Origin of the sequence: Dermacoccus abyssi, assembly GCF_003515945.1 — a bacterium.
GTDB classification, from domain to species: Bacteria; Actinomycetota; Actinomycetes; order Actinomycetales; family Dermatophilaceae; genus Dermacoccus; species Dermacoccus abyssi.
Genome location: NZ_QWLM01000008.1, coordinates 1 through 115343, shown reverse-complemented (window position 1 = coordinate 115343; position 115343 = coordinate 1). Strand labels below are relative to the sequence as shown.

At 69.0% G+C, this 115343-nt stretch carries 100 protein-coding genes, 5 tRNA genes, 4 pseudogenes and 1 riboswitch; of the genes and pseudogenes, 45 read left to right on the top strand and 64 right to left on the bottom strand.

Going from position 1 to position 115343, the window contains the following annotated elements; all coding sequences use genetic code 11:
- Nucleotides 1-41 precede the first annotated feature (41 nt).
- Entirely contained in the window at nt 42-2183 is a 2142-nt protein-coding gene (locus D1832_RS08615; RefSeq protein ID WP_118913495.1) for a HelD family protein, read from the top strand.
- On the opposite strand, the gene D1832_RS15780 is transcribed toward D1832_RS08615, so the two are convergent.
- Genes D1832_RS15780 through D1832_RS08600 form a run of 3 tightly spaced genes read right to left on the bottom strand, consistent with a single transcriptional unit; the run spans nt 2128 to nt 5835 of the window.
- Complete coding sequence (locus D1832_RS15780) at nt 2128-2523, bottom strand: cupin domain-containing protein (RefSeq protein ID WP_241510936.1); 396 nt, start codon at nt 2521-2523, stop codon at nt 2128-2130. The genes D1832_RS08615 and D1832_RS15780 overlap by 56 nt on opposite strands.
- Nucleotides 2524-2542: 19 nt before the next feature.
- Nucleotides 2543-5083, bottom strand: coding sequence for an ABC transporter permease (locus tag D1832_RS08605; RefSeq protein WP_118913494.1), 2541 nt, complete (start codon nt 5081-5083; stop codon nt 2543-2545).
- A gap of 2 nt (nt 5084-5085) precedes the next feature.
- Nucleotides 5086-5835 carry an ABC transporter ATP-binding protein gene (locus D1832_RS08600; RefSeq protein ID WP_118913493.1) on the bottom strand — a complete coding sequence of 250 codons (750 nt, stop codon included), beginning with the start codon at nt 5833-5835 and terminating at the stop codon, nt 5086-5088.
- Nucleotides 5836-6116: 281 nt separating this feature from the next.
- Here D1832_RS08600 and D1832_RS08595 point away from each other — a divergent pair, with 281 nt between their 5' ends.
- The gene (locus D1832_RS08595; RefSeq protein WP_047312300.1) at nt 6117-6413 is read left to right on the top strand and encodes a WXG100 family type VII secretion target; all 297 of its coding nucleotides are present in this window, start codon (nt 6117-6119) and stop codon (nt 6411-6413) included.
- A gap of 86 nt (nt 6414-6499) precedes the next feature.
- Here the strand turns inward: D1832_RS08595 and D1832_RS08590 are convergent, their stop codons facing one another.
- From D1832_RS08590 to D1832_RS08555, 8 genes are all read right to left on the bottom strand, one after another.
- Nucleotides 6500-8650, bottom strand: a complete 2151-nt coding sequence (locus D1832_RS08590; protein WP_118913492.1) for an NADPH-dependent 2,4-dienoyl-CoA reductase — start codon at nt 8648-8650, stop codon at nt 6500-6502.
- Nucleotides 8647-9273 carry a PadR family transcriptional regulator gene (locus D1832_RS08585; protein ID WP_118913491.1) on the bottom strand — a complete coding sequence of 209 codons (627 nt, stop codon included), beginning with the start codon at nt 9271-9273 and terminating at the stop codon, nt 8647-8649. The genes D1832_RS08590 and D1832_RS08585 overlap by 4 nt, the downstream gene beginning before the upstream one ends.
- A gap of 84 nt (nt 9274-9357) precedes the next feature.
- Nucleotides 9358-10002 (bottom strand): ATP-binding cassette domain-containing protein, encoded by a 645-nt coding sequence (locus D1832_RS08580; RefSeq protein WP_118913490.1) that lies wholly within the window; start codon nt 10000-10002, stop codon nt 9358-9360.
- On the bottom strand, nt 9999-11660 hold the full coding sequence (locus tag D1832_RS08575) for an ATP-binding cassette domain-containing protein (protein WP_118913489.1): 1662 nt from the start codon (nt 11658-11660) through the stop codon (nt 9999-10001). Before D1832_RS08575 ends, D1832_RS08580 begins: the two co-directional genes overlap by 4 nt.
- Nucleotides 11657-12661 carry an ABC transporter permease gene (locus D1832_RS08570; protein WP_118913488.1) on the bottom strand — a complete coding sequence of 335 codons (1005 nt, stop codon included), beginning with the start codon at nt 12659-12661 and terminating at the stop codon, nt 11657-11659. The genes D1832_RS08575 and D1832_RS08570 overlap by 4 nt, the downstream gene beginning before the upstream one ends.
- Before the next feature lie 4 nt (nt 12662-12665).
- Nucleotides 12666-14294, bottom strand: a complete 1629-nt coding sequence (locus D1832_RS08565; protein WP_118913487.1) for an ABC transporter substrate-binding protein — start codon at nt 14292-14294, stop codon at nt 12666-12668.
- Between the two features lie 293 nt (nt 14295-14587).
- A complete protein-coding gene (gene groL, locus D1832_RS08560; RefSeq protein ID WP_118913486.1) occupies nt 14588-16225 on the bottom strand; it encodes a chaperonin GroEL in 1638 nt (545 codons plus the stop codon).
- Between the two features lie 244 nt (nt 16226-16469).
- On the bottom strand, nt 16470-16748 hold the full coding sequence (locus D1832_RS08555; RefSeq protein ID WP_118913485.1) for a DUF3263 domain-containing protein: 279 nt from the start codon (nt 16746-16748) through the stop codon (nt 16470-16472).
- Nucleotides 16749-16950: 202 nt separating this feature from the next.
- On the opposite strand from D1832_RS08555, the pseudogene D1832_RS08550 reads away from it, so the two are divergent.
- The 6 genes and pseudogenes from D1832_RS08550 to D1832_RS08525 all read left to right on the top strand — a co-directional run bounded on the left by D1832_RS08550 (nt 16951) and on the right by D1832_RS08525 (nt 21985).
- A pseudogene (locus D1832_RS08550) lies at nt 16951-17624 on the top strand (uracil-DNA glycosylase).
- Nucleotides 17621-18493, top strand: a complete 873-nt coding sequence (locus tag D1832_RS08545) for an SGNH/GDSL hydrolase family protein (protein ID WP_118913483.1) — start codon at nt 17621-17623, stop codon at nt 18491-18493. The pseudogene D1832_RS08550 and the gene D1832_RS08545 overlap by 4 nt, the downstream one beginning before the upstream one ends.
- Nucleotides 18490-19242 (top strand): molybdate ABC transporter substrate-binding protein, encoded by a 753-nt coding sequence (modA, locus tag D1832_RS08540; protein WP_206609371.1) that lies wholly within the window; start codon nt 18490-18492, stop codon nt 19240-19242. Before D1832_RS08545 ends, modA begins: the two co-directional genes overlap by 4 nt.
- Before the next feature lie 5 nt (nt 19243-19247).
- A complete protein-coding gene (modB, locus tag D1832_RS08535) occupies nt 19248-20093 on the top strand; it encodes a molybdate ABC transporter permease subunit (RefSeq protein WP_118913482.1) in 846 nt (281 codons plus the stop codon).
- On the top strand, nt 20090-21160 hold the full coding sequence (locus D1832_RS08530; RefSeq protein WP_118913481.1) for an ABC transporter ATP-binding protein: 1071 nt from the start codon (nt 20090-20092) through the stop codon (nt 21158-21160). The genes modB and D1832_RS08530 overlap by 4 nt, the downstream gene beginning before the upstream one ends.
- 60 nt (nt 21161-21220) lie before the next feature.
- Nucleotides 21221-21985, top strand: a complete 765-nt coding sequence (locus tag D1832_RS08525; protein WP_118913480.1) for an SDR family NAD(P)-dependent oxidoreductase — start codon at nt 21221-21223, stop codon at nt 21983-21985.
- On the opposite strand, the gene D1832_RS08520 is transcribed toward D1832_RS08525, so the two are convergent.
- From D1832_RS08520 to D1832_RS08495, 6 genes are all read right to left on the bottom strand, one after another.
- A complete protein-coding gene (locus D1832_RS08520; protein ID WP_118913479.1) occupies nt 21945-22877 on the bottom strand; it encodes a phosphatase PAP2 family protein in 933 nt (310 codons plus the stop codon). The genes D1832_RS08525 and D1832_RS08520 overlap by 41 nt on opposite strands.
- A 115-nt stretch (nt 22878-22992) precedes the next feature.
- The gene (locus tag D1832_RS08515) at nt 22993-23307 is read right to left on the bottom strand and encodes a hypothetical protein (RefSeq protein WP_118913478.1); all 315 of its coding nucleotides are present in this window, start codon (nt 23305-23307) and stop codon (nt 22993-22995) included.
- Nucleotides 23308-23422: 115 nt separating this feature from the next.
- Nucleotides 23423-23495: transfer RNA gene (locus D1832_RS08510), tRNA-Thr, on the bottom strand.
- 206 nt (nt 23496-23701) lie between these two features.
- Nucleotides 23702-24418, bottom strand: coding sequence for a transglycosylase family protein (locus tag D1832_RS08505; RefSeq protein ID WP_118913477.1), 717 nt, complete (start codon nt 24416-24418; stop codon nt 23702-23704).
- An 8-nt stretch (nt 24419-24426) separates the two neighbouring features.
- Nucleotides 24427-24586, bottom strand: a riboswitch (cyclic di-AMP (ydaO/yuaA leader).
- Nucleotides 24587-24804: 218 nt separating this feature from the next.
- Complete coding sequence (locus D1832_RS08500) at nt 24805-26358, bottom strand: threonine/serine exporter family protein (protein WP_118913476.1); 1554 nt, start codon at nt 26356-26358, stop codon at nt 24805-24807.
- Nucleotides 26359-26444: 86 nt separating this feature from the next.
- A complete protein-coding gene (locus D1832_RS08495; RefSeq protein WP_147362651.1) occupies nt 26445-28400 on the bottom strand; it encodes a serine/threonine-protein kinase in 1956 nt (651 codons plus the stop codon).
- 165 nt (nt 28401-28565) lie between these two features.
- On the opposite strand from D1832_RS08495, the gene D1832_RS08490 reads away from it, so the two are divergent.
- Both D1832_RS08490 and otsB read left to right on the top strand, forming a co-directional pair.
- Nucleotides 28566-29981 carry an alpha,alpha-trehalose-phosphate synthase (UDP-forming) gene (locus D1832_RS08490; RefSeq protein ID WP_118913474.1) on the top strand — a complete coding sequence of 472 codons (1416 nt, stop codon included), beginning with the start codon at nt 28566-28568 and terminating at the stop codon, nt 29979-29981.
- Nucleotides 29978-30862 (top strand): trehalose-phosphatase, encoded by an 885-nt coding sequence (otsB, locus tag D1832_RS08485; RefSeq protein ID WP_241510935.1) that lies wholly within the window; start codon nt 29978-29980, stop codon nt 30860-30862. The genes D1832_RS08490 and otsB overlap by 4 nt, the downstream gene beginning before the upstream one ends.
- On the opposite strand, the gene D1832_RS08480 is transcribed toward otsB, so the two are convergent.
- The 4 genes from D1832_RS08480 to D1832_RS08465 all read right to left on the bottom strand — a co-directional run bounded on the left by D1832_RS08480 (nt 30837) and on the right by D1832_RS08465 (nt 35951).
- Entirely contained in the window at nt 30837-31874 is a 1038-nt protein-coding gene (locus tag D1832_RS08480; RefSeq protein ID WP_118913473.1) for a LacI family DNA-binding transcriptional regulator, read from the bottom strand. The two genes, otsB and D1832_RS08480, sit on opposite strands and share 26 nt — an antisense overlap.
- Before the next feature lie 140 nt (nt 31875-32014).
- Nucleotides 32015-32971: a sugar ABC transporter permease gene (locus D1832_RS08475; protein WP_118913472.1), complete on the bottom strand. Its 957-nt coding sequence runs from the start codon at nt 32969-32971 to the stop codon at nt 32015-32017.
- Nucleotides 32971-34548: an ABC transporter permease subunit gene (locus D1832_RS08470; protein ID WP_118913471.1), complete on the bottom strand. Its 1578-nt coding sequence runs from the start codon at nt 34546-34548 to the stop codon at nt 32971-32973. Before D1832_RS08470 ends, D1832_RS08475 begins: the two co-directional genes overlap by 1 nt.
- Before the next feature lie 86 nt (nt 34549-34634).
- The gene (locus tag D1832_RS08465; RefSeq protein WP_118913470.1) at nt 34635-35951 is read right to left on the bottom strand and encodes a sugar ABC transporter substrate-binding protein; all 1317 of its coding nucleotides are present in this window, start codon (nt 35949-35951) and stop codon (nt 34635-34637) included.
- Nucleotides 35952-36312: 361 nt separating this feature from the next.
- Here D1832_RS08465 and D1832_RS08460 point away from each other — a divergent pair, with 361 nt between their 5' ends.
- From D1832_RS08460 to D1832_RS08450, 3 genes are all read left to right on the top strand, one after another.
- Complete coding sequence (locus tag D1832_RS08460; RefSeq protein WP_118913469.1) at nt 36313-37383, top strand: ABC transporter ATP-binding protein; 1071 nt, start codon at nt 36313-36315, stop codon at nt 37381-37383.
- Nucleotides 37384-37508: 125 nt separating this feature from the next.
- Complete coding sequence (locus D1832_RS08455) at nt 37509-38750, top strand: DUF4032 domain-containing protein (RefSeq protein WP_118913468.1); 1242 nt, start codon at nt 37509-37511, stop codon at nt 38748-38750.
- A gap of 96 nt (nt 38751-38846) precedes the next feature.
- Nucleotides 38847-39614, top strand: a complete 768-nt coding sequence (locus D1832_RS08450; RefSeq protein WP_118913467.1) for an RDD family protein — start codon at nt 38847-38849, stop codon at nt 39612-39614.
- Between the two features lie 92 nt (nt 39615-39706).
- Here D1832_RS08450 and rlmB read toward each other — a convergent pair whose 3' ends face one another.
- From rlmB to D1832_RS08415, 7 genes are all read right to left on the bottom strand, one after another.
- A complete protein-coding gene (rlmB, locus tag D1832_RS08445) occupies nt 39707-40681 on the bottom strand; it encodes a 23S rRNA (guanosine(2251)-2'-O)-methyltransferase RlmB (RefSeq protein ID WP_118913466.1) in 975 nt (324 codons plus the stop codon).
- Nucleotides 40681-42129 carry a cysteine--tRNA ligase gene (gene cysS / locus D1832_RS08440; protein ID WP_118913465.1) on the bottom strand — a complete coding sequence of 483 codons (1449 nt, stop codon included), beginning with the start codon at nt 42127-42129 and terminating at the stop codon, nt 40681-40683. The genes rlmB and cysS overlap by 1 nt, the downstream gene beginning before the upstream one ends.
- A 100-nt stretch (nt 42130-42229) precedes the next feature.
- A complete protein-coding gene (locus tag D1832_RS08435) occupies nt 42230-42880 on the bottom strand; it encodes an MBL fold metallo-hydrolase (protein WP_118913464.1) in 651 nt (216 codons plus the stop codon).
- Complete coding sequence (locus tag D1832_RS08430) at nt 42877-43962, bottom strand: S-(hydroxymethyl)mycothiol dehydrogenase (RefSeq protein ID WP_118913463.1); 1086 nt, start codon at nt 43960-43962, stop codon at nt 42877-42879. The genes D1832_RS08435 and D1832_RS08430 overlap by 4 nt, the downstream gene beginning before the upstream one ends.
- A 198-nt stretch (nt 43963-44160) precedes the next feature.
- Complete coding sequence (gene ispF / locus D1832_RS08425; protein ID WP_118913462.1) at nt 44161-44691, bottom strand: 2-C-methyl-D-erythritol 2,4-cyclodiphosphate synthase; 531 nt, start codon at nt 44689-44691, stop codon at nt 44161-44163.
- A complete protein-coding gene (ispD, locus tag D1832_RS08420) occupies nt 44688-45377 on the bottom strand; it encodes a 2-C-methyl-D-erythritol 4-phosphate cytidylyltransferase (protein ID WP_241510940.1) in 690 nt (229 codons plus the stop codon). The genes ispF and ispD overlap by 4 nt, the downstream gene beginning before the upstream one ends.
- 41 nt (nt 45378-45418) lie before the next feature.
- Nucleotides 45419-45901, bottom strand: a complete 483-nt coding sequence (locus D1832_RS08415) for a CarD family transcriptional regulator (protein WP_047312327.1) — start codon at nt 45899-45901, stop codon at nt 45419-45421.
- Between the two features lie 223 nt (nt 45902-46124).
- On the opposite strand from D1832_RS08415, the gene D1832_RS08410 reads away from it, so the two are divergent.
- Complete coding sequence (locus D1832_RS08410) at nt 46125-46679, top strand: hypothetical protein (RefSeq protein WP_147362650.1); 555 nt, start codon at nt 46125-46127, stop codon at nt 46677-46679.
- A 90-nt stretch (nt 46680-46769) separates the two neighbouring features.
- Here D1832_RS08410 and D1832_RS08405 read toward each other — a convergent pair whose 3' ends face one another.
- A complete protein-coding gene (locus tag D1832_RS08405) occupies nt 46770-47450 on the bottom strand; it encodes a response regulator transcription factor (RefSeq protein WP_047312328.1) in 681 nt (226 codons plus the stop codon).
- Nucleotides 47447-48706: a sensor histidine kinase gene (locus tag D1832_RS08400; RefSeq protein ID WP_241510934.1), complete on the bottom strand. Its 1260-nt coding sequence runs from the start codon at nt 48704-48706 to the stop codon at nt 47447-47449. The genes D1832_RS08405 and D1832_RS08400 overlap by 4 nt, the downstream gene beginning before the upstream one ends.
- A 191-nt stretch (nt 48707-48897) precedes the next feature.
- Between D1832_RS08400 and phoU the strand changes: the two genes are divergently transcribed.
- Nucleotides 48898-49560 (top strand): phosphate signaling complex protein PhoU, encoded by a 663-nt coding sequence (gene phoU / locus D1832_RS08395; protein WP_118913460.1) that lies wholly within the window; start codon nt 48898-48900, stop codon nt 49558-49560.
- A 222-nt stretch (nt 49561-49782) separates the two neighbouring features.
- On the opposite strand, the gene D1832_RS08390 is transcribed toward phoU, so the two are convergent.
- From D1832_RS08390 to mshA, 3 genes are read right to left on the bottom strand one after another with little or no spacing between them, the layout of a single operon-like run.
- Entirely contained in the window at nt 49783-50529 is a 747-nt protein-coding gene (locus D1832_RS08390; protein ID WP_047312331.1) for a phosphoglyceromutase, read from the bottom strand.
- 38 nt (nt 50530-50567) lie between these two features.
- The gene (locus D1832_RS08385; RefSeq protein WP_118913459.1) at nt 50568-51074 is read right to left on the bottom strand and encodes a type III secretion system chaperone family protein; all 507 of its coding nucleotides are present in this window, start codon (nt 51072-51074) and stop codon (nt 50568-50570) included.
- A gap of 28 nt (nt 51075-51102) precedes the next feature.
- On the bottom strand, nt 51103-52386 hold the full coding sequence (mshA, locus tag D1832_RS08380; protein WP_118913458.1) for a D-inositol-3-phosphate glycosyltransferase: 1284 nt from the start codon (nt 52384-52386) through the stop codon (nt 51103-51105).
- Nucleotides 52387-52490: 104 nt separating this feature from the next.
- Between mshA and D1832_RS08375 the strand changes: the two genes are divergently transcribed.
- Nucleotides 52491-53300, top strand: coding sequence for a class I SAM-dependent methyltransferase (locus D1832_RS08375; RefSeq protein ID WP_118913457.1), 810 nt, complete (start codon nt 52491-52493; stop codon nt 53298-53300).
- A 12-nt stretch (nt 53301-53312) separates the two neighbouring features.
- On the opposite strand, the gene manA is transcribed toward D1832_RS08375, so the two are convergent.
- The 8 genes from manA to ygfZ all read right to left on the bottom strand — a co-directional run bounded on the left by manA (nt 53313) and on the right by ygfZ (nt 61244).
- Nucleotides 53313-54491 (bottom strand): mannose-6-phosphate isomerase, class I, encoded by a 1179-nt coding sequence (gene manA, locus D1832_RS08370; RefSeq protein ID WP_118913456.1) that lies wholly within the window; start codon nt 54489-54491, stop codon nt 53313-53315.
- 54 nt (nt 54492-54545) lie between these two features.
- Nucleotides 54546-55343: an alpha/beta fold hydrolase gene (locus tag D1832_RS08365; RefSeq protein ID WP_241510933.1), complete on the bottom strand. Its 798-nt coding sequence runs from the start codon at nt 55341-55343 to the stop codon at nt 54546-54548.
- A 6-nt stretch (nt 55344-55349) separates the two neighbouring features.
- Nucleotides 55350-55664, bottom strand: a complete 315-nt coding sequence (locus D1832_RS08360; RefSeq protein WP_047312337.1) for a DUF2516 family protein — start codon at nt 55662-55664, stop codon at nt 55350-55352.
- 54 nt (nt 55665-55718) lie between these two features.
- Nucleotides 55719-57236 (bottom strand): DHA2 family efflux MFS transporter permease subunit, encoded by a 1518-nt coding sequence (locus D1832_RS08355; RefSeq protein ID WP_118913455.1) that lies wholly within the window; start codon nt 57234-57236, stop codon nt 55719-55721.
- Nucleotides 57202-57642: a D-aminoacyl-tRNA deacylase gene (gene dtd, locus D1832_RS08350; protein WP_118913454.1), complete on the bottom strand. Its 441-nt coding sequence runs from the start codon at nt 57640-57642 to the stop codon at nt 57202-57204. The genes D1832_RS08355 and dtd overlap by 35 nt, the downstream gene beginning before the upstream one ends.
- On the bottom strand, nt 57639-58667 hold the full coding sequence (locus D1832_RS08345) for an asparaginase (RefSeq protein WP_118913453.1): 1029 nt from the start codon (nt 58665-58667) through the stop codon (nt 57639-57641). The genes dtd and D1832_RS08345 overlap by 4 nt, the downstream gene beginning before the upstream one ends.
- Before the next feature lie 140 nt (nt 58668-58807).
- Nucleotides 58808-59824 carry a PRC and DUF2382 domain-containing protein gene (locus D1832_RS08340; RefSeq protein ID WP_118913452.1) on the bottom strand — a complete coding sequence of 339 codons (1017 nt, stop codon included), beginning with the start codon at nt 59822-59824 and terminating at the stop codon, nt 58808-58810.
- A 340-nt stretch (nt 59825-60164) separates the two neighbouring features.
- Complete coding sequence (gene ygfZ / locus D1832_RS08335) at nt 60165-61244, bottom strand: CAF17-like 4Fe-4S cluster assembly/insertion protein YgfZ (RefSeq protein WP_241510932.1); 1080 nt, start codon at nt 61242-61244, stop codon at nt 60165-60167.
- 57 nt (nt 61245-61301) lie between these two features.
- Between ygfZ and D1832_RS08330 the strand changes: the two genes are divergently transcribed.
- Both D1832_RS08330 and D1832_RS08325 read left to right on the top strand, forming a co-directional pair.
- Complete coding sequence (locus D1832_RS08330) at nt 61302-62396, top strand: LCP family protein (RefSeq protein WP_118913450.1); 1095 nt, start codon at nt 61302-61304, stop codon at nt 62394-62396.
- A 48-nt stretch (nt 62397-62444) separates the two neighbouring features.
- Complete coding sequence (locus tag D1832_RS08325; RefSeq protein ID WP_118913449.1) at nt 62445-62942, top strand: heme-binding beta-barrel domain-containing protein; 498 nt, start codon at nt 62445-62447, stop codon at nt 62940-62942.
- Nucleotides 62943-63002: 60 nt separating this feature from the next.
- On the opposite strand, the gene D1832_RS08320 is transcribed toward D1832_RS08325, so the two are convergent.
- Together D1832_RS08320 and D1832_RS08315 are read right to left on the bottom strand one after the other, a co-directional pair.
- On the bottom strand, nt 63003-63761 hold the full coding sequence (locus D1832_RS08320) for a hypothetical protein (RefSeq protein WP_047312343.1): 759 nt from the start codon (nt 63759-63761) through the stop codon (nt 63003-63005).
- 22 nt (nt 63762-63783) lie between these two features.
- Complete coding sequence (locus tag D1832_RS08315; protein ID WP_047312344.1) at nt 63784-64044, bottom strand: MoaD/ThiS family protein; 261 nt, start codon at nt 64042-64044, stop codon at nt 63784-63786.
- Nucleotides 64045-64096: 52 nt separating this feature from the next.
- Between D1832_RS08315 and D1832_RS08310 the strand changes: the two genes are divergently transcribed.
- From D1832_RS08310 to D1832_RS08270, 9 genes are all read left to right on the top strand, one after another.
- Nucleotides 64097-64786: a winged helix-turn-helix transcriptional regulator gene (locus D1832_RS08310; RefSeq protein ID WP_118913448.1), complete on the top strand. Its 690-nt coding sequence runs from the start codon at nt 64097-64099 to the stop codon at nt 64784-64786.
- A 9-nt stretch (nt 64787-64795) separates the two neighbouring features.
- Nucleotides 64796-65698: a mycothiol synthase gene (mshD, locus tag D1832_RS08305; RefSeq protein WP_118913447.1), complete on the top strand. Its 903-nt coding sequence runs from the start codon at nt 64796-64798 to the stop codon at nt 65696-65698.
- A 10-nt stretch (nt 65699-65708) separates the two neighbouring features.
- Nucleotides 65709-68102: an RNA degradosome polyphosphate kinase gene (locus tag D1832_RS08300; RefSeq protein WP_118913446.1), complete on the top strand. Its 2394-nt coding sequence runs from the start codon at nt 65709-65711 to the stop codon at nt 68100-68102.
- Nucleotides 68099-69082 carry an NUDIX hydrolase gene (locus D1832_RS08295; RefSeq protein WP_241510931.1) on the top strand — a complete coding sequence of 328 codons (984 nt, stop codon included), beginning with the start codon at nt 68099-68101 and terminating at the stop codon, nt 69080-69082. The genes D1832_RS08300 and D1832_RS08295 overlap by 4 nt, the downstream gene beginning before the upstream one ends.
- Nucleotides 69083-69249: 167 nt before the next feature.
- Nucleotides 69250-70374 carry a phosphate ABC transporter substrate-binding protein PstS gene (gene pstS, locus D1832_RS08290; RefSeq protein WP_118913445.1) on the top strand — a complete coding sequence of 375 codons (1125 nt, stop codon included), beginning with the start codon at nt 69250-69252 and terminating at the stop codon, nt 70372-70374.
- 137 nt (nt 70375-70511) lie between these two features.
- Nucleotides 70512-71543 carry a phosphate ABC transporter permease subunit PstC gene (gene pstC / locus D1832_RS08285; protein WP_118913444.1) on the top strand — a complete coding sequence of 344 codons (1032 nt, stop codon included), beginning with the start codon at nt 70512-70514 and terminating at the stop codon, nt 71541-71543.
- The gene (gene pstA, locus D1832_RS08280) at nt 71540-72445 is read left to right on the top strand and encodes a phosphate ABC transporter permease PstA (protein WP_118913443.1); all 906 of its coding nucleotides are present in this window, start codon (nt 71540-71542) and stop codon (nt 72443-72445) included. Before pstC ends, pstA begins: the two co-directional genes overlap by 4 nt.
- A gap of 42 nt (nt 72446-72487) precedes the next feature.
- Nucleotides 72488-73264 carry a phosphate ABC transporter ATP-binding protein PstB gene (gene pstB, locus D1832_RS08275; protein ID WP_118913442.1) on the top strand — a complete coding sequence of 259 codons (777 nt, stop codon included), beginning with the start codon at nt 72488-72490 and terminating at the stop codon, nt 73262-73264.
- A gap of 573 nt (nt 73265-73837) precedes the next feature.
- Nucleotides 73838-74089 (top strand): hypothetical protein, encoded by a 252-nt coding sequence (locus D1832_RS08270; RefSeq protein WP_047312352.1) that lies wholly within the window; start codon nt 73838-73840, stop codon nt 74087-74089.
- 332 nt (nt 74090-74421) lie between these two features.
- On the opposite strand, the gene D1832_RS08265 is transcribed toward D1832_RS08270, so the two are convergent.
- The 6 genes from D1832_RS08265 to D1832_RS08240 form a co-directional block, all read right to left on the bottom strand.
- A complete protein-coding gene (locus tag D1832_RS08265; protein WP_118913441.1) occupies nt 74422-75048 on the bottom strand; it encodes a hypothetical protein in 627 nt (208 codons plus the stop codon).
- Between the two features lie 30 nt (nt 75049-75078).
- Complete coding sequence (gene treZ / locus D1832_RS08260; protein WP_241510930.1) at nt 75079-76926, bottom strand: malto-oligosyltrehalose trehalohydrolase; 1848 nt, start codon at nt 76924-76926, stop codon at nt 75079-75081.
- Nucleotides 76926-79589, bottom strand: a complete 2664-nt coding sequence (gene treY / locus D1832_RS08255) for a malto-oligosyltrehalose synthase (RefSeq protein WP_241510929.1) — start codon at nt 79587-79589, stop codon at nt 76926-76928. The genes treZ and treY overlap by 1 nt, the downstream gene beginning before the upstream one ends.
- 54 nt (nt 79590-79643) lie before the next feature.
- Nucleotides 79644-81014 (bottom strand): amino acid permease, encoded by a 1371-nt coding sequence (locus D1832_RS08250; protein WP_118913440.1) that lies wholly within the window; start codon nt 81012-81014, stop codon nt 79644-79646.
- A 147-nt stretch (nt 81015-81161) separates the two neighbouring features.
- Nucleotides 81162-83882 carry a DEAD/DEAH box helicase gene (locus D1832_RS08245; RefSeq protein ID WP_118913439.1) on the bottom strand — a complete coding sequence of 907 codons (2721 nt, stop codon included), beginning with the start codon at nt 83880-83882 and terminating at the stop codon, nt 81162-81164.
- Nucleotides 83883-83886: 4 nt separating this feature from the next.
- Nucleotides 83887-84402 (bottom strand): hypothetical protein, encoded by a 516-nt coding sequence (locus D1832_RS08240; RefSeq protein WP_118913438.1) that lies wholly within the window; start codon nt 84400-84402, stop codon nt 83887-83889.
- Nucleotides 84403-84529: 127 nt separating this feature from the next.
- Between D1832_RS08240 and D1832_RS08235 the strand changes: the two genes are divergently transcribed.
- Nucleotides 84530-85465, top strand: coding sequence for an ornithine cyclodeaminase family protein (locus tag D1832_RS08235; protein WP_241510928.1), 936 nt, complete (start codon nt 84530-84532; stop codon nt 85463-85465).
- A 92-nt stretch (nt 85466-85557) separates the two neighbouring features.
- Nucleotides 85558-86220: a lytic transglycosylase domain-containing protein gene (locus D1832_RS08230; RefSeq protein WP_147362649.1), complete on the top strand. Its 663-nt coding sequence runs from the start codon at nt 85558-85560 to the stop codon at nt 86218-86220.
- A 22-nt stretch (nt 86221-86242) separates the two neighbouring features.
- Here D1832_RS08230 and D1832_RS15145 read toward each other — a convergent pair whose 3' ends face one another.
- Complete coding sequence (locus D1832_RS15145) at nt 86243-87649, bottom strand: PucR family transcriptional regulator (protein ID WP_182434724.1); 1407 nt, start codon at nt 87647-87649, stop codon at nt 86243-86245.
- A 153-nt stretch (nt 87650-87802) separates the two neighbouring features.
- Here D1832_RS15145 and D1832_RS15775 point away from each other — a divergent pair, with 153 nt between their 5' ends.
- From D1832_RS15775 to D1832_RS08205, 4 genes and pseudogenes are all read left to right on the top strand, one after another.
- Nucleotides 87803-88114: a hypothetical protein gene (locus D1832_RS15775; RefSeq protein ID WP_241510941.1), complete on the top strand. Its 312-nt coding sequence runs from the start codon at nt 87803-87805 to the stop codon at nt 88112-88114.
- Nucleotides 88036-89046 (top strand): annotated as a pseudogene (locus D1832_RS08215) (acyl-CoA dehydrogenase family protein); the annotation flags it as partial. The gene D1832_RS15775 and the pseudogene D1832_RS08215, both read left to right, overlap by 79 nt.
- A 180-nt stretch (nt 89047-89226) precedes the next feature.
- Complete coding sequence (locus D1832_RS08210) at nt 89227-90588, top strand: NAD-dependent succinate-semialdehyde dehydrogenase (protein WP_118913435.1); 1362 nt, start codon at nt 89227-89229, stop codon at nt 90586-90588.
- Nucleotides 90589-90760: 172 nt separating this feature from the next.
- On the top strand, nt 90761-92821 hold the full coding sequence (locus D1832_RS08205) for a heavy metal translocating P-type ATPase (protein WP_118913434.1): 2061 nt from the start codon (nt 90761-90763) through the stop codon (nt 92819-92821).
- Between the two features lie 39 nt (nt 92822-92860).
- On the opposite strand, the gene D1832_RS08200 is transcribed toward D1832_RS08205, so the two are convergent.
- The 5 genes from D1832_RS08200 to D1832_RS08180 form a co-directional block, all read right to left on the bottom strand.
- Nucleotides 92861-94240, bottom strand: coding sequence for a M1 family aminopeptidase (locus D1832_RS08200; RefSeq protein WP_147362647.1), 1380 nt, complete (start codon nt 94238-94240; stop codon nt 92861-92863).
- 99 nt (nt 94241-94339) lie between these two features.
- A tRNA-Lys gene (locus D1832_RS08195) sits at nt 94340-94412 on the bottom strand.
- Nucleotides 94413-94580: 168 nt separating this feature from the next.
- Entirely contained in the window at nt 94581-94943 is a 363-nt protein-coding gene (locus tag D1832_RS08190; RefSeq protein WP_118913432.1) for a hypothetical protein, read from the bottom strand.
- 69 nt (nt 94944-95012) lie between these two features.
- The gene (locus tag D1832_RS08185; protein WP_118913431.1) at nt 95013-95657 is read right to left on the bottom strand and encodes a CoA transferase subunit B; all 645 of its coding nucleotides are present in this window, start codon (nt 95655-95657) and stop codon (nt 95013-95015) included.
- Nucleotides 95658-95821: 164 nt separating this feature from the next.
- Nucleotides 95822-96607 (bottom strand): CoA transferase subunit A, encoded by a 786-nt coding sequence (locus tag D1832_RS08180; RefSeq protein ID WP_118913430.1) that lies wholly within the window; start codon nt 96605-96607, stop codon nt 95822-95824.
- 142 nt (nt 96608-96749) lie between these two features.
- On the opposite strand from D1832_RS08180, the gene D1832_RS08175 reads away from it, so the two are divergent.
- On the top strand, nt 96750-97655 hold the full coding sequence (locus D1832_RS08175; RefSeq protein WP_118913429.1) for a hypothetical protein: 906 nt from the start codon (nt 96750-96752) through the stop codon (nt 97653-97655).
- A gap of 121 nt (nt 97656-97776) precedes the next feature.
- A complete protein-coding gene (locus D1832_RS08170; protein WP_118913428.1) occupies nt 97777-98871 on the top strand; it encodes an NADH:flavin oxidoreductase/NADH oxidase in 1095 nt (364 codons plus the stop codon).
- A 92-nt stretch (nt 98872-98963) separates the two neighbouring features.
- On the opposite strand, the gene D1832_RS08165 is transcribed toward D1832_RS08170, so the two are convergent.
- Nucleotides 98964-100958: an ABC transporter ATP-binding protein gene (locus tag D1832_RS08165; protein WP_118913427.1), complete on the bottom strand. Its 1995-nt coding sequence runs from the start codon at nt 100956-100958 to the stop codon at nt 98964-98966.
- Nucleotides 100955-102688: an ABC transporter ATP-binding protein gene (locus D1832_RS08160; RefSeq protein ID WP_118913426.1), complete on the bottom strand. Its 1734-nt coding sequence runs from the start codon at nt 102686-102688 to the stop codon at nt 100955-100957. Before D1832_RS08160 ends, D1832_RS08165 begins: the two co-directional genes overlap by 4 nt.
- A 185-nt stretch (nt 102689-102873) precedes the next feature.
- Between D1832_RS08160 and D1832_RS08155 the strand changes: the two genes are divergently transcribed.
- Nucleotides 102874-103458, top strand: coding sequence for a hypothetical protein (locus tag D1832_RS08155; protein ID WP_118913425.1), 585 nt, complete (start codon nt 102874-102876; stop codon nt 103456-103458).
- Between the two features lie 147 nt (nt 103459-103605).
- Here D1832_RS08155 and D1832_RS08150 read toward each other — a convergent pair whose 3' ends face one another.
- On the bottom strand, nt 103606-103986 hold the full coding sequence (locus tag D1832_RS08150; protein WP_182434723.1) for an NUDIX hydrolase: 381 nt from the start codon (nt 103984-103986) through the stop codon (nt 103606-103608).
- Between the two features lie 172 nt (nt 103987-104158).
- Here D1832_RS08150 and D1832_RS08145 point away from each other — a divergent pair, with 172 nt between their 5' ends.
- Both D1832_RS08145 and D1832_RS08140 read left to right on the top strand, forming a co-directional pair.
- On the top strand, nt 104159-105361 hold the full coding sequence (locus D1832_RS08145; RefSeq protein ID WP_241510927.1) for an MFS transporter: 1203 nt from the start codon (nt 104159-104161) through the stop codon (nt 105359-105361).
- A 37-nt stretch (nt 105362-105398) separates the two neighbouring features.
- Nucleotides 105399-106031 (top strand): hypothetical protein, encoded by a 633-nt coding sequence (locus D1832_RS08140; RefSeq protein ID WP_118913423.1) that lies wholly within the window; start codon nt 105399-105401, stop codon nt 106029-106031.
- On the opposite strand, the gene D1832_RS08135 is transcribed toward D1832_RS08140, so the two are convergent.
- Entirely contained in the window at nt 105969-106427 is a 459-nt protein-coding gene (locus D1832_RS08135) for a hypothetical protein (protein WP_118913422.1), read from the bottom strand. The genes D1832_RS08140 and D1832_RS08135 overlap by 63 nt on opposite strands.
- An 85-nt stretch (nt 106428-106512) precedes the next feature.
- Between D1832_RS08135 and D1832_RS08130 the strand changes: the two genes are divergently transcribed.
- The 4 genes from D1832_RS08130 (at nt 106513) to D1832_RS08115 (ending at nt 107936) form a co-directional block, all read left to right on the top strand.
- Nucleotides 106513-107559 (top strand): PHP domain-containing protein, encoded by a 1047-nt coding sequence (locus tag D1832_RS08130; RefSeq protein ID WP_118913421.1) that lies wholly within the window; start codon nt 106513-106515, stop codon nt 107557-107559.
- 116 nt (nt 107560-107675) lie between these two features.
- A tRNA-Glu gene (locus tag D1832_RS08125) sits at nt 107676-107751 on the top strand.
- 22 nt (nt 107752-107773) lie between these two features.
- Nucleotides 107774-107850, top strand: a tRNA-Asp gene (locus D1832_RS08120).
- 13 nt (nt 107851-107863) lie between these two features.
- A tRNA-Phe gene (locus tag D1832_RS08115) sits at nt 107864-107936 on the top strand.
- A gap of 161 nt (nt 107937-108097) precedes the next feature.
- Here D1832_RS08115 and D1832_RS08110 read toward each other — a convergent pair.
- Together D1832_RS08110 and D1832_RS08105 are read right to left on the bottom strand one after the other, a co-directional pair.
- Nucleotides 108098-109407: pseudogene (locus D1832_RS08110) on the bottom strand (aminotransferase class III-fold pyridoxal phosphate-dependent enzyme).
- Nucleotides 109408-109497: 90 nt separating this feature from the next.
- On the bottom strand, nt 109498-110142 hold the full coding sequence (locus D1832_RS08105) for a YigZ family protein (RefSeq protein ID WP_118913420.1): 645 nt from the start codon (nt 110140-110142) through the stop codon (nt 109498-109500).
- Nucleotides 110143-110200: 58 nt separating this feature from the next.
- Here D1832_RS08105 and D1832_RS08100 point away from each other — a divergent pair, with 58 nt between their 5' ends.
- Entirely contained in the window at nt 110201-110806 is a 606-nt protein-coding gene (locus tag D1832_RS08100; RefSeq protein ID WP_182434722.1) for a copper resistance CopC family protein, read from the top strand.
- A 222-nt stretch (nt 110807-111028) separates the two neighbouring features.
- Nucleotides 111029-111232, top strand: coding sequence for a DUF3073 domain-containing protein (locus tag D1832_RS08095; RefSeq protein WP_118913418.1), 204 nt, complete (start codon nt 111029-111031; stop codon nt 111230-111232).
- Nucleotides 111233-111390: 158 nt separating this feature from the next.
- On the opposite strand, the gene purM is transcribed toward D1832_RS08095, so the two are convergent.
- The 3 genes from purM to D1832_RS08080 form a co-directional block, all read right to left on the bottom strand.
- The gene (purM, locus tag D1832_RS08090) at nt 111391-112503 is read right to left on the bottom strand and encodes a phosphoribosylformylglycinamidine cyclo-ligase (RefSeq protein ID WP_118913417.1); all 1113 of its coding nucleotides are present in this window, start codon (nt 112501-112503) and stop codon (nt 111391-111393) included.
- A 34-nt stretch (nt 112504-112537) separates the two neighbouring features.
- Nucleotides 112538-114133 (bottom strand): amidophosphoribosyltransferase, encoded by a 1596-nt coding sequence (gene purF / locus D1832_RS08085; protein WP_118913416.1) that lies wholly within the window; start codon nt 114131-114133, stop codon nt 112538-112540.
- A 90-nt stretch (nt 114134-114223) separates the two neighbouring features.
- On the bottom strand, nt 114224-114517 hold the full coding sequence (locus D1832_RS08080) for a hypothetical protein (protein WP_147362646.1): 294 nt from the start codon (nt 114515-114517) through the stop codon (nt 114224-114226).
- 146 nt (nt 114518-114663) lie between these two features.
- On the opposite strand from D1832_RS08080, the pseudogene D1832_RS08075 reads away from it, so the two are divergent.
- Nucleotides 114664-115343 (top strand): annotated as a pseudogene (locus tag D1832_RS08075) (hypothetical protein); the annotation flags it as partial.

Genomic DNA, 115343 nt, shown 5'->3' with positions numbered 1-115343 from the left:
TTGGCTCTCCCCCACCGCTCGCGACCCGAGGTGAGTCACCCATGCCCGCACCCACGTCGGATGCCGTCCTCACCCACGAACGCGAACACCTCGCCCGGGCGCGCGCCAACCTCGCCCGGATGCGGGAGGCGACACTGGCCCTGGATGCGTCGAAGGCGAGCGACGCCGTCAGCGGTGAGGCCCTCGGCGCGACGCTTGCCCGGCGCGTGGCGGCCCTGACCGACGACCCGTCGACAACCCTCTTCTTCGGTCGCATCGACTACACCGACCCGACGCAGGCCACGGCCCACGAGGAACAGCTCTACGTCGGGCGCCGACACGTCTCCGACGAGGACGGCGACCCGCTCGTCATCGACTGGCGCACACCGGTTTCGACGGCGTTCTACCGGGCCTCGCCCGCCGAGCCCATGGGCGTCAGCCTGCGGCGACGATTCGGCGTCGAGCGCGGCGAACTGACCGCCTACGAGGACGAGCACCTCAGCCACCCCGACGAAGGCGACCGCGTCGACGGCGACCTGCGCAGCGCGATCCTCGCCGAAGAGATCGAGCGGCCGCGCTCCGGCCCGATGCGCGACATCGTCTCGACCATCCAGCCCGAGCAAGACGCTCTCGTGCGCGCGGACGTGACGACCACCGTCTGCATCCAGGGAGCGCCCGGCACCGGTAAGACCGCAGTGGGTCTGCACCGCGCCGCGTGGTTGCTCTACACCTTCCGGGCACGGCTCGATCGCGCCGGCGTCCTCGTCGTCGGCCCGAACGCGGCGTTCCTCGACCACATCTCCGCCGTGCTACCGTCGCTCGGCGAGGCGCGGGTACGCCACGCGACGATCGCGACCGTCCTCTCGGGCGACGCCGACCCCGAAACCCCGAAGGAACGCCGCTGGGTCGTGCGTGGCACCGATGACGTGGCTGTCGCCGTGCTCAAGGGGGACGCGCGCTGGGCACCGGTGATCCACCGCGCCGTCTGGGCACACGCCGGCGAACCGACCGAAGCGCTCGTCGTGCCGCGCGGCTCCCGTCGATGGCGCGTGGCCGCCTACGAGGTGGCGGAGATCGTCGACGAACTGCGTACGCGAGGTGTGCGTTACGAAGCGGCCCGCGCCATGCTGGCGCAGCGGCTGGCGCATGCCGTCATGGTGAAGCTCGAAGCGTCGGGCGATTCGCCGGACGACCGGGTGCAGGACGCCATCGCGCGCAGCGCCCCGGTGAAGGCGTACATCAAGGCGCTGTGGCCCAAGATCGACGCGGCCGGCGTCGTCCACCGGCTCCTGTCCGACGCCGACTTCCTCACCGAATGCGCGCGCGAGGACCTCGACGCCGACGAGCAGGCTCTCGCCCTGTGGGCGAAGCCGCCGCGAGCCAAGGGCTCGGCGCGGTGGAGCGTCGCGGACCTCGGGCTGCTCGACGAAGCCGCGGACGCGATCGAGCGCACGACGAGCCTCGGGCACGTCATCGTCGACGAGGCCCAGGACCTCTCGGCCATGCAGTTGCGCGCCGTCGGCCGTCGCTGCTCGACGGGTTCGGCAACCGTGCTCGGCGACATCGCGCAGGCGACGACGCCGTGGGCGCCCGGCTCGTGGGACGCCTCGATGGGTCACCTCGGCAAGCCCGAGTTCCACCTCGAGGAACTGCGTCAGGGATTCCGTGTGCCGGCGGCCGTCATCGAGTACGCAGCGCTCCTCCTGCCGACGATCGCGACGGGGCTCGCATCGCCGGAGTCGGTGCGTTCCAACCGTGGACGCCTCGAGCACCTCAAGGTCGACGGCGCGCAGGCCCTCCCCGCAGGAACGCTGGACGCGATCCGCAGCGCGGCCAACGAGCCGGGATCGGTCGGCGTCATCGCCGTCGGATCGACGCTCGACGCACTCGAATCAGCGCTGCGTGACGCAGGGCTGGCCTACGGACGACTGGGCAGCGATCACGGCGATGCTGAGGATCACCAGATCGAACTCGTGCCCTCCGACGTGGCGAAGGGCCTCGAGTTCGACCGCGTTGTCGTGGTGGAGCCGGCCGACATCGTGGCTGCCGAAGCCGACGAGCTGACGGGGCTACGGCGCCTCTACGTCGTCCTGACGCGTGCCGTCAGCGCCCTGACGATCGTGCACGCCCAAGGGCTGCCGCCGCAGCTCAGTTCGAGCGCGGAGCCCGCAGGTGAGCCCGCTCGGCCAGTTCTTCGTCGCTGACGGGAACGAGCAGGTCGGCGCCCGGCGGCAGCACTGCCGTGACGGTGAAGACGGTCTCCGGTCTCGTCGAGGTTGTTCGCGTCCTGGTAGTGGATGAGGTCGCCGCCCGGCTCCCAGAACGCCTCCCCCGCGCGGATGATGCGCTCGGGTTCACCCTCGACCTCGAAGCGATCTCACCGGAGATGAGGTAGCCGAAGACGGGGCCGGGGTGGCGGTGCGGCGGGCTGCCCGCGCTGCCGGGCGGGAGCGTGACGAGCACCGTCGTCACGTCTGCGGGGCCGGGCACGTGTTCGACGTTCGCTTGGGACAGAACAGCGATCCTGGGGTCGGTGTCGCTCACGGCCTTCTCCTTCGATTGATCACTCTGTGGCGATGGCGGACAGGATGTTGAGCTTCGACGCGCGTCGGGCCGGCCACCACGCGGCGAGCACACCCACGAGGGCCGCGAGCACGAGGAAGAGCGCGAGGCGCCCGTACGGAATGACGAGGACGTCAACACCCGAATCGGCCTGCGTGCGCTGGAACAGCACCCCGAAGATCGTGCCGAGGACAACGCCGATGAGAGCACCGATGAGCGAGATCGTCACGGCCTCGAGGCGCACCATCGAGCGCAGCTGACGGCGGCTCAGACCGACCGCCCGTAGCAGCCCGATCTCGCGGGTGCGCTCGATGACGGACAGCGCGAGCGTGTTGATGATGCCGAGCACGGCGATGACGATGGCGAGACCGAGCAGGCCGTAGATGAGGGTGAGCATCGAGTCGATCGGCGCGCGCTGCTCGGCCGCGTAGCCCTCCTGGTCCTTCACCGTGATCGTCGGGATGTCCTTGACGACACCTTCGAGCCCGGCCTGCACCTCCTTCCGGTCGGCGCTGTCGGCTGCGAGGACGTGGAGCATGTTGTCCTTCTCCGCGCCGCCGATTGCTTCGAACGTCGGGATGGTGACGACGTAGTCGTCCTGACGGTCGTTGTCCTCCTTGTCGAAGACACCCGCGACGTTGACCGCGCGGGTGTGCGAGCCGTCGACCGTGATGCGCACCTGAGTGCCCGGCTTCCAGTTGAAGGCCTTCGCGACGTCCGTCGAGACGAGGAGCTTCGAGTCGTCGAGCGCGTTCGAACCCTGCGTCACCGTGATCGGTGCAACGTCGTCGAGCGTGGCCGCGTCGACGGCCAGGAAGGTGGCGGGAGCGTCGTTGGCCGTGCCGTCGCCGTAGCGCTGGCGTGAGACCTCACGGACGCCGTCGACCTTCTTCATCGACGGCGCGATGCTCTGCGACATCGGCTCCGAGCGCTGGCCGCTCACGACGAAGTCGCCGCGGAAACTCTTGGCGATGAGGGCATCGATGCTGCCCGAGGCCGAGGCGCCGAACACCGTCATCATCGACACGAGCGCGAGCCCGATCATGAGCGCCGATGTCGTGGCCGCGGTGCGGCGCGGGTTACGCAGCGAGTTCTCCTCGGCGAGGCGTGCCACGACGCCCTGACGCCGGGCGAGGGCACCGATGCCGCGTACCACCGGGCGGGCGAGCACGGGTGTGGCCGCGATGGTGCCGAAGAGCATGAGCACCATGCCGGTGACGAACACCCAAATGCTCGAGTCGGTGACGAGCTGCGCGACGACGAGCGCGACGCCGATGACGAACAGGAGCGCACCGAACCACGCGCGACGGGAGACCGTCTGCTCGGGCTCGACCTGGTCGTCGCGCATGGCAGCGATCGGTGAGATGCGGGAGGCATGGCGGGCCGGAAGCCAGGCCGCGAGCGTCGTGACGCCGAGGCCGATGACGAGCGACACGATAATGGTGCGGGGCTCGAGTGTGAGGCCACCGGTGTCGATCTCGGCGCCGAGACGAGCGAGCAGGGCCGAGATGCCCTTGGCGAGCAGGACGCCGACGCCGATGCCGAGCACCGAACCGATGAAACCGACGACGAGCGCTTCGATGACGACGCCGCCGAAGACCTGACGCCGCGACGCGCCGAGCGCGCGCATGAGCGCCAATTCCTTGCTGCGCTGCGCGACGAGGATGCCGAACGTGTTGACGATGAGGAACGAGCCGACGAGCAGCGCGACGCCCGCGAAGACGAGGAGGAAGGTCGTGATGAACGACAGCGCGTCCTGGATTCCGGAGGCCGCCTCGTCTGAGGCCTGCTTGCCGGTGACGACCTCGAAGCCCTCCGGAACGGTGGGTTTGAGGGCCTTGACGACGTCGTCCTGGGACGTGCCGGGCTCGGCCTCGACCCACAGCGAGGTGTAGCCGTCGCGCCCGTCGAGGAAGAGCTTCTGGGAGGTCTTCGTGTCGACGACGGCGAGCGTCGTGCCGACCATCGAGCCGTTGGCGTAGGAGGCGAAGCCGACGAGTTTGCCGGAGTAGCGCGGCGTCTCACCGGTGGTGAGGATGCTCACGGTGTCGCCGATTCGGTAGCCGCCGCGCTCTGCCGTTTTCGGATCGAGCGCGATCTCACCGTTCTTCGTCGGTGCCCGGCCCTCGGTGATGTGGAGGCCCTCGGCGTCCTCGGCGGCCTTGGCTGTGTGGAAGTTGACGCCGAACGCAGGCGCCCCCTGCCCGCCGATGACCTTGCCGTCCTTGGCCAGGACGGTGGCCGAAATGGAGGTGACGACTCCGTCGACCTGCTTGACGCCGTCGGCGGCTCGGGCCTTCTCGAGCGCGCTCGGCGGGATGATGCGAGCGCCGAGGCGCGAGCCGTGGCCGCCGTTCTCCTGCGCGAGGCGGACGTTGGCGTCACCGACGGTGCCGTTCATGATGCCGGTGAAGGCCTTGCCGAGGGAATCGGTGAACATGAGCGAGCCGGCGACGAAGGCGACGCCGAGCACGATGGCGAACGTGCTCATGAGCAGGCGCAGTTTGCGCGCCCACACCGTCTTGAGGGAGGTGGCGAGCACCCTTATCGCCGCCCGGCGCGGGACTCGAATTGCTTCATGCGGTCGAGCACGCGCTCCGAGGTGGGGTCGCGCATCTCGTCGACGACACGGCCGTCGGCGAGGAAGACGACACGATCGGTGAAGCCGGCAGCTAAGGCGTCGTGGGTGACCATGACGATGGTCTGCCCGAGCCGGTCGACGCTGCGACGAAGGAAGCTCAGGACCTCTTCGCCGGAGCGGGAGTCGAGGTTGCCGGTGGGTTCGTCGGCGAAGATGATGTCGGGCTGCGTGACGAGGGCACGCGCACATGCGACGCGTTGCTGCTGGCCACCGGAGAGCTGGCTGGGGCGGTGCCCGAGTCGCGATTCGAGCCCGACGGCGTGAATGGCGTCGTCGAACAGTTCCTGGTCGACTTTGCGCCCGGCGATCGAGGCGGGCAGCAGGATGTTCTCGCGGGCCGTGAGCGTCGGCACGAGGTTGAACGACTGGAAGATGAAGCCGATGCGGTCGCGGCGCAGCGCGGTGAGGCGCTTGTCGTCGAGGCCGCTGACCTCGGCGTCACCGATGTAGGCCTTGCCGTCGGTGGGCGTCTCGAGCGCGGCGAGGCAGTGCATGAGGGTGGACTTGCCCGATCCGCTCGGGCCCATGACGGCGGTGAACTCGCCCTCGTAAAGATCGAGGCTCACCCCGTCGAGCGCGAGGACACGCGCGTCGCCCTCGCCGTACGCCATCGTCAGGCCGTCGGCCTCCGCCGCGATCGTGCGTTCGCTCATGCCGCCAACCTAGCGCGCCGCACTGACAAGGGGTGGAAACGGCCGCGCCGTCGAGACCACGAGCCGGCGGTGGTCACAGACAAGGCAATGGGCTACGGCATCAACGGGATACCCGGGGCAAGGGAACGTAGGGGCAGTCACGTGCCGGGGGTGCGCACCGTCCACAGGTGTGACGGCTGGGCGCGCCTGTGGATGACCGAACGCACCGCTCGAAGCGTCCTGCCTACCGTCGAACCCGAGGAGACGAACCCCCTCGCCTCCCCCGTTCGAAAGGCAGCACCATGGCATCGCAGTACACCGTCGACTCCGACGCGATCTCCACCCACGGCACCGACACGGCCACCCTCGTCACCGAGCTCGAGACGTCCCTGACGAACCTCAACACGAAGCTGACGACCCTGCAGACGCAGTGGAAGGGCTCGGCCTCGACCAACTTCTCGTCCCTCATGACGACGTGGCACACCGACATGACGAAGCTCAAGGGCACCCTCAGCTCGATCAGCTCGACGCTTCACCTCACGAGCAACGAGTACTCGACGGCCGAGGACACCAACATGCGTCGCTGGATCAGCGCCTGACAGCCCACTCACGCACGAAGCGCGCCCGCGCGAACCTCCACGACCTAGCGCGGAAGAACGTGCGGGCGCGCTTCGAACCTGCAGGCTCACAAGGCGGCGGCAACCTCCGTCGCCTGCTTGATGGCACGCTTCGCGTCGAGCTCGGCGGCCACATCGGCGCCGCCGATGACGGTCACCTTGCTCTCGTCGAGGCCGGGGATGAGGTCGCGCACCGACTCCTGGCCGGCGCAGATGACGACGGTGTCGACGTCGAGCACCCGCGTGACCGGCTCGCTGGCGTCGAACTTCTCCTGCGCCTCGCTCGACACCTTGCCCAGACGCTTGTCGAGCGCCTTGAGCTGCGGCACCATGCCGAGCGGCAGGCCGGTTTTCTTCGACAGCTTCGTCACCGGGCCCACAGGGCGCGGCGGCGCGGCGGTGAGCGTCAGGTGGAGGCCGTCGTCGTCGATGCGGTCGTACGTGGCGCCGCCGATGAACTCGACCTTCGAGTCCTTGAGCGTCTGCCGGTGCACCCAACCGGTCGTCTTGCCGAGGCCCTTGCCGAGCGCCGTGTGCTTGCGCTGCACGAGGTAGACCTGGCGGCGCGGATCCTCCATCACCTTCTCGGTGATGTTGCCCGGCACCGTCTCCGAGTCTGTAACGCCCCAGCGCTCCATCCAGTGCTTGAGCGTCTCGTGCGGCTCGTGCAGGAGGAACTCGCTCACGTCGAAGCCGATGCCGCCGGCGCCGACCACGGCGACGCTCGCGCCGGCCGTCTTCTCGCCGCGCAACAGTTCGTCGTACATGATGACCTTCGGGTGGTCGAGGCCCTCGATCTGCGGGCGACGCGGCACGACGCCCGTGGCGAGCACGACGTGGTCGAACTCGGCCAGCACGTCGGCGTCGGCCTTCGTGCCGAGGCGCACCTCGACCTTGAGCTCCTCGAGGCGACGCGTGAAGTAGCGCAGGGTCTCGGCGAACTCCTCCTTGCCGGGGATGTTCATCGCGAGGCGGAACTGGCCACCGAGATGATCGCGCGTCTCGAACAGCGTGACGGCATGGCCGCGCTCGGCGAGGTTCGTCGCGGCGGCGAGACCGGCGGGGCCGGCGCCGACGACGGCAACGCTCTTGGTGCGCTGTTTCGGCACCGGCAGGAGCACGAGCTCACCCTCGCGCCCGGCCTGCGGGTTGACGAGGCAGCTCACCTTCTTGCCGCCGAAGGTGTGGTCGAGGCAGGCCTGGTTGCAAGCGATGCAGGTGTTGATGAGGTCGGTACGTCCGGCCTCGGTCTTCTTGACGAAGTCCGGGTCGGCGAGCAGCGGGCGCGCCATCGAGACCATGTCGGCCAGGCCGTCGGCGAGCAGCTGCTCGGCCACCTCGGGCGTGTTGATGCGGTTGCTCGCGATGACGGGGATGTCGACCTGGGCGCGCAGTTTGCCGGTGGCCCACGCGAACGCGGCGCGCGGCACCGACGTCACGATCGTCGGGATGCGAGCCTCGTGCCAGCCGATGCCCGAGTTGAACATCGACGCGCCGTCGGCCTGCAGGTGCTGCGCGAGCGTCGCGATCTCCTCGAACGTCTGCGAGTTGTCGACGAGGTCCGCCACCGAGATGCGGTACAGCACGATGAAGTCCTCACCCGCGGCGTCACGCACAGCACGGACGATCTCGCGCGGCAGGGTCATACGCGCCTCGGCGCTGCCACCGAAGCGGTCCGTGCGGTCGTTCGTGCGCGCGGCGAGGAACTGGTTGATGAGGTAGCCCTCGGAACCCATGATCTCGACGCCGTCGTAGCCGGCTTCCTTCGCCAGGCGCGCCGACGTCGCGTAGTCGCGGATCGTGCGCTCGACGTCCTTCGTTGTCATCGCCTTGGGGCGGAACGGCGTGATCGGCGACTTCTTGTTCGACGCGCTCTTGCTCCAGGGCGTGTAGCCGTAACGACCCGCGTGGAGGATCTGCATGAGGATGCGGCTGTCGTGCTCGTGCACCGCGTCGGTGACTATCTTGTGGCGATCGACCTGACGCTTCGCGGTGAGCATCGACCCGAACGGGCTGAGCTGACCGGTCGTGTTCGGCGCGAAACCACCCGTCACCATGAGCGCGGTGCCACCTTCGGCGCGGGCGGCGAAGTAGCGCGCCAGCTGCGGGAAGTCACGCTTCTTGTCCTCGAAGCCGGTGTGCATCGAGCCCATCATGACGCGGTTCTTCAGCGTCACGCCGCTCACCTCGAGCGGGCTGAGCAGGTGCTCGTAACTCATGCGGTTCTCCTCGATGTACGAGACGCCTCGGGCGCCTCGGTGGTCTCGTGTCGGATGTCGGTCGGTGGGGTGTCTGCGACGGGAACGTCGGAGGCTCCGAACAGATCGAGCATCTCGTCGCACCACGCGAGCAGGGACTGCTCGGTGAGGATGCCGCCGCGCAGCACCGCGTACAGCGGACGCTCCTCGTCGGTGAGCGCTTCGACGTCCGGGTAGTGCTTGGCACGGTTCGCCTCGAAGTAGGCGAGCTGTTCGGCGTGCTCGGCGCGCCGGCGTCGAATGTCGGCGACGACGGCGTCCTCGTCACCGAAGCCCATGCCGCGGATCTTGACGGCGAACTCCGAGCGCAGCTGTTCGCTCGGAGTGGGCTCCCGCGTCCAGCGCAGCAACTCTTCGCGACCGAGATCGGTGACGGCGTAAACCCGTCGATCCGGGCGCCCCTCCCCCGGTTCGATGCGGACGGCGAGCAGGCCGTCCTCGGCCATGCGCCCGAGGACGCGGTAGATCTGTTGGTGCGTGGCTCGCCAGAAGAAGCCGAGCGAGCGGTCGAAGCGACGCGTCAGGTCGTACCCGGTGGCCTCCTGCTCCGCGAGGGAGACGAGGAGCGCGTGCTGCAACGACATGCACTTAGTTTCATATGCGCGCAGGTGCATGTCAACGCGGGCAGCGTGAAGCCACCCAAGGGCTGGGTTGAAGGGTTCAGCGACTCACGCCGAGAGCGTGCGGCCCCCTGCGTCGAGGGCGTAGCGGTGCTCCGCGAGCGACGCGGCGAGCGCGTGATCGTGCGTGACGAGCAGGATGCCCAACCCGTCAGCCGCGCGGCGCCGGAGAGCGTCAGCGATGGCCGTCGACGTGATCGGGTCGAGGTGGGCCGTGGCCTCGTCAGCGAGGAGGTAGCGCGGCCCCTGAGCGAGGGCTCGGGCGAGAAGCAGCCGCTGGAGCTGCCCTCCGGAAACCTCACGCGGCAACCGGTCGAGTACCGAGCCGTCGAGGCCCACCTCCTCCGCGAGCGCCACGGCATCGACCTGCCGACCGCGCAGACGGGCCGCCAGCTGGATCGCGTCGCCAAGGCGCATGCGCGGATCGGCCGCCGCGAGCGGGTGTTGGGTGAGCAGCGCGGTGTGGCCGCTCAACCGCCCCCCGGCACGCACGGGTTCGTCGTCGCAGCGCACCTCACCGGCGCTCGCGGCGAGGAGCCCGGCGAGCAGCCGCGTCAGTGTCGACTTACCGCTGCCCGAGGGGCCCACGAGGGCCGTGACGGCACCCGGGCGCACCTCGAGGTCGAGCGGACCGACCTGCGCGCCGTTCGCGCCCGGGTAGGTGTACGCCACCTGGCGTGCCACGAGACTCATCGCTCCCCCTGCCCGACGCGCGCCGCCGTCGCCGTGAGTGCCCGCAGGTAGTCGTCGGACGTCTCGGCGGCCAACGCTGCAGGCTCGGTGTGCGCCACGAGGACGCCGTCACGCAGCACCGCCACGCGGTCGACGAGGTCGCCGCTCAGCACGGCGTCGATCTCGTGCGTCACGACGAGGACGGCGACGCCGGCGTCGTCCGCAATGCCACGCAGCACGGCGAGCAACTGCGAGGCGAGTTCGGGGTCGAGGCCGGCCGTCGGTTCGTCGGCCACGAGCACCCGCGGTTCGGAAGCGAGCGCTGCGACGAGCGCCGCGCGGGCCAGCTGACCGCCGGAGAGCTGGTGCGGAAAGCGTTCGAGCAGGTTCTCGTCGAGGTGCGCGAGCTCGCAGAGCTCGGCCAGGGCGCGTGCACCGTCATGACGGCGGTGCACCTCCTCGATCTGCCCGCGAAGGCGCCGGGTCGGGGTGAAGGCGTCCGAGACGTCCTGCGGAACGTGGCCCACCTGCGCGGAGGCCGATCCCGGACGGTGCGGGTCGACGACGATGTCGCCCGCGACGATGCGCCCCTCGACGCGCGCGTCACGCGGCACCAAACCGCAGCAGGCCGCGACGAGCGTCGACTTGCCAGCACCGGACTCACCGACGAGGGCCGTCACCTCCCCCGCCGCGACCGCGAAGCTGATGTCGTCGCACGCGAGCGTCGTCTGCTCGCCGCGGCTACGGCGCACGCTGACGTGCTCGAGGTGCAGCGCAGCGCGGTGGCCTGAATCGCGAGCGCCGGACGCCTCGTCAGAAGGCTCTTCCGACCCATCCTGCTCGGCCTCGACCAGAGCGGGCGGCGCAGAAGCCCGACGTGTGCGCTTGGCGTACAACGACGACAGCGCCAACGTGAGCACGACAAGGAAGATCGACGGGAAGACGAGCGGCCACCACTGCCCGGTGAGCAGCCCTGCGCGCGAGGTGGCGATGAGCGTGCCCAGGCTGGCCTGTTCGGGGCGCAGACCAATGCCGAGGAACGACAGGGTCGACTCGTGCCAGATCGCGTGCGGCACGAGCATCGTCACGGCGAGCGCCGTCTGCGGGGCCACCGCGGAGAGGACGTGATGGCGCACGATCTGCGTCGACGATGCTCCGGCGACGCGGGAGCACGCGACGTAGTCGGACGCGAGCACGGCCTGCGTCTCGGCCCGCACCACGCGGGCGACGGTGGGCCAGTGCGTCAGCGCAAGCGCGATGAGGATGGCCGTGACGGAGCCACGGAACATCGCGACGACGACGATCGCCGCAAGAAGGTGCGGCACGGAGGCCACGGCGTCAGTGACGCGCATGAGCAGACGATCAGCCCGCCCGCCGAGGCTGGCCGCCGCCGTCCCGACGGCAAGACCGAGCACTGTCGCGACGAGCGCCGCACCCAGCGCGACGACGAGCGAGACCCGCAGCGCCTCGGCCACCTGGACCGACACGTCGAAACCGAGCGTGTCGGTGCCCATGACGTGCGGCCAGCCGGGGGCCGTGCGGGCGGTGTCGTAGTTCGACTCGCGCATCCCCGACGACGCGAGCAGCGGCCACAACACGGCGTAGGCCGCGATGAGGGCGAGAACGATCGCCGGGCCGCGCCGTGGCCGCAAACCAGCAGAGACGCTTCGGGGGCTCATCGCTCCACCTGCGCTCGCGGGTCGACGACGAGCAGGGCACAGTCCGAGAGCCACGAGCCGAGCATCATGACGAGCGTCGTGGCAGCGGTGACCGCGGCGAGCAACGCGAAGTCGGCCGTCAGGGCCGCCTCCACGGTGGCGTCGGCGAGGCCGGGCCAGCTGAAGACCTCCTCGACGACGAGGGCGCCGACGACGAGCTCGGGCAGCCGCGCCCCCATGAGGGCGATGAGAGCGGCCGCAGAGACCGGGGCGATGTGGCCGCGCAGCACCTCACCGCGAGAGAGGCCGCGCACCTGGGCCTCACGTACGGCGCCGCTCCCGAGCGCCTCACGCACGGACTCGCGCAGGGCCAGGGCGAACCAGGGCACCTGGCTCAGGGCGAGCACGACCGCGGGCATGACGATGTGGTGCACCACGCCGCCGAACGTCACCGGCTGCCCGGGCTCGGTGAGCCCGCCGACCGGGAACCAGCGCAGGGTCACCGCGAACAGCGCGACGGCGAGCAGACCGATGACGAACGGAGGCATGCCCGTCAGGGCCAGCGTCACCCGTTCGAGAGCGCGGTCGAGCAGACCGTCGGGGCGCAACGCGGCGACAGCGGCGACGCCGAAGGCGATGAGCAGCGCGATGACGAGCGCGACGACCGACAGGCCCAGCGTCCACGGCAAGCGCTCGGCGAACACCGTCGTCACGGGCTGTTTGAGGCTGTGGCTCGCACCGAAGTCGCCGGTGAAGGCGTTCGCCATCCAGTTCCACCACGTCTGCCAGAACGGCACGTCAAGCCCGAGCGAGTCGCTGATCGCGTCGCGCTCGGCGCGACCCGTGTGCTCAAAGCCGTCCCCGAGGTAGGTGACGAGCGGGTCGAGCGGCGAGAGCGCCGCGAGCGCGAAAGTTGCCAGCGTCACCGCGGGCACGACGAACAGCGTCGCGAGGGCACGGCGCGCCGTGAGCACGCCGATCTCGTGACGCCGTTCCCCGAACCGACGACGAAGTTCCTTCACGCGATCAGTTCTTCTTCCACGCGCCCAGCGACCACCACGGGCCCCACGTCGTGCCGTGAGAGTGCGGCTCGACGATCGGCGCCGGGCCGGAGAAACCCTTGTCGCGCGAGGCGTACGTGTGGTGCAGCGTGGCGAGCACGACGTACGCCGGGTCCTTGACGTACTCGTCCTGCGCGGCGCGGTACTGCTTCGTCGCTTCGGTCTCGTCGGAGGTCGACTGTGCCGCCTCCAGAGCTGCGTCGACCTTCGCGTTCTTGTAGTTGCCGGGGTTGTCGAACGGCCCGGACGCGGAACCGCGCGAGTGCAGCGCGCGGTGGGCCTGGGTGTCGACGGTGTAGGGGTTGTCGCCACCACCGAGCATGACGGCCGTCGTGCGCATCTTGGGTTCGATGTCGTCCCAGCTGCCGCCCCACAGCTTCACGTTGACGCCGAGGCCGCGCAGCTGGTCGGCGAAGGCGGAGGCCAGTTCGCGGCGCAGGGTGTCGGACGCGGGGTAGGCGAGCGTCAGCTCGGCGCGCTTGCCGTCCTTCGTGCGGACACCGTCGGCGCCCTTCTTCCACCCCGCCTCGTCGAGGAGTTTCTCGGCCTCGGCCTTGCGGGCTGCACCCTTGGCCTTCGTGAAGTCGACGTCGGCGTGCTGGGGGAAGACCTTAGTGATGGGGCTGACCTCCGGGGTGCCGCGCCCGGCGAGCACCTTCTCGACGAGCGCCTCGCGGTCCACCCCGATGTTGAGCGCACGGCGCGTCTCGGGCTGGGAGGTGATCGGCACGGACACCGGCAGCGAAACCCCACGCCAGTCGGCGGAGCGCACACCGGTGACCTTGAGGCCGTCACGCCCATCGACGCTCTTGGCCAGGCGCGGCGGCAGCGCGGAGCCGTCGACCTGCCCGGAGACGACCTGCTGCATGCGGGCGTTGTCGTCCTCGACGTGACGGATGACGACCTTGTCCACCTCGGGCTTGCCGCTGCGGTACTTGTCGTTGGCGACGAACGTGGCCTCGTTCGGCGCGAGCCTCTGGAGCTTGAACGGGCCCGTGCCGACGGGCTTGGTGTTGAGCTCGGAGTTCGCCGCGTCACCCGAGGTGACCTTCTCGCTCGGCGCGATGCCGAGGAGCAGGCGCGAGGCGAAGCCGCCGTTCGGCGCCTTGAGGCGGAAGACGACCGTGGAGGCGTCCGGCGTCACCACCTCGTCGATGAGGCGGTAGTCGTCGGCGATCGGCGACGCGGACTTCGGGTCGAGCACCGCGCGGTAGGTGGCCGCAACGTCCTTGGAGTCGAAGGCGCTGCCGTCGTGGAACGTCACGCCCTTCTTGAGGCGCACCGTCCACGTCTTGCCGCCGTCGCTCACCTTCGGCTTCGACTCGGCCAGCGCGGGCGCGAGGTCGGGAAGCTCCTTGTCGTTCGGCGCCGACGGACGCAGGAGACCCTCGAACACAGGTGAAACGCCCGTCGCGCCGTAACCGGCTACCGGGTAGTACTGACCGACCGGCTCGGCATCTGCCAGCGTGATCTGGTTCGTCGACGACGACGCCGTGTCACCGTCCGAGCCCCCGGGCGCCGAGCACCCCGCCAGAGCCACTCCGAGCGCGGCCGCTGCCGCAGCGATGGTCGTCCTGTTCGCCGTGCGAACCATGTGCGTACTCCTTGTGATCCTGAATCCCCAGCGCCGAGGCGCAGGCCTACCCTAACGCCCTGGTGCGACGACGTCGCACATAGGCCGTGAGGCACGCGTCACTGTGCCGCCACCACGCCGGTCGACGCGCACAGCGAAGCGGGCGACCACCCGAAGGTGATCGCCCGCTTCGTCAGAGATGAGCCCTGCAGGTGTCAGAAGCCATTCCTTCTCGGGCTTCTGACACCCGCTCAGCTACGGCCGGGGGCTGAGCTCGCTTCGCTCGCCGAGCCCCCAACCTTCGCCTCCCAGGGTCAGAAGCCCATACCGCCCATACCGTCCATACCCGCACCGGCGGCGTCGACGCCGGCGTTCTTCTCGGGCTTGTCGGCGATGACGGCCTCGGTCGTGAGGAACAGCGCCGCGATGGACGCAGCGTTCTCCAGAGCCGAACGCGTCACCTTGGCGGGGTCGATGATGCCCGAGGAGATCATGTCGACGTACTCGCCCGTGGCGGCGTTGAGACCGTGGCCCGGCGTCAGACCGCGCACCTTCTCGACGATGACGCCCGGCTCGAGACCCGCGTTGAGCGAGATCTGCTTGAGCGGAGCCTCAGCGGCGACGCGCACGATGTTCGCACCCGTGGCCTCGTCACCCTCCAGACCGGCGAAGGCCGACTCGGCGTCCTTCGTGGCCTGGATGAGCGCGACGCCACCACCGGCGACGATGCCCTCCTCGACGGCGGCCTTCGCGTTGCGAACGGCGTCCTCGATGCGGTGCTTGCGCTCCTTGAGCTCAACCTCCGTCGCGGCACCGGCCTTGATGACGGCGACGCCACCGGCCAGCTTCGCGAGCCGCTCCTGGAGCTTCTCGCGGTCGTAGTCGGAGTCGGAGTTCTCGATCTCGGCGCGGATCTGAGCAACACGGCCCTTGATCTGCTCGTCGTCGCCGGCGCCCTCGACGATCGTCGTCTCGTCCTTCGTGACGACGACCTTGCGGGCGCGGCCGAGCATGTCGAGCTCGGTGGTCTCGAGCTTGAGGCCGACCTCCTCGGAGATGACCTGGCCGCCCGTGAGGATGGCGATGTCGCCGAGCATGGCCTTGCGGCGGTCACCGAAGCCCGGAGCCTTGACGGCAACGGCCTTGAACGTGCCGCGGATCTTGTTGACCACGAGCGTCGACAGGGCCTCGCCCTCGACGTCCTCGGCGATGATCATGAGGGGCTTGCCCGACTGCATGACCTTCTCGAGAACCGGCAGCAGGTCCTTGATGTTCGAGATCTTCGAGTTGACGACGAGGATGTACGGGTCGTCGAGGACGGCCTCCATACGCTCGGTGTCGGTGACGAAGTAACCCGAGATGTAGCCCTTGTCGAAGCGCATACCCTCGGTGAGCTCGAGGTCGAGGCCGAACGTGTTCGACTCCTCGACGGTGATGACGCCTTCCTTGCCGACCTTGTCCATGGCCTCGGCGATGAGCTCACCGATCTGCGGGTCAGCGGCGGAGATGGACGCGGTAGCAGCGATCTGCTCCTTCGTCTCGATCTCCTTGGCGTGGTCGAGCAGCTGCTTGCTCACGGCGTCGACGGCCTGCTGGATGCCGCGCTTGAGCGCCATCGGGTTGGCGCCGGCCGCAACGTTGCGCAGGCCCTCCTTCACCATGGCCTGCGCGAGGACGGTGGCCGTCGTCGTGCCGTCACCGGCGACGTCGTCGGTCTTCTTGGCGACCTCCTTGACGAGCTCCGCGCCGATCTTCTCGTACGGGTCGTCGAGCTCGATCTCCTTGGCGATGGAGACACCGTCGTTGGTGATCGTGGGTGCGCCCCACTTCTTCTCGAGGACGACGTTGCGGCCCTTGGGGCCGAGCGTCACCTTCACCGCGTCGGCAAGGGTGTTCATACCGCGCTCGAGGCCGCGACGGGCCTCCTCGTCAAAAGCAATGGTCTTGGCCATGTGCGTGGCTCCTCCACGTGACGTACGTAGTGACCGCACCAGCGCCCGCGACGGACGAGCCCGATCGTTCGCGCGGTCATGTCGCGCGAGCCCCGAACCCTCACTCATGCAGTCAGGTCTTTGTCACTCTCATGTTCAGAGTGCTAAGGCCATGATTAGCACTCGCCCCCTGCGAGTGCAAACGGCGACGGGGCTGCGACCGCCGTGTTCGCTCACAGCGGCAGACGCACGTCGGGGTGGGCGCTCAGCTCGTGCGACGGCGTGAGGCGCGACGGCGCTGGATGCGCTTGACGAGCAGAGGGTCGGCCGCGAGCGCCTCGGCCGTGTCGGCGAGGGCGTTGAGTTGCTGGTAGTACTGCGTCGCGCTCATGCCGAAGCGCTCCTTGATGGCGGCTTCCTTGGCGCCGGGCAGCTTCCACCACTCGCGCTCGAAGGCGAGCATGGCGCGGTCTCGTTCACGCAGCCCGGGCGCCTCGTCGTCACCGGGGACGCGGGCACCTGCAGGGGTCTCGATGACGGGCATGCAACCAGGGTAGATCGTCGCCTCCTGCCCGCCCGAACATGAGGGCCCGGACAAAGGCGCGTGGATGGCGGGTTTGGCTGAAGATGACGCCGACGTCGCGCGCATCTTCACCCAAACCGACCATCCACGTGCAAGACGCTCGAGCCTCTGGCCCGTTCGGAGCACGCCGCGCGGTGAATCGACTCGCGATAGATTTGGCGGCATGCCGCAGTCGTATGACGAACTCGTACATCCCAGCTGGTGGAACCCCTCGCGCCGGTCGCCGACCACATCGCCACTGCCGGGCAGTTCCTGCGCGACGAAGTGGCCGCCGGGCGCGGGTACCTGCCGGCGGGCGAGAACGTCCTGCGAGCGTTCACCCAGCCGTTCGAGGACGTGCGCGTCCTCATCGTCGGCCAGGACCCGTACCCGACGCCGGGGCACCCGATCGGGCTCAGCTTCGCTGTCGATGCCCACGTCCGCCCGATCCCGCGCAGCCTGCAGAACATCTACGCGGAGCTCAAGGACGACCTCGGCATCGAGCCGCCCGAACACGGTGACCTGAGCGCGTGGACCGACCAGGGCGTGCTCCTGCTCAACCGCTGCCTCACCGTTCAGCCCGGCAAGCCCGCAAGCCACCGTGGTCACGGCTGGGAGTACGTCACGGCGCAGGCCATCACGGCGCTCGTCGAGCGCAAGCAGCCCCTCGTCGCCATCCTCTGGGGTCGCGACGCCCGCTCACTCGCCCCGCACCTCGGCGACACCCCGACCGTCGAATCCGCGCATCCCTCACCGCTTTCCGCGCGCAGCGGCTTCTTCGGAAGCAAGCCCTTCAGTCGCACGAACGAGCTGTTGGAGCAGCTCGGAACCCACACGATCGATTGGCGTATTGCATGACGAACGACCTCCCCGCGCCCGGGGCTCAGGCATCCGAACAGACGCACCACGGTCTGCTCTGGCACCGGTACGTCGCCCTTGGTGACTCCTTCACCGAGGGCATGAGCGACCACGACCCCCGCGAGGACGACGCCTACCTCGGGTGGGCTGATCGCCTCGCCGTCGACATCGCGATGCAGCAGGAGGAGCGGGGCGCGAAGCTCGAGTACGCCAATCTCGCGGTGCGCGGCAGACTACTCGCGGACGTCATCGGTCCCCAGCTCGACGCGGCCCTCGCGATGAAGCCCGACCTCGTGAGCATGGTGGGCGGCGGCAACGACATCATGCGCCCGTCGGTCAACCTCGACGATCTCGCGGCCGGTATCGAGGACGCCGTCGTCCGCCTCAAGGAGGCGGGCTCCGACGTCCTGCTGGCGACGCTCGTCAACCCCGCCGCGTCGAAGATCATGACGCGCCTGCGCCCGCGCATCACGTGGCACCTTGCGAACCTGTGGGGTATCGCGCAGCGGCACGACTGCTACGTGCTCGATCTGTGGTCGATGCCCCCCTTGCGCGATCCGCGCATGTGGTCCGTCGACCGTCTGCACCTTTCCGCCGAAGGCCACAAGCGCGTCGCGCAGCAGGCGGCATGGACGCTCGGGCTTCCGACGACCGGCGAGTGGCTCGCCCACCTGCCGGCGCAGGCTGCGAAGCCGGTGCGCCAGCGCGTCGCCGAGGACGCCGAGTGGGCGCGCCAGTACCTCGCTCCGTGGGTGGAACGTCGTATCAAGGGCACGAGTTCCGGTGACGGTCGCCTCCCGAAGCGTCCCGAACTCACGCCCGTGGATCTTCCGACGGCCCGCTCGTTGATGGTCGACGACGAGGCATGACGGCACGGGCATGGCGCCTCATGAGTGTGCCGGTTGCAGCAGCGCTCGCCATGGGTGCCGGCGGCTGCGGCGCGTCGGAGGGCGACGACAAGACTGTCACGGTGCTTGCCGCCGCGTCGCTCACGGAGTCGTTCACGACGTTGGCGCGCGCCTACGAGAAGGTCCACCCCGGCACCCACGTCGAGGTGAGCTTCGCGGCCAGTTCGACGATCGTCACCCAGCTCTCCCACGACGCCCCGGCCGACGTGGTGGCTCTCGCCGACACCGAGGCACCGAAGAAGCTGCCGAAGGATCTGGCCGAGGGCAAGGCGTGGACGCCGTTCGCCACGAACCGCCTCGAGATCGTCACGCCCCGCGGGAACCCCGCCCACGTCACGGGTCTCGCCGACCTCGCGAAGGTCGACACCGTCCTGTGCGCCAAGGAGGTGCCGTGCGGTCGCGCTGCCCACAAGGCCCTCACCAAGGCGAAGGTCGCGCCACACGTCGTCAGCTACGAGAAGGACGTCAAGGCGACGCTCGCCAAGGTCGTCGCCGGTGACGCAGAGGCGGCGCTCGTGTACGCCACCGACGCCTCGAGCGCACGCTCGAAGGTGAGCGGCGTCGAGGTACCGACGGCCTCGAACGTCACGACGACACTGCCGATCACGGCGTGGAGCGACACTGCCGACGCGAAGGGTTTCGCGCAGTTCGTGCGCGGCGACGAAGGGCGACGAGTCCTGCAGGGCAACGGCTTCGGCCTGCCCGGCTGACGACGATGAGCGACGAGACGGCGAGCGCTCCCCCGCCTGCACGCAGGAGCGCAGGCACGGGTGACCGCGGCGGGGTCGTGCTCGTGACACTCGCCGTCGTCGCTCTGCTCTTCATCGTTCTGCCCCTCGTCGCGCTGCTCGCGCAGGTGCGTTGGGGCAGCCTCCTCGACGACCTCACGACTGCCGGTGCCCGCGAGGCTTTGTGGCTTTCGCTGCGCACCACCGTGACGTCGGCGCTGCTCGCTTCCTTCTTCGGCACTCCGCTCGCCTGGTGGCTCTCCCGCCTGCGTGGCCGCGCCGCCGCCTGGACGCGGGCCGTCGTCACCGTGCCCCTCGTGTTGCCGCCGGTCGTCGCGGGCGTTGCCTTGCTCGATGCGTGGGGGCGCTCGGGGCTGCTCGGGCGCGCCGTGACGGCTGTGACGGGCGCGCCGGTGCCCTACTCGTGGGTCCGCGTCGTCATGGCGGAAACGTTCGTCGCGATGCCGTTCTTCGTCCTCGCCGCCGAGGGCGCGTTCCGCGGCCTCGACGCGCGCTGGAGCCGCACCGCCGAGGTGCTCGGCGCCTCCCGCTGGTTCACGCTGCGCCACGTCCTCGTGCCGATGACGCTGCCCGGCCTCCTCGCCGGACTGACGCTCGCGTGGGCGCGCGCGTTCGGCGAGTTCGGGGCCACGATCACCTTTGCGGGCAGTTACCCCGGGCGCACTCAGACGGGACCGCTCGCCGTCTACCAAGCCCTCGACATCAGCCAGGACGCCGCGACGGCGCTCGCGGCGCTCATGCTCGCCCTCTGCGTTGTCCTGCTCGCCCTGCTGCGGGGTCACTGGGTGGGCGCGGGAGGTGAGCGCCGATGACCGGCCTCTCGCTTGCCGGCACCACCCGTCGCGGCAACTTCATCCTCCACGCTGCGCTCGACGCCGCACCCGGTGAGGTCATCGGTGTTCTCGGGCCGAACGGCAGCGGCAAGACGACGCTGCTCGAGGTACTCGCCGGACTCACGCCCCTCGCCGAGGGCGCCCTCCACGTCGGCGGCGAGCGTTGGGACGACGGCGCACGGCACCTTCCGCCACGCGCCCGCCGCGTCGGGATGATGACGGCTCGCGGTGACCTGTTCCCCCACCTCAGCGCCCTCGACAACGTCGCATTCGGGCTGCGGGCCCGCGGGGCCTCGAAAGAGGCTGCGCGAGCGAGAGCGCGTGAAGAACTCAGCCGCGTCGGCCTTGCCGCTGACCTCGCCGGGCGACGTCCGGACGCACTCTCCTCCGGCCAAGCCCAGCGAGTCGCGCTCGCGCGTGCTCTGGCGCTCGACCCGAGCGTCCTCCTGCTCGACGAACCGCTGTCCGCCATCGACGCACGGGGCCGCGACGACCTACGGGCGCTCCTCGGCGAGCGTCTGCGCGACCAACAGGATGTCGTGACCCTTCTCGTCACGCACGACGCCGTCGAAGCGCTCACCCTCGCCGATCGCCTCGTCTTCCTCGACGGCGGTCACCTCAGCGACGGCGGCACGCCGAGCGAGGTCGTGCGCCGTCCGCGCAGCCCGTTCGCTGCGCGCCTCGTGGGGCTCAACCTGTGGCGTGGGCGCGTCGTCGACGGCGCGACGCTCGTCACCGCTGACGGTGCACGCATCACGGCTGCCGGGGGCGAGCACCCCCCGGCAGGCGATCTTGAGCACCTCGCCGCATTCGCGCCGAGCTCCGTGTCTCTGTGGCCGAGCCGTCCCGAGGGTTCCCCGCGCAACACGTGGGCGGTGCGCGTCGCGCAGATCGAGCACACCGGCACCTCGGCGCGCGTGCACCTCACGGGGGACGCGGACCTCGTCGCGGACGTGACGCTCGACGCCGTCGCCGACCTCTCACTCGCACCCGGAGTACCCGTCCACGCCACGGTGAAGGCCACCGAGGTGACCTTCTACCACTGAGGTTCGGGCGGGCGTGACGCAGCCCACAAAGCCGCTTCGCCAGTCGATAGGGTTCGAGGCATGAACATCACGCAGAACACTGTCGCCCTCGTCACCGGTGGCGGCTCGGGCCTCGGGGAGGCCACCGCCCGCCGCCTGCACGACGCCGGAGCGGGCGTCGTCATCGTCGACCTGCCCGCGTCGAAGGGCGAAGCACTCGCCGCAGAGTTGGGCGAGCGCGCCCGCTTCGTCGCCACCGACGTGCGCGACGAGGCTCAGGTTCAGGCCGCCGTCACCGCCGCCACCGAGCTCGGTGAACTGCGCATCACCGTGGCCTGCGCCGGCGTGGCCACGCCGGGCCGCATCCTGGGCCGCAAGGGCGTGCACGCACTCGAGCAGTACAAGACGGTCATCGACATCAACCTCGTCGGCACGTTCAACGTGCTTCGCCTCTCCGCCGAGGCGATGGCGAAGAACGAGCCGGTCGACGGCGACCGCGGCGTCGTCGTCATGACGGCCAGCGCCGCCGCCTACGACGGCCAGATCGGCCAGGCGGCCTACGCCTCGAGCAAAGGCGGCGTCGTCGGCCTCACGCTGCCGGCCGCGCGCGACCTCGCCGACCTCGGTGTGCGCGTCATGACGATCGCGCCCGGCACGATGGAGACGCCGATGCTCGCCGGGCTGCCGGAGGCCGCGCGCGAGGTGCTCGGTCGGGCCGTGCCGCACCCGTCGCGTCTGGGCCGCCCGGACGAGTACGCCTCGCTCGTGGCCCACATCGTCGACAACGGGCTGCTCAACGGCGAGGTCATCCGCCTCGACGGGGCTCTGCGGATGCCCCCGAAGTAAGGAAGTCGGAAGCGGCGACTGTCGCGCGCGCACTGGCGGGACTGTCCGATTCGTGCTGCCAGATGCGCTCCTCGGCGCCCTTGACCACCCGGACGATGACGAGGGCGATAAGGAACAGCGCGACGCCGCCGACGATGTCGAGCACGAAGTGGTTGCCCGTGGCCATGACGTTCCAGTAGGTCATGGCGGGGAACAGCCACGCGAGGCGCGCCCACGTCGGACGGGTGTGACGCCACGTCTCCCACAGCGCGTAGGCCACCCAGGTCGACCACGCGCAGTGCAGGCTGGGCATGGCCGCGTAGAGGTTGGCCGAGCGTGACGGGTCGCGCGCGAGCGCTCCCCCGAGGATGTTGTAGACGGCGTTGATGTCGACGACGCCGGGCACCGCGAAGCGCGGCGGCGCCATGGGCAGGAGCCAGAAGACGAGCAGGCTGGGCAGCGTCGTCGCGATGAGAAGTCTGCGCAGTCGTCGGAAGCCCTGGGGGTTGAACCACCAGACGAGCGCCAGGGTGACGGGCACGGTGGCGAGCACCATGCCGTAGTAGTAGCCCGCGGCGATGGCGAGCGGCGGCACGGCGGCGAGGCCGGCGTTGAGCCAGAGTTCGACGTCGATGTGGAGCGTCTTCTCCAGATCGAACAGTTCGTGCGCGTGGCGCACGGACTCGATCGGGCCTCCGCGGATGTGCTCCTGCGCGTAGCTGAAGTACTGGAAGAACATCCAGAAGATGAACAGCTCGAGCAGCAGCGCAGGACGCCCACCGACGGGCTTCGCGAGGTTGCGCACCCAGCGTGGCAGTGCGGCGGCGTCCTCGCCGAGCAGGTCGTCGCCCGCAGCGTCGAGGCGCTCGGCGCACGGGGCAGGTGCCTTTGACGACGGACGCTCCGCGCTCACGGGGGCACCTCCTCGTGCCGGGTGACAGATCGCCCGAGTTTATCGGGCGAAGGCACGACGAGCCGCCCGCATCGCTCGATCGGTGCGCCGCGGGCGGCTCGGGCGTGTGCGGAGATCAGTGGCGGTCGGCGAGGGCGTACGACGCGGCCGCGGAGGCTGCGGCGACGCCGAGCACGGCCGGCCACGCTCCGACCTTCTTCGCAAGCGGGTGCGAGGCACCGAAGCCCCCGAGGTAGACGGCACCCAGGGCGGCGGCCTTGGCGGCACCGGCCTTGGCGACCCAGGTGCGTCCGGCGTAAGCACCGGCGAGGGCGAGGACCACGCCACCGAGCGGGCGGATCTGCGTCTCGCGGGCGGTGACGTAGCCCCCGAGGAGGCCGAGCGCTGCGAGGGGTGCGGTCTGGACGTCTGCTGCGGGCTTGAGGTTCATGACGACATCGTAGGAAACGAGTCTGAACCGTGCCTTGACGCCCCCAGCTCACCAGAAGGCACGCGTCACCCGGATGATCTCGGGGACATGGGCACACTGCGAGCGGAATTCACAGAGCTGGAGATGGGACTCGAACCCACAACCACCTGTTTACAAGACAGGTGCGCTACCAATTGCGCCACTCCAGCACGCCACCCTCGCGGGCGACCACGCGATCTTATCGGACCTGCACACGGGTCAGCGGCCGGGCCGAACCCGAGCCCCGTTTCCCGGTGTTTTTTTGCGTGGACCCGTCAGTGAAATGGCGCTACCAAATCGAGCGAAGGTACCCAGGTACGCGAGACGGGCCCCGCCGCTCGAAAGCGGCGGGGCCCGTCAGCCCTGGATCAACCGATCAGTGGTTGTTCAGGTAAGCCTGCAGAGCGCGAACCGTGCGGGCGTTGAGGTAGCTGGCGCCGTCACGCGAGATGCCGACCTTCGTCTGGAGCGCAGCAACGGTGCGCGGGCCGACAATGCCGTCGGCGTACACGCCGACCTTGCGCTGCAGGGCCTTCTTCGTCTGGACGCCGACGACACCGTCGCGGAACGTGCCGACCCAAGCCTGGAGCTCCCGGGCCGTGCGCGGGCCGAGAACACCGTCGACGGCGAGCTTGCCACCCTGCGAGTACACGACAGCGGAGCGGGCGGTGGAGCGCGACGTCTGCGTCACGGCCGGAGCGGCCGATGCGCCACCGGTCGCGCGGGTCAGACCGGCGCGAACCGAGCAGACCGGCCATGCGCCGGGGCCCTGCACGCGCAGAACCTTCTGAGCGATCGCGATCTGCTGCTCGCGGGTGGCGAGGTGAGCGGACGAGGCGTACTGACCGCCGCCGAAGCCACGCCACGTCTGCTGCGTGAACTGGAGGCCGCCGTAGAAGCCGTTACCCGTGTTGATGTGCCAGTTGCCCGTCGACTCACAGTGAGCGACGCGGTCCCAGACCGAGGCGGCGGAGGCCGAGGAGGCCTGGGTGAGACCGGCACCGACGGTGGCGGCACCGGCGAGAGCCACGCCGGCGACCTTGCGGCCGGTGGTGCTTTCGGAAGCAGCGACGTGCTTGGGGGTGTAACCCATGGAGAGTGTCCTTTCCTGACGTACGCCTGTGAGGTGAGCTGTCGGGTTCGGGCAGTCAGGTGCCCGGCCGGCGAGGACCGGCTTCACCCCGAGACGCTCACCGTGCGGCGAGCGTCGGAAGTGGGTCCCCCACCCTCGTCTTCAGCCCGCGATCTGCGGGTGAAACGGCGGTGCCAGACGAGGTTTGGCGTGTGCACCGCCCACTGAATAAGTGGTTGTGTTGAGTTCTCATGTCGCCGTGACGACACGAGGAATACATCGTGCACAGCGAAGGGAACGTTACGGGGCGAGAGACCTACATAACAATCAGGTCGCGGTAACTTCTTGACAGTTCAGGCCTTTTCGGGCTCAAAATGTGATGCATATCACACAAAAACGACGTGTTCTCAGCGCCGGCGCGCTCGTCGACGGCGTACCAGCGGCTTGTCGAGCGGGGCCGAGAGCACGTCGCCGAGCACCAGTCCGGTGCTGATCGCGAGGGCCACTCCGACGGCGCCGAGCATCGTCGTCACACCGACGCCGGACTGGGCCACCTTGGTGGCGCCGATGACCGACCCGGAGACCGACTCGTACATGCCCCGGAAGATCCGCAGGCCCGGCAGCAGCGGCGAGACCGCCGGCATGACGATGACGAGGGCGGGCGCACCGAGGCGCAGCGCCACGAGCCGCGCGGAGAACCCGACGCTGACGGCAGCGACCGCCGTGGCCGTCGTCGCCCCGATCCCGACATAACGCGTCAACAGCGCAACCCCGACGACGCCGAGGGCTCCCGCCGCAGCTGTCGGCAGGAGCATCCGCACGCGGGAGCGCATCGTGACGGCGGCACACGCCGCACCGATGGCACCGCACGCCACCTGCAGGAGCAGGGCCGTGGGCGGCATGTCGAAGCGCAGGGAGCCGGGCGATTGGAGGCTGAGGTCGAGCGCCCGGTCGAGGTTCAGTGTCAGCGCCAGGCCGGCACCGACACCGACCGTGATGCCCGCGCAGTCGAGGATGACGGTCAGCACACGCCCCGACGCCGTCACGGGATAACCCGTCACCGCGTCCTCGACCGCGGACGCCATCTGACGACCGGGCAGGAGCGCGACGATGCCGCCCGAGATGGCATAGGCGAAGTCGGCCGTCGACATCGTGCCGGGCAGGTTGTGGGCAACGAACTCCCCCACGACGCGGCTCTGGTGCGACATGTAGGCGAACCACGCGAGGGCCGTCGAGATGAGACCGCCGGCGGCGGCGCCGTAGAACGCGGGAACGCCGGCGTTGCTCAGGCGTCGGCCCACTCGGTCGACGAGCACGGCGGAGACGAACGCGACGGCGACGGCCATCCAGCCGCCGCCGAGGATCGTCGCGACGGATGCCGCGAGACCACCGAAGGCAACCGAGACGAGCCACCGCGGGTAGAGGCGCGGCATCCTCTGGATGCGCTTCAGTTCCTTCGTCGCCTCGTCGAGATCCAGGCCACCGGACACGAGCGACTCGACGAACTGGTGCACGGCCATGAGCCGAGAGAAGTCGCGCGTCGAGGAGCGCACGACACGCAACATCGTGAGGGGCTGACGGCCGTTCGTCGACGGGCTCTGCAACAACAAGGACTGGTTCGTGATGTCGACCTCGAGGCGGCGCAGACCCGCGGATGCCGCGACGGCGACGACGCTCGCCTCGACGTCACGCGTGCTCGCGCCACAGCGGAGGAGCAACTCACCCACACGGGCGGCGATGTCGAGCGCCTTCTGCTGCTCGGTGTCGTCGTCCGGCCCGCCCATGACGTTCGGGTCGCGATAGGGCGTGCGCTTGAGCGCGTCGGCGATGGGCAGCGGCTCGGTGACCGGCTCGCTGCGCAGGAAGCGCATCCGTGGCGGCAACCCCGGGGTCGGCGTGCTGGACGAGTCCCTCGAGGGGTTGGGCCCCGTGCTCGACTGATCCCGTCCGTACTGCGCCATGCCTCGAAGAATAGTTCGTGGGCCTCGACCGACTGTGGGCCCGCGCTGTGGGTGGGCTGTGGAACGGGGCCCGAAGCGTCAACGGATCAGTTGCCGAGGCCGGACGCCGGCAGGTACTCCGCGAGCGGATCGGTGATGCCGCCGGTGAGCGGAACCCAGGAGATGTCGCCGCCTTGCATGAACGACCCGACGAGCATGAACAGGCCGAGACCGGCGAGCGCGGGCGCCACGATCCTGCCGGCCGACTCCGGGACGAGCGCCCGCACGACCGAACGTGAACCCCGGCGATAGCCGACGGACCCGGCGCCGCGCCACATCGTCCACTGACCCGCCACGGCCCCCGCGACGATGGGCAGTGCCCACCACGCCCGTGCGACGCCGTCACCGCGCACCATGGCCCAGCCGATGGCCACGAGCGAACCGACGCACGCGAAGACGAGTGAGGGGAGCACGAGGGCCGCGAGCGTCGAGACGAGAGCGCGCAGCAGATGCCAGGGCGAACTGGCCACGGCGACGGCGCCGTCGCTCTTTCGTCGCCCGGCCTCGTAGCGGCGAAGGACGGTCTGCGTGATCGTCGAGTCGCTGAAACGCGCCGCGACATTCCACACGATGAGCAGGACGAGTCCGACGACGGGCACCAGCGCGGTGACACCGACCCACAGGAGGAACATCGCCTGGAGCGTGCCCGAGCGGGGAGGCAGGTTGATCCGGGGGTCGTGCTCGCCGGGGCGGCTCTGCGCCTTGATCGCCGCACCCGGGCCGTAGGGGCGGGCCCCGGTTTGTTGCGGAGCCCCGTACGGGTTCTGCTGCGGCGACATCGGGCGGGCCTGCTGCCCCTGGGCGCCGGGCGGCATCTGCTGGTGCTGGCCGTTCGGCTGTCCGAACTGGCCGTACGCACCCGCCCCCTGAGGTGCCTGCTGCTGACGCTGCGAGGCCGGACGCTCGCTGACCGGCGCGACGCGGGTGGCGTCGACCACCGGCATGACCGAGGTGGACGCAGGAGCGGGCGTGGAAGGTGCAGGTGAGCGCACCGGAACGACCGTCGTCGGTTCACCCCGGGCGTAGCGCTCCATCTGCTCGACGACCTCGCGGGCCGAGGGTCGCTCCCCCGGCACGGGGCTGAGTGCGGCCGCGAGCAGCGGCCGGAGACGCGCGTCGACGCCGGTGAGGTTGGCCTGCCCCCGCGTCACGCGGTCGAGGACGGCCGGCATCGGCCCGCGCCCGAAGGGCGGCTCCCCCTGGGCGGCGAAGGCGAGCGTTGCCGCCCACCCCCACCAGTCCGTGGACGTGGAGACCGGGGCGCCCTCGACGAGCTCCGGCGAGAGGTAGCCGGGGGTACCCATGACGAGGCCGGTCGAGGTGAGGCGCGCGTCGTCGGCGATGTGCGCGATGCCGAAGTCGATGAGCACGGGGCGTCGACCCACCATGAGCACGTTGCTCGGCTTGAGGTCGCGGTGGACGACACCCGCCGCGTGGATGGCCCGAATAGCCTCCGCGAGGCTGCGTCCGAGATCGGCCATCTCCTCCGCGCCCAGGGGACCGCGCTCGTCGACCACCTTGTCGAGGGGGTCACCGGGTACGTACTCGGTGGCGATGTAGGGACGCTCGCCGTGCGGATCGGCGGTGATGACGGCAGCGACGTTGGGGTGGTGGACGCGCTCGAGCGTGTCGACCTCGCGCGCGAGACGCGTGCGCGCATCGGGGTCGTAGGCGATGTGCGGGCGAAGAACCTTGACGGCGACCTCACGACGACGCGGGTCGGCGGTGTCGATGGCTCGGTACACGACGCCCATGCCGCCCTCACCGATCTTCTCCGCGAGCTCGAAGCGCCCCACCATCCGGTCGTTCCCCTCCGGGCGGCGTGAACTGACGCGGGTGGCCTCGTCGTCACGATCGCGCGGCGGCGCCGCCCGCGTGGCGTCGCCATCCGCTGCTGCTCCCCACGTGGTGCGCTGGGTCGACTCGTCGGCTTCGGCGCGGCGCGGACGGGGCAGACGGTGCCCGCCGCGTCGGGCGTCACCAGCGTTGTCGAGAGGCGTCATGACCCCACCGTAGGGCGCCTCCTTGAACTTCCGCTGTATCGGCGTGCCCGTGTCACGCGGTGGCAACCCGTTCGTCACCGAGGCGCGATAACCTCGAATCACCGGTGATCGAGCGGGAGTTCGTCGCCGGGCGAGCACCAGCGAATACGGGGAGCCAGCAATCCGATGAGCCACACGTACGACTTCGTCGTCGCCGCCAACCGCCTACCCGTCGACCGCGTCACCGGCGAGGAGGGAAACGAGGGGTGGCGCCGTTCGCCGGGCGGTCTCGTCACCGCCATGGACGCCGTGATGCGCGGACGTGACGGCGCGTGGGTCGGCTGGGCGGGAGACCCGGGTGAGGCACCCGCCCCCTTCGACGACGCGGGCATGCAGCTTCACCCGGTGCCCCTGTCGGAACAGGAGATCGCCGACTACTACGAGGGGCACAGCAACGACACCCTGTGGCCCGTCTACCACGACGTCATCATCACGCCGACGTTCAAGCGCAGCTGGCGTGGTGCCTATCGCGCGGTGAACAAGCGCTTCGCCCAGGCGTGCGCCGACATCGCCGCAGAGGGCGCCACCGTGTGGGTGCACGACTACCAGCTTCAACTCGTGCCGGAGATGCTGCGCGAACTGCGCCCTGACCTGCGCATCGGGTGGTTCAACCACATTCCCTTCCCCGCCGTCGAGCTGTTCGCACAGCTGCCGGGTCGCGAGGAGATCCTCGAGGGGCTGCTCGGCGCCGACTTCCTGGGTTTCCAGCGCACCGAGGACGCGGGCAACTTCCTGCGCGCGGTGCGTCAGTACCTCGACCTCGACGTGACGGGCGACGTCGTCGACCTCGGCGAACGCCAGGTGCGCGCAGCCGCGGTGCCGATCTCGATCGACGTCGAGGGGCTGCGCGAGATCGTCGAGTCGGATTCGGTGCAGGCGCGGGCGCGTGAGATCCGCGAGCAGCTCGGCAACCCGGAGAAGATCCTGCTGGGCGTCGATCGCCTCGACTACACGAAGGGCATCCGTCACCGCCTCAAGGCGTTCGGCGAACTGCTCGCCGACGAGCGCCTCGACCCGAGCAAGCACAAACTTATCCAGGTCGCGACGCCGAGCCGCGAGCGCGTCAAGGCGTACATGGATCTGCGCGACCAGATCGAGCTGACGGTCGGGCGTATCAACGGTGACTTCTCGAGCATCGGCGCGACGGCGCTCACGTACCTGCACCGCTCGTTCGACCGCGAGGAGATGGCGGCGATGTTCGCGGCCGCCGACATCATGCTCGTCACGCCGCTGCGCGACGGCATGAATCTCGTCGCGAAGGAGTACGTGACGTGCTGCGCCGACGACGGGGCGCTCGTGCTGTCCGAGTTCGCCGGCGCCGCGACGGAGCTGAGCGACGCCTACCTGTGCAACCCGCACGACATCGCGGGTCTCAAGCAGCAGATCATGAAGGCCGTCGACGCGCCGGCGCCCCAGCGTCGTCAGCGCATGGACTCGATGCGTGCCCTCGTGAGCGAGAACTCGGTGCAGCAGTGGGCGAAGAACTACCTCGCGAGCCTCGAGGCCGCTCCGAAGGCGCCGTCGACGCAGGCCGCGTCGTGACCGCGACGCCGCTGCGGCCGCCGTCACGCAAGGAGCTGGATGGTTTCGCGCGCCGCGGTGACGTACTCGTCGCCTCCGACTTCGACGGGGTGCTCGCGCCGATCGTCCTCGACCCCGCGAGCGCCCGCCCGCAACCGGGCACGATCGAGGCACTCAGTGCGATGGCGGCGCTACCGGGCGTGAGCGTCGCGCTCGCATCGGGTCGGGACCTCGCCACCCTGCGCGCGCTGACGGGGATCGACGAGTCCTCCCCCATTGTCCTCATCGGCAGCCACGGCGCAGAGATCTCGACCACCCTCGGCTCCGCCGCCTCGGGCGGCAGCGCGCTGAGCGACGTCGAGCGCGCCGCCCTCGACGGGGCCACCCACGCGCTCGACACGATCGCCGAACGACTGCCCGCGACACGCGTCGAGTACAAGCCGGCCGGCGTCGTCCTGCACACCCGCGGCATGGACGAGGACGAGGCTGAGCGCGCGACCTGCGCGGCGCTCGCCGTCTCGCAGGATGTCCCGGGCGTCCACGCGATGCGCGGCAAGGCCGTCGTCGAACTGTCGGTGCTCGACGTGTCGAAGGGTGCGGCACTCGCGGCCCTCGCCGCCGAGCGCAACCTGCGTGCGACGTTCTACCTCGGCGACGACGTCACCGACGAGACGGTGTTCACGACGCTGCGCGCGGGAAGCGACATCGGCGTCAAGGTCGGCGACGGCGACACCGCCGCAGCGCACCGCGTCCCCGGCTGCACCGACGTCCCGACGCTGCTCGACGCTCTGCTCGGCGCGCTGACGAAGGCGCGGCGCTACGCGCCACGAGACGACGCCGACGTCCGAGACGACGCCGACGCTGGGGAGGGCGCCGTCAGCGCACCGGAGGCGGGCCGGTAGAGGCGCGCACGACGAGGTCGGGCGCGAGCACCAGCTCACGGGCGCACGGCGCGGCCGCTGCGAGCCCACGGATCTGGTCGAGCAGCGTGTCGACGGCGCCGTCGGCGAGTGCGGGGACGTTCTGGCGCACCGTCGTCAGCGGCGGCGAGGTGTGCTCCGTCATCGCCGAGCCGTCGAATCCGACGACGGAGAGATCCCTCGGCACGTCCAAGCCCGCGTGGCGCGCTCCGCGGATGACGCCGAGCGCCATGAGGTCCGAGCCGCAGATGATGCCGCTCGCGCCCCGCGCGGTGAGCTGCGCTCCCGCGAGTTCGCCGCCCTCGACGCTGAACCACGTGTGTTCGACGAGCGCCTCGAACCCGAACTCGGCCGCGGCGTCGCGGAATGCCGTCAGCTTGCGGATCGACGGGGTGTAGCGTGCCGGCCCGACGGCCAGACCGAGCCGGCGGTGCCCCAGACTCAGCAGGTGGCTGACGGCGAGGCGCACCGCGACGCGGTCGTCAGTCGACAACGACGTGACGGCGAGGTCGTCGCGGTGGCCGTTGACGAGGACGACGGGCAGGCCCTGCGCGACGAGTTCCTGATGGCGCGCGATCGACGCCGTCGTGTCGGCGTGGCGACCCGAGACGTGGATGAGCCCGGCGATGCCGCGTCCCAGCAGCATCGACAGGTACTCATCCTCCTGCACCCCACCGGCGCTCGTCGGGCACAGAACCGCCGTGTACCCCTCCGCGGCGAGTCGGGTCGTCACGGCCTGGGCGAGGGCCGGAAAGATCGGGTTGTCGAGCTCGGGCACGACGAGGCCGATCGCCCCAGTGCCCGCACGCTGCAGGTTCGAGGGGCGCGAGTACCCGAGCACGTCGACCGCGGTGAGGACGCTCTGTCGGGTGGCCTCGGCGACGCCCGACTTGTTGTTGAGCACTCGGCTCACGGTCGCCTGCGACACCCCAGCCGCCTCCGCGATCTCCAACAGTCGCAGCGGCGAGCCCCCCTCGCCATGCACGTTCGCCATGTCTCCCCCCGAACTCGACGCGTACGTCGACCGTACAGTTCGCGCCTCCCTCCGAAATGATGTGTCTCGACCTTCGACGGGAGACGCCACTGCCGCCGAGGCCGTGAGGCGCCCGGCGGCAGTGGCGGGTGGCGGGACACTCACTTGACGGAGCCCGAGGTGAGTCCTCCGATGAGCTGCTTCTGGAACGCCAGGTAGAGGCCCATGATGGGCAGCGAGCACAGGAGCGCGCCCGCAGCGAACTGCCCGAACAGGGCGTTGCGCTGCTGACCGAAGGTCATGCCGTACAGACCCACGCCGAGCGTCTGCTTCGACACGTCGGTGAGGAAGATGCTCGCGAGCAGGAACTCACCGAACAGGCCCACGAACGTCACCATGAAGACCGTCACGAGGATCGGTCGCACGAGCGGCAGCGTCAGGGAGAAGAAGACGCGGGCGTGTGAGGCACCGTCCACGTGCGCGGCCTCGTCGAGTTCCTTCGGCACGGTGTCGAAGTAGCCCTTGAGCAGCCACACGTTGGAACCCATCGCACCGCCCATGTAGACGAGGATGAGGCCCCACAGCGTGTTGAGGCCGAACGGCGGCAGCACCTCGCCGATCTTCGTGAAGGTGATGTAGAGGCCGACGAAGGCGAGCAGTGCCGGGAACATCTGCAGCAGCAGGAGGGCCAGCAGCATCGCACGCCGGCCCTTGAAGCGCAGGCGCGAGAACGCGAAGGCCGCACAGGCGCCGATGAAGACGCACAGGGTCGACCCGACGAACGCGATGATGAGCGCGTTCTTGTACCACGTGACGAACGGGTGCGACTCGTCGGTGAACAGCGCCGTGAAGTTGTCGAGCGAGAAGCCGCTCGGCAGCAGGCCCGTCGAGCTCAGCGTGCCGGCCGGGTTGAATGCGGCCGACATGAGGAACACGATCGGGAACAGCGCGAAGGCGAGCGCCAGCAGCGCGAGGGCGTGGCGCCACCACACGTCCCGGAAGCTTCCGCGAACCACCGGCTTCTTCGCGCGGGCGCCCTTGGCCTCGTTGGCGGTGCGGGCGGCGTCACCGATCGGCTCGACGGGAGCGACCGGCCCGTTGACGGGGCTGACGGACATCAGTTGACCTCCTCGAGGGCCTTGCTGCGCAGGAAGCCGGGGAAGCTCAGCAGCGCGACGATGATGAAGATGACGACGGCGATCGCGGAGGCGAAGCCGAAGTTCGGGCTCGTGCCGTCCATCGCGAGACGGAAGGCGTACGTGATGAGCAGGTCCGTGGAACCGATCTGGGTGTCGCCGCCGATGAAGGGAGCACCCTTCGTCACGAGGTAGATGAGGCCGAAGTTGTTGAAGTTGAAGGCGAACGATGCGATGAGCAGCGGGCCGACGGCGACGAGCAGCAGCGGCATCGTGATCGAGCGCAGGGTGCGGATCGGGCCGGCGCCGTCGATGCGGGCGGCCTCCATGACGTCGCCGGGCAACGACTGCAGCGCACCCGTGCACACGACGAACATGTAGGGGAAGCCAAGCCACAGGTTGACGAGCAGGATGGCGGCGCGCGCGGCCCACGGGTCACCCATCCAGTCGATGTCGAGGCCCGTCATCGTGTTGATGAGGCCGAACTCCTGGTTGAACATCGAGGCCCACACGAGCGCCGAGACGAACACGGGCACGGCGTACGGCAGGATGAGCAGGCTGCGGTAGATGGCCTTGCCCTTCATGCGCGGGTCGTTGAGCAGCAGGGCGAGAAGCATGCCGAGCACGAACGTCGTGAGCACCGAGAGCACGGCGAAGGCGATGTTCCAAGCGAAGATGCCGAGGAAGCCCGAGCGCAGCGTCGGGTTGGTGAACAGGCTCGTGTAGTTCTTGAGACCGACGTTCTCCTTCCACCCGACGGCCAGCGGAGAACCGTTGCCGTTCTTCGGCTCCCACCGCGCGTTCTTCGCGACGTAGACGGTGCCGGTGGAGCTGTCGACGAGCTCGTCCTTGGCCTCGTCGAGACGCAGCGCCGGCTTGCCCTCGAAGGCCTGAGTTGCGCCGCTGGCCTTGATCCCGCCGCCGTCGTCCGTGGGCACGGCGAAGGCGCTCAGATCCTTGCGTCGGTTGGCTTCGCCGAGGTTGAGGATGTGAAACCCCTCGGCGGAGGTGATGCGCCCGAGGCTCATTTCGGTTGCGCCCGTCAACGGCGCGGTTCCCTTGACGTCACCGACGAGCTTCTCCCCTTTCTCGTCGGCGAGCAGGAAGTACAGCTCGCCCTTCTCGACGTCCTGCCCCTCCTTGACCGCCACCGAGAGGGAGTAGGTCGGCGATCCGGGCACCTGCTGAACGGAATAGGCGATGTTCTGCTTGGTCGCCTCCTCCTTGGAGACGAGGTGGCCCTGGCCGTAGTTCGTGAACGACGTGGCTGCCGTGTAGACGATCGGCCATACCTGGAGGCCGACGAGCAGGAGCAGGCCAGGAAGCAGGTACTTGGCCGGGACGCTGCGGCGCGTGCCGTACACGACGAGCACCGCCATCGCGACGAAGGCGACCCCGACGATGGCGAGACCGTAGCCGGCGGACGCCAGCTTCGTCACGAGGTAGAGGCACAGCGCGAGGGCCGCAGCGACGGCCACCCACTTGACGGCGATCGCCCAGGGGGCGCTCTTCGCGGGAGGCAGAGCTGAACTCTGCGCGGGGGCGGCAGGCGTCGCCATGAACGTTCTCCAGGGGGTGAGGCGAAGGGGTGGGTGCGGCGTGAGCCGGTGACCGAGTCACGGTCGCCGGCTCACGCCAGGAGGTGTCAGCTACCGGCCTTGATGGCGGCCTGAATCTCCGTCTGTGCCTTGTTGAAGCGCGCATCCGGGGCTGACTTGCCAGAGATGACGTCGGCCAGCGCCTGACCGAGCGGCTGCCAGACGGCGTTCATCGCGGGGATGTTCGGCATCGGCTGCGCGCCTTCACCGGCGGCTGCCCACTGGGCGACCTGCGGGTCCGTCTTCGCGACCGCGTCGTAGGCGGCCTTGAGTGCCGGCGGACGCTTGCCGATCTCGAAGAGCCGCTTCTGCGCGGCCTCGGTGGTGAGGAAGGACGTCGCGAACGTCTGGGCGACGGTGGCGTTCTTGGCCTTGGAGGAGACGTAGAACATCTGCACGCCGAGGAACGGCGTCATCTTGCCGCCACCGGTGACGGTCGGCATGGCGCTGACGGCGTACTTCACGCCGGCCTTGTCGTAGGTCGGGAGAGACCAGGGGCCCGTGATGGCATACGCGGCCTTGCCGTTGGCGAACAGGTTGTCGGCGTTCGTCTTGTCGATGTTGGTCGACAGCACCTTCTTCTTGCCGAGGTCGGCGAGGAGGTTCGCGCCCTTGAGCGTCTCCGGCGAGTTCACCATGAGCTTGCTCGCGTCGTAGTCACCGTTGGCCTTGGTGCCGAAGATGCCACCCTTGAACGCGGAGAGGAACGGGTAACCGTGGTAGGCGTCGCCGACCTTGCCCATCTCGAGGGCGAGGACGTTCGTGGCCTTCTTCGCGTCGACGGCCTTCTGGCCCGTGGCGATGAGCTCGTCGAGCGTCTTGGGGGCGTCCTTGGCGTAGGCCGTGTTGCGCACGAGGGCCATGTTCTCTACGGCGTAGGGCACGCCGTAGGTCTGGCCGTTGTACTTCGACGCCGTGATGGCGACCGGGTTGAAGCCGGCGGCGGTCTGGGCCGAGAGCTGGACGGGGGCGACGGAGCCGTTGGCGACGAGCTCACCCATCCAGTCATGCGCGCCGACGATGATGTCGGGGGCCTGGCCGGCCTTGAACGCGGTGCTGTAGTTGCCGCGCACGTCCGTCGCGGTCTGGACGGAGACCTTGACGCCGTTCTGCTTGGCGAACTCCGACGCGAGCTTCGCGACGGTGGGGGCAGCGGTGCTGTCGGTCCAGATGACGAGGTCGGCGCTGGCGTCGCGCTTGGGGTCCTTCGCATTGACAGCGCCGGTCGTGGCGGCCGAGCCGGACGCGGACGAGTCGGACGACTTCGAGCTGCTCTTGCTCGAGGACGAGTCTGTGCCACCGCAGGCGGACAGCGAGAAGGCGACGACGCCCGCGAGGGCGACGGCAACACTGCGCTTGGTCATGGGTACTCCGATACATGAGGAACGCCCTCGGGCGAGAGCGTGTGGTCCACTTCACATTGTGAGGACGCTTTCACCTTTTGCAAAATTTTTCAGATAACGGTTTCGTCACCGCGCAGAGCGACGCGGGCGGACATGTCGAACCGATTCCCGTGCGCCCGCTGGAGATCGGATTCGGAGTCCGGCTGCACGGCGAGGATGCATCAGCTGTGCTCGTTCGAGCAGCACAGAAACAATTGTGCGCCAGGGGTAGGCAGGGGCCACCCTCCTCGGGCATGATGTGTGCGTCGTCACATTCCGTGACACACCCGTTCACAACGGATCGTCCGGCACGTTCCTGCCGGTGAGCGCTAAGGAAAACCCCATGGCAACCGTCACGTACGACAACGTCACCCTCACCTACCCCGGGGCCGATCGCCCCAGCGTCAGCGACCTCAACATCGAGATCGCCGACGGCGAGTTCCTCGTCCTCGTCGGCCCGTCGGGCTGCGGCAAGTCGACCTCGCTGCGCATGCTCGCCGGCCTGGAAGAGGTGACGAGCGGCCGCATCCTCATCGACGGACGCGACGTCACGGCGCTGTCGCCGAAGGATCGCGACGTCGCGATGGTGTTCCAGAACTACGCGCTCTACCCGCACATGAGCGTCGCTGACAACATGGGCTTCGCGCTCAAGATCGCCGGCGTCGACAAGGGCGAGATCCGCAAGCGCGTCGAGGAGGCCGCGCAGATCCTCGACCTCACCCAGTTCCTCGAGCGCAAGCCGAAGGACCTCTCGGGTGGTCAGCGTCAGCGTGTCGCCATGGGCCGCGCCATCGTCCGTCAGCCGCAGGTGTTCCTCATGGACGAGCCCCTGTCGAACCTCGACGCCAAACTGCGCGTGCAGACGCGTACGCAGATCGCCGACCTGCAGCGCCGCCTCGGCGTCACGACCGTCTACGTCACGCACGACCAGGTCGAGGCCATGACGATGGGTGACCGCGTCGCCGTCCTCAAGGACGGCCTGCTGCAGCAGTGCGACACCCCGCGCAACATGTACGACCGCCCGGCCAACGTCTTCGTCGCCGGCTTCATCGGCTCGCCGGCCATGAACCTCTTCGAGGTGCCGATCGAGGACGGCAAGGTGCTTCTCGGCACGAGCAGCATCCCGATGCCGGCGAGCGCCAACCCAAAGGCCAACCGCGTCACGCTCGGCATTCGACCCGAGGATCTCGCGCCGGCCGACGAAGGGCTCAAGGTCGACGTCGTCATGGTCGAGGAGCTCGGCGCCGACGCATACGTCTACGGCAAGACGCAGGCAGACGGCGAGGAGTACCAGGTCATGGCTCGCGTCGACGGCCGCCGTCCCCCGAAGAAGGGCGACACGATCTTCTTCGCGCCGAAGACCGATCACATCCACCTCTTCGACGTCGAGACGGGCGAGCGCGTCAACGACTGACCCGCACTGCACGAGGTGAGGGGCGCCGCAGCCTGCGGCGCCCCTCACGCGCGTTCGGAGCTCGGCTGGTGGACACGCGGAGCGCGCGGAACCGGCACACCTATGCCAGATGGGAGAATGACGCGGTGGCACTCGACATCAAGGCCTCACGGCCCTACCCGGCGCTGTTCAGTCTGCCGTGGAGCACCCCGCTCGAGGAGTGGCCCGCCGACCGTCTGGCTGCCCTCCCCCGCGGCATCTCGCGTCACATCGTGCGTTTCGCCCGCGTCGACGGCCGCGTGTTGGCCGTCAAGGAGATCAAGAGCGACATCGCGTTGCGCGAGTACAACATGCTCAAGCAGCTGCGCCGCCTGCACCTGCCGTGTGTGGAAGCCATCGCCGTCGTCACCGGCCGAACCGCCCCCGACGGCTCTCCCCTCGACGCCTGCCTGCTCACCCGTCACCTGCAGTTCTCCATGCCCTACCGGGCGATGATCAGCCAGACGCTGCGCCCCGACGCCGCCACACGGCTCATCGACGCCCTCGCCGTGCTGCTCGTCAAGCTGCACCTCGTCGGTTTCTGGTGGGGCGACGTCTCCTTGTCGAACGCCCTCTTCCGCCGCGACGCCGGTGAGTTCGCCGCGTACCTCGTCGACGCCGAGACCGGCGAACTGCGCGATCAGCTCTCCGACGGTCAGCGTGAGCACGACCTCGACATCGCCCGCGTCAACATCGCCGGCGAACTCATGGATCTCCAAGCCGGCGGCATGCTTCCGGAGGACATGGACCCCATCGAGGTGAGCAACACCATCGTCGAGCGCTATCACGAGCTCTGGCGGGCGATCACCGACACCGAACGCTTCGACGCCAGCGAGGCTTGGCGTGTCGAGGAACGCATCCGGGCTCTCAACGAGCTCGGCTTCGACGTCGGTGAACTCGACATCACCACCGACATCGACGGCACGACGATGCAGATCAAACCGCAGATCGTGGAAGCCGGCTACCACTCACGCCGTCTGCGCCACCTCACGGGCCTCGAGGTCGGCGAGAACCAGGCGCGTCGCCTGCTCAACGACCTCGTGAGCTTCACCGCGAGCAAGAACCGTCAGAACGACGACGAGGAGGCCGTCGCCCGCGACTGGCTGGCCACGATCTACGAGCCCGTCACGCGCTCCGTACCGCCCGAGATGCGCGGCAAACTCGAACCCGCCGAGCTCTTCCACGAGGTGCTCGAGCACCGCTGGTACATGTCGGAGCGACAGCGCCACGACGTGACGATCGAACAGGCCGTCGTCGACTACGTGAAGCACATCCTTCCCACGAAGCCGGACGAGAAGAACGTCATCGCGCCCGACACGACACCGATGCAGATGGATCTCAACCCCTGATCCGTGCGTCCTAGTGCGGTACGCCTTCGGCCAACGCCAGCCCGAACGGGCTAGCGTGTGCGCCAGGACATAACGAACCACAAGGGTGGAGGAACAGTGAGCACCAACGATCCGCACGGTCCGGGCGGCCTCGGAGACCAGTTCAACGCCAATGCGCACGGCCAGAACAACGGCGGTCAGTACGGGCAGCAGCCTTACGGCCAGCAGCCGGGAGACGACGCGTACGGTCAGCAGGGCAACCAGCACTATGGGCAGCAGCGATACGGCCAGCAGCAGTACGGCCAGCAAGGGCACGACGCGTACGGTCAGGGCGGCCAGCAGTACGGCCAGCCCGCGTACGGCGCGCAGCCTGGCTACGGCCAGCAGCAGTTCGGTGCCATGGCCCAGGCCCCGATGCCCTACGCGCACTGGGGCAAGCGCGTTCTCGCGTACCTCCTCGACACCCTGATCATGATGCCGTTCATCATCATCGCCGCCATTGCGATGGGCACGTCGATGAGCGACCTCGAGACCTCCACCGACGTGTACGGCAACACGACCACCACGGGCAGCCCGAGCACGGGCGCCTTGGCTCTCGGGATGCTGTGCTATCTCGTGGTTTTCGCGTTCTCCATCTGGAACCTTGTGTTCCGTCAGGGCAAGACGGGCCAGAGCCTCGGCAAGAAGTGGACCGGTATCACGCTCCTCTCGGAGCAGACCGGTCAGCCCCTCGGCGCCGGCATGACGTTCGTGCGTGGGCTCGCACACTTCCTCGACTCGCTTCCGTGCAACATCGGCTACCTGTGGCCGCTGTGGGACACCAAGCGTCAGACCTTCGCCGACAAGATCATGAACTCGGTCGTCGTGGAGAAGCCGAACAGCTGATCGACTCACGCACGAACGAGGAGCGCCCCGACCGGATCGGTCGGGGCGCTCCTCGTGTTTCGCGTGATGCAGACGCGCTGTTCGACGCAGTGTCAGCGCGTCGAGCCCAGCCCGCGGTTCACGGCCACCTGGTACAGCGTGACGCTCGTGGCGATGCCTGCGTTGAGCGACTCGACGGAGGAACTCATCGGCACCGACACGATCTGGTCGCAGGTCTCCGCGACGAGACGCGAGAGGCCCTTGCCCTCGGAACCGACGACGACGACGAGCGGGCGGTCCGCCAGCTCGAGGCCGGGCAGGTCGACGTCACCGTCCATGTCGAGGCCGATGACGAAGAAGCCCGCCTTCTTGAAGTCCTTGAGCGCCGCCGTGAGGTTGCTCGCCTGAGCCACCGGGATGCGCGCAGCTGCGCCGGCCGAGGTCTTCCAGGCCGACGCGGTCATGCCGGCGCTGCGTCGCTGCGGGACGACGACGCCGTGGCCACCGAAGGCCGCCGTCGAGCGGACGATGGCGCCGAGGTTGCGGGGGTCGGTGATGCCGTCGAGCGCGACGACGAGCGGCGTGCCGGGCAGCTCCGGGTCGATGAGGTCGCCCGGGTGGGCGTAGTCGTACGGTGGCACCTGCAGCGCCAGGCCCTGGTGCACGGCACCGTCGGTGAGGCGGTCGAGTTCGCCGCGCGGCGTCTCGAGCATCGGCACGCCCTGCTCCGTGGCGATCTTGAGCGTCTCGCGCACTCGGTCGTCGGAGTCGATGCGGCTCGCGACGTAGAGCGTCGTCGCGGGCACGCCCACGCGTAGCGCCTCGAGCACCGAGTTGCGCCCGGCGATGACCTCGCTCGAGGTGCGCTCACGGCGGCTCCCGCTCGAACGTCGTCCGTTCGGGGCGCCCTGGGCCGCGCCCGATCGGGCCGCGGACTTGTACGCCTTGTGGTTCGGACGTTCCTCCGCCTTCGGCGTCGGGCCCTTGCCCTCGAGGCCACGACGACGCTGGCCACCGCTGCCGACGGTCATGCCCTTCTTCGAACTGCCCTTGCGAATCGCGCCTCGGCGCGAGGAGTTGCCTGCCATCAGTTGTCCTTTCCGCCCTGCCGCGCGAGACTCCAGCGCGCGCCGTCAGGGGTGTCCTCGACCACGACGCCGGCGTCGGCCAGCTGGTCGCGGATGGTGTCGGCCGCCTCGAAGTTCTTCGCTGCGCGGGCGGCCTTGCGCTGTTCGACGAGCGCTTCGACGAGGGCGCCCAGGGCCTCCATCGCCTCGTCCTGGCCGCCGGCCGAACGACCCAACCACTGCGGGTCGAGCGGGTTGACGCCGAGCACGTCCGTCATGGCGGCGACCTGCATGGCGAGTTTCTCGACGCGCTCCACGTCGGCCTCGTCGATGGCGGTGTTGCCCTCGCGGATGGCGTCGAAGCAGGCCGCGAGCGCACCGGAGACGTTGATGTCGTCATCCATGGCCTCGACGAAGGCGCGCGGCAGTGCCACACCGGCGACGTCGTCGCTCGTGAGCACGGCGTCGGCGCCGAGCGCACGACGCAGGAAGCCCTCGATGCGCTCGACCGCAGCCGCAGCCTCGGCGAGCGAGTCCGGCGTGTACTCGATCGTCGAGCGGTAGTGGACGGCGCTGAGGTAGTAGCGCACGACGATGGGCCGCACCGTCTTCGTCAGTTCGTTGACGGCGAGGGTGTTGCCGAGCGACTTGCTCATCTTCTCGCCGGAGAGGGTGACCCAGCCGTTGTGCATCCAGTAGCGCGCGAAGCCGAGGCCCGCGGCGTGCGACTGGGCCTGCTCGTTCTCGTGGTGCGGGAAGCGCAGGTCGATACCGCCGCCGTGGATGTCGAACGTGTCCCCGAGCCAGCGTCGCGCCATGGCGGAGCACTCGAGGTGCCAGCCCGGGCGGCCTTCACCCCAGGGCGTGGGCCAGTTCGCGGAGGCGGGTTCGTCGTCCTTGCGCCCCTTCCACAGGGCGAAGTCGCGCGGATCATTCTTGCCACGCGGATCTGCGTCGCCCGCAGCCTCCATGTCGTCGAGGTTCTGACGCGTGAGGGAGCCGTACTCGGGGAAGCTCTTGACGTCGAAGTAGACGTCACCGGAGCCGTCGGACGCCGGGTAGGCGTGGCCTCGCTCGATGAGCATCTCCATAAGCTCGACCATGTCGGTGACGTGCCCGGTGGCACGCGGCTCGTACGTGGGTCGCTTGACGCCGAGGGTGTCGAGCGCGTCGCTCGTCTCGCGTTCGTGCAGGTAGCTCCATGCGAACCACGGCTCGCCCGCCTCGGCGGACTTGCGCAGGATCTTGTCGTCGATGTCGGTGACGTTGCGCACCAGCGTGACGTCGTAGCCGTGCCCGCGCGTCAGCCAGTTGCGCAGCACGTCGAACGCGACGGCGAAGCGCAGGTGGCCGATGTGCGGTGAACCCTGCGTGGTGAGGCCGCAGATGTAGATGCCGACCTTGCCGGGGTTCACGGGTTCGAAGTCGCGAAGCTCGCGAGTGGCGGTGTCGAAGATCTGCAGAGTCACAGGCCCGATTCTATCGGCCTCCGCAGGCGTGCTCGCCCGGCCACGTTCTCGCCCCGGATCGACTGCAGGTGGATCCGGGGCGAGAACCCGCAGGAGTGGGTCACTCGTCCTCGAGGCCGACCTCTTCGGCGGCGAGCGTCGTCGAGTCGCCGTGGCCCGTGAGCACGACGGTGTCTCCGGGCAGGGTGAACAGCTTCTCGCGGATCGACGCCACGAGCGTCGGCTTGTCGGAGTAGGAGCGACCGGTCGCCCCCGGCCCGCCCTGGAACAGGGTGTCTCCGGTGAGCACCGCGCCGAGCGCGGGGACGAAGAAGCACACCGCACCCGGAGCGTGTCCCGGCGTGTGAATGACGCGGACGCTCGTGCCGGCCACCGTGAGCTCATCGCCGTCGGCGAGCGCCTCGTCGGGCTGCCAGTCGTGCGTCATGTCCCACAGGACGCGATCCTCGGGGTGGAGGAACACGGGTGCCCCCGTGGCTTCGCGGACGTCACCGGCCGCAGTGATGTGGTCGTTGTGGGCGTGCGTGCACCAGATGCCGACGACCGTGCGGCCCGCAACGGCGGCGAGGATCGGGGCTGCGTCGTGGGCCGGGTCGACGACGGCGACCTCCCGGTCATCGCCGATGAGCCAGACGTTGTTGTCGACGTCCCAGCTGCCACCGTCGAGTTCGAACGTGCCGGACGTGACGACGCGTTCGATGCGCAGATCGCCGTCGGAGACGACGACTTCCGGGCCCGCGGGGGCGCTCACAGTTCCACCACCGAACGCAGCACCGAACCCTCGTGCAGCTTCTCGAACGCCGACTCGACGGCGTCGATGCCGATGCGCTCGGTGACGAAGGCATCGAGGTCGAAGCGGCCCTGCTTGTAGAGGGCCACGAGCGCCGGGAAGTCGCGCTCGGGCAGGCAGTCGCCGTACCAGCTCGACTTGAGCGCGCCTCCGCGACCGAAGATCTCGATCATCGGCAGTTCGATCTTCAGATCGGGCGTCGGCACGCCGACCATGACGACGCGGCCGGCGAGGTCACGGGCGTAGAACGCCTGCTCGTACGTCTCGGGGCGTGCGACGGCGTCGATGACGACGTCGGCGCCGAACCCGCCGGTGAGTTCGCGGATCTTCTCGACGGCGTCGACGTTCTTCGAGTTGATCGTGTCGGTCGCGCCGAACTTCTTCGCCGTCTCGAGCTTCGCGTCGTCGATGTCGACGGCGATGATGCGCGCCGCACCGGCGATCTCGGCACCGGCGATGGCCGCGCACCCCACCCCACCGCAGCCGATGACGGAGACGGACTCACCGCGTTCGACCTGGCCGGTGTTGACGGCCGCACCGAACCCGGCCATGACGCCACAGCCGAGCAGGCCGACCGCGGCTGCGTCGGACTCCTCGACCTTCGTGCACTGGCCGGCGGCGACGAGAGTCTTGTCGATGAACGCGCCGATCCCGAGAGCGGGCGTCAGCTCCGTGCCGTCCTCGGCCAGCGTCATCTTCTGCGTCGCGTTGGCCGTGTCGAAGCAGTACCAGGGCTGACCCTTCTTGCACGCACGGCACTCGCCGCACACGGCGCGCCAGTTGAGCACGACGAAATCGCCGACCTCGACGTGCGTCACGCCCTCGCCGATCTTCTCGACGCGCCCGGCCGCCTCGTGGCCGAGCAGGAACGGGAACTCGTCATTGATGCCGCCGTCGCGGTACGACAGGTCGGTGTGGCAGACGCCGCACGCCTCGACGTCGACGACCACCTCACCGGGGCCGGGGTCGGGCACGACGATGTCGACAAGTTCGACCGGGGCGTTCTTGCTGCGGGCGATGACGCCCTTGACCGTCTGGGACATATCGAAAGATCTCCTCGTGTGGAAGGTGGCTCGACGGGTGGGTGCACCGCTTCGAGGTGGCCTCGGCGCATGTGCCCGACTTTGTTTCCAATGTAGTACCCGGCGCTGACAACCGCGTCATCACAAGGGTTTCAGCGTCCGAGGCGGGGAATGAGGAAGCCGCCGTCACGGCGTGACGCAGCTCGACCGGGTGACGCCTCAGGCGCGCGGCACGATGAGCGCGGTCGCGATGGCCGCGATTCCCTCGCCTCGGCCCGTCAGCCCGAGCCCGTCGCTCGTCGTGCCGCTGACCGACACGGTCGCGCCGCCGAGCGCATCCGAGAGCGCGGCCTGGGCCTCGTCGCGACGCGATCCGATCTTGGGGCGGTTTCCGACGATCTGCACGGCGACGTTGCCGATCTCGTACCCGGCCTCGCGCACGAGGCGCGCCGCCTCGGCGAGCAGCGTCACGCCGCGGGCGCCGGCGAGTTCGGGGCGGTCGACGCCGAAGTGCTGCCCCAGGTCGCCCAGCCCGGCAGCCGAGAGGAGCGCGTCGCACAGGGCGTGCGAGGCGACGTCGCCGTCCGAGTGACCTTCGATGCCACGCTCCCCCGGCCATGTCAGACCTGCGAGGGCCAGCTCCCGCTCGTCGTCGGCGAGCGGGTGGATGTCGACACCGATCCCGGTGCGCGGCAACGACGTCGACACCGGCGACTCAGGCTGACCGGACGATGAGACGGGGTGCGTCATGACTGACCTCTTGGGTGAGTGTCGGTGACCTCGCCGGCGACGGCATCGTCCGCGGCGAGCAGGTGCTCGGCCAGCACCATGTCGAGCGGCGTCGTCACCTTGAGGGCGAGATCGTCACCGGCGACGACGACGACGTCCGCTCCTGCGAGCTCGACGAGCGCGGCGTCGTCGGTGGCGTCGGCGCCGCAGGCGTGGGCCGCGAGCAGCGCCGAGCGCCGAAAGCCCTGCGGCGTCTGGATCGCGCGCAACGCGGCGCGTGCGGGAGTCGACGCGACGACCGTCTGTGCCTCCCGCGCCTCGACGAGCTTGATCGTGTCGACGACGGCGACGCCCGGCACGACCGCGTCAGCGCCGTCGTCGAGGGCCGCCAGGACCCGAGCCACGAGCGACGGCGGCGCGAGGCACCGCGCTGCGTCGTGGACGAGGACGATGTCGCACTCGCGATCGAGCGCCCGCAGGCCACAACGGACGGAGTCACTGCGTTCCGCGCCGCCGGCCACGATCTCAACGGGAACGTCGCCGTCGGCGAACTCGCTGAGGACGTCGGCGAATTCGTCTTCGTGCGAGGCCGGAACGACGACTACGACATGCGACACGCCGCCCGTCGCCACGAGGCGACGAACGGCGTGCGTCACGAGGGGCGTACCCCCCAAGGTCACGAGCGCTTTGGGCTTTCCGGCTCCCAGACGGGTCCCGAGGCCCGCAGCGACGAGAACTGCTCCGGCGTTCAGGACGCGAGCACCTCGTCGAGGGTGGCTTCCGCCTTGTCCTCGTTCGTGTGCTCCGCGAGGGCCAGCTCGGAGACGAGGATCTGACGGGCCTTGGCGAGCATGCGCTTCTCGCCGGCCGAAAGACCACGATCCTGGTCGCGGCGCCACAGGTCACGCACGACCTCGGCCACCTTGATGACATCGCCGGAAGCGAGCTTCTCGAGGTTGGCCTTGTACCGACGCGACCAGTTGGTGGGCTCTTCGGTGTGCTCTGCGCGCAGCACCTCGAACACCTTCTCGAGCCCCTCCTTGTCGACGACGTCCCGGACGCCGACGAGGTCGCAGTTCTCGGCGGGGACCTCGATGGTCAGGTCTCCCTGGGCTACGTTCAGCACGAGGTACTGCTTGTCCTCGCCCTTGATCTTGCGCACCTTGATCTCTTCGATCGTTGCTGCGCCATGGTGCGGGTAAACGACGGTCGCGCCGACTTTGAATTCCATGTGGTATTAGCCCCTTTCGCGGCCTCTAGGATACCACGCAGCCGCGCCATTCCGGGGCGTGCGAGGCGGCCGAACCGCACATAGCACACCGAAGCAAGCCCCCCGATCGACCGCCCGAACGGGCGAGGCGCGCGACACGCCGAACATTCGGAAAAGTTTCGTTTTGGTCACCGGCACGAGGCCCGGCTCACCACGTCGCCCACGAGGCGATAGTCTTGCATGCGTGACGCGACGAATTGTGACCTCCAAGCGCCGTAGCGCCGGCGTGATGCTCGCGGCCGTGACGGCCGGTGCCACGCTCACCGGCTGCGGTCAGCTCATCAACCCGTACACCACCGAGCTGCAGTACGACCCCGCCGACGGCGTCTCGGCACGCGTCGGCGACCTTCAGGCATCTGACCTGCTCATCGTCAACGACGGCGAGGGTTCCGAGGGCAAGCTCAACGGTCTCGTGTACAACTCGGGTTCGTCCGACAGCCAGCTCACCATCACGGTGAACGGCACCGACACACAGGTGACGATCCCGGCCGGCACGAGCGTCCGCCTCGACGGCAAGAAGAACGGCAACGGCGACAAGACCGTCTCGCCCGTCACCATCTCCTCCCTCGGTGACGCCAAGGTGGGCGACCAGATCCGGGCCACGCTCAAGACGTCCCCGGGCGGCTCGACGCAGGTCTCCATCCCGGTGCTGCTCGACCAGTACCCGTACGGCGACGCCGACGTGGACCACGCCGAGTCCGAGACCTCCGGCGACGAGTCGCACGGCTCCGGCCACTGACCCCCGCGTCACACCACGTTCAACGGCTTCGGCCCCATCCCTCCTGTCGAGGGGTGGGGCCGAAGCCGTTCGTCGGGAGGGAGCGGCCGCTCACGCCTCCAGCTTGTAGCCGAGACCTCGGACGGTGAGGATGTGGCGCGGCGCACCGGGATCGGGCTCGATCTTCGCGCGCAGACGCTTGATGTGGACGTCGAGCGTCTTCGTGTCGCCGACGTAGTCGCTACCCCACACGCGGTCGATCAGCTGCATGCGCGTGAGCACGCGGCCCTCGTTGCGCAGGAGCAGTTCGAGCAGTTCGAACTCCTTGAGCGGCATCGAGATCTGCTCACCACCCACCGTCACGACATGGCGCTCGACGTCCATGACGACGGGACCGGCCTCCAGGCGGTCGGGCTCGAACTCCTCGGGCTCGCTCTGACGGCGCAGCACAGCCTTGATGCGAGCGAGCAGTTCACGCCCCGAGTACGGCTTCGTCACGTAGTCGTCCGCGCCCAGTTCGAGGCCGAGGACCTTGTCGATTTCACTGTCCTTGGCCGTCAACATGATGATCGGCACGCTCGAGCGAGTACGCAGCTGCCGACACACGTCGACGCCGGACATGCCGGGCAGCATGACGTCGAGCAGCACGAGGTCGGCGCCGGAGCGTTCGAACTCCTCGAGCCCGTCCGTTCCCGTCGCCGCGACCACGGCGTCGTAGCCTTCCTTCTTCAGCATGTAGGCGAGGGGCTCGGAGTAGGATTCCTCGTCCTCGACGACCAGGATTCGGGTCACAGCTTGTCCTTCGTCTCGGCAGTGCGGCCGGCGGCCGCGCTCACGGGTTCACGGGGCGTGTCGGCGAGTTCGGACGTCTCACGCCCGGCCCTCTCGCCGTTGCACGCGGGGATCTGCATCTCGAACGTCGAGCCGACGCCGGGTTCGCTCCACACGCGGATCTGCCCGCCGTGGTTCGCGCACACGTGCTTCACGATGGCCAGGCCGAGGCCGGTTCCGCCGGTCTGGCGCGACCGGGCCGGGTCGACGCGGTAGAAGCGCTCGAAGATGCGCTCGATCTCGGCGGCCGACAGCCCGACGCCCTGGTCGGTGACCTGAACGGCCACCGAGTCGTCCTCGCTCGACACGGCGACGACGATGCGGGTCTCGTCGCCGGAGTAGTTGACGGCGTTGTTGACGAGGTTGCGGCAGGCCGTCGTCAGGAGGCTTTCGTCGCCGAGCACCAGGTGCGGGCCTTCGTCGGTGCGTACCGACAGGCTGATACCCCGCCCCTCGGCGAGCAGACGCGTCTCCTCGACAGCGCGATGCGCGCACTCGGCGAGGTCGACGGGCTTGGCCGTGGCGATGGTGTCGGCGCCCTGCAGGCGCGACAGGTCGACGATCTCCTGCACGAGATTCGACAGCCGTACGGTCTCGGTCTTCATGCGGGCCGCGAACCGGGCCACTGCCTCGGAATCGTCGGCGGCGTCCTCGACGGCTTCCGACAGCAGACGCAGGCCGCCCACCGGAGTCTTGAGCTCGTGGGAGACGTTGACGACGAAGTCGCGGCGGGTCTCCTCGATGCGGCGCGCCTGCGTGCGGTCCTCGACGAGCACGACGACGATGTCGGCGTTGAGTGGCGCCACCCGAACCCGCAGGTCGAGTTCGGCACCCTCGATGGGGCCCCGCGCCAGATTGAGGTCGGTCTCGATGACGCGATTCTCGCGCCGGGAGCGGCGCACGACGTCACGCACCGCGTCGTGGCGCAGATCGACGTCACGCACGAGACCGAGCGCGTCGACGTCGTCGCTGTGCGCGGCAACGCGATCCGAGCGGTCCACGAGCATCCAGCCCGAACGCAGGGTGCGCAACAACGCCTCGGCTTCTCCCGACACGGCAGCCGGCTGCGCGGTGGACGTCGGCGTGGCCGCCGGCGTCGCAGACGGCATGCGTTCGCGCACGGAGGAACTCGACGAGCGTCGACCGAACGCGTATCCACCGACGGCCAGGGGCACGCCGACGGCCGCACCGGTGATGAGGTCGAGAATGGCTGGCACACCGTTAGATTACGCACAGGGGCCCCGGGGAGCAGAACCCTCGGCGCCTGCCTCCGGGCACGTCGCCCAGTGTTCACCTCGGGGCTTGTCTTCGTTCACCGAATCGTGCGACTCTCGCCCGGAAACACCCCCATGCTGGGCATTGCCATGCCCTGAATCCGCCCCGCCCGGGCCCAGTCCAAGGAGGACGAGTGCGCGACGCATTCCACGAGGACCTCGACAAGATCTCCGATCAGCTCGTCGACATGACGAAGCTGGTCGGCACCGCCCTCGAGCGCGCCACCGCCGCTCTTCTCGAAGGTGACCGCACGATCGCCGAGAGCGTCATCGCGGCCGACGACGACATCGACGCCCTGCGTCGTGAGGTCGACGACCTCGCCGTCGACCTGCTGGCACGCCAGCAGCCGGTGGCCACCGATCTGCGCATGGTCGTCACGGCCATGCACATGAGCTCCGACATCGAGCGCATGGGCGACCTCGCCCGTCACATCGCGAAGGTCGCGCGCATGTCGGCGCCCAACGTCGCCGTGCCCGAGAACCTGCGCCCGATCATCGCCGACATGGCTCGCGTCGGCCAGAAGCTCGTCCAGGCGACGGGTGACGCGATCGGTTCGAAGGACGTCTACGCCGCGGTCGAGATCGGCCGCATCGACGACGAGATGGACGAGCTGCACAAGAAGGTCTTCACGACGCTGCTCGGCGACTGGGAGCACGGCATGGAGGCCGGCGTGAACGCCACCCTCCTGTCGCGCTACTACGAGCGTTACGGCGACCACGCTGTGGCCGTGGCCGACCGCATCGTCTACCTCGTGACCGGCCGCTACGGCAACCCGGACGAGGGCCTCACCCGCTGACGCCTCGCCGCACACCGCTGACGGCCCGCTCCCCCGGAGGGAGGCGGGCCGTCAGCGCGTCAGGCGGCTGTCCGCATCTGGTGCACTTCTGGCCATCTGGCGGCGATATGTCACGGCCGGATCAACAGAAGCGCACCAGCTACGGCCAGCGGGGTGTGACGACGGCGCCCGCCCCTTCACGCGAAGGGGCGGGCGCCGTCAGGTGATGAAGCGCTCGGGCGATCAGGCCTTGCCCTGATTCGCCACGGCGGCTGCGGCGGCCTCGGCGGCGGCCGGGTCGAGGTAACGACCACCTTTGGTGACGGGCGTGAGGTTCTCGTCGAGCTCGTAGTACAGCGGCATGCCTGTGGGGATGTTGACGCCCACGATGTCGTCGTCACTGATGCCGTCGAGGTGCTTGACCATGGCGCGCAGCGAGTTGCCGTGTGCGGCCACGAGCACGGTCTTGCCGTCCTTGAGGTCAGGCACGATGGCGCTCTCCCAGTAGGGCAGGAAGCGCTCGATGACGTCCTTGAGGCACTCGGTCAGCGGCGCAGCGTCACCGAGGTCGGCGTAGCGCGGGTCGGCGTCCTGGCTCCACTCGCTGCCCTTCTCGATGGGCGGCGGCGGGGTGTCGAACGAGCGACGCCACGTCATGAACTGCTCTTCGCCGTAGGCCTCGAGGGTTTCCTTCTTGTTCTTGCCCTGGAGGGCGCCGTAGTGACGCTCGTTGAGGCGCCAGTCGCGCTTGACCGGGATCCAGTGGCGGTCGGCGGCGTCGAGCGAGAGGTTCGCCGTCATGATGGCGCGGCGCAGCAGCGAGGTGTGCACGACGTCGGGCAGGAGGTCGGCTTCCTTGAGCAGTTCGCCGCCGCGCACGGCCTCGGCGCGGCCCTTGTCGGTGAGCGGCACGTCGACCCAGCCGGTGAAAAGGTTCTTCGCGTTCCAGTCGGACTCGCCGTGGCGGAGCAGAATCAGCTTGTACGTCATGGCGTCAGCCTAACGTCCGAGCCGCCGGCGTCCGGGGTTCAGTCGTTCTCCAGAAGGTGGCGGAAGGCCTCGAGGTTGCGCGTCGACTCGCCGTGCGTCGTGCGCCAGTGCCATTCCTTCTTCATCGACGTGAGGAAGCCGCGCGAGAGCACCTCGTTGAAGATGCCGTCGCTCGCTTCGAGCATGACGCCGAGCAGCCGGTCGAGCGCCTCACCGTCGAGGCCCGCGAGCGGCAGGCGGCCGGTGAGGTAGACGTCGCCCGCACCGTCGATGCCGTAGGCGACCCCCGGGATTCGCAGGTTGCGCTGCAGCAGGAGGCGGTAGACCTCCTCGTGGTTCTCGTCGGGGTTGCGCACGACGAACGCCATCGCCGTGAGCGTGCGATCCCCCACGACGAGCGACGTCACCGTCTTGAGCTTCTTCTCCCCCGGCAGCGTGACGACGAACTCGCCGTTCGACGCTCCGAGTTCCCATTCCAGCTCGGAGGCTTCCAGCCACTCCCGAACCGTCACTTCCGCTGCCTGAACGAGGTCGTCGGTGCTCATGACTCCAACCTACGCGGGCGGGCGGGGGTCAGGGAACGATGGCGCTGGGGACGCCCGCGAGCGCGCGCGAGGCGTCAATGTCCGTGCTCGCGTCGTCGTGGCAGGCGTTCGCGTAGATGTCGAGCAGACGGTCGACGCTGACGTCCCAGCCGTACTGGCGAGCGTGGGCGACGGCGCGCTCGCCGAGTTCCGCGCGGCGGGCGTCGTCGTCGAGCAACGACCCGAGGGCCTTCGCCCAGTCGAGCGGATCGTGGCCCTCAACGAGCACTCCCCCGTCACCGACGGCTGTGGGCAACCCGCCCACAGCGGCGGCGACGACGGGCGTACCCGAAGCCGACGCCTCGATCGCGACGAGCCCGAAGGACTCGCTGTGCGACGGCACCGCAACGACGTCGGCCGCGTGGAACCACCGAACGAGCGCGCTGCGGTTGACGGGCGGCACGAAGTCGACGACGTCCTTGACGCCGAGGTCGCGGGCCAAGGTCTGCAGCGCGAGCGGCTTGTTGAGGCCGGAACCCGACGGGCCACCGACGACGACGAGTCGGAGCCGCGAGCGCCGCTCCGGCTGCTCGGCCACGAGTTCGGCCACCGCACGCACGAGCACGTCAGGGGCCTTGAGCGGCTGGATGCGCCCGACGAACAGCACGACCTGCGCGTCCGGCTCGACGCCGAGATGTACGCGTGCCTCGCGGCGACCGGCGCCGTCGGTCGGTGAGAAGGCGTCGAGGTCGACGCCGGGCGTGACGACCTCGACCTTCGACGAGTCGGCGCCGTAGAGCTCGATGAGTTCGCGCGCTTCACCCGGCGTGTTGGCGACGAGCTTCGTCGCCGCGGTGACGACCTGCTCCTCGCCGATCTCGCGCCCGGCGGGCTCGGGGGTGTCGCCGTCAGCGAGCTGGGCGTTCTTGACGCGCGCCATCGTGTGCATCGTGTGGATGAGCGGCACCCGCCAGCGGTCGGCGGCGAGCCAACCCACCTGGCCCGAGAGCCAGTAGTGCGAGTGCACGAGGTCATAGTGACCCTCCGGCTTCGACGCCCCGACGCGCATCATGCCTGCGGCGAACGCACAGAGCTGGCCCGGCAGGTCCTCCTTGCCGAGGCCCTCGTACGGCCCGGCCGCGATGTGGTGGACGGTGACGCCCGGCACGAGTTGCACCTGCTCGCCGAGGGCTGCGCTCGTGCGGCGCGTGAAGATGTCGACTTCGACGCCGCGCTCGGCCAACCGCTTCGCCGTCTCGACGACGTAGACGTTGAGACCGCCGGCGTCGCCCGTTCCGGGCTGCGACAACGGGGAGGTGTGGACGCTCACCATGGCCACGTGCCGCACGGGACCGCTGCAGTCGCGGGCCGCGGGAGCGCTACCGAAGGGCTTGGTGCGAGATTCGTCCACGAACGGTCGAACGATACGTTGGGGCCGTGCATTCCCGACCTGTTGGCGCCGTGACGCGGGGGACGACGAACCCCAACCGTCTGCGCCGCCAGGACCGCTGGTTGACCGGCCCGCAGGCCTGGCGACTGCGCCGGAGTGACGATCCGCCGATCGTCGTCGACCTCGGATACGGCGCCTCCCCCGTGACGGCCGTCGAACTGCACGACCGACTGCGGCGGGTACGTCCCGACGTGCGGACGGTCGGCATCGAGATCGAGGCCTCACGCGTCGCGCAGGGGCGTGAGCTGCTCGCGCACGACCCCGGTCTCGCAGGCCTGTCGTTCCGTCGCGGCGGTTTCGAGATACCCCTCGACGCCGGCCGCAGCGCGACGATCGTGCGCGCCGCGAACGTCCTGCGTCAGTACGACGAGTCCGAGGTGGCCGGCGCGTGGGAGCGGATCTGCTCGCGCCTGGCCCCGCACGGCCTCCTCCTCGACGGCACCTGCGACGAGCTCGGGCGGCTCTCCACGTGGGTGGCCGTCACCCCCGACGGCCCGGTGAGTTTCACGATTTCGCTGCGTTTGGCAGGCCTCGGCGACCCCATGGACGTCGCACCGCGGCTCGTGAAGTCGCTCATCCACCGCAACGTGCCGGGCGAACCGGTGCATGCCTACCTCGCAGCGCTCTCACGCGCGTGGACGATCAATGCCCCGCTCGCTCCTCACGGCGCGCGCCAGCGCTTCGTGGCGAGCGCCCGGGCTCTCAAGGACGACGGATGGCCACTGCTCGACGGCCCGACGCGATGGCGTCTGGGTGAGATCACGGTCGACTGGTCGGCTGTCGCGCCCCGCGCCTGACGGGGACGTGCGTCAGATGTCGACGCTCGCGACGAACAGCCGCGAGCCGGGTACGCCGGTGACGACGGCGTCGGGGTCCGAGGCCGACGACCACACACATTCGAGACGCTCCAGACGGATGGCTTCGTCACCGCAGCGCACCGTGACCGGTGCGTCGAGCGCGAGCATGACGGCGGGAGCGCCGCCGATCGGCAGCGCCGTCGGTGTTTCGTTCGGCCGTACCTCGAACAGCTCGAAATGGGGCGCTGCTGTGGGGTGATGCAGCGTCGACCCATCTCCGTCTCCCAGGCGCCGCGGCTCCTGGGCTTCGACCGGCGTCCTGACATCGACGATCGTGAGCAGTTCCTCGACGTTCGTCTCCTTGGGCGTGAGCCCACCGCGCACGACGTTGTCGGAGTTGGCCAGCACCTCGATCGTCGTACCGTGCACGAACGAGTGGAGAACCCCCGCTCCGATGAAGTAACTGCGCCCGGGCGTCATGACGAGGTGGCGCATCGTGAGCAGAACAACGACGCCCACGTCACCTGGGAACTGCTCGTGCACGTCGAGCACGGTGCTCAGTGCCCGCGCGGTCGCTTCGTCGGCCGAACCTGCGTCGACGAGCGCCCGGACGGCGGCCACGACAGCAGCCACGAACTCGGCCCGGTCATCGGCAGGAACGTGGAGCAGGGCCGCCAACAACGCGTGCGCCGGATCAGCCGCGCCCCTCGCCTGATCCACGAGATCGGTGAGCGCGGGCACGTCGAGGCCGACAAGGAGCGCGCTCGCTTCGTCGAACGGCAACGAGCCGGCGAAGGCTTCGCACTCGGTGAGCGGTACCCACGCCTCCGGTTTGGCCCAGGAGTCTCCGTAGACACCCTCGGGGGCCGACGCCGCCCGCGCTGCGTCGGGATGTGCCTGGATGGAAAGCGCTCTGTCGGCGGCGAGGATCTTGAGCAGGAACGGCAGACGCCGACCGAAGGCGTCGAGCGACCCTGTGCCGAGGTGGCGTTCGTCGTCTCCGGCGATGTGTTCGTCGAGACCGCAGAAGTGCCCGTCGTCGAGGTCGACACGGGCCGGGCCGGCTTCGTGGGCGCCGACCCAGAGCTCAGCCTCGGGCGTGGCACTCGGCTGTTCGCGCCCGGCAAGCTGCGCCAGGGCGACGTGCGAGCCCCAGGCGTAGTCCTTGATCACGGGTTGGATGCGGTGCAACGCTCTTCCTCGACCTTCTTCCCGGCCACCCGGTCGGGCAACTCGGAACCGAGTCTAGTTCTGATGGTCGTCAGAGAGGAATGCGCCGACGACCTGGCGCACGCGGCTGCGATGGCCCCACAGCAGCCCGTTCTCGTCGAACACCTCGAGCCGGGCGTTCGGCAGATACTCCACGAGGCGCTCCGCCGACGAGACGGGATGCACGGTGTCGCCCTCCTGCGCGAGCACGAGTACGGGGAGCGTGAGATCGCGCAAGCGCTCGACATCGGGTACCGGCACGGCGTGGGGCAGGTCGCGCAGCGCCTCAGCCATCCCGGGGCCGAGGAAGACCTCGGTCTGCTGCTCGACCCATGCCCGCGCCGCGTCGTCGCCGCGCACGGCCTCGGGTAGCTCGGCTTCGAGTTGAGCACGAATCGAGCCGGCGTCACCGCGCGCCGACGCCTCGGCCATGGCACTGTACCGTTCGAGTCCCTCGCTGTTGCGAGGTGAGTCGATGACGGCCGGAATGACGAGGACGACGCGCTCGAACCGGCTCGGGTCGCGTTGCAGGATGCGCAGGATCGACCCGCCACCCATCGAGACGCCCAGCGCGCGCGTGGCTCCGCAGGCGTCGGCGACGGCGAGCAGCTCGTCAGCCGTGTGGTCGTAGTCCCAGCCGTCGAACGCGGGCGCCGAGCGACCGTGCGAGCGAAAGTGGAAGAAGACGCGCGTGCCGTCGACGCCCGACGCGTAGGGCCGCGTCGAGGGAATCGAGGCTCCCATACCGTGCGCGAACACGGTGACGGGTTCGCCTCGCCCTGCCCTGACGACCTCGAGAGCCCCCGACGGGCCGTCGATGAACTCAGCTGCCACAGCTGGTCACCACGGCCCGTAGGGGCCGCTCGAGTTGCCCTTGCCGGGCCGCACGAGCGGGCGGACGTCGGCCAGGAAAACGCCCGCGGCGACGACGCCGATGATGCCGAGCAGACTGACCGGACGCCCGAGTGAGATGAAGCCGAGCAGCGCGGCGACACCGGTGATGGCGACCCACGCGGGCTTCGTCAGCTTGCCGTGCGCCTGGAAGAGGTCGGCTCGCCCGCGCAACGCCTCGACGAAGGCCCAGACCTCGACGCCCAACAGGATGACGCTGAGGATGAGCATCGCGCCCATCTGGAGCTCGAACAGGAAATCCATGCCCTCACTGTAGAGGCGCTGCCCGACAACCCGCTGAGGGCGCCCACCGCGAGGTCAGCGGCGCTCTGCCTGATGCGGGTTGTCGAAGAACAGGACGGCCACGACACCGACCGCGACGACGGCCGCGGGAAGGTAGAGCGACTCGCCCATCGCACGGGAGAAGGACTCCGCAGCCACGGCGGGGACGCGAGCGCCGCCCCCCGCTTCACCCGCGGGCATCGAGTAGCCCCCGAGGTGGGACGCCAATCGCGATTCCATGAGGGCTGCAATGGCGGCCGAACCGAGCACCGCACCGAGCTGGCGCGTCGCGTTGAAGACTCCGGAGCCTGCACCCGCTCGCGCGGGCGGGAGGGTCCGCGTGGCCGTCACGGAGATCGGCGCCCACATGAAGGCGTTGGCCAGACCGAGCACGAGGGCCGGGGCGACGAGCTGCCACCACGGGGTGTCGGAGTGGAGAGCGAGGCCGTACCAGACGATGCCCACCGCGAAGCACGTGAGCCCGAAGCCTGCGATGAGGCGCGGGTGCATCCGGTTGACGAGGCGACCAGCAACAGGCGCCAGCCCGAGCGTCAGCACCGCTGTCGGAGCCATGAGGAGGGCTGCCTGAGTCGGCGTCCAACCGCGTACGCTCTGGGCCCACACCATGATCGGGAAGTTCATCGCCGTGATGGCGAGGCCCACGCCGAAGATCGCGACGTTGGCGAGCAAGAAGTTGCGGAACGTGAAGAGTACGAGCGGAATGAGCGGCTCCGCACGCGTGAGGCGCTGCCACACGACGAAGGCGACGAGGACGGCGATACCGGCCACGATGAGCAGCGGCACCGAGATGACACCCGTGATCGTGCCCCAGTCGTAGCGGTTGCCCTCCTGCAGGCCGAAGACGAGCAGGAACATGCCGATGCCGGAAAGCAGCACGCCGATCCAGTCGAACGTGTGCGTGTGGACCGGCAAGCTCGGCACGAGCTTGAGTGCCATCACGAAGGCGATGATGCCGACCGGAATGTTGATGAAGAAGATCCACTCCCAGCCGACGTGGTCGATGAGCACACCGCCGAGGATGGGGCCGACGAGCGTCGCGACACCGGCCACCGAGCCCCACAGACCCATCGCCGTCCCGCGGGTCTCACCGGGGAAGATGCGCGTGATGACGGCCATCGTCTGAGGGGACATGGCCGCAGCGCCAAGGCCCTGCAGAACGCGGGCCGCGATGAGCCCCTCGATGGACCCGGTGAGGCCACACCACAACGAGGCGAGCGTGAACACCGCGAGGCCCACGAGATAGACGTTCTTCGGCCCGTACCGGTCACCGAGACGCCCCGAGACGAGCAGTGGCACCGCGTAGGCGAGCAGGTACGCGCTCGTCACCCAGACCACCGCACCGAGATCGGCGTGCAGACCGTTCATGATGGCCGGCGTACCCACGGCGACGATCGTCGTGTCGAGCAGGATCATGAAGAACCCCAGGCACAGGGCCCACAGGGCCGGCCAGGGGTTGTCGCGGGTCGTGTTCTCGCGTCGCGGGGCCGCGGGCGTCGTCTCAGACGTCGATGATGACCGTGAAAGGTCCGTCATTGGTCAATGCCACCTTCATATCGGCGCCGAAACGCCCGGTTTCCACCGCGATTCCCGAAGCGACGAGAGCGTCGGCGAGAGCATCAACGAGTGGTTCGGCGACGTCACCCGGGGCCGCCCGGCCCCACGACGGTCGTCGCCCTTTGCGCACGTCACCGTACAGCGTGAACTGGCTGACGACGAGCACGCCGGTGCTCTCGCCGCGTTCTGTGAGGTCGCTCACGGAGACCTCGCCCGGCATGATGCGCAGCCCGGCGATCTTGCGCGCCATGGCCTCGACCTGAGCGTCACCGTCGTCGTGGGTGACTCCGACGAGGGCGACGAGACCCGGCCCGGGCAGTGCTCCGACGACCTCACCATCGACCGTCACCGACGCCTCGAGGGCGCGCTGAACCACGGCCCTCATTCGGCGCCCGCTCCGGGCACCAAGAGGCGACCGGTCGTCGGCTCGCCCAAGGCTTCGGTGACCCCGCCGACGCGCTTACCGTGACCGAGGATGTCGGCCTTGGCCAACTCGTCGAGCGCAGGCGAATCGATGCCCATGCGACGAAGAACCGCCGCCGCCACGACGGGCCGGGCGCGCTGAGCGCCGTCGGCGATCTTCACTGCGACCCCACGACCGTCGGGCAGGCCGATGGCATAGCAGGCCTCCGCGCCGTCCTTGGCGATGAGCCCGGGCACGCCGGCGACGAGGGTGGACACGTCACGTCGCGAGCCGCCGAGGAAGGCCGGAGCGTTGCGGATGGCTCGAGCAACCCGCCACTCGTGCGTGCCCTCGGGGGCAGCACCGAGACGACCGAAGGCCCGCGCCAGGCCCGCCATCGACAGCGACATCACCGGGGCGCCGCACCCGTCGACGCCCATGGCTGCCACCTCGTCATCGGCGATCTCGGCGAGGGCCTCGGCCATGAGCTGCTGAACCGGGTGGTTGGGATCGCGGTACGTCGTGGTGTCCCAACCGTTGATCGTGCACGTCGCGAGCATGCCCGCGTGCTTGCCCGAACAGTTCTGGGCGATCGGGACGGGCTCATGCCCCTCTCGGGTCCACCGCTTGCGGTCGACGTCGTCGTAGGGCAGGTCGGGGGTGTTCTGCAGGTCGGCCTCGCTCAGGCCGTGACGCTCCAGGATCGCGCGCACACCGTCGATGTGGAACTGCTCACCGGAGTGGCTCGAACACACGAGGGCGAGAAGTTCGTCGGGTAGGTCGAGCCCGGCGCGCACCATCGCGAGCGCCTGCAACGGCTTGTTCGAGGAGCGCGGAAAAATCACCGCGTCGCTCGGTCCCCACGCCGCTTCGACGCCCCCGTCAGAACCCGTGACGGTGACGAGGCCGTGGTGCACGGATTCGACGAAGCCCGACCGGTCGACCCGTGCGAGCACGGGCGCCGAGGCGAGGGCGGCGGAGACGGTCTGCGCATCAAGAGGGTTCACACCTCCAGCCTAGGGGCGGACACCGACAACCGGCAGCCCGGCGGAGACGACGCAGGCCCCGCACCGCCGAAGCGGTACGGGGCCTGCGGCCTCACGGCATCAATGCTGCGTCAGGATGCCGCCCGAGACGTTCGTGGACGTCAGTGCTTGTTCTTGAAGTCACGAGCCTTGTCGTCGATCGTGTGGCCGTCACCGTCACGGTCAGCGGTGCGACCGCGCGTGCCGTCGGTGTCGACCTCGACCTCGACCTCCTCGTGGGCAACCTCGGTCTGCACACGCTCGGTGTCACGAACCTCGTCGACATCGAGGCCGACGCGCTCGACTGCGACGGTCTCCTTGTCGACGACCGGGCGCTCCTCGTGGAGCGTGACCGTCTCGGTCTGCTCGCCAAGGGTGACGTTCGACGCACGCTCGTTCATCGGCTCGCGCGTGACGTTGACCTCTTCGCGGCTCACCGGCACGTCGACCTGCTGCTGCTCGGTGACGACGTACTTGCGCAGGCGGGCCTTGCCGCTCTCGCGACGCTCGGTGCCGACGTTGACACGCTCCTCGTGGCGCACGACGCCTTCGCCGTCACGGTCACCGTCGACGTCACGGCGGTCACGGTCACCATCGACGAAGGCCTCATCGCGGCCGTCACGGTTGTCCGCGATGTCGCGCGCCTTGTCGTCGACCGTGTGGCCGTCGCGGTCACGGTCCGCGGTGACGTCACGGCGGTCGCCGTCGAAGTCACGGTCGCGGCCGGCAGCGCCTGCCACACCTGCAGCACCAGCGGTACCCGCAGCGCCACCGACGGCGGCGTCGCGGTCACGGTCGCCGTCGAAGTCGCGGCGGTCACCGGCGCTGTTGCCGAGGCCGTAGTAGTGGTAAAGCGCCTCTTCCTGCTCGACGTCGAGGTGCTTGTCGGCGTCCTGACGCGGAGCGTCCTTGATCTTGGCCTTCGAGTACGGCAGGTGGAGGTCATCGCCCTCAACCCGGGCGCCCTCGAGCGGAACGAAGGATTCGGAGGTGCCGAACAGGCCGGTGTTGACCGTCACCCAGGCCGGCTGACCGGTCTGGTCGTCGAGGTAAACCTCGCCCACGGAGCCGACCTTGTCGCCGTCGCTGTCGTAGGCCTTGCCGGAACGGGCTGCCAGAACATCGTCAACGGAAAGCATGTGCAATCTCCTATCGATAAAGGTGTGCACGCGCCGGATCGTCCTGGAACGAACCGGAGTTCACCGACCGTGCGTCTTGCTCACCACGCAACCACTTTTGGTGGCCCCTGTCACCAGGCTCCGTCGCTAGGGGTGCGAAAACGCATGCAACCTCAGCTTGAGCGGGGCGTCGAAGACCACCCGCCGATCCACCCTCGGGAACGACGCGGCCAGGCTTAGGGGTGGCGCAACTCATCCCCAAAGGTGGTCAGGCCATCCGACGGAGTCCAAGCGGGCCGCACCGCGACAGCAAATGTGATTTATGTCACATTATGGGTCGCGGGCGGACAGCCCGGGCGTGTCACGGCTGGACGATCGGCGTCTGAGCCGCAGCCACCCCTCCGACGTACAGTTCCGCATCGACTGGCGTCGACCGCTTGAGCACGACGAGACCGATGGGGCCGTCGACGTGGTGACGAGCCACCGACGTCAGGCGCCCGACGGGCCGTTCCGTTCCGGCCACCGTGACGTCGGCCCCCACGTCGGGCAGAGTGTGCCCACTTCCGTCGAGGTGGACGAAGGCCAGTCGACGCGGCGGACGGCCGAGGTTGTGGACGCGCGCGATGGTCTCCTGACCTCGGTAGCACCCCTTGTGCAGATGAACCGCCGTGCGCAGGAGATCGAGTTCGTGCGGGATGGTGCGGTGGTCGACCTCCGCCAAGCCGTCCGGGTGCCACGCATTGACGCGCAGCGCCTCGAGTGCCCACAGGCCCACCGGGGCGCGGTCGCCGAACTCCTCGACAAAGCGTTCCCGCGGGACGACGAGCTCCCGCCAGGACCAGTCGGCGCCCGGGTGCTCGACACCGCCCGAGTAATCGGCAGAGTCCTCCCCCATCCGCGGCCACGGGTCGACCCAGGCGATGACACCGCGCTCACGCAACTCCTCGGGGGTGGACGGCGCTGCGGTGGGTTCACCGATGACAGCGTAGGAATCCGTGAGGTCCTCGACCTCGACCCGCAACATGAACCGCATCCGCTCGAGGAACTCGGCGAGACCCGCGGCCTTGCCGGGGTCGGTCGTGATCCAAGTGCGTTCTCCGTCGTCGACGACGTGCAGGTCGTACTCGACGTGCCCCTTGGGCCCGAGTACGAGAGCCTGCGTCGAGGTGAACGGCGCGAGGTTCGCCAGGTGCTGCGTCGTCATGGAGTGCAACCAGTTGAGGCGGTCTGGTCCGCTCACCCGAACGACACCCCGCGACGAGAGGTCGACGGCACCGACACCGTCCTCGAGCATCTTCTGCTCGCGCAGTGGGTCGCCGTAGTGGGCTGCCACGTTCGACCAGACGCCGTCCGCCGCGACCGCTCCCGGCCAGGTGAGAGCGGGCGACGCCGGCCCTGACGTCGACTCGTTCGGGGTCTCGTTGCATACGTCCTCGTTCACACCCGCCACGGTACGCCAGCACACGAAATCCCCAGGCGCCCCGCCTATGCTTGAACCATGTCCGAGCAGCCGCCACATACGCCTCGTCACGCCATGGACGACGAGCCCGCCGAGGAGCGAAGCACTCGCTCCTCGGATGCTGCCTCCTCACACCACACCGAAAGGCGCGCGGGCGCGCAGGCTGCCGGTCGCAAGAAGCGCGGCAAGCTACGCACGCTGCTCTACATCCTGCTCGCCATGCTGCTCGTCGTCATCCTTGCCGTGGGCGGCTTCCTGCTGTACCTCAAGTACATCCTCGACAAGGACATCTCGCGCGAGGACCTGCTCCCCTCGAGCACCGTGAAGCGCGACGACGCGGCAGGCGACTCACAGAACATCCTCCTGCTCGGCTCGGACAGCCGCGACACGAACCTTCGCGACGGCAGCCGAAGCGACGTCATCCAGCTCGTGCACATCAGCAACGACCGCAAGAAGGTCGAGGTCGTGCACTTCCCGCGTGACATGTACGTCGACATCCCTGGGCACGGCAGGAACAAGATCAACGCCGCCTACGCCTACGGTGGCCCGACGCTGCTCGTGCAGACGATCGAGAAGGCCACGAACGTGCGCATCGACCACGTCGCACAGATAGGGTTCTCCGGCTTCGAGAAGCTCACGGACCACATGGGCGGCGTCGACATGTACGTCCAGCAGCCGGTCGACCTCGGCAAGGACGGCAAGTGGGAGCAGGGCATGAACCACTTCACGGGCCTCCAGGCGCGCCGCTACGTCCAGGAGCGCAAGCAGCTCGCGCAGGGAGACATCGACCGCGGCAAGAACCAGCAGGCGTGGATCCTCGCGATCTTCCAGAAGGCGAAGTCACGCGGCGTCCTGTCCAACCCGATGACGATCACGAACATCACCAAGGACATCTCGAACAACCTCGCGGTCGACAAGGACTTCACGACGAACTACATGACGTCGTTGGCCTACAGCCTGCGGGGCCTCAAGCAGGAGAACATCACCTTCTACACCGCGCCCATCACCGGCTTCGGCAACGAGCCGGGCGCCGGCTCCGTCGACTACGTCGACGAACCCGCTCTGAAGAAGCTGAGCGACGGTCTGCGCAAGGACGACATGACGGGCGTCCCGAACGGCCGCAAGGGCGGCTGACGCTCCCCGAGCACCTTCGAAGGGCACGCGACAGACTAGCCTGGTCGCGTGCCCTTCGAACTTGATGTGAACATGCCCAAGGAACTCGCACCCCTCGCCTGGCTCATCGGCCGTTGGGAAGGTGCCGGAGTCATCGGTTACCCCGGCCGGGAGTCGGCCAACTTCGGCCAGGAGGTCGTCGTCAGCCACGACGACCGCCCCTTCCTCGAGTGGCACTCGAAGATGTGGAAGCTCGACGACGAGGGCAACAAGGTCGAACCGATCGACACCGAGTTCGGCTACTGGCGGCCGCTGGCGAACAACGAGGTGGAGTTCATGGTGACCCATCCCTCCGGCATCGTCGAGATGTACTACGGCACCACGTCGCCCGCGAAGATCGAACTGCGCACCGACGGCGTCATCCGCTCGCCGCAGGCGCCGGAGTACAGCGCCGGCGCTCGTCTGCTCGGCTACGTCAACAGCAACCTCATGTGGGCCTACGACATCGCCCAGGGGGGCAACCCGTTGCAGAGCTACGCCTCGGCGGAGCTCAAGCGCGTCGAGTGAGCGTCTGATCCCAAGCTGTGCGCGGCAGATTTCGCCGCGCTGCGGTTCTGGCGCGAGCCGTCAGACGAGTTGGGCGAGAGCCACCGGCAGGAATCCGCACACGAGCACGCAGGCACTGCCTGCGGCCAGCTGTGCGCGCCGATGCGCCGACGTCGCGATCGTGACGGTCGTGCGAAGGCAGGCCCACGACAGAAGACCCGTGAGGGCACCCGCCGCGATCGCGACCACCGGGTCGAGGCCCGCAACGGCACCCACGGCACCCACGAGGCCACCGAGAATCGTCTGGCCCATCCCCATCTCCAGGCGTCGGGACGTCGCCCCGGCAATGCCGTCGATGAGGCAACCGAGCGCCGCCGCGACGCCGACGCTCACGAGCAGGCGGTGCGAGGTCACGTCGTCAGCGGCCGGCACGAGGTAGGAACCGGCGCCGAGTACACCGAGCCCGAGGGCGGTGCCGGCGAGTGACATCACGAGGCGCGGACGCCCGTCCTGGCGCATGAGCTGGTGCAGGAAACTCGCGATGAGTCCGAGCGAGACGACCGCGCCGGCCCAGCGGGTTCGATCACCTGCGTCGCCGGCCACCATCGTCGCCGTGAGGGCCACGGCCGTGAGGGCGAGGACGGTACTCGTACCGCGAGGGCTCGGCAGATTGACCAACCGGGGCCAGCCCCAAGCGAGCACGAGACCGAGCGCGAGGCTGACGAAGGCGACCCCTCCGACGGGCAGGGCGCTCGAGACCGCAACCGCGCCGCCGGCGAGGACACCGGCCAGGGCGCCCGAGGCGCGCAGCGACGGCGTGGGGGCTGTCAGTACGCTCACGCGCCCATCCTTCCACCCTCGCTCATCCCCCGGCGAACGGCGGGAGAAGTTCCACCGTGACGCCCTCGGCCACCACGGCGTCGTCGTCGAGACGCCGACCGTCGGCCAGGGCGCTGCAGCGCGCCAGGACGTCACCCATCGTCGGGTGCGCTGCGAGCGCCGCGCGGCGCACGTGTCCCACGGTGACAGGGTTCGCACCCGAGACGTCGAGGTCTTCGGTCTGCACACCGGCGGCCGCTTCGGCGCCGGCCCAGTAGCGAACTCGGACGCTCGTCGTGTCCATTCTTCGGCCCTTCCTTTCGGTAGCTTACCTGCACCAACCGTAGTCTTGACGCGTGGCGCACCTCCTCCTGCTGACGAACGCACGCGGTGCGAGCGTCGAGGTTCTGCCCGCGTTGGGGGCGCTCGCCCACCGGGTTCGCGTCATCGCCCCGGAGGCTTCGGCGGTTGCCACCCGCACCGACACCGACCTCGTCCTGCTCGACGCGCGCTCCGATCTGGTCGCCATGCGGGGCGTCTCCACGTCGCTCGAGAAGCTGCTGCCCGATCTGCCCGTCATCGGCGTGTTCACCGAGGGCGGCCTCGTGGCGCTGACCACGCAGTGGGCCGTCAGCGACGTTCTCGTCGACACCGCCGGGCCGGCCGAGGTGGACGCTCGCATCCGGCTCGCCCTCGCTCGCTCGGGCGCCGACGAGGAGCGCACGGCGCGCATCACCGCGGGTGAACTCGTCATCGACGAGGACGCCTACTGGGCACGCATCCGCGGCACTGCGCTCGATCTCACGTACAAGGAGTTCGAGTTGCTCAAACACCTCGCCGGCCACCCCGGCCGTGTGTTCACGCGCGATCAGCTCCTGCGGGAGGTGTGGGGCTACGACTACTTCGGTGGCACCCGCACCGTCGATGTCCACGTGCGGCGCCTGCGCGCGAAGCTCGGCCCCGAACACGACGCCCTCATCGGCACCGTGCGTAACGTCGGCTACCGCTTCGTCGAGCAAACGAGGCGCCCCGATGCCGCTCGTTAGGGTGGTTGCATGATCTTTCGCGTACGCCCCGCCGATCTTCCAGACGACTCCGCCGCGATCCTCGCCCTCGCCGCGAGCGCCGAGGCGGTCGACGGTGTCGGCGCGCTCAACGAGGAGTCGCGCCTGGCGATCCAGCGTGGCGCCGGCGACAGCGTGGTGCGCGTTGCCGAGGGCGACAGCGACGAAACGATCGTGGGCGTCCTCGTCGACGCCGAGGGCGACGGCGCCGCGTGCGATCTCGTGACGCACCCCGAGCATCGCCGCCGGGGCGTCGCCACGGCGCTGCTCGCTGCCGAAGGGGAGAACGTCGAGCGTTACGGCGTGTGGGCCCACGGCGACTTCGAGAGTGCGCGCGCCCTGGCCGAGGCGCTCGGTCTGGAACGCGTGCGCGACCTGTGGCAGATGAGCCGCGAGGTCAGCCCCGAGGAGACGTTCGACGTCGAGCTCCCCGGGGGGTTCGTCGCCCGTCCCTTCGACGGCAGTGACGACCAGGCCCGGGCCTGGCTCGACGTGAACGCGGCGGCCTTCGTCCACCACCCCGAGCAGGGCCGTATGACGATGGACGACCTGCGCGCGCGTATGGCAGAGGAGTGGTTCGAGCGCGAAGGGCTCATTCTCGTGTGGCACGAGCCGAGCGGCGAACTGGCCGCGTCGCACTGGACGAAGCGTGAGCCCGGCAGCGACACGGGCGAGGTGTACGTCGTCGCCGTCGCACCGGCCTACCAGGGCCGCGGGCTCGCCGGACCGCTGACGAACCTCGGGCTGGCCCACCTCGCCGGGCTCGGCGTCCACGAGGTCGAGCTCTACGTCGAGGGCGACAACGAGCCCGCCAAGGCCACCTACACACGTCGCGGATTCCACAAATCGGCTCAGGACGTCCTCTACGTTCACACCGGCGCCGAGAGCCTGTAACGATAGGGGCATGACTGCCTCGACCTCCGGTTCGAAAAACACCCCGAAGGCCTCCGCGAGCAAGCGCACGCCGGCCAAGAGCGGCTCCGGCAAGCAGACGCCGGCAAGTGCACGTACCGCCACTCCGGCCGGCGCCGACGCCACGCTGGATGCAGCAACGGGCACCGGCGAGGTGGCGCCACCCGCGCCGAACACCACGTCGTCGGCTGCCGTCGCCCGGTTCAAGCCCCGCGCCGCCGCACGCCCGCGGGCCGCCGAGAACGCTCCCCGCCCTGACGCCGAACGCGACAAGGCTCCGAACGATCTGCCGGGCGATCGCTTCCTCGACCGTGAGATGTCGTGGCTGCAGTTCAACGAGCGCGTCCTGCAGCTCTCCACCGACCCGAACGTGCCGCTGCTCGAGCGCGCCCGCTTCCTGTCGATCTTCTCGAGCAACCTCGACGAGTTCTTCATGGTGCGAGTCGCCGGCCTCAAGCGCCGCATCGCTGCTGGTCTCGCCGTGCGTTCGGCGTCCGGCCTCGAACCGCGCGAGCTCCTCGACGACCTCACCCGCGCCTCGCACGACCTCATGGATCTCCACGCGGGCGTCTTTCAGCGCCAGGTGCGCCCGGCGCTCGAGGACGAGGGCATCCAGCTGCTCAAGCCGACACAGCTGACGGAGGCCGACCGCGAGTACCTGCGCCGCTACTTCGAGTCGCAGGTCTTCCCCGTCCTCACGCCGCTCGCCGTCGACCCGGCGCACCCGTTCCCCTACATCTCGGGCCTGTCGGTCAACCTGGCCGTCCTGCTCATCGATCCGAAGACGGAGCGCGAGCACTTCGCCCGCGTCAAGGTGCCGCCGCTGCTGCCCCGCATGGTGAAGCTGCCTGCAGGGCCGGACGAGGACGCGCTCTACCACGCCCGCTTCGTCACGCTCGAGGACGTCATCGCCGAGCACCTCGACGTGCTCTTCCCCGGCATGGAGGTGCGAGAGCACTTCACCTTCCGCGTCACCCGCAACGAGGATCTCGAGGTGGAGGAGGACGACGCGGAGAACCTCCTCACGGCTCTCGAGAAGGAACTGACGCGTCGTCGTTTCGGTGCGGCTGTGCGCCTCGAGGTGGCCGACGACATGGACGCCCACGTCCTCGAACTGCTCACCCGCGAACTCGGCGTGAGCGACGACGAGGTCTTCCGCCTGCCCGAACCGCTCGACCTGCGTGGCCTCGGCGACATCGCCGATCTCGACCGCAGCGAGCTGCAGTGGCCGCGCTTCCTGCCGAAGACGCACCCGCTGCTCGCACCCGTCGAGCGCTCCGAAGCCCCCGACATCCTCGGCGCGATGCGCAGCAGCGACATCCTGCTGCACCACCCGTACGACTCGTTCTCGACGTCGGTGCAGGCGTTCGTCGAGCAGGCCGCCGCCGACCCGGACGTCCTCGCGATCAAGCAGACGCTCTACCGCACGAGCGGAAACTCCCCCATCATCACGGCGCTCATCGACGCCGCGCAGGCCGGCAAGCAGGTGCTCGCCGTCGTCGAGATCAAGGCCCGCTTCGACGAGGAGAACAACATCTCCTGGGCCCGCAAGCTCGAGCGCGCGGGCGTCCACGTCGTCTACGGCATGGTGGGGCTCAAGACGCACGCCAAGCTGTGCCTCGTCGTGCGTCACGAGGGCGACGGCATCCGCCGCTACTGCCACGTCGGCACCGGCAACTACAACCCGAAGACGGCGCGCCTGTACGAAGACCTGGGCCTGCTCACCACCGACCCGGACGTGGGCGAGGACATCGGACGCCTGTTCAACCAGCTCTCGGGCATGGCCCCGCGCGCCAAGTTCAAGCGCCTGCTCGTCGCCCCGCGCTCGGTTCGCAGCGGGCTGCTCGAACGCATCGACGCCTGCATCGAGGCCGCCAAGTCGGGCAAGAAGGCCACCGTCTCGATCAAGGTGAACTCGATCGTGGACGAGCAGATCATCGACGCCTGTTACCGCGCCTCGCAGGCCGGCGTGAAGGTGAACGTGCTCGTACGCGGCATCTGCGCCCTGCGCCCCGGTGTGCCGGGTCTCAGCGAGAACATCGAGGTCCGCTCGATTCTCGGTCGCTTCCTCGAGCACAGCCGCGTCTTCATCTTCGAGATCGAGGGCAAGGAGCCGACGGTCTATATCGGCAGCGCCGACATGATGCACCGCAACCTCGACCGGCGCGTGGAGGCTCTCGTCGGGCTCACGGACGAGCGCCAGGTCTCAACGCTCGTGGACCTCGTCGCCGCAGGCATGAGCGACGAGACGTCGTCGTGGCGTCTCGACGCCGAGGGCCGCTGGCACCGTGAGAATCTCCTCGCCAACGGCGAGCCGAAGCACGACTACCAAGCCGACCTCATCGAGGCCTACTCCAAGCGTCGCCGCAAGGGCCGCCGCCGGTGAGCCCGGCGAACCGGGTGAACCACGCCCGGCGCGGCAACCCCCAGGTCGTTCCTGCCGCCGGCGCGCTCGTGTGGCGCCGCCGTCAGGGACGCCTCGAGGTGGCGCTCGTCCACCGCGCCCGCTACGACGACTGGTCCTGGCCCAAGGGCAAACTCGACCCCGGCGAGACGTTCGCCGAGGCGGCTGTGCGCGAGGTGCTCGAGGAGACGGGTCTGGCCGTCCGTCTCGGCATTCCGCTGCCCGAACTCGTCTACGGCCTCGCCAACGGCAGCACCAAGGTGGTGCGCTACTGGGCGGCCGAGGTCGTCGGCGGCAGTGGCGCGCTCGACCACGAGGTCGACGAGGTCCGCTGGCTCACCGTTGAGAATGCCCGGCGCAAGCTGAGCTACTCGCGGGATCACCTGCCACTCGACGCGCTCGTCGAAGCGGAGCTCACCGGGCGCCTCGAGACGTGGCCGTTGCTGCTCGTACGTCACTCTCACGCTCAAGCCCGCTCTGCCTACCGCGGTTCCGACGACGCTCGACGCCCCCTGAGTGATCGCGGCAAGCAGCGCGCGAAGGCCCTCGTTCCGGTCCTCCGTGCGTGGACGCCCGAGCGCGTCGTCTCGTCGTCGTCGGCCCGCTGCGTCCAGACGGTCAAGCCGTTCACGAACGCCACGGGCACGCCGCTTCGCACGAAGGCCGCGTTGTCCGAGGAGACCTTCGAGGTCTCCCCCGCCAAGGCCGGGCGACAGCTCGTCAAGGCGTTCGAACGCGGTCTACCGGTCGCGTTGTGCACCCACCGCCCACTCCTGCCGGCGCTCGTCGCAACGCTGTCCGAGCACGCTCCGAAGGGATCTCCGGCCCGTCGCCTGCTCGGTCGTATCAAGGCCAACGGCATGGACAAGGGCGAGGTTCTCGTGTGTCAGATGCTGGGCTCGGGAGCGAACGCTCAGGTGATCTCGGTCGAGCGGTTGCGCACGCCTGTGCTCGAACGCTGACGCGGCCAACCGCCGGTCGGAAACGGATGTGATGCACATCTCATTCGGGCGGGCGTCACGTTCACGCTCCGTTCACCGAAGCAGGGCCATCCGGTCACTCTCGACGCCTATGTTCCATCACGTCCAGGCGCATGCCCGGAATCCAGTTTTCGAGAGGTACTCCTACCGTGAAGATCACGAGCATTGCCCGCATCTCCAGCGTCGCCCTCGCGAGCGCCCTCGCCCTGAGCGCCTGTGGCAGCGAGACGTCAGGCTCCGACAACTCGTCCTCCGAGGCTTCTGGCGGCGACTCGGCCGCCTCCGAGTGCGGCACGAAGGCCCTCAAGGCCGAGGGTTCGACCGCCCAGGACAACGCCATCCAGGAGGCCATCAACTCCTACGGCGAGAACTGCTCCGACGCGACCGTGACGTACAACGGCACCGGTTCGGGTAACGGCATCAAGCAGTTCATCGCGAAGCAGGTCAACTTCGCCGGCTCCGACTCCGCGCTCAAGACGAAGGAGAAGGACGGCAAGATCGAGGTCAACGAGGCCAAGACGGCCTGTGGCTCCGACGCCTGGAACATCCCGATGGTGACCGGCCCGATCGCCGTGTCGTACAACCTCAAGGACGTCAAGGACCCGATCACGCTGACGCCGGCCGTCCTCGCCGACATCTTCAACGGCAAGATCACGAAGTGGAACGACCCGGCGATCGCCAAGATCAACTCGGGCGTCACCCTCCCGTCCAAGGACATCAAGGTCTTCTTCCGTTCCGACGAGTCGGGTACGACGGAGAACTTCACGAAGTACCTCAACGGTGCGGCCAAGGACAACTGGACGGCCGAGCCCGCCAAGAAGTGGACGGGTAAGGGTGAGGGCAAGGCCAAGACCGCCGGTGTCGCCTCCGCCGTGAAGTCCACCGACGGTGGCATCACGTACGCCGAGTGGTCGGCCGCGCAGGACAACGGCCTCCAGGTCGCCAAGATCGACAACGGCGCCGGCGCGGTCGAGCTCACGGGCGAGTCGGCCGGTAAGGCCGTCGAGGCCGCCAAGATCGACGGCAAGGGCAACGACCTTCGCCTGAAGCTGGACTACACGACGAAGGAGAAGGGCACCTACCCGATCGTCCTCGTCACGTACGAAATCGTCTGCTCGAAGTACGCGGACGCCGAGACGGGCAAGTCCGTCAAGGCCTTCCTCAACCACTTCGCGAGCGCGGACGTGCAGAAGGGCCTCGAGGAGCAGGGCTACGCTCCGCTGCCGTCCTCCGTCCAGGAGAAGGTCAAGACGGCCGTCAACGCCATCAAGTGACGGTTGACGCCTGACGGGGTGCTCGGGGGGGTTTCCGCCCCGAGCACCCCGCGGCACGTTCCGAGCACACGGATCGACTGCAGATATGGGCGTCACCTTCGACCGATCGATCAGTACGCAAGAGGCAGGAATACCTCATGAGTTCAATCACCGGCGTCTCCGCGGCCGACACTCCCGGCCCGGACGACGACCTGCACGAGGGCGGCCCGGAAGGGCGCACACCCTCTAGCGACGGTGCCTCGACCGGCCGTCTGGGCGACAAGATCTTCGCCGGACTCGCGTCGGGCGCAGGCATCCTCGTCGTCGCCCTCGTCACCCTCGTCGGCGCCTTCCTCGTCATCCAGGCGATCCCCGCCCTGACGAACAACGACTCGAACTTCCTGCTCTCGCAGGACTGGAACGTCGACACCAACCCGCTGCAGTTCGGTATCGCCCGCCTGCTGTGGGTCACCGTCGCCACCTCGCTGGTCGCTATGGCCATCGCGGTGCCGTTCTCGGTGTGCATCGCTTTGTTCCTCACCCAGTACGCCCCGTCGTGGCTGGCCAAGCCTGGTGCAGCGTTGATCGATCTGCTCGCCGCGGTCCCGTCGATCGTGTACGGCCTGTGGGGCGTGTTCACCATCGGCCCGCACTTCCAGCCCGTACAGAACGTCCTGACGTCGGTGCTCGGCTGGCTGCCCTTCTTCGAGAAGACGCAGACCAGTGCGGGAAGCACGATCTTCTTCGTCAGCGTGATCCTCGCCATCATGATCCTGCCGATCATCACGGCACTCTCGCGCGAGGTCTTCGCGCAGACGCCGCAGGCGCACAAGGACGCTGCCACCGCGCTCGGTGCGACGAAGTGGGAGGTCATCCGCACCGCGGTGCTCCCCTTCGGCAAGCCCGGCATCATCTCGGCCTCCATGCTCGGTCTCGGCCGCGCGCTCGGTGAGACCGTCGCCGTCATGATGATCGTGTCGGCGCTCGCCCCGAACGCACCCTGGAGCTGGTCGCTGTTCACCGGCGGTGAGACCTTCGCCTCGAAGATCGCCAACAACGCAGGTGAGTTCGACAACCCGACGAAGACCGGCGCCTACATCGCGGCGGGTCTCGTGCTGTTCATCCTGACGTTCATCGTCAACTCGCTCGCCCGCATCGTCATCGAACGCAGGAAGGCCTTCTCCGAATGAGCACGGCAACTGTGGACCAGGCTTCCGGAAGCCTGGGCAAGAAGGGCCAGTCCGGTGGCCGCGCGGCGAAGAACACCATCGCCAAGGTGGTCATGTGGGCCGCGTTCCTCATCGCGCTCGTCCCGCTGGTCTGGATCATGTGGACCGTCATCTCCAAGGGCGGCCGTCTGCTTCTCGACGTGGGTTGGTGGACCGAGAGCCAGCGCGGTGTCGGCCGCCGCGAACAGGCCGGCGGTGCTGCCCACGCGATCCAGGGCACGCTCATCCAGGCCTTCGTCACGGCTCTCATCGCCGTTCCGATCGGTGTCTTCACCGCTGTCTACCTCGTCGAGTACGGCCGCGGCCGCCTCGCCAAGGCTGTCAGCTTCATGGTGGACATCCTCACGGGTATTCCCTCGATCGTCGCGGCTCTGTTCGTCTACGCCCTGTGGGTGACGACCTTCGGCCTCGACCGCATCCCGTTCGCGGTCTGCCTCGCCCTCGTCCTGCTCATGATCCCCGTGGTCGTGCGCTCGACGGAGGAGATGCTCAAGCTCGTGCCGAACGAACTGCGTGAGGCCTCGTACGCGCTCGGTGTGCCGAAGTGGAAGACGATCATGAAGATCGTGCTCCCGACTGCCTTCTCCGGCATCGTGACGGGCATCCTGCTCGGCCTCGCCCGCGTCATGGGTGAGACGGCACCGCTCATCATCCTCGGGCCCTACTTCAAGTCGCTCTCGACGAACCTCTTCGACGGCCTCATGGGAACGCTGCCGACGATGATCAACGAGGGCCGCGACAACATGGCCGTTCCGGCAACGAACGAGCGCGTTTGGGCTGCCGCGTGCACCCTCATCCTCCTCGTTCTCATCCTCAACCTGCTGGGCCGCCTCGTGGGCCGTTTCAGCAAGGTCAAGAACTGACATCCGCATCGTCGGATACGACTTCGAAGGAAACTGAGTCATATGAGCAAGCGGATCGACGTTCAGAACCTCAACGTCTTCTACGGTGACTTCCTCGCCGTCAAGGATGCGTCGATGGTCATCGAGCCCCGTTCGGTCACGGCCTTCATCGGCCCGTCCGGCTGTGGCAAGTCGACGTTCCTGCGCACCCTCAACCGCATGCACGAGGTGATCCCGGGCGGTCGCGTCGAGGGCAAGGTGCTCCTCGACAACGAAGACCTCTACGGCCCGGGCGTCGACCCGGTGGCCGTGCGCCGCACCGTCGGCATGGTCTTCCAGCGCCCGAACCCGTTCCCGACGATGTCCATCGGTGACAACGTCGTCGCGGGCCTGCGCCTCAACGGCGTCAAGGACAAGAAGGTGCTCAAGGAGAAGATGGAGCAGTCGCTGCGCGGCGCGAACCTGTGGGACGAGGTGAAGGACCGCCTCGACAAGCCGGGCGCCGGCCTCTCCGGTGGTCAGCAGCAGCGTCTGTGCATCGCCCGCGCGATCGCGGTCTCCCCCGACGTGCTCCTCATGGACGAGCCGTGCTCGGCGCTCGACCCCATCTCGACCCTCGCCATCGAGGACCTGATGAACGAGCTCAAGAGCGAGTACACCATCGTCATCGTCACGCACAACATGCAGCAGGCCGCCCGCGTGGCCGACCGCACGGCGTTCTTCAACCTCGAGGCCACCGGCAAGCCGGGCATGCTCGTCGAGATGAACGACACGCAGAAGATGTTCTCGAACCCGGATCAGCGGGCGACGGAGGACTACATCTCGGGCCGCTTCGGCTGAGCGAATGCGGCGTGAGGATCGGAGCGCAGCGTAGCGAGCACCGGACCGGAGCGCCGCACCGAGCTCAGCCAAGAAGGAATCGGCTGAGCGAATGCGGCGTGAGGATCGGAGCGCAGCGTAGCGAGCACCGGACCGGAGCGCCGCACCGAGCTCAGCCAAGAAGGAATCGGCTGAGCGGAGGTCGTGTCGACGAAGAACGGAGCCCGGGGTACCACCGCAGCGAAGCGAGGATGGTGCCCCGGGCTCCGGGCGTACGGAGTCGCGCATCGAAGCGGCGTGAGGATCGGAGCGCAGCGTAGCGAGCACCGGACCGGAGCGCCGCACCGAGCTCAGCCAGGAAAGAATCGCTGAGCGAGGTTCACTACCTCTGGCTTCGGCAAGGCCCTCCGACACTGCGCGTGTCGGAGGCCTTCGTCCTTCTCGAACAGCGTCCGCCTGCAGCCGTACCCGCGTCTCACCCCAACCGGTGAAGCAACCTAGTTGGACAAGCGTCCACAAGCGTGATGATCATTACACGGATATCCGGGGCCTCTTCGCCTGTCGTTCACCACGACGTCATGCACACTTGGGGGCGTGGCGAATGAAGCAATCGCGCTCGGGGGAACGTCGCGCAAGAAGATCCTCAAGCGACGCAAGAAGCAGGTCATCGAGCGAGGGGCCGAGCCGACCCCCGACGAGATCGTGTTCTCCGACACCCCCGGCATCATCGACGACGGCAACTTCAGCTTCGGCGTGTGTCACGTCTGCGAGTGGCGCGGCAAGGGACGACGGGCCCGCGAGAAGGCGCGTCGGGACGCCGCCGAGCACTACCTGCTCGAGCACTGAGGCCCATGGTTCCGTCCCCATGAAAACGCTCACCCCGCAGCAGCGAGGTGAGCGTTCCGACGTGAAGCACGCTGGGCCGGGAGCGCCTCTCGGCACGTGGCCGCTCGTGGCGGCTGAATTTGGGACCCGGGGCTACCGCGGCCCAGCGCACGTTCAAGCCTAACGACTGAGTGCGGCGATTTCATTCCCCGAACGGGTGGCATGTGCCACGACCTTGGGACCGCCCCTACCGCCGGCGTCATCGCTGGGCAGGGTTTCCTGCAGTCGGGCCGAGGGAGACGCTGCCCGAGCGCAGGAAAGTCTGCCCACCGTCGTCGAGCAGGCGCTCCACATCAGTCGAGCGATCCGATGCGCCAAACGGCGGCGCACTTCGTCAGGTCACGAGCCGTGTCACCGAGGAGCGCAGCGCTACGCGCCTCACCGTCGGCTCGAGCATCGTCGTGTCCGTCGTGACGCTCCGCGCGCTCGGCCCGTCCGCTCGCGACGACGCGGCAGAACGCGGCAGCCCGCTCGAGCGCTACGGCGAAGTCACCCGTGAACGCGCCCTCGAGAATGCGGTCGACGAGGTGCTCGATCTCCTTCGGGCCGTACGGGTCGGCCGACCCAGCGACCGCGTGCGAAACCTGCGCGTGCCGGATTCCGGCCGTGTAGTCCGCCGACGCCTCGACCGACGCCCGCCGCACCCACTCGCGCAGCGTGTAGAGGCGCCACATCGCGCCCGGGAGGGACACTGCGGGACGCCCCGACCACAGCTGCGCGAGCGTCGACAGGCCGATCTCGTCGGTGAGCGCGATGAGTCGACGCGTCACCTCGGGGTCGGAGTTGGTGCGCCCCGCGCCCACGAGCACGGCCGCGCTCTCGTGCGCCACCGCCGTCACGTCCGCCGGGTCGGGTGCGCCGGCGAACGACTGGAAGTCACGATCGGTGAAGAACAGCGGCTTGTGGTGGGCGCGAGCCAAGAGCGGGTTTCCCTTCGTCAGGTCGGCGTCTCAGCGCAGGAGCGCGACCGAGTCCGTCGGGATGACGACGCTCGAGCCGCTGCCGTCGCGGCCTTCACGCACGTCGACCGTGTGCCAGGCCGCGACGACCTCGCCCGCTTCGGTGACGGGCTCGTCGCTGAGGTTGACGACCACACGAAGGTCGCCTCGGTGGACAACGACGACGCTGCTCGAACCCTTCCCGCGGCGCTCCACCCGCGTCGTGCCGAGATCGTCGGCGGCGAGCGACGGCTCGTCGCGGCGCAGGCGGATGAGGGTGCGGTACCAGTCGAGCAGGAGCGCAGACTCTCCCTCGGTGTCGTCGAGTTCGCTCCAGTCGAGGGTCGAGTTGGTGAACGTCGACTCCTCCTGCGGGTCGGGCACCTCGTCGCCCCATCCGTGCGCGGCGAACTCCTCGGCGCGACCGCGCGACGTCGCCGCAGCGATCTCGGGGTCGTCGTGGTCGGTGAAGAACTGCCACGGCGTGCGGGCGCCGTACTCCTCCCCCATGAAGAGCATCGGCGTGTACGGCGAGGAGAGCAGAAGCGCTGAGCCACAGGCCAACCGGCCGACCGAGAGCAGGTGCGACAAACGATCGCCGGAGGCGCGGTTACCGACCTGGTCGTGCGTCTGCAGCGATGCGACGTAGCGCCAGCCCGGCGTCTGCGCGGGGTCCACGGGGCGCCCGTGACGGCGTCCGCGGAAGCTCGAGTACGTGCCGTCGTGGAAGAACGGCGTCGTGAAGACCTTTGCGAGCGCCTCCGGATCGGCGAAGTCCTCGTAGTAGCCCTGGGTCTCGCCCGTGAGCAGCACGTGCAGGGCGTGGTGGATGTCGTCGGCCCACTGGCCCGTGAGGCCCAGGCCGGAGGAGCCACCGTCGGCCACGGCGATTTCGCCGGTCACCGGCTCGCGCCGGCGCGGCGTCACAGTGGCGGGGTCGTTGCGGTCGGACTCGGCCACGACGACGACGCGGCGTCCGAGGCGCTCGGCTGCGGCTTCGAGGTTGGCGACGATCTCCTCGAGGATGTGCACGGCCGACTCGTCGACGAGCGCGTGCACGGCGTCGAGGCGGAAGGCGTCGACGTGGAAGCGCTCGAACCACATGAGCGCGTTCTCGATGATGAAGCGACGCACCTCGTCGCTGTTCGGGCCGTCGAGGTTGATGGCCGTGCCCCACGGGGACTGGCGGGCCTCGTTGTAGATCGGCATGAAGACCGGCAGGTAGTTGCCGTTCGGCCCGAGGTGGTTGTAGACGACGTCGAGGCACACGGCGAGGCCCTTGGTGTGGCACGCGTCGACGAACGCCTGGAACGCCTGCGGGCCGCCGTAGATGCTGCTCGTGGCGTACCAGTTGACGCCGTCGTAACCCCAGTTCCAGCGGCCCGGAACGGCATTCACCGGCAGGATCTCGACGTGCGTCACGCCGAGGTCGACGAGGTGGTCGAGGCGAGCAGCCGCCGCCTCGAACGTGCCCTCCTCGGTGAACGTGCCGATGTGCAGTTCGTAGAAGACAGCGCCCTCGAGACCGTTGCCGCCGGCGCGCGTGTGGTGGCCCTGCCACTCGGCGTCGCTCCACTCGTACTCACCGAGGTCGACGACCTGGCTCGGGCCGTGTACGCCCTCGGGCTGCAGCAGGCTGCGCGGATCGGGACGCAGGTCGCCGCCGTCCACGCTGAACGCGTACTCGCTGCCGACGGCGAGCGGCTCGCGCGAGTGCCACCAGCCGTCGTCACCGGAGCGCATGAGGGAACGTACGCCGTCGGCCACGAGGTGGACGCTGCGCTCGGCGTTGGGCGCCCAGACCGAGATGGTCTGCGCCGACCCGGTGAAGTCGGGCGATGCGTAGGTGGTCATCGTCATCACTTCTCCTGCACGAGCACGTGCACGTTCCCGAACTCGTGGGGTTCGAGGTCGCCCAGACGCAGCGCTTGGCCGTCCGTGACGACGACGCGCTGACCGCTGAAGGCGTGACGCCACGTGCCCGCCGAGAGGGGCACGTCCGCGTCGGCGAGCGTGTTGTCGCGCAAGGCGCGCGAGGCCGCGCGCACCCCGACCACCGCAACGGCGAACGGGGCGCCGTGCTCGGCATGTTCGAAGGCGTGGTCCGTCGCGTCCGCCTTGGCTCCCTTGTCGCGGTTCACCAGACGCTGGACGCTGCGTCCGGCGTCGGACACGCGTCGACCCGCGTCCGCGAGGTGGCGGCGCGCGACCGAGCCGGCCGGCAGCGCACGCTCGAAGGCAACGACGAACTCGTTGTCGGATTCGAGCGCCCTGTAGGTCGAGCCGGGGTTCGCAGGGTCGTGCACATCGGCCGCGAGGCACTGCGCCACGAGGCGCGGACGCGAACCCGGCACGTCGAGGCGGCGCTCGAGCTCGGCGTAGTCGACGCTGCGACGGTTGTCGGGGTCGACGAGGCTGAGCGTCGGGCGTTCGCTGCCCTGATAGGTGTCGGGCACGCCCGGCAGGAACAGTTGGAGCACCTTCTGCGAGTCACCGGTGAGGCGGATGGCCTCGGCGTTGTCGCGACGCGCGGCGAGGATGCGCTCGCGCAGATCGGCGGCGAGGGTCGACTTCGCATCCGCTGACGCTGCAGCTTCGCCCTGCTTGTCGTTCGCCGGCGCGTCGAGCACGAGGCGGGCGAGGCCGAGCACCTGCTCCTCGTACGTCTCGTCACCGTCGATCCAGGCGGTGAACACCTTGGCCTCGCGCAGCGCCTTCGTCAGGTAGTCGTCGAGGCGCTGGGCGTCGATGCCGAGGTCGTGCGAGCCGTCGTCGTCGACACCGAAGGCCGTGGAGAACCCGGCGATCGTCTGCCACACGAGGTGAACCGCCCCCCTGTCGACGCCCGCGGCGTCGGCGAGCGCGAAGGCGGCCTCGGAGCACTCGCGCCACCCGTCGGTGTCGCCGGCGAGGGCGAGCAGTGCGGCTCGGACGTCCTCGCTGCGCTTCGTGTCGTGCGTCGAGAGCGTCGTCATCGTGCGCGGCCACTGCTTGGCGTTGTGCTGCGCCCACGCGTGGAGGCGGTGCGGGCCCGCGTCGGTGAGCACCGCAGGGTCGCCACCCACCTCGTTGAGCGCGGTGAGCGTGTGCCAGCGGTAGAAGAGCGTGTCCTCGATCGACTTCGCCATGACCGGGCCCCACGTCTGCTGGAGACGGACGGCGAAGTCGGCCGACGAACTCTCGGTGTCGACGAACTCGTCGGCTCCGGCCGTCGGGCGCACGAGCGCGATGGGCTTGAGGGCGTCGATCTCCGTCACGAGGTCGGGACGGCTCTCGCGCGCTGCCGCGAGGGCGTCGTCGAGGTGGGCCTTCGCCCGTGCGTCCATACGCTCACCCGGCACGAGATAGGCGCGGTACACCGGCGCGGCGACGAGCAGTTCGACGATGGCGGCGCGCAGACGAGCGCGCTCGAGGTCGGGGCGCACCTCGCTCGCGCGGCGGGTGAGCCGCTCGACCTCCGCCACCAGGCCGTTCTCGACGACGAAGCGCTTCGCGTCGGCCGCTGCCTCGTGGACGTCGTGGGCGTCGCCCTCGGCGAGGGCTCGCTGCCACACCTCGTCGAGAACGGGTGCCGCCGCGTCGTCCACGAGCGCTGCCGTGATCGCCGCCATCGCGTCGTAACCGGTCGTGCCCGCGCACGCCCAGTCCTTCGGCAGGTCCTCCCCCGGCTCGAGAATCTTCTCGACCCAGATCGGGGTGTCCTTGCGGCACTCCTTCGCGAGGCGCGCGAGGTAACCGCGCGGGTCGGCGAGGCCGTCGGGGTGGTCGATGCGGAAACCGTCGATGTGGCCGGCGTGGTGGAGCTCGAGCAGCAACGCGTGGGTGGCGTCGAAGACCTCGGCCACCTCGACACGCACGGCGATGAGCTCGTTCACCTCGAAGAAGCGGCGGTAGTTGAGCACCGTGTCGCGCTCGCGCCAGAAGGCCAGGCGGTAGTGCTGGGCGTCGAGGAGGGAGCGCAGTTCGTCGCCCGTCGGTTCCTCAGAGACGCCGTCGAGGGTGCCGTCCGCGACGGGGAAGTCGTGCTCGTAGTAGCGAATGACGGGCTCGTCGCCGCTGCGGTCGAGCGTGATGGCGCCGTCGGCGATCTCCTGCTCGAGCGAGTTGCCGAGGATCGGCACGCCGAGCTTGCCGTCACCGGCCGCCCAGTCGACATCGAACCAGTGCGCCGTCGGGGCGTCCTGGCCGCCCTTGAGCAGCACCCACAGCGGACGGTTGCCCGACTCGGGCGCGACGAAGGCCATGTGGTTGGGCACGACGTCGACGATGACGCCCAGGCCCATCTCGTGTGCGGCGTCGGCGAAGGCGACGAAGGCCTCCCGCCCACCGATCTCGGGGTTGACGCGCGTGTGGTCGAGGACGTCGTAGCCGTGCACCGAGCCGGGCACCGCCGCGAGGATCGGCGAGCAGTAGGCGTGCGAGATGCCCAGCTTCTTGAGGTAGGGCAGCTGGGCCCGAGCGTCGTCGAGGGTGAAGTCGGCGTGCAGTTGGAACCGGTAGGTGGACGTCACAGGCACACTCATGCCCTTAGCCCACCACCAAACGGGGCGAAAATCGAGTTCGCCCACCCTCCGGCGTCAGCTGATCGTGACCTTGGTGCGCCGCACCCCGCGCGTCAGGGCGTAGCCCACGAGCAACACGACGAGCCAGAGGCCTCCGACGAGGGCGGCGTCACGCATGTCGGGCACCTTGAACGCAGTGGCCATGACGGCCAGGATGCCGGCGATGCCGACCCCCGCGACCGCCGCGCCGCCAGGCAGGTGGACGCTGCCGTGCACGTCGCCCGTCCGACGGAACACGATGTAGCTCGCGAGGGCGAGCAGCCACGTGATGAGCACGGAGAACGTGGCGATGGAGACGAGCTTGGTGAACGCGTCGGCCACACCCGTCTCGGCGAGCCACACGGCGAGGAGCAGCCCCAGCGCCGAGACGAGCGTCGCCACGATGGGTGCGCCCTTGATGTTTGTGCGAGCGAGGAAGGCCGGCGCGAGGCGGTCGACGGCGAGCGAGTGGACGAGGCGGCCCGCGCCGTAGAGCTGCGCGTTGCCGGTCGACAGAGCTGCGACGAGGATGACGAAGTTCATCACGCCCGCGGCCGCCGGGGTGCCGACGGCGTCGAAGGCGCGCACGAACGGGCTGGCCTCGAGACCCTTGGCCGAGGCGGTCGCCGTCCAGGCGTTGAGCGTGACGATGAGCAGCACGGCGACGACGTAGAACAGGCCGAGGCGCGCGACGAGGGCACGCATCGCGGTGCGGACGCTGCGGCGCGGGTTCTCGGCCTCGGCGGCGGCGATCGGGATGACCTCGACGCCGACGAAGGCGAACATCACGATGGCCATCGACAGCCAGATCGACTCGAGCCCGTTGGGCAGGAAGCCGCCGTGCTCGGTGAGGTTGCCCCAGCCCGTGGCCGCGCGCCCCGGGGCGCCGAAGAGGACGAGCACGAGACCGATGAGGATGAAGGCGATGAGCGCCGTCACCTTGAGCGTGGAGAACGCCGCTTCGGCGCGGCCGAAGGAGCCGACCGACAGGAGGTTGATGACGACGATCGTCAGCCCGACGAGCGCGACGAAGACGACGAGCGGCACGTCGGGCCACCAGTACGTGAGGTAGGCGCCCGCGGCGACCACCTCACCGCCGAGGGCGATGACGCTGGCCGCCCAGTAGCACCAGCGCGAGACGAAGCCGGCCCATTCGCCGAGGTAGCGACCGGCAGCCGCGCCGAAGCTGCCCGGTTCGGGCCGCGCCGTCGCCATTTCGGCCATGGCGAGGCCGATGACGGCGATGAGCAGGGCGCCGAGGGCGTAACTGACGACGGCCGCGGGACCCGCGACACCGATGGCCGCGCCGGATCCGAAGAACAACCCCGTGCCCAGCGCCGACCCGAGGCCGATCATGAGCATCGTGCGGTGGCTCAACGTGCGGGCCAAGCCGCCGGGCTGCGTCATCGAATCTCCTCGTCGCGTCTGGGCGCGAGCGGGCCTATGGCAGCCGCTCGTCGCCAAAGTTCGAGGATACGCCCGGGTTTCGAGGCAGCTGGTCACTGTCCGGGTGTGCCGCGTCACCCCCGGTGAGAGCCGGCGCGGGTCGAAACCTCAGCCGTCGAGGCGGTTGAGGCCCACCACGACGACGAGGGGCACGCCGGCCTCGTTCGAGGCCTCCAGATCGACCTCCGCGTCGATGCCCCAGTCGTTGTCGCCGTCGGGGTCGACGATGACCTGGCGCACCTCCCACTTGTCGGGGTGCTCGGTGATGCGCAGCATCTTGGGCCCGCGGGCGTCGGCGTCGAGAACGATCTCGTCGTGCTCGTCGTAGTAGGCGCCGAGGTCGGCGTCCCACGCGTCGGCGTCCATGACGATGTCCGTGGCGGGATCGGTGCTCGCCGCGACCGCCTTGTCGAGGGCGGCAAGTCCGTCGACGTCGTCCTTGGCGGCGAGCTCGACGCGCCGGGACATCGCCTTGCGGATGGCCACCTTCATGGCGCGCGGGTTCGCCGTGAGCGGGCGCGGCTTGAGCGCCTTCTCCGCCGTGACGGGCCCGTCGCTCGGGTGCGTGAGCGCCTCCCACTCGTCGAGCAGGCTCGAGTCGGTCTGGCGGATGACTTCGCCGAGCCACTCGATGAGGTCGGCCAGTTCTTCGGTTTTCTTCGACTCCGGCACGGTCTGACGCAGCGTGCGGTAGGCGTCGGTGAGGTAGCGCAGCACGACGCCCTCGCTGCGCGCGAGGTCGTAGTAGCGGATGAGATCGCCGAAGCTCCAAGCGTTCTCGTACATCTCACGCACGACGGACTTGGGCGACAGCTCGTACATCGAGACCATCGGCTGCGTCTGCGCGTACGTCTCTAACGCGGCTTCGAGGAAGTCGGCCAGCGGCTTCGGCCACGTGACGTCCTCGAGGCGCTCCATGCGCTCCTCGTACTCGATGCCTTCGGCCTTCATCTCGGCCACGGCAGCGCCGCGCGCCTTGAACTGCTGCTGCATGAGCACCGGGCGCGGGTCGTCGAGGATCGACTCGATGACACTCACGACGTCGACGGCGTAGTCCTGCGCGAGCGTCGTGCGCGCCGGAGCGTCGGACGGCTCGGCGTTACCGCGAGCAGGCGCTGCCTCGTCGGGGTCGAGCATGTCGAGCACCGCGAGCGCGAACGGCGCGAGGGGCTGGTTGAGCGCGAAGTTGTCCTGCAGGTCCACCGTGAGATCGACCTGGCGTCCGTCGGCCTGCGGCTCGTCGAGGCGACGCACGACGCCCGCAGCGAGCATCTCCCGGTAGAGGCCGATGGCCTGCTTGGCCAGGCGGGTCTGCTTCTTCGCGTCCTCGTGGTTGTCGCGCACGAGGTCGCGCACGGCGACGAACGGGTCGCCTTCGCGCGCAATGAGATTGAGCAGGATCGAGTGCGTGACGCGCAGGCGCGACACGAGCGGCTCGGGCTCGCTGGCGACGATCTTGTCGAACGTCTCCTCGCTCCAGTTGACGAAGCCCTCGGGCGGCTTCTTGCGCTGCACCTTCTTGAGCTTCTTCGGGTCGTCGCCGGCCTTCGCGAGGTTGCGCGTGTTCTCGATGACGTGCTCGGGTGCCTGGACGACGACCGAGCCGCTCGTGTCGAAGCCCGCGCGCCCGGCGCGTCCTGCGATCTGGTGGAACTCGCGCGACTTGAGCACACGCTGACGGGTGCCGTCGAACTTCGTCAGGCCCGAAAGGACGACGGTGCGGATGGGCACGTTGATGCCGACACCGAGCGTGTCGGTGCCGCAGATCACCTTGAGGAGGCCCGCCTGCGCGAGCGTCTCGACGAGACGGCGGTACCTGGGCAGCATGCCGGCGTGATGCACGCCGATGCCGTGGCGCACAAGACGGCTGAGGGTCTTGCCGAACCCCGAGGAGAAACGGAAGTCGCCGATCATCTCGGCGATCTTGTCGCGATCCTCGCGGCTCGCGACCTTGAGCGACATGAGCGCCTGCGCGTTCTCCAGAGCCTGGGCCTGCGTGAAGAACACAACGTAGACGGGCGCCTGACGCGTTTCGAGCAGTTCCTCGATGGTCTCGTTGAGCGGCGTCGTCGACCAGGAGTAGCTGAGCGGAACGGGACGTTCAGCGCCCGCGACGGTGACCGACTCGCGGCTCGTGCGACGCGTCATGTCCGTCTCGAACCGCGTGACGTCGCCGAGGGTTGCCGACATGAGAAGGAACTGCGCCTGCGGCAACTCGAGCAGCGGCACCTGCCACGCCCAGCCGCGGTCGCCCTCGGAGTAGAAGTGGAACTCGTCCATGATGACGAGCCCGACGTCGGCGGTCTTGCCCTCGCGCAGCGCGATGTTGGCGAGGATCTCGGCGGTGCAGCAGATGATCGGAGCGTCCGGGTTCACGGACGCATCACCGGTGAGCATTCCGACGTGCTCGGCGCCGAAGATCTCACACAACGCGAAGAACTTCTCACTCACGAGCGCCTTGATGGGGGCGGTGTAGAAGCTGACGCGGTCGTCGGCGAGCGCCGCGAAGTGCGCAGCCGTGGCCACCATCGACTTACCCGAGCCTGTGGGGGTGGCGAGGATGACGTTCTTGCCGTCGAGCACCTCGATGATGGCCTCTTCCTGGTGGGGGTAGAGGCTCAGGCCGCGATCGCCCACCCAGGCGCCGAACGCCTCGTAGACGCGGTCGGCGTCCGGTGTCTTGGGTAGACGCTGGGTGAGGGTCTTGACCTTCGGGTTCGCTTCGCGGGCGGCCGCGTCGGCCTCGGCCGCGAAGTCTCCGGCGAAATCCTCGTGGCCGGGTGTGACCGCCTCGCCGGCGGTGCCGGAGGCGTCGGAAGAATCGTTCACCGGATCACCAGATGTGACGCTGGCCGGGCAGCAGGCGCAGCTCGCCGAAGTCGAAGGTGCGCTTGCGGGCCTTGCCCTTCGAGAGCACGGGCGCGAGCACCATGAGCTGGATCTGCTCGGCGTGCTCGAGGTCGACGCGCACCGCGTCACCGAACTGCGGCACGACGACCTGCAGGACGATGGCCGTGGCGCGCTGCGCCACCGTGCGGTTCTCGTTCTCCGCGCGCACCTTGAGCAGGCGGCGCAGTTCGGCGAGCACCACCTCTGGCTCTGGCTGCTCGCCGAGCGCAGCCGGGTCGGCGAAGACGATGTCGACGTCGGGCGCCTTCACACCGCTGCTCGCGGCGGTGGGCTCGCCGTCGGCGTCGACCGTGGGTTCGCCGTCGACCGACATGGCAAAGGGGTAGAACTCGCCGTTCTTCTCGAGGTGTTCCATCGCCGCGCCAAGGGCTGCGGAGAGCAGCTCGTCGAGGTCGGCCTGAGCCTGCGGAGAGGCCTCGTCACGCCATGTCGTCGTCATGTTTCCAGCCAATCACAAGGCACCGACAAGGCCGAATCCGCGCGGATCTCGCGTCCGGCGCGACCTCAGCGGGTCGTGGTGGAATAGCGCCCATGCTCTCCTCGACGCAGACCGCATCTTCTCCGTCATGTCGCCGGCCGACGCCGTGAACGCGCTCAGTTCGGCGCTCGTCGCGGGCTTCGACCCGGCCGACGACCTCTCGCGCGTCGTCAACCCGATCGACAAGGGGCAGCTGCTCCTCATGCCGTCGGAGGTGGGCACCGGCATCGGCATCAAGGTGATGACGCTCGGGCGCGACAACCCCGAACGCGGCCTGCCCGTCATCCAGGGCAGCTACCTCATGTTCGATGGCGACACCCTCGCGCCGACCGCCGTCCTCGACGGCGCCGCCCTCACGACGCTGCGCACCCCGGCCGTCTCCGTTGTCGGCATCCGCCCGGCGCTCGAGCGCTTCGACGGCCCGCTGCGTCTCGTCGTGTTCGGCACCGGCCCGCAGGGCACGTCGCACGTCGACACCCTCGCCGATGTCGTCTCCGAGCCGTTCGCCGACGTCACCTTCGTCAGCCGCGCCCCCGAGAACGTGGGCGACGACGTCACCTTCGTCAGCCGCGCCCCCGAGAACGTGGGCGACGACGTCATCTCACGTGGCTCGGTCGTCGCCGCCGGCAGCCCCGAGTTGGACGCCGTTCTCACCCGAGCCGACGTCGTCGTGTGCGCCACTCCTGCCGAGGAACCGCTCTTCTCCGCCGACGCCGTGCGCAGCGACGTCGTCGTGATCGCCATGGGATCGCACTCCCCCGGCGCCCGCGAGGTGCCGGGCGCTCTCATGGCCCGCGCGCAGGTCGTCGTCGAGGACGTGGAGACCGCCCTGCGCGAAGCGGGCGACGTCGTGCTCGCCATCGCCGACGGCGATCTCTCGCGCGACGACCTGCTCCTCATGAAGGACGTCGTGCGCGGCGATGCGGAACTCGACCCGAGCCGTCCGCTCGTCTTCAAGACGGTCGGGATGCCGTGGCAGGATCTCGCGGTCGCCCAGGTCGTTCTGGAGCGCGCCACGCGCTGAGCCCGCTTTCTGACGTGCAGTGAAACGTCAGGTCGATCCGCCACCATGGGGAGCGAGCGGGCCCGTCCCGCGCACCGAGCCGAGGAGGAAACGTGCCGGCGACTCGCGCATCACGGACCCGCTGGGTGACGGTCGTCGCCGTCACGCTTCTCGTGCTCTCGCTGCCGTTCATCGCAGCGAAGGCGTACGTCGCGCTGAAGCCGGAGCCGCGTCCTCCGTCGTCCTTCGACAACCCGATCGGCCCGCTCGACGCCCGCATGGTGCCGAACGGCTGGGCGCCCTACATCGAGGCGGCGTCTCGTGAATCCGGCGTTCCCGCACCGGTTCTCGCGGCCCAGTTGGAAGCGGAGTCCAAGTGGGACCCGCAGGCTCGCTCGTCCGTCGGGGCGCAGGGTCTGGCGCAGTTCATGCCCGAGACGTGGGAGACCTACGGCCGTGGCGGTGACGTCTACGACCCGAAGGACGCCATCGCCGCGCAGGGGCGGTTCATGAAACATCTGCTCGAGCAGTCGCGAAACTCCGGTTACGACCGCCACCCGTACGAGCTCGCGCTCGCCGGCTACAACGCCGGCTTCGGAGCCGTGCAGAAGTTCAAGGGCATCCCTCCGTACCCGGAGACGGAGGACTACGTCGTCAAAATCCGGGATCGCACCTCGCACTACGCGCAACGGCTGGCAACGCCGTCGGGTGGGTCGTCCGCCGGAACGTCCTCCGGAAGCGCTCAGGCGTTGCCCGTTCGGCGCGAGGGTTCCTGAGGACCGACGGATGTCGCTGCGCTCACCTCGCCAGGGCGAGCCAGAGGAGGGCGCGCACGTCAGGGTCGGCGAGGTCGAGCCCCATCGCCTCCTGAGCTCGCCGCACCCGCGAGGACACCGTGTGCCGGTGGACCTTCAGCTCCCGCGCCGTTGCATCGAACGACCCACCGTGACGCAGGAAGGCCGTCACCGTGACGCGTAGAGACTCCGATCCGTCGTCGCTGAGCCGCTGGAGCACCGGCCCCGCCCACGCGTCGACGGCGCGCTCTATCGCGGGTTGGGCCAGAACGACGTCAAGGGCTGCCTCGCCGTCGACAACAGGCACTCCGCGGCGCCGCGCGGCTCGCGCGGCAAAACGCGCGCGCTCGAGCGCCCCCGCGGCGTCACCGCCCAACCCCGCATGTCCGAGGTGGCTCTCGGGCACTGTGATCGGCTTCGGAGCGACGGCAACGAGTTCGTCGCCGTCAATGCGGAAGATAGCGTTGGCCTCGGCCGACGCCCGTTCGGCCTGTGCTCGCCACACGTCGGGCCGCGCCGTCGCGGTGGGGTACGCGACGAGGGCGACAGCCGTGTCCGGGGACAGGCCGAAGTGGGTCAACTCCTCGGGGGAGTCGCGGCCCTCCTCGAGCTGGTGGAGCAACGCCCTGCCCAGGTCGTCACGGAGCTGCGTCAGCCGTTGCGGCGTTTCCATGAGCAGCGACAGGCACGAGACGACGTGTTGGAGCGCGAACCGCTCCGAGGGCCCGAGCGGCGGCGTCGACGCTGTGGCCAACCATCCGTGCTCGTGGGCCTGACCGATGAGGGGGTGCACCTCCACGTCGTCGGCGCTGAGCACACGACGACCACGCGGGAGGCGCCCCGCAGCCTGCAGGTGGAGTAGTTTGTCGGAGACTGGCCCCTCGCCGACGGCCGCGCCATCCGCGGTGAGCACCACGACAGGGCGCTCGAGGAACGTTCGGGCCGCACTGACCACCGCCTCGGCGCCGTCACGCAGTGCGACGCGTGTCAGACGACGCTGGAACTCCACCGTGTGACGCAGCGCGCGCCGTTCCGCTTCGGCCACGTAATCCGCGCCGACGCGCACGATGCTGACGAACGGGGTGGGCTCGGGCACGACGAGCAGCGGAAGTCCGAACTCGACACAGGCTCGGGCCACCCCGTCCGGCACGGTGTCGTGCCCGACACCCACGCCGAAGCCGAGCGCACCGACGTCGTGGGCTGCAAGGCGCTGGACGTACGCGCGGCACTCGTCGTGCTCCGCAGGAAGCCGTTGCCCCGTGGCGAGGACGAGTTCACCGCCGCTGAGGTACGGCGTGGGGTCCAAGAGCTCGATGCCGTGCACCCACGTCAACGGCGTGTCGGGGTCGCCGTTCATCAGCCGCAGACGCAGCTCGTCCCGCCCGAGCAGGGCGCGCAGCGTGAGTTGCATCGGGCTCCTGCCCGCGGGCGCCATCGCGAGTATCCATTGTGTCGAACAAGAACGTCCGGACACGCCAATTCGTCCAGTTACATGCGCAGCCGGCCCTGCATACCGTGGCAGGCAAGGCCGTTGCGGCTCACTCAGGCAACGAAGGACGTCAGCATGACTCAGTTCGACCTTCCCGGATCGCCGGGCGGGGCGCGTCACACCCCCCGTCTCGAAGCAGGAGCATCCGCCGCGAGCGACGCGGGCTTCGACGCGCGCACGGGGGGTACCAACGGCGCGATCGCCCACACCCCGGCCGCGCAGGTGGAGCAGGTCGTCGCCGCTGCCGGGGCTGTCGAGGAGCGCTTCGCGCATACCTCGCCCGCCGAGCGGCGGGAGATGTTGCGAGCCTGCGCGAACTGGCACGCAAGTTCGGCCGCAACGGCTTCCTCGGCATGCACCTCGAGGGCTACGACTGCCTCGGCATGAGCGCCACCGCGTACGGCCTGGCCTGCCTCGAGCTCGAGGCGTCGGACTCCGGCATCCGTTCGCTCGTCTCCGTCCAGGGCTCCCTCGCGATGTTCGCGATCCACCGCTGGGGCCGCGAGGAGCAGAAGCAGCAGTGGCTGCCGAACATGGCCGCCGGCGAGGCCATCGGCTGCTTCGGCCTGACCGAGCCCGACCACGGCTCCGACCCCGCGTCGATGCGCACGCGCGCCCGTCGTGACGGCGACGACTGGGTGCTCGACGGCCGCAAGATGTGGATCACGAACGGCGCTGTCGCCGATGTCGCCGTCGTGTGGGCGCAGACCGACGAGGGCATCCGCGGCTTCGTGGTGCCGACCGATACCCCCGGTTTCTCCGCGAACACGATCAAGCACAAGATGTCGCTGCGCGCGTCCGTGACGAGCGAGCTCGTCCTCGACGGTGTGCGTCTGCCCGCGGACGCGGTCTTCCCCGAGGTCATCGGCCTCAAGGGCCCCCTCTCCTGCCTCAACGAGGCCCGCTACGGCATCGTCTGGGGCGCCATGGGCGCGGCTCGTTCGTCGCTCGAAGCGGCGATCGACTACTCGAAGGAACGCAAGCCGATCGGCGGCTTCCAGCTGACGCAGGCCAAGCTGGCCGACATGGAGCTCGAGTACGTCAAGGGCGTGCTGCTCGCCCTGCACCTCGGGCGCCGCAAGGACGCGGGCACCGTGCGTCCCGAGCAGATCAGCCTCGGCAAGCTCAACAACGTGCGCGAGGCCATGGAGATCTGCCGCACCGCGCGCACCATCCTCGGCGCGAACGGCATCTCGCTCGAGTACCCGGTCATCCGGCACGCGAACAACCTCGAGTCGGTCCTCACCTACGAGGGCACCGTCGAGATGCACACGCTCGTCGTCGGCCAGGCACTCACCGGTCTGCCCGCGTTCCGCTGACGCACGCCGCCCCGGCCGATCTGCACCTGCCCCGCAGTCGTTTCATCCACCGGCGGCGGGGCGACCCGGTAGAAATGGGGTGAGCGCGAGAGCCGATCGAGGCCGCCTCACCCACCAGACTGCGACTGATCACATCCCCCACCAGACTGAGACTGATCACATCCCCCACCGAGGAGAATCATGAGCACCTCGCAGTACGCCGTCACCGACCCGCATGACGGCAACGTCGTCGAGACCTACCCCACCGCCGACGCGTCCGACGTCTCGCGCGCCCTGGACGCCGTGTCGTCCGCGTACAAGAGCTGGTCGCGCACCACGAGCGTCGCCGACCGCGCTGCGCTCATGAAGCGCGCCTCCGAGCTGTTCTCCGAGCGCACCGACGAGCTCGCCGCCATCATCGAGCGCGAGATGGGCAAGCCGACGGCCGAGTGCGTCGAGGAGGTCGAGTTCTCGGCCGCCATCCTCGGCTACTACGCTGACAACGGCACCGAGTTCCTCAAGGACGAGCCGATCGACCTTCTCGACGGCGAGGGCAGCGCCCTCATCCGCCGCTTCCCCATCGGCCCGCTGCTGGGCATCATGCCGTGGAACTTCCCCTACTACCAGGTGGCCCGTTTCGCGGGCCCGAACCTCGTGGCGGGCAACACGATCATCCTCAAGCACGCTCCGCAGTGCCCCGAGTCGGCAGCCGCGATCGCGCAGATCTTCTCCGAGGCCGGGTTCCCCGAGGGCGCCTACGTCAACCTCAACGCCACGAACGAGCAGTGCGCCGACATCATCGCCGACCCGCGCATCCAGGGCGTCTCGCTCACCGGTTCCGAGCGCGCCGGCTCCGCCGTCGCCGAGATCGCCGGACGCAACCTCAAGAAGGTCGTGCTCGAGCTCGGCGGCTCCGACCCGTTCATCCTCCTCAGCACCGACGACATGGACGCCACGGTCCAGGCCGCCGTCGAGGCACGCGCCTACAACACCGGCCAGGCATGCAACGCCGGTAAGCGCTTCATCGTCGCCGACGGCCTCTACGACGAGTTCGTCACCGCCTTCACCGAGAAGATGAAGGAGACCTCGGGCGCCTCCCCGCTGTCGTCCGTCGCCGCGCGTGACAACCTCGCCTCCCAGGTCGACGAGGCCGTCAGTGGCGGCGCCACCTTCGTCGGTTCCGAGAACGACGACGTCGACGCGAACGGCGCCTACTACCCCGCAGGTGTCCTCACGGGCGTCACGAAGGACAACCCGGCCTACTACCAGGAGCTGTTCGGCCCGGTCGCCATGGTCTTCAAGGTCGGCTCCGAGGAGGAGGCCGTCGAACTCGCGAACGACACCCCGTTCGGCCTCGGCTCGTACGTCTTCACCACGGACTCCGAGCAGGCCGAGCGCATCGCCAATCAGCTCGAGGTCGGCATGGTCTTCGTCAACGGCGTCGGTGCCGACGGCGTAGAACTGCCCTTCGGCGGCGTGAAGCGCTCCGGCTTCGGCCGTGAACTCGGCCGCTACGCCATCGAGGAGTTCCTCAACAAGAAGCTCATCCGCGTCATCGAGTGATGCGCTTTGCGTGAGATCCCCCGGCCCGTGTGGGCCGGGGGATCTTTTCGTTGCTTCGGCCCGTCTCCGGCGTCGCGCAATATACCCCCAAGGGGTATAAGATGACGCGGGTGAGGGCTACGGCTCCGCCGGACGCAGGGTGTGGGGCGGCGTAGCTCGTGAGGAGGAGTGAATGGAACACGAGACATCTGGCCACGACCACCACGCGGGGCACGACGACCACTCCGGGCACGGAGGCCACGCGGGCCACGGCGACCACGTCACGATGTTCCGGCGCCTGTTCGCGATCATGAGCGTCGTCGCGATCCCCGTCATCGCGTTCGACCCGATGTTCGCCCACCTCGTGGGTTACTCGCTGCCCGATTCGGGCTGGACGCTCGCGATCGCGCCGGCACTCGGCACCGTGATGTACGTCTGGGGCGGCAAGCCGTTCCTGTCCGGCGCCGTGAGCGAGGTGCGTTCGCGCAAGCCCGGCATGATGCTGCTCATCGCTCTCGCGATCACTGTCGCGTTCGTCTCGTCCTGGGGTGCCAGCCTCGGTGTTCTCGACGACGAGCTGTCGTTCTGGTGGGAACTCGCGCTCCTCGTCGTCATCATGCTGCTCGGCCACTGGGTGGAGATGCGTTCGCTGGCGCAGACGTCCTCGGCACTCGACTCCCTCGCCGCACTGCTGCCCGACGAGGCCGAGAAGGTCGACGGCGACCGCGTCGTCACGGTCTCCCCCGACGACCTCGTCGTCGGTGACGTCGTCATCGTCCGCCCCGGCGCTTCGGTGCCTGCGGACGGGCGCATCGTGGACGGCAGCGCGTCGATGGACGAGTCGATGGTCACCGGCGAGTCCCGCGCGGTGCGGCGCGCGAAGGGCGACACCGTCGTCGCGGGCACCGTGGCCACCGATTCCGGTCTGCGCGTGCAGATCACGGCAACGGGCGACGACACGGCCCTCGCCGGCATCAGCAAGCTCGTGAGCGAGGCGCAGAACTCCTCGTCGCGCGCTCAGCTGCTCGCGGACAAGGCCGCCGCGTGGCTGTTCTGGTACGCCCTCGGCGCGGCCGTTCTCACGGCGATCGTGTGGTTCGTCGCCGACCGCCCCAACGAGGCCGTCATCCGCACCATCACGGTGCTCGTCATCGCGTGCCCGCACGCTCTGGGCCTCGCCATCCCGCTCGTCATCTCGATCGCGACGGAGCGCGCGGCGCGCGCCGGCGTGCTCGTCACCGATCGCCGGGCGCTCGAGTCGATGCGCACCGTCGACACCGTGCTGTTCGACAAGACCGGCACGCTGACGAAGGGTGAACCGACCGTCACGGGCGTGGAACCGGTCGAGGGCCGCAGCGAGGACGACGTGCTGCGGCTGGCCGCCGCAGCCGAGGCGGACAGCGAGCACCCCCTCGCGCGGGCCATCGTCGCAGCGGCCGACGAACGCGGGCTCGACGTTCCGCGCGGCGGCGACTTCACCTCGTCACCGGCCGTCGGAGTGCGCGCGGACATCGACGGCGCCGTCGTCGAGGTGGGTGGGCCGCACCTCCTCGAACAGAAGGGCGCCCGCGAGCTGCCCGTCGCCGACGAGTGGCGTACCGAGGGCGCGATCATCCTCCACGTCCTCGCAGACGGCGAGATCATCGGCGCACTCAAGTTGGCCGACGCCGTGCGTCCGGAATCCCGCGACGCGATCGATGCCCTTCACGCTCGAGGCGCGCAGGTCGTCATGATCACCGGTGACGCCGAGGCCGTCGCGCACCACGTGGCGGACGAGCTCGGTATTGACCGTGTCTTTGCCGGCGTACGCCCCGAGGACAAGGCTGCGAAGGTCAGCGAACTCCAGGGCGAGGGGCGGAAGGTGGCCATGGTCGGCGACGGCGTCAACGACGCACCGGCTCTCGCGCAGGCCGACGTGGGCATCGCGATCGGCGCGGGAACGGACGTGGCGATCGGGTCGGCGGGCGTCGTGCTCGCGAGTTCCGACCCGCGTTCGGTGCTCTCGGTCATCGAGTTGTCGCGCGCGACGTACCGCAAGATGAAGCAGAACCTGTGGTGGGCCGCCGGCTACAACCTCGTGTCGGTGCCATTGGCTGCGGGCGTGCTCGCACCCGTCGGGTTCGTGCTGCCGATGAGCGTCGGTGCCGTCCTCATGTCTGCCTCGACGGTCGTCGTGGCGCTCAACGCACAGCTGCTTCGCCGACTCGACCTGCGACCGCAAACGTGGGCAGAGCGCTCCCCCGCGGACGACTGATCGTGCCTGCGGGTTGAACGAGCGCGCCCCCGACCCGAGCTAACCGCTGATTCCGTAGTCCGCCCACACCGACGCGAGGCTGACGGGCGAGTGCTTCTGCGCCAACGCCTTGTACTGCCCACGCGTGATGTTCGCGTGGCGATACGTCGTGGCGAGCTCCTTGAGGAACGCCGTGTGACGCGGCGCGTTCTCGCGCAGGTACGAGCGGTCCATGGCGTAGCGGATGGCGCGTTGCGCACCGTAGACGTAGTTGTAGCGGCTCGTCGCGAGGTACTCCGGCCCGCTGCTTCCCGCGAGCGTCGACTTCACGGGCGTGTAGGCCCCCGCGATGCCCGCGTGACGTGCGTAGTCGTTCTGCAGCAGGACGGCGAGACCTTCGTGGATGAACATGACGTCACGCCAGTCCTTGGCCGTCACGGAGTTGCCGAACCACATGTGCGCGTTCTCGTGCGCGATGAAGCTCGGGGACCCGTCGACGAGCGAACGCTTGTACTGGACGAGACCGACCTGCTCCTGGCCACCGACGGGGAAATTCGTCAGCGTCAGCCCACCGGACTGCGAGAACGGGTACGGGCCGTACAACCGGGCGAAGTAGTCGAGCGACTTCGCGGTGTGGGTGACGAGGTTGGCCGGGACGCTCGCCATGCCCGCGTACAGGTACGGGACGCTCACGCCTGCCGCGGTGAGCTTGCCGCGCTTCACGGCGAGACCCGGCCCGACGGTGAGCCCGGGGTTGTAGGACGAGACCCGCTCCGGAATGACGATGCGCGTGTTGACCATGCTGCCGTCGCCGAAGGTGTGCGGGGCAGGCGCGCCGTAGGCGATGATCTGGTTGGCCTTCTGCGTCGAGATGCTGATCGCGTACGTGGCCTTGTTGTCGATGCGGTCGTTGCTCGGGTACCAGAACACGGCCACCTCGGGCTCACCGGAGAACGTCGTCACGGTGCCGTTCTCGATGACGCCACGGGTGCCTCGGTTGAGGAGAACCCGGTTCCAGGGGATGTCGTCGTACCTGACCTGGAGCGTGAACGACTGCCCCTTCGCCAGAGAAACGCCCGTGATCGACCACTGATACCGCGTTCCGGCCGCCTTGAACGGCTTGCTCACACCGTTCACGGTGACGCTCTTCGGTACGAGCGCGAAATCGATGAGGAGTGATGTCGTGGCGACCTCGGCACGACACGTCATCGTCGTCGCTCCGTAGACCCGGGCATGTGTGCCGCTGGCGCCGGTGCGAACGGTGTCACCGATGGAGTAGTGACTCACCGAGTACCGGGAGTCGCCCTTGTTCGGCAACTTGGAGTCACCGGTTGCCGCCGAGACAGGTGACCACCCTGCCACCCCCAGCAGCCCCGCCCCCGTGCCTGCCGCGAGCAGGGTACGGCGTGAAATGTACCCACAGCACTCGAGATGAGTCATGGTGCCCCCAATGTGTTCGGCACCCACGACCCCACCGCTGCCGAGGCTCGCGGTCTCGTCGGTGTCGATGAATCTGATCCATCGACTCTGTCAGGTCGGTGGGCCCTGTGGGGCTCGAACCCACAACCTACGGATTAAAAGTCCGCAGCTCTGCCAATTGAGCTAAAGGCCCTGGCGCCGGCGAGTTCGCGCAGCGCGTGGGCCAGCCTAGCCCGACGGGCCACACCCGCGCACAACGTCCCGCCGCGTCGTCGTTGCGCGCGGCTCGCGCAACGACGACCGGAACGCGCGACTGCGGAGCACCCGGCGTGGGTGCTCCGCAGTCAGGCGTTGACCGACGTCAGCTGTACGTCGGGCGCGAGTCGCTCTCCGGATCGATGTGAGGACGGTTCTCCTCGTCGAGGGCTTCGCGGTCACTCGGCAGCGAGTGCTCGGCGATGACGTTGTCGAACTCGTCGCGGATGACGACGCGGTCGTGCTCCGCCAGCGTCAGGTTCTCGGCGATCTTGTCGCGCATCATCTCCGGCATGTCGAAACCGTGCTCGTCGAACGCCGCGTTGACGATCTCCAGAGCACCCTCACGATCACCCGGTGTCATCCGCGCGGCAATGTCTCCGATGACCTTGGCATACCGCACCGCGGCACCCTCTCCGTACTGGTCGGTGAACTGCTGCTGGTTCACCACGTAATTCCACGTTCCCATGAACGAACACCTCCTGGTTTCACGCTACATCGTTGGCACACAGGAAAGCCCGCGCGGGGCAGCGAAACGTCAGGCGATGCCCGCCCCGGCGCTGAGCGGCGCGCCCGTCTTCTCGACGACCTCGTCGAAGGTGACGTCGGGGGCCAGCTCGATACACACGAGCCCATCGTCCGTCACGTCGATGACGGCCAGGTCCGTGATGATGCGCTCGACGACGGCGAGGCCCGTGATCGGCAGCGTGCACTCGGGCAGGATCTTCGGCGAACCGTCCTTCGCGCAATGCTCCATGAGGACGACGACCTTCTTGGCACCGTGGACGAGATCCATCGCGCCGCCCATGCCCTTGACCATCTTCCCGGGGATCATCCAGTTCGCGATGTCGCCCTTCGTCGAGACCTGCATGGCCCCGAGGATGGCCGCGTCGACCTTGCCGCCGCGGATCATGCCGAACGACGTCGCAGAGTCGAAGATCGACGCGCCACGACGCAGGGTCACCGTCTCCTTGCCCGCGTTGATGAGGTCGGGGTCGACCGCCTCATCCGTGGGGTAGGCGCCCACCCCGAGGAGACCGTTCTCGGACTGCAGCACGAGTTCGACGTCATCGTCGACGTAGTTCGGCACGAGCGTCGGCAGGCCGATGCCGAGGTTCACGTAGTCGCCGTCGGCCAGCTCCGTCGCGGCTCGCGCCGCCATCTGTTCACGTGTCCACGCCATGTCAGTTACCGCCTTCCGCATCGCGGGTCGTGCGCTTCTCGTACTCATGGTCGAACGCTCGCCCCGCGAACCCTCGCCTACTCACTTCGCGCCACCTTCCGCATCGCGGGTCGTGCGCTTCTCGTACTCATGGTCGAACGCTCGCCCCGCGAACTCTCGCCTACTCACTTCGCGCCGCCTTCCGCATCGCGGGTCGTGCGCTTCTCAATCCGTTTGTCCTCAACCTGGTCCGGCGTCAACGCGACCACCCTCTGCACGTAGATACCCGGCAGGTGCACCTGGTCCGGATGGATGTCGCCGGGTTCGACGAGTTCCTCCACTTCGGCGATGACCGTCTTGCCGGCCATGGCGCACAGCGGGTTGAAGTTGCGGGCAGACAGGTTGAAGACGAGGTTGCCGTGACGGTCACCCTTGGCCGCGTGCACGAGCGCGAAGTCGGTGACGATGCTCTCCTCGAGCACGTAGTCCTTGGCGTCGTCACCCTCGCCGAAGGTGCGCGTCTCCTTGGGCTCCGACTCCTTCTCGACCTGGCCGTCAGCGCCGTACTTCCACGGCATACCACCGTCAGCCACCTGCGTGCCCACGCCCGTGGCCGTGAAGAACGCCGGAATGCCGGCGCCGCCGGCACGCAGCTTCTCCGCCAGCGTGCCCTGTGGCGTCAGATGCACCTCGAGTTCGCCCTCGAGGTACTGGCGCGCGAACTCCTTGTTCTCGCCGACGTAGGAGGCGGTGACGAGACGCAGGCGCTTGTCGCGCAGCAGAACCCCGAGGCCCCAGTCGTCGACGCCACAGTTGTTCGACACGACCGCGAGGTTCGTCGATCCGAGCTTGTGCAGCTCGCCGATCAGCACGCTCGGGATGCCGCACAGGCCGAATCCTCCGACGGCGAGCGAAGCACCGTCCCCGATGTCCGCGACCGCTTCCGCGGCAGACGCCACGACTTTGTCCACTTCTCCTCCTGCACTCGAAGACTTCGGGCGGCACGCGACCATGTGGCCGTGAGATCCACCTCACATCCGAATCCAGTTAATCACCATTAACCGAAACTGTGGGGCGTGATGCCCTGCCAGTGCGTGGTGCCAGACTGCATCCATGACCTCCAAGCCCCTCTACGCGCTCCTGCTCGACGTCGACGGCCCCGTCGCGAGCCCGGTGACGCGCACCCTCGCGATCGATTCCATCGCCGCCGATCTCGTCGCGTTGGCCCGGGCGGGCGTCCCGCTCGTGTTCAACACGGGCCGTTCCGACGTCTTCGTCGCGCGCACCGTCATGCCGTCGCTCGTCGCAGCCGGACTGCCTGACGACGCCGTCGTCCTCGCCGTGTGCGAGAAGGGCTCGACCTGGTTCGTGCCGAAGCCCGAGCACCTCGACGGCGCGGGCGACGATCTCGAGGTCGACGAGCGTCTGCGCGTGCCAACGGGGCTCGTCGAGTTCTGCCGCAGCATTGCCCCCGACTTCGAGGACGCGATGTTCTTCGACGCGACGAAGAAGGCGATGGTCAGCTTCGAGGCGCTGCACGGGATCGACCTCGAGACCTACGGGCGCCGGCAGCACGAGATCGAGCAGCGCATCTGGGATTTCCTCGCCGAGCAGGAGATCGGCGTCGCATGGGAGGACCGCACGGCGCTCAACGACAGCGACGACGTCGCGTTGCGCATCGACCCGACGATCATCTCCACCGACGTCGAACACATCGGCACGGGCAAACAGGTCGGCGCCGACAAGGCCGTCGCCTACCTCGCAGGTCTCGACATCACCCCGCGCGAGTGGCGCACCCTCGGCGATTCTCGCAGCGACTACGCGATGGCTGATCGTCTGCACGAGCGTGGATTCGTCGTGCGCCACGGCGACGTTCGCCCCGCCGACGGCCTGCTCGAGCGCACCTACCCCGTCGAGGTCACGCCCGATCCGGCGCTGACGAACGACGCCGCCGGTGCCGCGTTCCTCACGCGATGGCGCGCCGACGTCAAGCGCGGCGAGGTATCGGCGGCGTTCTGACGGAGCGGTTCGCGGCCAGGACAACGGGCCGAGGAAATATCGCGTCCCTAACCACCGTTGTCGCATGGGCCCCACGAGGCGCGGTCCGTGGCCGCGCCCGATCCTGACGAAAGGCCCCCGCATGCCCCAGCTGTTCGAACCCCTCACCCTGCGCGACGTCGAGTTCCGCAACCGCATCTGGCTCACGCCGATGTGTCAGTACAGCTGCGAGGCGTGCGACGGTATCCCGACCGCGTGGCACTTCGTCCACTACGCGACGCGCGCCGTCGGTGGTTTCGGGCTCGTGCTGACAGAGGCCACCGCCGTCGCGCCCGAGGGGCGCATCAGCCCCCAGGACGCCGGCCTGTGGAACCACGACCAGATGGCCGCATGGCGCCGCGTCGTCGACGCCGTCCACGCGAACGGCGCAAAGATCGGAGTCCAGCTTGCGCACGCCGGACGCAAGGCGTCGACCTACCGCCCCTTCGCGGGTGAGCCCTCCGGCAGCGTGCCCGTCGACGCAGGCGGTTGGGAGGCCATCGGCCCGTCCGCGGTCGCCTTCGACGGTTACGCAACGCCCCGCGCCATGACGCTCGCCGACATCGACGACGTCGTGGACGCCTTCGTCGACGCCGCCCGACGCGCGGACGAGGCCGGTTTCGACGTCGTCGAGCTCCACGCAGCGCACGGCTACCTGCTGCACGAGTTCCTCTCCCCTGCCTCGAACCGCCGTGACGACGAGTACGGCGGCTCCTTCGAGAACCGCACCCGTCTGCTGCTACGCATCGCGACCGAGGTGCGCGGGGCCTGGCCGGAGGCGAAGCCGCTCTTCGTGCGGGTCTCGGCCACCGATTGGGCCGAGACGGGCTGGAACATCGACGAGACCGTCCGCCTCGCTCGCGAGCTCAAGTCCGTCGGCGTCGACCTCGTCGACACGAGCACCGGCGGCAACGTGCCCGCCGACATCCCCGTCGGCCCCAGCTACCAGGTGCGGTTCGCGTCCGAGATCCGACGCGGGGCCGATATTGCGACCGGAGCCGTGGGACTCATCACGGAGCCCGCGCAGGCCGAGGCGATCCTCACCGAGGGCGACGCCGACGCCGTCCTCATCGGACGAGCAGGCCTGCGCGAGCCGTACTGGCCGCTTCGCGCCGCCGCCGAACTGGGTCTGACGTGGCGCGAGACCCCGTATCCGGCGCAGTACACGCGCGGCGCGTGGGAGCACGCCCGGGGCTGAGATGCCGTCGACCGCCCTGACCCTCGAGAACGTCGGGGCGGTCTTCCCGGCCGAAGCATGCGGACGACGACGCCGGAATCATCCGGCTCCCGTCAGGCCGGTCGCACGTCCGCTGCAATTCCCTCGTCCGTGTCGGTCTGCGCCGCCCCGGCGAACTGTGCCTCGTACAACCGCCAGTAGGCGCCGCGCGCGGCGAGCAGTTCGTCGTGCGAGCCCTGTTCGACGATGTCGCCGTTCTCCATGACGAGGATGACGTCAGCGTCGCGGATCGTTGAGAGACGGTGGGCGATGACGAAGCTCGTGCGGTCGCGGCGCAGCGCCGCCATGGCCTGCTGCAGCATCACCTCGGTGCGCGTGTCGACCGACGACGTGGCCTCGTCGAGGATGAGCACGTCCGGCTCGGCGAGGAACGCCCGCGCGATCGTGATGAGCTGACGCTCGCCGCTGGAGAGGCTGGCGCCGTCGTCGCTGATGATCGTGTCGTAGCCGTCGGGCAGCGACCGCACGAAACGGTCGACGAAGGTGGCCTCGGCCGCCGCCTGGAGCTGGTCGTCAGTGGCGTCGAGGTTGCCGTAGCGCAGGTTGTCGCGGATCGTGCCGTGGAAGACCCAGCTGTCCTGCAGCACCATGCCGAGGCGCTCACGCAGTTCGCGGCGCGGCACGTGGCGGATGTCGACGCCGTCGAGCGTGATGCGGCCGGCGTCGATCTCGTAGAAGCGCATGAGCAGGTTGACGAGCGTCGTCTTGCCCACGCCGGTGGGCCCGACGATCGCGACGGTCTGGCCCGGCTCCACGGTGAGGTCGAGACCGTCGATGAGGCGCCGCTCGGGCGTGTAGCCGAACGCGACGCCGTCGAAGGCAACGCGCCCCTGCGTCGGGCGCGGCAGCTTGCCCGGCTCATCGCGCGATTCCTCGGGCGCGTCGAGCACCTCGAAGACGCGCTCGGCGCTGGCCACGCCGGACTGCAGGAGGTTGACCATCGACGCGATCTGCGTCACCGGCTGCGTGAACTGGCGCGAGTACTGGACGAACGCGGTGACGTCACCGAGCGTCATCTGCCCCGACGCCACACGCAGACCACCGACGACACAGATGACGACGTACTGCAGGTTCCCGACGAACATCATGATCGGCATCATGAGGCCGGAGAGGAACTGCGCCCGTCGGCTGACGTCGGTGAGCTTCTCGTTGCGATCGTCGAAGGCCGCCTCGACCTGCGGGCCGCGGCCGAACACCTTGACAAGGGCGTGCGCGCTGAAGGCCTCTTCGATCTGACCGTTGAGTTCACCCGTGTGCTGCCACTGCGCGATGAAGTGACCTTGCGACTTCTTCATGATGCGGCTCGCCACGAGCATGACGAGCGGGATCGTGAGCAGCGCGATGAGCGTCAGCATCCACGAGACGGTGAACATCATGACGACGACGCCGACGACGGTGCAGATCGAGACGAGCAGCTGGCTCATCGTCTGCTGCATCGACTGACCGACGTTGTCGATGTCGTTCGTCACGCGCGAGAGGAGTTCACCGCGCGGGCGGCCGTCGACGTAGGCGAGCGGTACGCGCGTCAGCTTGGCATCGACGTCGGCGCGCAGCTTCTTCACCGTCTGCTGCACGAGCGAGTTGAGCAGCCGCGCCTGGACGACCTGGAACAGCGATGCCGCGATGTACAGGCCGAGGACGGCGAGCAGGATCCGACCCACGTGACCGAAGTCGATGCCCTGACCCGGCACGAGATCCATGGCGCTGACCATCTCGGCGAACTTCGTGTTGCCGGAGGCGCGCAGCCCGGCGACGACCTGTTCCTTGGTCTGCCCGGTGGGCAGGCGCATCGAAACCGAGCCGGAGAAGATCGCGTCGACGGCCTTACCGAGGATGCGGGGGCCGAGCACGTTCATCGCGACGGAGGCGACGCTGAGCACGAGCACCGCGATCACCTTGAGGCGGTGGGGACGCAGCAGTCCGAGCAGGCGCAGGGACGAGTTCTTGAAGTCCATCGTCTTGGCGGCGGGCGCCATTCCGGCGCCGGGGCCGTGGCCCGGGCCGCGCTGCGCGTTCGCGGGGGCGCCGCGTCCTGCCGGGGCGCTCATGCCGCGTCCCGCGAACCGAGCTGGGATTCGACGATCTCCCGGTACTCCGGGCAGCTCTCGAGCAACTCGTGATGAGTACCCAACCCGACGGCGGCGCCGTCCTCGAGGACGAGGATCTGGTCGGCGTCACGGATGCTCGAGATGCGCTGCGCGACGACGAAGACCGTCGCGTGCCGCACGTGGGGTGCGAGGGCCTCGCGCAGGCGCCGGTCCGTGGCGACGTCGAGTGCGGAGAAGGAGTCGTCGAAGAGGTAGATGTTCGCCGACGCGACGAGCGCGCGGGCGATGCACAGGCGCTGACGCTGGCCGCCCGAGACGTTCGTGCCGCCCTGGTCGATCGCGGCGTCGAGGCCGCCGTCCATGCGTTCGACGAAGTCACGCGCCTGGGCTATCTCGAGGGCCTGCCACAGCTCGTCGTCGGTCGCGTCCGGGTTGCCGTAGCGCAGGTTCGTCGCGACGGTGCCGCTGAAGAGGTAGGCCTGCTGCGGCACGATGCCGATGCGGCCCCACAGGGCCTCGGGGTCGAGGTCGCGCACGTCGACGCCGTCGATGCGCACCGCCCCGTCCGTCACGTCGATGAGGCGGGCCACGAGGGAGAGCAGGGTCGACTTGCCGGAACCGGTCGAGCCGACGATCGCGACCGTCGTTCCGGGCTCGGCGCGCAGGGTGATGCCGCGCAGCACCGGCGCGTCGGCGCCGGGGTAGCACATCGTCGCGCCGTCGAGTTCGACAACGCCATGGCTCTCGGTCGGGCGCTGCGGGTCGGCGGGTGGCACCACCGACGGCGACGTCCCGAGCACCTCGCCGATGCGCTCCGCGGCCACGGAGGCGCGGGGGATCATGACGAACATGAACGTCGCCATCATGACGGCCATGAGGATCTGGATGAGATAGGTCATGTGCGCGGTGAGCGCGCCGATCTGCATGTCTCCGGCGGCGACGCGGTGCCCGCCGAACCACCAGATGGCGACGGTCGAGACGTTCATGACGAGGAAGACCGACGGGAACATGAGCGCCATGAGGTTGCCGACGCGCAGGCTCGTGCGGGCCAGGTTGTCGTTCGCTTCCCCGAAGCGCTCGAGCTCGTGCGGCTCCCGCACGAAGGCACGGATGACGCGGATGCCCGAGAGGTGCTCTCGCATGACGCGGTTGACGACGTCGAGGCGCTCCTGCACGAGTCGGAAGCCCGGCACCATGCGCACGACGATGAGCCCGATGAGCACGGCGAGGGTGGGCACGGCCACGACGACGAGCCACGACAGCCCGACGTCCTGACGTAGCGCCATCGTGATGCCGCCGATCATCATGATCGGCGCCATGACCATGAGGTTGCAGGCCATGAGTACGAGCATCTGCACCTGCTGCACGTCGTTCGTCGAGCGCGTGATGAGCGACGGAGCGCCGAACTGGCCGACCTCGCGTGAGGAGAACCCGAGCACGGTGTGGAACACGCGGCTGCGCAGGTCGCGCCCGACGCTCATGGCCGTGCGCGAGGCGAACCAGGCCGCGCTGATCGAGGCGATGACGGAGACGAAGCTGACGAGCAGCATCCATCCGCCGGTGCGCCAGATGTAGTCGGTGTCGCCGGTGACGACGCCGCGGTCGATGATGTGGGCGTTGAGGTTCGGCAGGTACAGCGACGTCAGGACGCTGACGAGCTGAGCGACGACGATGCCCGCGAGCAGGCCTCGGTAGGGCGCGAGGCGCTCGCGCAGAAGGCGAAGAAGCACGGCCTCGAGCGTAGCCCCGCAACCGCGCACGCCGCGCGAGCATTTCAGCCGGCCCGGGGCCGACGCGGTCGGGAACGCCCACCACGTCGTGGAGCCGACGAGCGTTCGGCTGCGTCGGACCTAGGCTGAACCAGATCGCGAGGGCCACACCAGGTTGCTCGTGCTCGATGACAGGGAGGGACGACGTGGCTCAGAGGCACAAGGCACGCCGGCTGTGGCTGCCGTGGCGCAGCCGAACGCGCGCTCTCAACGCGAGGCTGTGGGACCGTGTGCCGACGGACAATCACGGTGGCGGCGACGACCCGATCTCGGCCGCCATTGGCTGCTTCATGTTCATACTCGTGCTGCCCTGGCTCGTGCCAGCGCTGCTCATCCTGCCGTTCTTCCTCGCGGAGTGCCTGCTGCAGTGGATCTTCGCGCTGCCGGTATTGCTCGTGCGCAGCCTCGGCCGGGCACGGGTGCCGGTCCGGGTGACGGTGGACGACCGTCGTCACGACGAGTCGATCGCCGGATGGAGCGCGGCGAAGCGCTACGCCGAACAGATCAACGCGAGCCCCGTGCCGCCGAACATCGGTCACCTCCGGATGTCGCAGGGCACGCCGGAGGAGCGCGGCTGGGAGACGCCCGAGCAGCGTCAGGCGTGGGATGCCGCGCACGGCGGGCCGACGTACCCACCCCAGCGAAACGACGTTCCGCCGCGCCAGGGTGCCTACGCACCGCCTCCGAACCAGCAGCGTGGTCTCGGCGCTCAGTGGGGTTCGCCGCGCTGACCGAGAACGTCCGCACGCGAAGGGACGATTTCTTCCCTTCCTGTGCCCAAGGCCGCCGTTTCGACGCAAGAAGGGAAGAAACCACCCCTTCTGGCGCGACGTAACGGGGAACGCGGTTCGCATTCGCCATCGTGCGAGTTGCGAAGTTCAGCAGCTAATCCCCAACTCGAGCGCTCCTTCGACGGCGGCACGCGTCGAGGGGTGGACCATCGTCAGCCCGACGAGTTCCTCCGCGGTGAACCACCCCAGGTCATCGTGCTCGTCAGGCTCGAGATTCGCGGGAGAACCCGACCAACAGCTGGTGACGAATGCCCGTGCGTCCACCCCAGGAATGGCGAGTCCGACAGGAACCTGCAGCAGGTTCTTCACCCCTACCCCGAGTTCTTCGAGGCACTCGCGCGCAGCAGCGTCCGACCAGTCCTCGCCGTCCTCGACGTGACCACCCGGCAGATCCCAAAGGTCGGGGAAGTTTTGGCGACTCGGATGGCGATGCACGAGAAGCACGCGGTCGTGGGCCACCAGCGCCACGACAGCGATTCTCACTCCGGCACTCACCCTGCGACCGTATCTCGCACCCCGGCCCACCCTGTGAGCGTTGGCCCACTACGTGAGCTGCGCCGGTCACAGAACGGGCCGACGCTCACACGTCACGCAACCCGACGGTGACGGCCCCCGTCGTCCGCGCCCGTACACTTGCGCGGTGAGTACGGCAGTGGGTTATTCAGGGCTATTCGGGCTGACCGGCTACTGCTACATCGTCGTCGCCTTCATCGCACGCCTGCCCCTGGCCATGTCCCAGCTCGGCACGCTCCTGCTCGTCGCGACGACGACGAAGTCCTACACCCAGGCCGGAATCTGCGCGGGTGCGCTCGCCGTCTGCAACGCGGTCGGCGCCCCTTGGTTCGGGTCGCTCACCGACCGTCACGGCCAGTCGCGCGTCCTCATGTTCCAGTGCGTGGCGGGCACGATCGGCCTGTTCGCCACCGTGGCCACGCGCTACTTCGACCTTCACTGGGTCGCCACTGCCGTCGTCGCTGCCCTCACCGGGTTCGTCCTGCCGCAGGTCGGCCAGTTGGCCCGTGTGCGGTGGCGCCCCATCATCGTCGGTCGCAAGGCCGACGACCGGCTCGTCGGCACCGCTTTCTCCTACGAGGGTGCAGCCGACGAGGCGTCCTTCGTCGTCGGACCGGTGCTCGTCGGCGCCGCCGCGGCAGCTCTCGGCACGTGGGCGCCTCTCCTCGCCGCCGCCGTGCTACTCGGCCTCTTTGGCATCCAGTTCGCCCGCCACCCGAGCAGCCGCTTCGCGCCGACGCCCGTCGGCACGTCGAAGGCACCGCTGTGGACCGCGGCGTTCACCGTCCTCGTAGCCGCGCAGTTCTTCATCGGCAACCTGTTCGGCTCGATCCAGACGGGCACGACGCTGCTCACTCAACTCGCCGGGCACCCCGAGAGCTCGGGTCTGTTCCACGCGCTGCTCGGCATCGGTTCGGTGAGCGCCGGAATCGCCCTCGGCCGCCTGACGAAGGCGCCGAACCACCCCAAGCGTCTGCTCCTGTTCGCCACAGCGATGTGGGTTCTCTCCCTGCCGCTGCTCGCCGTCGACAACCTCACGCTGCTCGCCGCAGAGCTCGTCATCCTCGGTTTCGCCATCGCGCCGTACATGATCACGACGTTCACGCTCGGCGAACTCATCACGCACCGTTCGCGCACAGCTACGGCGATGACGCTGCTCGCCGGCGCCACCGGTCTCGGTTACGCGACAGGCGCCGCCCTCGCCGGTCGCCTCGTCGACGAAGGCGGCGTCGCCCCCGCGTTCAAGGTGACGCTCGCCGCCACCACGCTCGCGTTCGTCCTGGCCGTCGGGGCGAAGCGCCTCCTCTCACGCACCACGCACGCCAACTGACGCTTGCGCGGGCACTCGCGCGAACTAGGCTGACACCATGCCTCGATTCTCCGTGCCCGCACTCGAATCCCAGTTCGGCCAAGCCGCCGTCACGGCTCTCACCGCTGCGGCGACGACCTACATCCGGCCCGCCCGCTTCCCCCGCTGGGTGCGTCGCGGCCTCGCGATGTCGAACACCCTGACGGCCGTAGGTGCCGCCGTCGCGGGTGACCGTCGCCCGGCGCGATCCCAGATCGCCGGCAAGACCGACGACACGATCAACCTCGTCGACGGCCGCCCCGCCTCGCGCGCAGGCGCCAACCTCGTCTCGGCCTCGTCGGCCGGCATGGCGCTCGTGACGTCGGGCCTCGCGCTGCGCGTCGACAAGACCGTCGAGAAGATGCTCGTCAAGCGCGGCGTGCGTAACCCGCGCCTGTGGATGGCGGCCGGCGCGGCCGTCGTCAGCCTCGCCGGGCCGTGGGTGACGAAGGCGATCCAGAACTCGACGGCGAAGCTTCAGGAGAAGGCCATGCCGAAGCCCGCCCTCGAGTCGACGCTCGCGAACCCGCTCGGCTCGAACGAGCAGCGCTCCACGTCGCAGTCCACCCAGATCGAGGCGGGCGACCCGTCACGGCGTGTGGTGAGCGACCAGGAGAACGGCGCCGACGCCGCACAGAACACCGACCACTGAGAAGACTCGCGCCACGCGCGCGAACGCCTCTGCGGCATCTCGGGCGGCGCCTGCCTCGTGCAGGCGTCGCCCGAAGTTCTTCTGCCACTTGGTGAGCTTCGGCGCGCCGAGCGTCGCCACCGGAACGAAGAGGACGAAGACGAGGACCGCGGCAACGAACCGCAGGTACGCCACGGAGCCTCCGGCGCGCGCCGCCAGATATCCGCCCACGAGGAGAGCGAGCGCGGCCGCGGTGGCCGATCCGTACCACAGCAGTGCCTTCGCGCGAGCGCGTGCTGCTCCCACGCCGAGGCGCTCGGCAGCCCACCGGGTCACGCCCTCGCGCATCTTGCTGCGCAGGTACACGACGAGCGCGCAGAGCACGACGATGACGATGACGAGCGACCACGATCTCACGCACCCATTGTGCCTGTCCGAGCGTGAGTGGCCCGCCACGCCGAGGCAGACGAACCGGTGGGGGCTTCCACGTAGGCTCACTCGCATGGACACCGTGCCCACCCCCCGTGAGGCGCTCGATCGCATCGCCTTCCTCCTCGAGCGCCGACGCGCCGGAACGTACCGCGTCAAGGCCTTCCGAGGGGCTTCACGCGCCCTCGCGAAGCTGTCGGACGACGAGGTGCGCGCCCGACACGCCGCGGGCACGCTCGGCGACGTTTCCGGTATCGGCAAGACGACGCTCGCCGTCATCACGCAGGCACTCGACGGCGAGACGCCCGAGTACCTCGCCACCTTGGAGGAGTCGAGCCCGGAGTTCCTCGTCGAGGGCGGGCAGGACGTCATGAAGGCCGTGCGGGGCGATTGCCACAGCCACTCCGACTGGAGTGACGGCGGCTCCCCCATCGACGAGATGGTCATGGCCGCCATCGGCCTCGGACGCGAGTACCTCGTGCTCACCGACCACTCGCCCTCGCTGCGCGTCGCGAACGGCCTGTCGGCCGAACGCCTCACGAAGCAGCTCGGCGTCATCGAAGCCCTCAACGACGCTCTGCGCTCCACCGGAACCGACTTCGAACTGCTCAAGGGCATCGAGGTGGACATCAAGGACGACGGCAGCCTCGACCAGAGCGACGAGATACTCGCCAAGCTCGACGTCCGTGTCGCGTCCGTGCACTCCAAGCTGCGCTCCGGCCCGGCAGCCATGACGAAGCGGATGCTCGGGGCGATCGAGAACCCCGCGACGACGATCCTCGGGCACTGCACGGGCCGCCTCGTGGAGGGCGAGCGCGGCACGAGGCCGCCGTCGACGTTCGATTCGAAGGCGGTCTTTGCGGCGTGCGCCGAGCACCGTGTCGCCGTCGAGATCAACGCGCGCCCCGAGCGCTGTGACCCGCCGGACGACCTCATCCGTGAGGCTCTCGACGCCGGCTGCTACTTCTCGCTCGACTCCGACGCCCACGCCCCCGGCCAGCTCGACTTCCTCGCCTACGGCGCCGAACGCATCGAGCGGCTCGACGTACCCCTTGAACGGGTCATCACGACGTGGCCGGCCGACCGCGTCCGGGCGTTCGCTCGCAAGGAGATTCCCTGAGATTCCGGGCAGATCGGGCCGTTTTGCAATGCCCCCGAGACGTGTACTAAAGTTACGCAAGTTCGAGCGGCGCCGAGAGGTGAAGATCGCAAAGCAAAGCTCGATGATTTGCGCATGTCCCCATCGTCTAGCGGCCTAGGACACTGCCCTTTCACGGCAGCGGCACGGGTTCGAATCCCGTTGGGGATACCAGCACAAATCGGCCTTATTTCAAGGCCCCGTAGCGCAGTTGGTTAGCGCGCCGCCCTGTCACGGCGGAGGTCGCGGGTTCGAGTCCCGTCGGGGTCGCCATCCCTTTCCCAAGGGCCAGATAGCTCAGTTGGTAGAGCGAGCGACTGAAAATCGCTAGGTCGGCGGTTCGACCCCGTCTCTGGCCACGCTCCACCGAGGAAGCCCCCGAGTTCACACTCGGGGGCTTCTCCGTGTCTCCAAGGTCTTGCCCGACGGCCTCTCCACGCTCGACGCTCCCCCGGGACGACGAACTGCGCCGCCCCGCACCCCGAAGGGCACGAGACGACGCAGAACCATCGAGCGAGCGTCAGCTCAGCGAGCCGAGCGCCTCGTCGAGAATCGAAAGCGCCGTTGAGATCTCCTCGTCGCTCACGGTGCACGGCGGCACGATGTGCAGGCGGTTGCCCGCAGCGATGACGAGCAGGCCGTTCCTCTTCGCGGCGGCAGCCACCGTGGCGGCAGCCTCCGTGGCGGGTTTCTTTGTCTCGGCGTCCTCGACGAGCTCCAGGGCCCAGAAGACCCCCACGCCACGAGCGTCACCCACGATGTCGTGAGTCTCGGCGAGCTTCGCCAGCCCCGGGCCGAGCACGTCCTCGCCGATGCGGCGGGCGTTGTCGACGATGCCCTCGTCCTTCATCGTGGTGATCGTCTCGACGCCGGCAGCGCAGGCGAGCGGGTGACCGGAGTACGTCAGGCCGCCCGGGTAGGCGCGCTCGTCGAAGTGCCCGGCAATGGCGTCGCTGATGACGACGCGCCGAGCGGCACGTAACCGGAGTTGACGCCCTTGGCGAACGTGATGAGGTCGGGCACGACGTCGGCGTGCTGGTGGCCGAACCACTTTCCGGTACGACCGAAGCCGGCCATGACCTCGTCGGCGATGAAGACGATGCCGTAGCGGTCACAGATCTCGCGCACGCCCTCGAGGTAGCCGGCGGGCGGCGGAATGATGCCCGCCGAACCGATGACGGGCTCGAGCACGAGGGCCGCGAACGCGTCGGGCGACTCCATCTGGATGGTGCGCTCGAGGTGGGCGAGGGCACGCTCGCGCTCCTGCTCGGGGCTCTCGGCGAAGAACTCGCTGCGGTAGAGGAACGGCCCGAAGAAGTGCACGACCTCGCTCGCGCCCTTGTCGTTGGCGAAGCGGCGTTGCTCACCGGTGAGGTGGATCGACTGCGCCGTCGCCCCGTGGTAGCTGCGGTAGGCCGACAGCAGCTTGCGCCGACCGGTGAACTCGCGGGCCATGCGCACGGCGTGCTCGTTGGCCTCGGTGCCACCGTTGGTGAAGAAGACCTTGTTGAGGTTGTCGGGCAGCAGGTCGGAGATCATCGACGCGAGCTGCGAACGACGGTCGTTGGCGTTGCTCGGGCCAATGGTGCACAGCGTGGCCGCCTGCTCCTGGATCGCCTCGACCACGCGCGGATGCTGGTGGCCGATGTTCGTGAAGACGAGTTGGCCGGTGAAGTCGAGGTACTCGTTGTCGTCGCCGTCCCACAGGCGCGTCCCCTGCGCGCGCGTGACGACCATCGGGTCGAGGGATCCCTGCGCGGACCACGAGTGGAACACGTGCGCGCGGTCGAGATCGTACGTTTCTTGGGTGCTCAGCTTGGGCGTGCTCATGCCTTCACCTTCTCCCACGCCGACGCCAGGCGCCACCCTCGTCTCACCTGCACTTCCCTCGGGTGTCCGCGCGGGCGGGCGGACCGCTGGTCAGCCCTTCGCCGCCCAGGTCTGCCCGACCCGCTCGAACGCCGCCTCGCCGGACGTGAGTTCCGCCAGAGCCGCGTCGGCGCGCCCCAGCGCATCCGACGGTGCAGCGACCTCCAGGCCGGCGCGCCCGGCGGCCGCGTGCGTGGCGTAGTCGACGTCGGCGACGACGAAACCCGCTGCGCGCAGCGCGTTCTCCACGCGCCCGACGTCCGCGAGAGTCACCTGGCAGGTCAGTCGCACCTGCCGCTCGTAGTGGACGACACGCGCCTCGTCGAGCGCCGCCCGCACGGCGTCGGAGTAGGCCTTCACGAGGCCGCCCGTGCCGAGCAACGTGCCGCCGAACCACCGGGTGACGACGGCGACGACGTCCGTCAGGTCGGCGCCGGTGAGCACGTCGAGCATCGGGGTACCTGCCGTGCCGGAGGGCTCACCGTCATCGTTGGAGCGCCGAATGTCGGCGGCCGGCCCGAGCACGAACGCGCTGCAGTGGTGGCGGGCGTCCCAGTGCTCCTTGCGAGCCCTCTCGACGACGGCACGAGCCTCGTCCTCGCTCGCCACCGGCACGAGGTCGCACAGGAAACGTGACCTCTTGGCCTCGATCTCGGCCTGCACGGCGCGGGCGATCGTCGTGTAGCGCTCCACCATGACACGCAACACTAGGCCCGGAAGCCCACACTCAGCGCGGCCGCGCCACAATGGGGGCATGACCGCACGTACCTCTCGCGCCCTCATCCCCGGCGCCGCAGCGCTCATCGCTCTCGCGTGCGCCCCCGCCGCATCCGCGCACGACTCCCTCACGGGTGCTCAGCCGGCCGCTGGCACCACCGTCACGTCGGCTCCGCAGCGGCTGACACTGACGTTCAGTGCGCCGGTGCTCGACGTGGGCGGCCAGGTCGCCGTCAAGGGGCCGGACGGCAAGACCAAGCAGGGGACGCCGAAGGCGGACGGCCAGCGCGTGACGGTGCCGTTCGAGCCGACCGGCAACGGCAGGTACGCCGTGACGTGGCGGGTCACCTCCTCCGACGGTCACCCCATCAGCGGTTCGTACTCGTTCACGCTCAAGGGCGCGGCGAACTCCTCGACGTCGACGGGCACCTCGAACGGCTCCGAGGCGCCGGGCACCCTCAAGCCCGTCGACCCCAGCTCCCCCGCGTCCTCGTCGACGGTGAAGGGCCCGTCGACCCCGACTACGGACGAGCCCGGCGACAACATGCCCCTGTTCGTCATCGGAGGCACCGTGGCGGCTGCTGCGGCGGTCGCGGGAACGTTCCTCGTCATGCGCAAGCGCACCAAGGACGACCCCCGCTGACCCACCGGCGCGTTCGCGCAGGGCGAACCACCGCGTCAGCGCCGGGCTGACGCGGTCAGAGCGCGTCCTAGACGGGCGACCCGATGGGCGTTCCGGCCCTGTTCTGAGGTAGCGTTACCCCCACGACAGAAACTTAGGATCCCCAGGGCCCTCCTCCTGAGGTCGATGCCGCGTGCATGGACCGATGGGGGCCGCCCTGGCAAACACAGAGGGGGTCTCGCCATGGGGCGCGGCCGGGCCAAAGCCAAGCAGACCAAGGTTGCTCGCGAGCTCAAGTACTCGACTCCGGACACCGACCTGAGGGCGCTGGAGCGTGAACTGCGCGCTTCGCGCAGCACGTCGGACGCTCGAGACTCGTCGGCTGACCGAGTGAACGACGGCGACGAGTACAACGAGTACGACACGTGGGCGTCGGGCGACCGTTGAGCGCCCACCTCTCGTAGCTCAACCCGCATCTGAGTTGATGTGAACGAATGCCTCCCACCCTTCGGGGTCGGAGGCATTCGTCATGCCCTCGTCCCGTCCGACGCCGTCCGCTTTCGCTCCTCGGTGGAAGAGGCAGGTCAGCGTCGGCCGCGACGGGCTCAGGCGTAGTCGCCGACGATCTGACAGGCGCCCGCGTCGACGCCCTTGGCCCCGGAGACCACCTCGGCTTCGGCGGCGTCGAGGCGATCGGTGGCGACGATCTCGCCCATGCGCCACGCCGGCAGGTTCATCTCTTCACAGACCTCGACGGACGTGGCGGCCTGCTCCGCGGGCAGCACGGCCACGAAGCCGACACCCATGTTGAGCGTGCGCTCGAGGTCGCTCTGCGGCACATTGCCGACGCGCTGGACGACGTCGAAGACCGCGGGCGGCGTCCACGTCGCACGCTCGATGCGCGCACCCATGCCCTTGGGCAGGACGCGCGCCACGTTGGCCGCGAGCCCACCGCCCGTGACGTGGGAGAGGGCGTGGATGTCGACTCCGTCCGTGCGGATGAGGCGCAGGAGGTCGGCGGCGTACACGCGCGTCGGTTCGAGCAGTTCCTCCCCCAGCGTGCGGCCGAACTCCTCGACGTTCTTGTCGTAGCCCCAACCGGCGCTGGAGAAGACCTTGCGCACGAGCGAGTACCCGTTGGAGTGGATGCCGCTCGAGGCGAGGCCCAGAACGACGTCACCCTCACGCACGGACTCGGGCAGGATGAGGTCCTTCTTGTCGACGACGCCGGTGGCGGCGCCCGCGACGTCGTACTCGTCCTCCGCGAGCAGGCCCGGGTGCTCGGCCGTCTCGCCGCCGATGAGAGCGACATTGGCCTGGCGGCACGCGGCAGCGATGCCGGAGACGATCGCGGCGATGCGTTCGGGAACGACCTTGCCGGTGGCGATGTAGTCGGTCATGTAGAGCGGTTCCGCGCCGCACACGACGATGTCGTCGACGACCATGCCGACGAGGTCGAACCCGATCGTGTCGTGCTTGTCGAGTGCCTGCGCGATGGCCACCTTCGTGCCCACACCGTCGGTCGACGTCGCGAGGATCGGGTGCGTCATTCCGCCGAGCACCGAGGCGTCGAACAGCCCGGCGAACCCGCCCAGGCCGCCGAGGACCTCGGGGCGCTGCGCACGCTTGACCGACTCCTTCATGAGCTCGACGGCCTTGTCACCGGCTTCGACGTCCACACCGGCTCCGGCGTAGGTGATGGCCTCGTTCTGCGTCATGTGTCGTTCGTCCTTCGTGGGGGCGTGTCGGCGGTCAGTGCGAGATGCGGGACGGGTCGACCGCGCCGCCACCGGCCAGCGGCGAGACACCGTCGGGGTTGGTGCGGGCGAGGTCGGCCGTGCCGACGTCGGTGGGGTCGGCCCCGGCGAACTCGACGGGAAGCTGCAGTTCGAGCAGGTTCTTGCCGAGGCGGTCGGACGACGGCAGCTCGACCGGGTACTCGCCGGTGAAGCACGCGGAGCACAGGTTCTCCGGCTCCTGTTGGGTGGCCGCCATCATGCCCTCGGGGCTGATGTAACCCAGGGAGTCGGCACCGATCGACGTGCAGATCTCCTCGACGTTGGCACCGTTCGCGATGAGCTCGGCGCGCGTCGCGAAGTCGATGCCGTAGAAGCAGGGCCAGCGCACGGGCGGGCTGGAGATGCGCACGTGCACCTCGAGGGCACCGGCTTCGCGCAGCATCCGCACGAGCGCACGCTGGGTGTTACCGCGCACGATCGAGTCGTCGACCACGACGAGGCGCTTGCCCTTGATGATCGGCTTGAGCGGGTTGAGCTTGAGCCGGATGCCGAGCTGACGGATCGTCTGGCTCGGCGCGATGAAGGTGCGCCCGACGTAGGCGTTCTTCACGAGGCCCATGCCGTAGGGGATGCCGGATTCCTCGGCGTAGCCGATGGCCGCAGGCGTGCCGGATTCGGGCGTCGGCATGACCATGTCGGCGTCCACGGGGAACTCGCGGGCCAGCTGACGACCCATCTCGACGCGGCTCTCGTAGACCTCACGGCCGCTGATCGTCGTGTCGGGGCGGGCGAGGTAGACGTACTCGAAGACGCAGCCCTTCGGCTCGGGCTTGGCGAACATCGTCGAACGCAGGCCGTCGGAGTCGATGGCGATCATCTCGCCGGGGTTGACCTCGCGCACGAAGCTGGCGCCCACGATGTCGAGCGCGGCCGTCTCGCTCGCGACGACCCAGCCGCGGTCGAGGCGACCGATGACGAGCGGGCGGATGCCCTGGGGGTCGCGCGCGGCGTACAGCGTGTTCTCGTCGATGAAGGTGAAGCAGAACGCACCACGCAGCTGCGGGAGCACCTTGAGCGCGGTCTCCTCGAGGGAGAGTTCGGGGTGCGAGCCGAGCAGCGTCGTCACGAGGGCCGTGTCGGTGGTGTTGCCGCGACGCAGTTCGCCCTGGGTGTTGCCCAGCTCGCCGTGGATGTCCTCTAGCGTCTCGCGCAGTTCGGCGGAGTTGATGAGGTTGCCGTTGTGCGCGAGCGCGACCGTGCCCTTGGCCGTGTCACCGAGCGTCGGCTGGGCGTTCTCCCACGTCGAACCGCCGGTCGTCGAATACCGGCAGTGACCGATGGCGAGGTGGCCCTTGAGGGAGGCGAGGTTCGTCTCGTCGAATACCTGGGAGACGAGGCCCATGTCCTTGTAGACGAGGATGCTTCGCCCGTCACTCGTGGCGATGCCCGCGGACTCCTGCCCGCGGTGCTGCAGGGCGTACAGCCCGTAGTAGGTCAGCTTCGCGACGTCCTCGCCGGGGGCCCAGACGCCGAAGACGCCACAGGCGTCCTGCGGCCCCTTCTCGCCGGGGAGGAGATCGTGCGTGAGTTTTCCGTCACCGCGTGTCACCGCGCCATTGTTTCACGCGCCGGCTACCCGGTGCGACGAGCGTCTGAGACGGCGGTCTCAGGACTTCGAAGGTTCGGGGCGCTGATGCCGTCAGCGGTGCGCGCGCTTGTCGGCGAGGGCGAAGCCGACCCCGCCGAGGAGGGCGCCGATGCCGCCGAAGAGGAGGGCGAAGTAACCGAGGGTGGAACCCTCCGTGTAGTTGCCGCCCTCGCCGCCGGTGATGGCGATGACGAGACCGACGACGACACCCAGCACGAGGCCCGTGAGGACGAACGGCAGGATGCGCGGCGAACGGCTCACCCGTGCGAGGGGGATTCCGTCCTCGCCCTGCACCGGACGCTGGTCGGCGACGGCGGCGGGCTTCTTCGCGTTGCGTGATCTCACGATGCCAACGGTAGCAACGCGGCGCACGGGCGCTGCAGCCGCGTCACGCCCAGGAAACGGCTGCGCCGAGGAGCCAGCCACGCGAAGTGACCCGGCGGTAAGGTGCCGGTAGGTATGTCATTGCTCAATCATCGATGGGACGAACCATGAAGTGGCTGATCCTCCTCGTCGTGCTCCTCGCCTTGGCGGGTATCGCATGGCTGCTGATGCGCGACCCGAAGAAGGGTGGCTCTGTCGGCATCCACGGCGTGAGCGGCAAGAACAAGATCGGCTCCGAGGAGGAGCCGGAGACCCTCGAGGCAACGGACGGGGAGTCCGACGAGATCGAGACGGCCGGTTCGAAGGCCGAGCAGGACGCCGACAGGGCCGAGCCTGCGAAGGCCGAGGTCGACGAGACCTCCGGCAAGGACGCGAAGAAGCAGGACGGCAAGGGGAAGACCGCCGCCGCGGCCGGCGCTGCCGGTGCCGCGGGTGCGGCTGCTGCCGCCTCCTCGAAGGACGACAACGCTTCCGGCTCCGACGACTGGGACGCCGCTCCGGCCCCGGTGGCCAACACCGAGAAGAACGACGACGCGCAGGCTGCTGCCGGCGACGACTGGGACGCAGCCCCGCCCGCCGTCGACGACTCGGCCAAGGCTGCCGACAAGGACACCGCAGCGAAGAACGAGGCTCCTGCCGCCTCGTCGGGCGACGACTGGGACGCCGAGCCCCCGGCCGTGGACGACGCGTCCGCGAAGACCGAGAGCAAGCCCGCCGAGACCGAAGCCGCTCCGGCTGCGTCCGTCCGGCGACGACTGGGACCGCTGCGTCCCCGACCCTCGTCGAC

Excerpts from the sequence above, each read along its gene's own strand:
- D1832_RS08615 (WP_118913495.1), top strand. The coding sequence starts at position 42 with ATGCCCGCACCCACGTCGGATGCCGTCCTCACCCACGAACGCGAACAC.
- D1832_RS08600 (WP_118913493.1), bottom strand. The coding sequence starts at position 5,835 with ATGAGCGAACGCACGATCGCGGCGGAGGCCGACGGCCTGACGATGGCG.
- D1832_RS08595 (WP_047312300.1), top strand. The coding sequence starts at position 6,117 with ATGGCATCGCAGTACACCGTCGACTCCGACGCGATCTCCACCCACGGC.
- D1832_RS08590 (WP_118913492.1), bottom strand. The coding sequence starts at position 8,650 with ATGAGTTACGAGCACCTGCTCAGCCCGCTCGAGGTGAGCGGCGTGACG.
- D1832_RS08585 (WP_118913491.1), bottom strand. The coding sequence starts at position 9,273 with ATGTCGTTGCAGCACGCGCTCCTCGTCTCCCTCGCGGAGCAGGAGGCC.
- D1832_RS08580 (WP_118913490.1), bottom strand. The coding sequence starts at position 10,002 with ATGAGTCTCGTGGCACGCCAGGTGGCGTACACCTACCCGGGCGCGAAC.
- D1832_RS08575 (WP_118913489.1), bottom strand. The coding sequence starts at position 11,660 with ATGAGCCCCCGAAGCGTCTCTGCTGGTTTGCGGCCACGGCGCGGCCCG.
- D1832_RS08565 (WP_118913487.1), bottom strand. The coding sequence starts at position 14,294 with ATGGTTCGCACGGCGAACAGGACGACCATCGCTGCGGCAGCGGCCGCG.
- groL (WP_118913486.1), bottom strand. The coding sequence starts at position 16,225 with ATGGCCAAGACCATTGCTTTTGACGAGGAGGCCCGTCGCGGCCTCGAG.
- D1832_RS08555 (WP_118913485.1), bottom strand. The coding sequence starts at position 16,748 with ATGCCCGTCATCGAGACCCCTGCAGGTGCCCGCGTCCCCGGTGACGAC.
- D1832_RS08545 (WP_118913483.1), top strand. The coding sequence starts at position 17,621 with ATGACGAACGACCTCCCCGCGCCCGGGGCTCAGGCATCCGAACAGACG.
- modA (WP_206609371.1), top strand. The coding sequence starts at position 18,490 with ATGACGGCACGGGCATGGCGCCTCATGAGTGTGCCGGTTGCAGCAGCG.
- modB (WP_118913482.1), top strand. The coding sequence starts at position 19,248 with ATGAGCGACGAGACGGCGAGCGCTCCCCCGCCTGCACGCAGGAGCGCA.
- D1832_RS08530 (WP_118913481.1), top strand. The coding sequence starts at position 20,090 with ATGACCGGCCTCTCGCTTGCCGGCACCACCCGTCGCGGCAACTTCATC.
- D1832_RS08525 (WP_118913480.1), top strand. The coding sequence starts at position 21,221 with ATGAACATCACGCAGAACACTGTCGCCCTCGTCACCGGTGGCGGCTCG.
- D1832_RS08515 (WP_118913478.1), bottom strand. The coding sequence starts at position 23,307 with ATGAACCTCAAGCCCGCAGCAGACGTCCAGACCGCACCCCTCGCAGCG.
- D1832_RS08505 (WP_118913477.1), bottom strand. The coding sequence starts at position 24,418 with ATGGGTTACACCCCCAAGCACGTCGCTGCTTCCGAAAGCACCACCGGC.
- D1832_RS08500 (WP_118913476.1), bottom strand. The coding sequence starts at position 26,358 with ATGGCGCAGTACGGACGGGATCAGTCGAGCACGGGGCCCAACCCCTCG.
- D1832_RS08495 (WP_147362651.1), bottom strand. The coding sequence starts at position 28,400 with ATGACGCCTCTCGACAACGCTGGTGACGCCCGACGCGGCGGGCACCGT.
- D1832_RS08490 (WP_118913474.1), top strand. The coding sequence starts at position 28,566 with ATGAGCCACACGTACGACTTCGTCGTCGCCGCCAACCGCCTACCCGTC.
- D1832_RS08480 (WP_118913473.1), bottom strand. The coding sequence starts at position 31,874 with ATGGCGAACGTGCATGGCGAGGGGGGCTCGCCGCTGCGACTGTTGGAG.
- D1832_RS08475 (WP_118913472.1), bottom strand. The coding sequence starts at position 32,971 with ATGTCCGTCAGCCCCGTCAACGGGCCGGTCGCTCCCGTCGAGCCGATC.
- D1832_RS08470 (WP_118913471.1), bottom strand. The coding sequence starts at position 34,548 with ATGGCGACGCCTGCCGCCCCCGCGCAGAGTTCAGCTCTGCCTCCCGCG.
- D1832_RS08465 (WP_118913470.1), bottom strand. The coding sequence starts at position 35,951 with ATGACCAAGCGCAGTGTTGCCGTCGCCCTCGCGGGCGTCGTCGCCTTC.
- D1832_RS08460 (WP_118913469.1), top strand. The coding sequence starts at position 36,313 with ATGGCAACCGTCACGTACGACAACGTCACCCTCACCTACCCCGGGGCC.
- rlmB (WP_118913466.1), bottom strand. The coding sequence starts at position 40,681 with ATGGCAGGCAACTCCTCGCGCCGAGGCGCGATTCGCAAGGGCAGTTCG.
- D1832_RS08430 (WP_118913463.1), bottom strand. The coding sequence starts at position 43,962 with ATGTCCCAGACGGTCAAGGGCGTCATCGCCCGCAGCAAGAACGCCCCG.
- ispF (WP_118913462.1), bottom strand. The coding sequence starts at position 44,691 with ATGACGCACCCCGTCTCATCGTCCGGTCAGCCTGAGTCGCCGGTGTCG.
- D1832_RS08415 (WP_047312327.1), bottom strand. The coding sequence starts at position 45,901 with ATGGAATTCAAAGTCGGCGCGACCGTCGTTTACCCGCACCATGGCGCA.
- D1832_RS08390 (WP_047312331.1), bottom strand. The coding sequence starts at position 50,529 with ATGACGTACAAGCTGATTCTGCTCCGCCACGGCGAGTCCGACTGGAAC.
- D1832_RS08385 (WP_118913459.1), bottom strand. The coding sequence starts at position 51,074 with ATGAGCACCGACGACCTCGTTCAGGCAGCGGAAGTGACGGTTCGGGAG.
- mshA (WP_118913458.1), bottom strand. The coding sequence starts at position 52,386 with ATGGTGAGCGTCCACACCTCCCCGTTGTCGCAGCCCGGAACGGGCGAC.
- D1832_RS08360 (WP_047312337.1), bottom strand. The coding sequence starts at position 55,664 with ATGGATTTCCTGTTCGAGCTCCAGATGGGCGCGATGCTCATCCTCAGC.
- D1832_RS08355 (WP_118913455.1), bottom strand. The coding sequence starts at position 57,236 with ATGACGGACCTTTCACGGTCATCATCGACGTCTGAGACGACGCCCGCG.
- dtd (WP_118913454.1), bottom strand. The coding sequence starts at position 57,642 with ATGAGGGCCGTGGTTCAGCGCGCCCTCGAGGCGTCGGTGACGGTCGAT.
- D1832_RS08340 (WP_118913452.1), bottom strand. The coding sequence starts at position 59,824 with ATGCTTTCCGTTGACGATGTTCTGGCAGCCCGTTCCGGCAAGGCCTAC.
- D1832_RS08330 (WP_118913450.1), top strand. The coding sequence starts at position 61,302 with ATGTCCGAGCAGCCGCCACATACGCCTCGTCACGCCATGGACGACGAG.
- D1832_RS08315 (WP_047312344.1), bottom strand. The coding sequence starts at position 64,044 with ATGGACACGACGAGCGTCCGAGTTCGCTACTGGGCCGGCGCCGAAGCG.
- mshD (WP_118913447.1), top strand. The coding sequence starts at position 64,796 with ATGATCTTTCGCGTACGCCCCGCCGATCTTCCAGACGACTCCGCCGCG.
- D1832_RS08300 (WP_118913446.1), top strand. The coding sequence starts at position 65,709 with ATGACTGCCTCGACCTCCGGTTCGAAAAACACCCCGAAGGCCTCCGCG.
- pstC (WP_118913444.1), top strand. The coding sequence starts at position 70,512 with ATGAGTTCAATCACCGGCGTCTCCGCGGCCGACACTCCCGGCCCGGAC.
- pstA (WP_118913443.1), top strand. The coding sequence starts at position 71,540 with ATGAGCACGGCAACTGTGGACCAGGCTTCCGGAAGCCTGGGCAAGAAG.
- pstB (WP_118913442.1), top strand. The coding sequence starts at position 72,488 with ATGAGCAAGCGGATCGACGTTCAGAACCTCAACGTCTTCTACGGTGAC.
- treZ (WP_241510930.1), bottom strand. The coding sequence starts at position 76,926 with ATGACGATGACCACCTACGCATCGCCCGACTTCACCGGGTCGGCGCAG.
- treY (WP_241510929.1), bottom strand. The coding sequence starts at position 79,589 with ATGAGTGTGCCTGTGACGTCCACCTACCGGTTCCAACTGCACGCCGAC.
- D1832_RS08250 (WP_118913440.1), bottom strand. The coding sequence starts at position 81,014 with ATGACGCAGCCCGGCGGCTTGGCCCGCACGTTGAGCCACCGCACGATG.
- D1832_RS08240 (WP_118913438.1), bottom strand. The coding sequence starts at position 84,402 with ATGACGACGACATGGCGTGACGAGGCCTCTCCGCAGGCTCAGGCCGAC.
- D1832_RS08235 (WP_241510928.1), top strand. The coding sequence starts at position 84,530 with ATGTCGCCGGCCGACGCCGTGAACGCGCTCAGTTCGGCGCTCGTCGCG.
- D1832_RS15145 (WP_182434724.1), bottom strand. The coding sequence starts at position 87,649 with ATGCAACTCACGCTGCGCGCCCTGCTCGGGCGGGACGAGCTGCGTCTG.
- D1832_RS15775 (WP_241510941.1), top strand. The coding sequence starts at position 87,803 with ATGACTCAGTTCGACCTTCCCGGATCGCCGGGCGGGGCGCGTCACACC.
- D1832_RS08210 (WP_118913435.1), top strand. The coding sequence starts at position 89,227 with ATGAGCACCTCGCAGTACGCCGTCACCGACCCGCATGACGGCAACGTC.
- D1832_RS08205 (WP_118913434.1), top strand. The coding sequence starts at position 90,761 with ATGGAACACGAGACATCTGGCCACGACCACCACGCGGGGCACGACGAC.
- D1832_RS08200 (WP_147362647.1), bottom strand. The coding sequence starts at position 94,240 with ATGACTCATCTCGAGTGCTGTGGGTACATTTCACGCCGTACCCTGCTC.
- D1832_RS08190 (WP_118913432.1), bottom strand. The coding sequence starts at position 94,943 with ATGGGAACGTGGAATTACGTGGTGAACCAGCAGCAGTTCACCGACCAG.
- D1832_RS08185 (WP_118913431.1), bottom strand. The coding sequence starts at position 95,657 with ATGGCGTGGACACGTGAACAGATGGCGGCGCGAGCCGCGACGGAGCTG.
- D1832_RS08175 (WP_118913429.1), top strand. The coding sequence starts at position 96,750 with ATGACCTCCAAGCCCCTCTACGCGCTCCTGCTCGACGTCGACGGCCCC.
- D1832_RS08170 (WP_118913428.1), top strand. The coding sequence starts at position 97,777 with ATGCCCCAGCTGTTCGAACCCCTCACCCTGCGCGACGTCGAGTTCCGC.
- D1832_RS08165 (WP_118913427.1), bottom strand. The coding sequence starts at position 100,958 with ATGAGCGCCCCGGCAGGACGCGGCGCCCCCGCGAACGCGCAGCGCGGC.
- D1832_RS08140 (WP_118913423.1), top strand. The coding sequence starts at position 105,399 with ATGCCTCGATTCTCCGTGCCCGCACTCGAATCCCAGTTCGGCCAAGCC.
- D1832_RS08130 (WP_118913421.1), top strand. The coding sequence starts at position 106,513 with ATGGACACCGTGCCCACCCCCCGTGAGGCGCTCGATCGCATCGCCTTC.
- D1832_RS08105 (WP_118913420.1), bottom strand. The coding sequence starts at position 110,142 with ATGGTGGAGCGCTACACGACGATCGCCCGCGCCGTGCAGGCCGAGATC.
- D1832_RS08100 (WP_182434722.1), top strand. The coding sequence starts at position 110,201 with ATGACCGCACGTACCTCTCGCGCCCTCATCCCCGGCGCCGCAGCGCTC.
- D1832_RS08095 (WP_118913418.1), top strand. The coding sequence starts at position 111,029 with ATGGGGCGCGGCCGGGCCAAAGCCAAGCAGACCAAGGTTGCTCGCGAG.
- purM (WP_118913417.1), bottom strand. The coding sequence starts at position 112,503 with ATGACGCAGAACGAGGCCATCACCTACGCCGGAGCCGGTGTGGACGTC.